Annotated in this window: 99 protein-coding genes (2 of these 99 running past the window's edge); 49 read left to right on the forward strand and 50 right to left on the reverse strand. The window is 67.4% G+C overall.

The genetic code is table 11. The annotated features are described in order from the left end of the window. Positions 1 to 257, reverse strand: the 5' end (the start) of a protein-coding gene (locus E8P82_RS07105) for a sodium:solute symporter family protein (protein ID WP_136453809.1). It extends 1237 nt beyond the left edge of the window; the window shows 257 of its 1494 coding nt (coding positions 1-257); it begins with the start codon at positions 255 to 257; its stop codon lies off the left edge, out of view. 80 nt (positions 258 to 337) lie between these two features. Here E8P82_RS07105 and E8P82_RS07110 point away from each other — a divergent pair, with 80 nt between their 5' ends. From E8P82_RS07110 to E8P82_RS07130, 5 genes are all read left to right on the forward strand, one after another. Continuing rightward, positions 338 to 916: a helix-turn-helix domain-containing protein gene (locus E8P82_RS07110; protein WP_136453810.1), complete on the forward strand. Its 579-nt coding sequence runs from the start codon at positions 338 to 340 to the stop codon at positions 914 to 916. Between the two features lie 116 nt (positions 917 to 1032). Beyond that, entirely contained in the window at positions 1033 to 2034 is a 1002-nt protein-coding gene (gene speB / locus E8P82_RS07115) for an agmatinase (RefSeq protein WP_136453945.1), read from the forward strand. Between the two features lie 4 nt (positions 2035 to 2038). Further along, a complete protein-coding gene (locus tag E8P82_RS07120; RefSeq protein WP_136453811.1) occupies positions 2039 to 3730 on the forward strand; it encodes a thiamine pyrophosphate-binding protein in 1692 nt (563 codons plus the stop codon). Positions 3731 to 3843: 113 nt separating this feature from the next. Beyond that, positions 3844 to 4173, forward strand: coding sequence for a PadR family transcriptional regulator (locus E8P82_RS07125; RefSeq protein WP_246021055.1), 330 nt, complete (start codon positions 3844 to 3846; stop codon positions 4171 to 4173). Between the two features lie 2 nt (positions 4174 to 4175). After that, positions 4176 to 5279: a hypothetical protein gene (locus E8P82_RS07130; protein ID WP_136453812.1), complete on the forward strand. Its 1104-nt coding sequence runs from the start codon at positions 4176 to 4178 to the stop codon at positions 5277 to 5279. 78 nt (positions 5280 to 5357) lie between these two features. Here the strand turns inward: E8P82_RS07130 and E8P82_RS07135 are convergent, their stop codons facing one another. The 4 genes from E8P82_RS07135 to E8P82_RS07150 all read right to left on the reverse strand — a co-directional run bounded on the left by E8P82_RS07135 (position 5358) and on the right by E8P82_RS07150 (position 11278). After that, entirely contained in the window at positions 5358 to 7289 is a 1932-nt protein-coding gene (locus E8P82_RS07135; RefSeq protein WP_211096818.1) for a glycoside hydrolase family 13 protein, read from the reverse strand. After that, on the reverse strand, positions 7289 to 8248 hold the full coding sequence (locus E8P82_RS07140; protein ID WP_136453813.1) for a sugar ABC transporter permease: 960 nt from the start codon (positions 8246 to 8248) through the stop codon (positions 7289 to 7291). Before E8P82_RS07140 ends, E8P82_RS07135 begins: the two co-directional genes overlap by 1 nt. 1 nt (position 8249) lies before the next feature. Continuing rightward, positions 8250 to 9866, reverse strand: a complete 1617-nt coding sequence (locus E8P82_RS07145; RefSeq protein WP_246021056.1) for an ABC transporter permease subunit — start codon at positions 9864 to 9866, stop codon at positions 8250 to 8252. A gap of 116 nt (positions 9867 to 9982) precedes the next feature. After that, a complete protein-coding gene (locus E8P82_RS07150; protein ID WP_136453814.1) occupies positions 9983 to 11278 on the reverse strand; it encodes a sugar ABC transporter substrate-binding protein in 1296 nt (431 codons plus the stop codon). Positions 11279 to 11702: 424 nt separating this feature from the next. Here E8P82_RS07150 and E8P82_RS07155 point away from each other — a divergent pair, with 424 nt between their 5' ends. The 3 genes from E8P82_RS07155 (at position 11703) to E8P82_RS07165 (ending at position 14074) form a co-directional block, all read left to right on the forward strand. Further along, positions 11703 to 12767 (forward strand): LacI family DNA-binding transcriptional regulator, encoded by a 1065-nt coding sequence (locus E8P82_RS07155; RefSeq protein WP_246021058.1) that lies wholly within the window; start codon positions 11703 to 11705, stop codon positions 12765 to 12767. A 57-nt stretch (positions 12768 to 12824) separates the two neighbouring features. Further along, the gene (locus E8P82_RS07160) at positions 12825 to 13628 is read left to right on the forward strand and encodes an EAL domain-containing protein (RefSeq protein WP_136453815.1); all 804 of its coding nucleotides are present in this window, start codon (positions 12825 to 12827) and stop codon (positions 13626 to 13628) included. Positions 13629 to 13870: 242 nt separating this feature from the next. Next, a complete protein-coding gene (locus E8P82_RS07165) occupies positions 13871 to 14074 on the forward strand; it encodes a hypervirulence associated TUDOR domain-containing protein (protein WP_136453816.1) in 204 nt (67 codons plus the stop codon). Positions 14075 to 14084: 10 nt separating this feature from the next. Here the strand turns inward: E8P82_RS07165 and E8P82_RS07170 are convergent, their stop codons facing one another. Then, a complete protein-coding gene (locus tag E8P82_RS07170; protein ID WP_136453817.1) occupies positions 14085 to 14429 on the reverse strand; it encodes a DUF3140 domain-containing protein in 345 nt (114 codons plus the stop codon). Positions 14430 to 14564: 135 nt separating this feature from the next. On the opposite strand from E8P82_RS07170, the gene E8P82_RS07175 reads away from it, so the two are divergent. Beyond that, positions 14565 to 15104: a hypothetical protein gene (locus tag E8P82_RS07175; RefSeq protein WP_136453818.1), complete on the forward strand. Its 540-nt coding sequence runs from the start codon at positions 14565 to 14567 to the stop codon at positions 15102 to 15104. Between the two features lie 118 nt (positions 15105 to 15222). Here E8P82_RS07175 and E8P82_RS07180 read toward each other — a convergent pair whose 3' ends face one another. From E8P82_RS07180 to E8P82_RS07190, 3 genes are read right to left on the reverse strand one after another with little or no spacing between them, the layout of a single operon-like run. Beyond that, on the reverse strand, positions 15223 to 16359 hold the full coding sequence (locus E8P82_RS07180; protein ID WP_136453819.1) for an FAD-dependent oxidoreductase: 1137 nt from the start codon (positions 16357 to 16359) through the stop codon (positions 15223 to 15225). Then, a complete protein-coding gene (locus E8P82_RS07185; protein WP_136453820.1) occupies positions 16352 to 17095 on the reverse strand; it encodes a class I SAM-dependent methyltransferase in 744 nt (247 codons plus the stop codon). The genes E8P82_RS07180 and E8P82_RS07185 overlap by 8 nt, the downstream gene beginning before the upstream one ends. After that, complete coding sequence (locus E8P82_RS07190; protein WP_136453821.1) at positions 17092 to 18327, reverse strand: type III polyketide synthase; 1236 nt, start codon at positions 18325 to 18327, stop codon at positions 17092 to 17094. The genes E8P82_RS07185 and E8P82_RS07190 overlap by 4 nt, the downstream gene beginning before the upstream one ends. Positions 18328 to 18526: 199 nt before the next feature. Between E8P82_RS07190 and E8P82_RS07195 the strand changes: the two genes are divergently transcribed. Beyond that, entirely contained in the window at positions 18527 to 19204 is a 678-nt protein-coding gene (locus tag E8P82_RS07195) for a hypothetical protein (protein WP_136453822.1), read from the forward strand. Positions 19205 to 19294: 90 nt separating this feature from the next. Here E8P82_RS07195 and E8P82_RS07200 read toward each other — a convergent pair whose 3' ends face one another. From E8P82_RS07200 to E8P82_RS07220, 5 genes are all read right to left on the reverse strand, one after another. After that, positions 19295 to 20095, reverse strand: coding sequence for a LysM peptidoglycan-binding domain-containing protein (locus E8P82_RS07200; protein WP_136453823.1), 801 nt, complete (start codon positions 20093 to 20095; stop codon positions 19295 to 19297). Between the two features lie 380 nt (positions 20096 to 20475). Then, positions 20476 to 21693 (reverse strand): formaldehyde dehydrogenase, glutathione-independent, encoded by a 1218-nt coding sequence (gene fdhA / locus E8P82_RS07205; protein ID WP_136453824.1) that lies wholly within the window; start codon positions 21691 to 21693, stop codon positions 20476 to 20478. Positions 21694 to 21829: 136 nt separating this feature from the next. Further along, positions 21830 to 22915 carry a hypothetical protein gene (locus E8P82_RS07210; protein WP_246021060.1) on the reverse strand — a complete coding sequence of 362 codons (1086 nt, stop codon included), beginning with the start codon at positions 22913 to 22915 and terminating at the stop codon, positions 21830 to 21832. 88 nt (positions 22916 to 23003) lie between these two features. Then, positions 23004 to 24236 carry a M20 metallopeptidase family protein gene (locus E8P82_RS07215; RefSeq protein ID WP_211096819.1) on the reverse strand — a complete coding sequence of 411 codons (1233 nt, stop codon included), beginning with the start codon at positions 24234 to 24236 and terminating at the stop codon, positions 23004 to 23006. 80 nt (positions 24237 to 24316) lie between these two features. After that, positions 24317 to 25702, reverse strand: coding sequence for a Zn-dependent hydrolase (locus E8P82_RS07220; RefSeq protein ID WP_136453826.1), 1386 nt, complete (start codon positions 25700 to 25702; stop codon positions 24317 to 24319). A 132-nt stretch (positions 25703 to 25834) separates the two neighbouring features. Here E8P82_RS07220 and E8P82_RS07225 point away from each other — a divergent pair, with 132 nt between their 5' ends. The 9 genes from E8P82_RS07225 to E8P82_RS07265 all read left to right on the forward strand — a co-directional run bounded on the left by E8P82_RS07225 (position 25835) and on the right by E8P82_RS07265 (position 35911). Next, positions 25835 to 26665 carry an SDR family NAD(P)-dependent oxidoreductase gene (locus tag E8P82_RS07225; RefSeq protein ID WP_136453827.1) on the forward strand — a complete coding sequence of 277 codons (831 nt, stop codon included), beginning with the start codon at positions 25835 to 25837 and terminating at the stop codon, positions 26663 to 26665. A gap of 113 nt (positions 26666 to 26778) precedes the next feature. Further along, positions 26779 to 27042: a YegP family protein gene (locus E8P82_RS07230; protein ID WP_136453828.1), complete on the forward strand. Its 264-nt coding sequence runs from the start codon at positions 26779 to 26781 to the stop codon at positions 27040 to 27042. Positions 27043 to 27139: 97 nt separating this feature from the next. After that, entirely contained in the window at positions 27140 to 29983 is a 2844-nt protein-coding gene (gene acnA / locus E8P82_RS07235; protein ID WP_136453829.1) for an aconitate hydratase, read from the forward strand. A gap of 100 nt (positions 29984 to 30083) precedes the next feature. Next, the gene (locus E8P82_RS07240; protein ID WP_136453830.1) at positions 30084 to 30749 is read left to right on the forward strand and encodes a GntR family transcriptional regulator; all 666 of its coding nucleotides are present in this window, start codon (positions 30084 to 30086) and stop codon (positions 30747 to 30749) included. A 2-nt stretch (positions 30750 to 30751) separates the two neighbouring features. Then, positions 30752 to 31786 carry a nucleoside hydrolase gene (locus E8P82_RS07245; RefSeq protein ID WP_211096820.1) on the forward strand — a complete coding sequence of 345 codons (1035 nt, stop codon included), beginning with the start codon at positions 30752 to 30754 and terminating at the stop codon, positions 31784 to 31786. 125 nt (positions 31787 to 31911) lie between these two features. Then, positions 31912 to 32688 carry an ECF transporter S component gene (locus E8P82_RS07250; protein WP_246021062.1) on the forward strand — a complete coding sequence of 259 codons (777 nt, stop codon included), beginning with the start codon at positions 31912 to 31914 and terminating at the stop codon, positions 32686 to 32688. Between the two features lie 3 nt (positions 32689 to 32691). Beyond that, on the forward strand, positions 32692 to 33447 hold the full coding sequence (locus E8P82_RS07255; protein ID WP_136453831.1) for an energy-coupling factor transporter transmembrane component T: 756 nt from the start codon (positions 32692 to 32694) through the stop codon (positions 33445 to 33447). Further along, positions 33444 to 35000, forward strand: a complete 1557-nt coding sequence (locus tag E8P82_RS07260; protein ID WP_136453832.1) for an ABC transporter ATP-binding protein — start codon at positions 33444 to 33446, stop codon at positions 34998 to 35000. The genes E8P82_RS07255 and E8P82_RS07260 overlap by 4 nt, the downstream gene beginning before the upstream one ends. Positions 35001 to 35041: 41 nt before the next feature. Beyond that, positions 35042 to 35911, forward strand: a complete 870-nt coding sequence (locus tag E8P82_RS07265; RefSeq protein WP_136453833.1) for an alpha/beta fold hydrolase — start codon at positions 35042 to 35044, stop codon at positions 35909 to 35911. A gap of 3 nt (positions 35912 to 35914) precedes the next feature. Here E8P82_RS07265 and E8P82_RS07270 read toward each other — a convergent pair whose 3' ends face one another. Then, the gene (locus E8P82_RS07270) at positions 35915 to 39199 is read right to left on the reverse strand and encodes a DEAD/DEAH box helicase (RefSeq protein ID WP_136453834.1); all 3285 of its coding nucleotides are present in this window, start codon (positions 39197 to 39199) and stop codon (positions 35915 to 35917) included. Between the two features lie 177 nt (positions 39200 to 39376). On the opposite strand from E8P82_RS07270, the gene E8P82_RS07275 reads away from it, so the two are divergent. The 8 genes from E8P82_RS07275 to E8P82_RS07310 all read left to right on the forward strand — a co-directional run bounded on the left by E8P82_RS07275 (position 39377) and on the right by E8P82_RS07310 (position 44419). Further along, positions 39377 to 40678 carry a cation:proton antiporter gene (locus E8P82_RS07275; protein ID WP_136453835.1) on the forward strand — a complete coding sequence of 434 codons (1302 nt, stop codon included), beginning with the start codon at positions 39377 to 39379 and terminating at the stop codon, positions 40676 to 40678. A gap of 129 nt (positions 40679 to 40807) precedes the next feature. Then, on the forward strand, positions 40808 to 41797 hold the full coding sequence (locus E8P82_RS07280) for an LLM class flavin-dependent oxidoreductase (protein WP_136453836.1): 990 nt from the start codon (positions 40808 to 40810) through the stop codon (positions 41795 to 41797). 211 nt (positions 41798 to 42008) lie between these two features. Next, positions 42009 to 42212 (forward strand): cold-shock protein, encoded by a 204-nt coding sequence (locus E8P82_RS07285; protein ID WP_026533290.1) that lies wholly within the window; start codon positions 42009 to 42011, stop codon positions 42210 to 42212. Positions 42213 to 42367: 155 nt separating this feature from the next. Further along, positions 42368 to 42562 carry a hypothetical protein gene (locus E8P82_RS07290; RefSeq protein ID WP_136453837.1) on the forward strand — a complete coding sequence of 65 codons (195 nt, stop codon included), beginning with the start codon at positions 42368 to 42370 and terminating at the stop codon, positions 42560 to 42562. Between the two features lie 425 nt (positions 42563 to 42987). After that, the gene (locus E8P82_RS07295) at positions 42988 to 43185 is read left to right on the forward strand and encodes a CsbD family protein (protein WP_136453838.1); all 198 of its coding nucleotides are present in this window, start codon (positions 42988 to 42990) and stop codon (positions 43183 to 43185) included. 121 nt (positions 43186 to 43306) lie between these two features. Further along, positions 43307 to 43777, forward strand: a complete 471-nt coding sequence (locus tag E8P82_RS07300) for a DUF3817 domain-containing protein (protein WP_136453839.1) — start codon at positions 43307 to 43309, stop codon at positions 43775 to 43777. Next, positions 43774 to 44127 carry a 2-polyprenylphenol hydroxylase gene (locus E8P82_RS07305; RefSeq protein WP_136453840.1) on the forward strand — a complete coding sequence of 118 codons (354 nt, stop codon included), beginning with the start codon at positions 43774 to 43776 and terminating at the stop codon, positions 44125 to 44127. The genes E8P82_RS07300 and E8P82_RS07305 overlap by 4 nt, the downstream gene beginning before the upstream one ends. Next, positions 44117 to 44419: a DUF3253 domain-containing protein gene (locus E8P82_RS07310; protein ID WP_136453841.1), complete on the forward strand. Its 303-nt coding sequence runs from the start codon at positions 44117 to 44119 to the stop codon at positions 44417 to 44419. Before E8P82_RS07305 ends, E8P82_RS07310 begins: the two co-directional genes overlap by 11 nt. Before the next feature lie 17 nt (positions 44420 to 44436). Here E8P82_RS07310 and E8P82_RS07315 read toward each other — a convergent pair whose 3' ends face one another. The 3 genes from E8P82_RS07315 to E8P82_RS07325 are packed head-to-tail and all read right to left on the reverse strand — an operon-like array spanning position 44437 to position 46314. Continuing rightward, positions 44437 to 44787 (reverse strand): GNAT family N-acetyltransferase, encoded by a 351-nt coding sequence (locus tag E8P82_RS07315; protein ID WP_136453842.1) that lies wholly within the window; start codon positions 44785 to 44787, stop codon positions 44437 to 44439. Positions 44788 to 44809: 22 nt separating this feature from the next. Further along, complete coding sequence (locus E8P82_RS07320; RefSeq protein ID WP_211096821.1) at positions 44810 to 45808, reverse strand: pirin family protein; 999 nt, start codon at positions 45806 to 45808, stop codon at positions 44810 to 44812. Beyond that, complete coding sequence (locus E8P82_RS07325) at positions 45805 to 46314, reverse strand: carboxymuconolactone decarboxylase family protein (RefSeq protein WP_136453843.1); 510 nt, start codon at positions 46312 to 46314, stop codon at positions 45805 to 45807. The genes E8P82_RS07320 and E8P82_RS07325 overlap by 4 nt, the downstream gene beginning before the upstream one ends. Before the next feature lie 453 nt (positions 46315 to 46767). Here E8P82_RS07325 and E8P82_RS07330 point away from each other — a divergent pair, with 453 nt between their 5' ends. Both E8P82_RS07330 and E8P82_RS07335 read left to right on the forward strand, forming a co-directional pair. Then, on the forward strand, positions 46768 to 47433 hold the full coding sequence (locus E8P82_RS07330) for a hydrolase (protein WP_136453844.1): 666 nt from the start codon (positions 46768 to 46770) through the stop codon (positions 47431 to 47433). A 132-nt stretch (positions 47434 to 47565) separates the two neighbouring features. After that, complete coding sequence (locus tag E8P82_RS07335; RefSeq protein ID WP_168796513.1) at positions 47566 to 48240, forward strand: DUF1275 family protein; 675 nt, start codon at positions 47566 to 47568, stop codon at positions 48238 to 48240. Positions 48241 to 48325: 85 nt separating this feature from the next. Here the strand turns inward: E8P82_RS07335 and E8P82_RS07340 are convergent, their stop codons facing one another. The 3 genes from E8P82_RS07340 to E8P82_RS07350 all read right to left on the reverse strand — a co-directional run bounded on the left by E8P82_RS07340 (position 48326) and on the right by E8P82_RS07350 (position 51097). Continuing rightward, positions 48326 to 49267, reverse strand: coding sequence for a DUF5996 family protein (locus E8P82_RS07340; protein WP_136453954.1), 942 nt, complete (start codon positions 49265 to 49267; stop codon positions 48326 to 48328). Positions 49268 to 49395: 128 nt separating this feature from the next. Further along, positions 49396 to 50433, reverse strand: a complete 1038-nt coding sequence (locus tag E8P82_RS07345; protein ID WP_136453846.1) for an isopenicillin N synthase family dioxygenase — start codon at positions 50431 to 50433, stop codon at positions 49396 to 49398. A gap of 124 nt (positions 50434 to 50557) precedes the next feature. After that, positions 50558 to 51097, reverse strand: a complete 540-nt coding sequence (locus E8P82_RS07350) for a GNAT family N-acetyltransferase (protein ID WP_136453847.1) — start codon at positions 51095 to 51097, stop codon at positions 50558 to 50560. Positions 51098 to 51288: 191 nt separating this feature from the next. Between E8P82_RS07350 and E8P82_RS07355 the strand changes: the two genes are divergently transcribed. Further along, complete coding sequence (locus E8P82_RS07355; protein ID WP_136453848.1) at positions 51289 to 52314, forward strand: alpha/beta hydrolase; 1026 nt, start codon at positions 51289 to 51291, stop codon at positions 52312 to 52314. On the opposite strand, the gene E8P82_RS07360 is transcribed toward E8P82_RS07355, so the two are convergent. From E8P82_RS07360 to E8P82_RS07380, 4 genes are all read right to left on the reverse strand, one after another. Then, entirely contained in the window at positions 52311 to 53396 is a 1086-nt protein-coding gene (locus tag E8P82_RS07360; RefSeq protein ID WP_136453849.1) for an ABC transporter permease, read from the reverse strand. The two genes, E8P82_RS07355 and E8P82_RS07360, sit on opposite strands and share 4 nt — an antisense overlap. Then, positions 53393 to 54277, reverse strand: coding sequence for an ABC transporter ATP-binding protein (locus E8P82_RS07365; RefSeq protein WP_136453850.1), 885 nt, complete (start codon positions 54275 to 54277; stop codon positions 53393 to 53395). The genes E8P82_RS07360 and E8P82_RS07365 overlap by 4 nt, the downstream gene beginning before the upstream one ends. Positions 54278 to 54419: 142 nt before the next feature. Beyond that, the gene (locus E8P82_RS15155; RefSeq protein WP_211096822.1) at positions 54420 to 56219 is read right to left on the reverse strand and encodes an SDR family NAD(P)-dependent oxidoreductase; all 1800 of its coding nucleotides are present in this window, start codon (positions 56217 to 56219) and stop codon (positions 54420 to 54422) included. Continuing rightward, positions 56216 to 57727 (reverse strand): flavin-containing monooxygenase, encoded by a 1512-nt coding sequence (locus tag E8P82_RS07380; protein ID WP_136453851.1) that lies wholly within the window; start codon positions 57725 to 57727, stop codon positions 56216 to 56218. Before E8P82_RS07380 ends, E8P82_RS15155 begins: the two co-directional genes overlap by 4 nt. Positions 57728 to 57798: 71 nt before the next feature. On the opposite strand from E8P82_RS07380, the gene E8P82_RS07385 reads away from it, so the two are divergent. Continuing rightward, positions 57799 to 58860, forward strand: a complete 1062-nt coding sequence (locus E8P82_RS07385) for an AraC family transcriptional regulator (RefSeq protein WP_136453852.1) — start codon at positions 57799 to 57801, stop codon at positions 58858 to 58860. On the opposite strand, the gene E8P82_RS07390 is transcribed toward E8P82_RS07385, so the two are convergent. Continuing rightward, positions 58808 to 60010: an MFS transporter gene (locus E8P82_RS07390; protein ID WP_136453853.1), complete on the reverse strand. Its 1203-nt coding sequence runs from the start codon at positions 60008 to 60010 to the stop codon at positions 58808 to 58810. The two genes, E8P82_RS07385 and E8P82_RS07390, sit on opposite strands and share 53 nt — an antisense overlap. Before the next feature lie 226 nt (positions 60011 to 60236). Here E8P82_RS07390 and E8P82_RS07395 point away from each other — a divergent pair, with 226 nt between their 5' ends. Further along, positions 60237 to 60551 carry a DUF6457 domain-containing protein gene (locus E8P82_RS07395; protein ID WP_136453854.1) on the forward strand — a complete coding sequence of 105 codons (315 nt, stop codon included), beginning with the start codon at positions 60237 to 60239 and terminating at the stop codon, positions 60549 to 60551. A 51-nt stretch (positions 60552 to 60602) separates the two neighbouring features. On the opposite strand, the gene E8P82_RS07400 is transcribed toward E8P82_RS07395, so the two are convergent. Together E8P82_RS07400 and E8P82_RS07405 are read right to left on the reverse strand one after the other, a co-directional pair. Next, positions 60603 to 61916: an MFS transporter gene (locus tag E8P82_RS07400; protein WP_136453855.1), complete on the reverse strand. Its 1314-nt coding sequence runs from the start codon at positions 61914 to 61916 to the stop codon at positions 60603 to 60605. Then, entirely contained in the window at positions 61879 to 64284 is a 2406-nt protein-coding gene (locus E8P82_RS07405) for an FdhF/YdeP family oxidoreductase (RefSeq protein WP_136453856.1), read from the reverse strand. Before E8P82_RS07405 ends, E8P82_RS07400 begins: the two co-directional genes overlap by 38 nt. Before the next feature lie 512 nt (positions 64285 to 64796). On the opposite strand from E8P82_RS07405, the gene E8P82_RS07410 reads away from it, so the two are divergent. The 3 genes from E8P82_RS07410 (at position 64797) to E8P82_RS07420 (ending at position 68694) form a co-directional block, all read left to right on the forward strand. After that, on the forward strand, positions 64797 to 66581 hold the full coding sequence (locus E8P82_RS07410) for an MFS transporter (protein WP_136453956.1): 1785 nt from the start codon (positions 64797 to 64799) through the stop codon (positions 66579 to 66581). A 9-nt stretch (positions 66582 to 66590) separates the two neighbouring features. Further along, positions 66591 to 67325 (forward strand): glutamine amidotransferase, encoded by a 735-nt coding sequence (locus E8P82_RS07415; protein ID WP_136453857.1) that lies wholly within the window; start codon positions 66591 to 66593, stop codon positions 67323 to 67325. A 151-nt stretch (positions 67326 to 67476) separates the two neighbouring features. Then, positions 67477 to 68694, forward strand: coding sequence for an NAD(P)/FAD-dependent oxidoreductase (locus tag E8P82_RS07420; RefSeq protein ID WP_136453858.1), 1218 nt, complete (start codon positions 67477 to 67479; stop codon positions 68692 to 68694). Positions 68695 to 68803: 109 nt separating this feature from the next. Here the strand turns inward: E8P82_RS07420 and E8P82_RS07425 are convergent, their stop codons facing one another. Further along, on the reverse strand, positions 68804 to 69115 hold the full coding sequence (locus E8P82_RS07425; RefSeq protein ID WP_136453859.1) for a GNAT family N-acetyltransferase: 312 nt from the start codon (positions 69113 to 69115) through the stop codon (positions 68804 to 68806). A gap of 197 nt (positions 69116 to 69312) precedes the next feature. On the opposite strand from E8P82_RS07425, the gene E8P82_RS07430 reads away from it, so the two are divergent. After that, on the forward strand, positions 69313 to 69966 hold the full coding sequence (locus E8P82_RS07430; protein ID WP_136453860.1) for an SDR family oxidoreductase: 654 nt from the start codon (positions 69313 to 69315) through the stop codon (positions 69964 to 69966). Between the two features lie 70 nt (positions 69967 to 70036). On the opposite strand, the gene E8P82_RS07435 is transcribed toward E8P82_RS07430, so the two are convergent. The 7 genes from E8P82_RS07435 to E8P82_RS07465 form a co-directional block, all read right to left on the reverse strand. After that, positions 70037 to 72040, reverse strand: coding sequence for a DUF6541 family protein (locus E8P82_RS07435; RefSeq protein WP_136453861.1), 2004 nt, complete (start codon positions 72038 to 72040; stop codon positions 70037 to 70039). Positions 72041 to 72062: 22 nt separating this feature from the next. Next, entirely contained in the window at positions 72063 to 73334 is a 1272-nt protein-coding gene (locus tag E8P82_RS07440) for a polysaccharide pyruvyl transferase family protein (protein WP_168796514.1), read from the reverse strand. Between the two features lie 148 nt (positions 73335 to 73482). After that, positions 73483 to 74199 (reverse strand): mycothiol-dependent nitroreductase Rv2466c family protein, encoded by a 717-nt coding sequence (locus E8P82_RS07445; protein ID WP_136453863.1) that lies wholly within the window; start codon positions 74197 to 74199, stop codon positions 73483 to 73485. Between the two features lie 166 nt (positions 74200 to 74365). Next, the gene (locus E8P82_RS07450; protein WP_136453864.1) at positions 74366 to 74749 is read right to left on the reverse strand and encodes a hypothetical protein; all 384 of its coding nucleotides are present in this window, start codon (positions 74747 to 74749) and stop codon (positions 74366 to 74368) included. An 82-nt stretch (positions 74750 to 74831) separates the two neighbouring features. Then, the gene (locus E8P82_RS07455) at positions 74832 to 75719 is read right to left on the reverse strand and encodes a polysaccharide deacetylase family protein (protein WP_136453865.1); all 888 of its coding nucleotides are present in this window, start codon (positions 75717 to 75719) and stop codon (positions 74832 to 74834) included. A gap of 33 nt (positions 75720 to 75752) precedes the next feature. After that, positions 75753 to 76775: an asparaginase gene (locus tag E8P82_RS07460; protein ID WP_246021063.1), complete on the reverse strand. Its 1023-nt coding sequence runs from the start codon at positions 76773 to 76775 to the stop codon at positions 75753 to 75755. A gap of 439 nt (positions 76776 to 77214) precedes the next feature. Beyond that, positions 77215 to 77910: a pullulanase X25 domain-containing protein gene (locus tag E8P82_RS07465; protein ID WP_246021064.1), complete on the reverse strand. Its 696-nt coding sequence runs from the start codon at positions 77908 to 77910 to the stop codon at positions 77215 to 77217. A gap of 58 nt (positions 77911 to 77968) precedes the next feature. On the opposite strand from E8P82_RS07465, the gene E8P82_RS15010 reads away from it, so the two are divergent. The 3 genes from E8P82_RS15010 to E8P82_RS07475 all read left to right on the forward strand — a co-directional run bounded on the left by E8P82_RS15010 (position 77969) and on the right by E8P82_RS07475 (position 82745). Next, positions 77969 to 78145 carry a hypothetical protein gene (locus E8P82_RS15010; protein ID WP_168796515.1) on the forward strand — a complete coding sequence of 59 codons (177 nt, stop codon included), beginning with the start codon at positions 77969 to 77971 and terminating at the stop codon, positions 78143 to 78145. Between the two features lie 145 nt (positions 78146 to 78290). After that, entirely contained in the window at positions 78291 to 79160 is an 870-nt protein-coding gene (locus tag E8P82_RS07470) for a Rieske (2Fe-2S) protein (RefSeq protein WP_136453867.1), read from the forward strand. Between the two features lie 45 nt (positions 79161 to 79205). Further along, a complete protein-coding gene (locus tag E8P82_RS07475) occupies positions 79206 to 82745 on the forward strand; it encodes a DEAD/DEAH box helicase (RefSeq protein WP_246021068.1) in 3540 nt (1179 codons plus the stop codon). Positions 82746 to 82831: 86 nt separating this feature from the next. On the opposite strand, the gene E8P82_RS15160 is transcribed toward E8P82_RS07475, so the two are convergent. From E8P82_RS15160 to E8P82_RS07490, 3 genes are all read right to left on the reverse strand, one after another. After that, positions 82832 to 83311 (reverse strand): excalibur calcium-binding domain-containing protein, encoded by a 480-nt coding sequence (locus E8P82_RS15160; RefSeq protein ID WP_211096824.1) that lies wholly within the window; start codon positions 83309 to 83311, stop codon positions 82832 to 82834. Positions 83312 to 83456: 145 nt separating this feature from the next. Beyond that, a complete protein-coding gene (locus E8P82_RS07485) occupies positions 83457 to 83795 on the reverse strand; it encodes a DUF4282 domain-containing protein (RefSeq protein ID WP_136453868.1) in 339 nt (112 codons plus the stop codon). Between the two features lie 86 nt (positions 83796 to 83881). Then, complete coding sequence (locus E8P82_RS07490; protein WP_246021073.1) at positions 83882 to 85411, reverse strand: sulfatase-like hydrolase/transferase; 1530 nt, start codon at positions 85409 to 85411, stop codon at positions 83882 to 83884. 425 nt (positions 85412 to 85836) lie between these two features. On the opposite strand from E8P82_RS07490, the gene E8P82_RS07495 reads away from it, so the two are divergent. Both E8P82_RS07495 and E8P82_RS07500 read left to right on the forward strand, forming a co-directional pair. Continuing rightward, positions 85837 to 87225: an NAD-dependent succinate-semialdehyde dehydrogenase gene (locus tag E8P82_RS07495; RefSeq protein ID WP_136453870.1), complete on the forward strand. Its 1389-nt coding sequence runs from the start codon at positions 85837 to 85839 to the stop codon at positions 87223 to 87225. A 261-nt stretch (positions 87226 to 87486) separates the two neighbouring features. Further along, positions 87487 to 88224, forward strand: a complete 738-nt coding sequence (locus E8P82_RS07500; protein WP_136453871.1) for a GntR family transcriptional regulator — start codon at positions 87487 to 87489, stop codon at positions 88222 to 88224. Positions 88225 to 88292: 68 nt separating this feature from the next. Here the strand turns inward: E8P82_RS07500 and E8P82_RS07505 are convergent, their stop codons facing one another. From E8P82_RS07505 to E8P82_RS07520, 4 genes are all read right to left on the reverse strand, one after another. Next, positions 88293 to 89510, reverse strand: a complete 1218-nt coding sequence (locus E8P82_RS07505; RefSeq protein WP_136453872.1) for a M20 family metallopeptidase — start codon at positions 89508 to 89510, stop codon at positions 88293 to 88295. A gap of 17 nt (positions 89511 to 89527) precedes the next feature. After that, positions 89528 to 90781 carry an aminotransferase-like domain-containing protein gene (locus E8P82_RS07510; RefSeq protein ID WP_136453873.1) on the reverse strand — a complete coding sequence of 418 codons (1254 nt, stop codon included), beginning with the start codon at positions 90779 to 90781 and terminating at the stop codon, positions 89528 to 89530. A 3-nt stretch (positions 90782 to 90784) separates the two neighbouring features. Next, positions 90785 to 91966 carry a M24 family metallopeptidase gene (locus E8P82_RS07515; RefSeq protein ID WP_136453874.1) on the reverse strand — a complete coding sequence of 394 codons (1182 nt, stop codon included), beginning with the start codon at positions 91964 to 91966 and terminating at the stop codon, positions 90785 to 90787. Between the two features lie 86 nt (positions 91967 to 92052). Next, on the reverse strand, positions 92053 to 92967 hold the full coding sequence (locus E8P82_RS07520; protein WP_136453959.1) for a D-2-hydroxyacid dehydrogenase: 915 nt from the start codon (positions 92965 to 92967) through the stop codon (positions 92053 to 92055). A gap of 140 nt (positions 92968 to 93107) precedes the next feature. On the opposite strand from E8P82_RS07520, the gene E8P82_RS07525 reads away from it, so the two are divergent. From E8P82_RS07525 to E8P82_RS07540, 4 genes are all read left to right on the forward strand, one after another. After that, a complete protein-coding gene (locus E8P82_RS07525; protein WP_136453875.1) occupies positions 93108 to 94391 on the forward strand; it encodes an aspartate aminotransferase family protein in 1284 nt (427 codons plus the stop codon). A gap of 8 nt (positions 94392 to 94399) precedes the next feature. Continuing rightward, positions 94400 to 97534, forward strand: coding sequence for an FAD-binding and (Fe-S)-binding domain-containing protein (locus tag E8P82_RS07530; RefSeq protein ID WP_136453876.1), 3135 nt, complete (start codon positions 94400 to 94402; stop codon positions 97532 to 97534). A 1-nt stretch (position 97535) separates the two neighbouring features. Beyond that, a complete protein-coding gene (locus E8P82_RS07535) occupies positions 97536 to 99029 on the forward strand; it encodes an NAD-dependent succinate-semialdehyde dehydrogenase (protein ID WP_136453877.1) in 1494 nt (497 codons plus the stop codon). A 70-nt stretch (positions 99030 to 99099) separates the two neighbouring features. Further along, positions 99100 to 100557: an MFS transporter gene (locus tag E8P82_RS07540; RefSeq protein ID WP_246021075.1), complete on the forward strand. Its 1458-nt coding sequence runs from the start codon at positions 99100 to 99102 to the stop codon at positions 100555 to 100557. 788 nt (positions 100558 to 101345) lie between these two features. Here E8P82_RS07540 and E8P82_RS15395 read toward each other — a convergent pair. Continuing rightward, entirely contained in the window at positions 101346 to 101480 is a 135-nt protein-coding gene (locus E8P82_RS15395; protein ID WP_281275781.1) for a hypothetical protein, read from the reverse strand. Positions 101481 to 101777: 297 nt separating this feature from the next. Between E8P82_RS15395 and E8P82_RS07555 the strand changes: the two genes are divergently transcribed. The 3 genes from E8P82_RS07555 to E8P82_RS07565 all read left to right on the forward strand — a co-directional run bounded on the left by E8P82_RS07555 (position 101778) and on the right by E8P82_RS07565 (position 109560). Further along, entirely contained in the window at positions 101778 to 108239 is a 6462-nt protein-coding gene (locus E8P82_RS07555) for a DUF4011 domain-containing protein (protein ID WP_168796516.1), read from the forward strand. A 251-nt stretch (positions 108240 to 108490) separates the two neighbouring features. Then, on the forward strand, positions 108491 to 109177 hold the full coding sequence (locus E8P82_RS07560) for a DUF6308 family protein (RefSeq protein WP_136453878.1): 687 nt from the start codon (positions 108491 to 108493) through the stop codon (positions 109175 to 109177). A gap of 2 nt (positions 109178 to 109179) precedes the next feature. Beyond that, entirely contained in the window at positions 109180 to 109560 is a 381-nt protein-coding gene (locus E8P82_RS07565) for a PDDEXK family nuclease (RefSeq protein WP_136453879.1), read from the forward strand. 380 nt (positions 109561 to 109940) lie between these two features. Here E8P82_RS07565 and E8P82_RS15015 read toward each other — a convergent pair whose 3' ends face one another. Genes E8P82_RS15015 through E8P82_RS07585 form a run of 4 tightly spaced genes read right to left on the reverse strand, consistent with a single transcriptional unit; the run spans position 109941 to position 112648 of the window. Beyond that, the gene (locus E8P82_RS15015) at positions 109941 to 110294 is read right to left on the reverse strand and encodes an integrase core domain-containing protein (protein ID WP_425456007.1); all 354 of its coding nucleotides are present in this window, start codon (positions 110292 to 110294) and stop codon (positions 109941 to 109943) included. Then, a complete protein-coding gene (locus E8P82_RS07575) occupies positions 110245 to 111594 on the reverse strand; it encodes an IS30 family transposase (RefSeq protein WP_425456008.1) in 1350 nt (449 codons plus the stop codon). Before E8P82_RS07575 ends, E8P82_RS15015 begins: the two co-directional genes overlap by 50 nt. Beyond that, positions 111519 to 112448: an IS3 family transposase gene (locus E8P82_RS07580; protein WP_136453882.1), complete on the reverse strand. Its 930-nt coding sequence runs from the start codon at positions 112446 to 112448 to the stop codon at positions 111519 to 111521. The genes E8P82_RS07575 and E8P82_RS07580 overlap by 76 nt, the downstream gene beginning before the upstream one ends. Continuing rightward, positions 112346 to 112648 carry a transposase gene (locus E8P82_RS07585; protein ID WP_136453883.1) on the reverse strand — a complete coding sequence of 101 codons (303 nt, stop codon included), beginning with the start codon at positions 112646 to 112648 and terminating at the stop codon, positions 112346 to 112348. The genes E8P82_RS07580 and E8P82_RS07585 overlap by 103 nt, the downstream gene beginning before the upstream one ends. Before the next feature lie 108 nt (positions 112649 to 112756). On the opposite strand from E8P82_RS07585, the gene E8P82_RS07590 reads away from it, so the two are divergent. Next, entirely contained in the window at positions 112757 to 113059 is a 303-nt protein-coding gene (locus E8P82_RS07590) for a hypothetical protein (RefSeq protein ID WP_136453884.1), read from the forward strand. Positions 113060 to 113534: 475 nt separating this feature from the next. Here E8P82_RS07590 and E8P82_RS07595 read toward each other — a convergent pair whose 3' ends face one another. Together E8P82_RS07595 and E8P82_RS07600 are read right to left on the reverse strand one after the other, a co-directional pair. After that, on the reverse strand, positions 113535 to 114392 hold the full coding sequence (locus E8P82_RS07595; protein WP_136453885.1) for a fumarylacetoacetate hydrolase family protein: 858 nt from the start codon (positions 114390 to 114392) through the stop codon (positions 113535 to 113537). 39 nt (positions 114393 to 114431) lie between these two features. Next, positions 114432 to 114982, reverse strand: partial view of an SDR family NAD(P)-dependent oxidoreductase gene (locus E8P82_RS07600; RefSeq protein ID WP_211096825.1) — the 3' portion only. It continues 205 nt past the right edge of the window; only the last 551 of its 756 coding nucleotides appear in the window; the start codon falls outside the window, past its right edge; the stop codon is at positions 114432 to 114434.

The following is a 114982-nucleotide window of genomic DNA, read 5'->3' on the forward strand; positions in this document are numbered from 1 at the left end:
AGCAGCACGCCGGTCCCGATGGCCACCACGAGCCACATGCCGGAGATGCCGTACTCGTACCCGAGCCCGACGCCACCGACGGTGGAGGCTCCACCGAGGACCACCGCGGCCATGGTGCCGGTGTAGAGGAACGGCCCGAGGCGCCGGCCCGCGACCAGATAGTCGCTCTGGGTTCTCGTGCGGGATTTGCCCCACCAGCCGAAGCCGAGCATGGCCACGAGGTAGACCACCACGATGGAGATGTCCAGGAGATGCATGGGGAGGCCTTTCGCGGGGATGGACGGGGCGCTGCGGTGTTCCCGGTAAGCTTCCCTGATTGCCCCCGGAGAGGACAACCATGAAGGCACTACCCGTCGAGCCGTCGACCGCGCCCGTCGCCATCGGACCGCGGATCCGGGCCGCACGGCAGGCCCAGCGGATGACCATCGAGCAGGTGGCAGCCTCCACCGGACTGACCAAGGGCTTCCTCAGCAGGGTGGAGCGCGACCTGACCTCTCCGTCCGTGGCCTCGCTCGTGACCCTGTGCCAGGTGCTCTCGATCCCCATCGGCGATCTGTTCCAGGTCCCGGACACCCACCTGACCAGGCTTCCGGAGGCACCGCGGATCAATCTCGGCGGCCACGGGATCCGGGAGGCCCTGCTGACGGCCCGCTCGGAGCGCAGACTGCAGGTGATCCGAGCCGTCGTCGAGCCGCACGGCAAGGGGGAGGACGAGCTCTACGCCGTGGACTGCGAGCTGGAGGTCCTCCATGTCGTCGCCGGGAACTTCGTGCTGATCTTCTCCAACGACCGCTACGACCTGGGTACCGGCGATACGCTCACCTTCCCGGGCAGGGAGCCCCACACGTGGGCCAACCCCGGGGAGCAGGAGGCCGTGGTGCTGTGGACCCTCGTCGGAGCTGCGCCGGGCAGCTAGACCGGTGTGGACGGATCTTCCGCATCCTTGACCGCATCCGGAGCGCCCAATAGCCTTATGAAACCTTTGATTCATATTGGGCAACTTGCAACAGGGCCCGGAACGGAGTGGCTGCTGTGGAAGAACTGCGCATCACCGGCGGCGGTCGGCTTGGCCCCATCGATTCCGCCCGCACTCCCCGCTATGCCGGAGCGGCGACCTTCGCGCGCCTGCCGCGGCTGGACCAGGTGGAGCACGCGGACGTCGCCGTCGTCGGCGTACCGTTCGACTCCGGAGTCTCCTACCGGCCGGGGGCGCGGTTCGGTGGCAACGCGATCCGCGAGGCCTCGCGCCTGCTGCGTCCCTACAACCCGGCGCTGGACGTCTCGCCGTTCGAGCGCGTGCAGGTGGCCGACGCCGGGGACATGGCGGTCAATCCGTTCAACATCGGCGAGGCCATCGAGACGGTGCAGCAGAACGCGCTGGATCTCACGGCGGACGGCACGCGTCTGGTGACCCTCGGCGGGGACCACACGATCGCGCTGCCGCTGCTGCGCGCGGCAACCGAACGCGCCGGCTCTCCCGTGGCGATGCTCCACTTCGACGCGCACCTCGACACCTGGGACACCTACTTCGGCGCCGAGTATACGCACGGCACCCCGTTCCGCCGGGCGGTGGAGGAGGGCATCCTCGACACCGAGGCCATCTCGCACGTGGGCACACGGGGGCCGCTGTACGGGGTGCGTGATCTCGAGGACGACCGCCGCTTCGGGTTCGGCATCGTGACCTCCTCGGACGTCTACCGGCAGGGCGTCGACGAGATCGTGGACCAGCTGCGCACCCGGATCGGATCCAGGCCGCTCTACGTCTCGGTGGACATCGACGTCCTCGACCCCGCGCACGCCCCGGGCACCGGCACGCCCGAGGCCGGCGGCATCACGAGCCGCGAACTGCTCGAGATCCTCCGCGGCCTGCGCGGGATGAATCTCGTCGGAGCCGACGTCGTCGAGGTCGCACCGGCCTACGACCACGCCGAGATGACCGGCGTCGCCGCGTCCCACGTGACCTATGATCTCGTCACGCTCCTGGCAGACACCCTGACCACCGGTACTCCCGGCACCACGACTTCCGAGGATTAAGAAGATGGACAGCATCGACAGCGCGGCAGCCGCCCCTCCCGAGCCGGTCACGGACCAGCGCAACGGCGGCGATCTCGTTATCGAGACACTGACCGCGCTCGGGGCGACGACGGTGTTCGGCATCCCCGGGCAGCACGCCCTCGGTCTGTTCGACGCCCTGTCCCGCTCGGAACTCCGCTTCGTCTCCTCGCGTGTGGAGAACAACTCGGCGTTCGCCGCCGACGGCTTCTCCCGTGCCACGGGGGACGTCGGGGTGCTGTTCCTCTCGACGGGCCCCGGGGCCCTGACAGCGCTCGCGGGGCTGCAGGAGGCCTACGCAACGGGAGTACCGATGGTCGTCGTTGCCAGCCAGATCCCCCTCGAGGGGCTCGGCGCGCGGCGCAAGGGCATGCTGCACCAGCTGGACGACCAGAAGGCGTCGGCGGCGAACGTGACCAAGAGCCAGCGCCTGATCCAGCAGGCCTCCGGCATCCCCTCGGCCATCCAGGATGCCTGGACCGAGGCCGTCTCCTCACCGCAGGGCCCGGTGTGGATCGAGGTACCGCAGAACGTGCTGCTGGATCCCGTGATGGTCCCCCGGGTCGAGGACGCGCTCGCGGAACCCTTCGACAACCCGCCGCGGGTCGAGCTCGTGCGGGAGGCCGTTGCCTGGCTGAAGGACTCGAAGCGCCCGGCGATCGTCGCCGGCGGCGGCACGCGGCGCGGTGGAGCGGAGGCCTCACTGCTCTCGATCGCGGAGAAGCTCGGTGCGCCGGTGATCTGCTCTCCCGGCGGTAACGGCGCCTTCCCCTGGACGCACGAGTTGTCGCTGCAGTCCTGGGTGGAGGATCGCCACACCACCGAGGTCCTCGAGGACGCTGACGTCCTCCTCGTGGTCGGCTCCTCGCTCGGTGAGGTCACCTCCAACTACTTCACGCTGGAGCCGCGCGGGCGGATCATCCAGATCGACGCCGAACCGAGGGTCCTCGAGTCGAATCGGCCCGGTCTCGGCATCCGCGCCGACGCCGGGCAGGGTCTCGCCGCCCTCGCCGCCGCGATCGAGCCCCTCGACAGGGACCGTCAGCCCGGGTACGACGCCGTCGCGCTCGTGGCCGAGACCCTCGCGAAGGTCCGTGCGCGCCTCGACGCGCAGGAGCTCGACAAGGAGCGCGCCTTCATGCGGGACATCCGCGAGGCGGTTCCCGCCGACATGCAGACCTTCTGGGACATGACCATCGCCGCGTACTGGGCCTGGAGTTGCTGGGACTCCCGTGAAGGCCAGTTCCACTCCGCCCAGGGCGCAGGAGGCCTCGGCTTCGGGTATCCGGGAGCCATCGGCGGCTCCATCGGCCTCCAGTCGCACGGTCAGCCGGCCCGGGTGCTTGCGGTCTCCGGCGACGGTTCGGCCATGTACTCCATCGCCGAACTCGCCACCGCACGCCAGCACGACATCCCGGTGACCTGGCTGATCGTGGACGACGGCGGCTACGGCATCCTCCGCGAATACATGGAGGACGCCTTCGGGAAAGCCACGGCCACGGAACTCGCACGCCCTGATTTCGTGGCGCTCGCCGAATCCTTCGGGGTGCCCGCCCGACTCGTGGGGCCCGAAGGTGTCGGGGATGCGCTGCGCGAGTCCCTGGCGGCGGATGGCCCGAACGTCGTCGTGGTCCGGACGCTGCTGCGCATGTTCGCCCCGACACACCTCGACCAGTAGGCCTGAACCGCCGGGCCTGATTCGCCTGCCGCATTCACCGGGGTCGGTGGATAGGCGACTCCAGGTATTGCTGGTCCTTGAGCTTCCGCTGGATACGGACCATACTTAGGTACGTGAGTGATGGTGCGTGGCCGCTGCAGTGGATCAGGGCATGCCTGGAGCTGGCTGTTCTGGGCAGTGTCATCGAGGCTCCCCTGCACGGGTACGGGATCGCGCAGCACCTCGAGGGCCGAGGCTTCGGACGGCTCAAGGGAGGTTCGCTGTATCCGGTGCTCGCTCGCCTCGAGAATGCAGGTCACGTCGAGGCCGCATGGCAGCAGGGGGATTTCGGTCCGAGCCGCAAGTACTACACCATCACCGGCGCCGGTCGTCGGTACCTGACCGACGGTCTCACCCAGTGGAAGGCCCTGGCCCGGGCCCTGGACCCTGCGGAGGAACTCTGATCATGGCGACGACGATCAATTCGACCTTGAGCAAGCTGCCGAAGGCGTTCGCGGAAGCGCGTGGTCGATCGTCCGACAGACAGTGGGCGGAGCTTGTGATCGGGCGGCTGTCCCTGGACGGCATCAACACCACGCTCATCGCCGCCGAGTTGACGCAGGTGCTGGCTCTGGTGCGTGAGTCCGGAGAAGGGCCCCATGGGCTCTTCGGCGATGCGTCCGACTATGCCCAGAATCTTTTGGGGCAGTGGCGGGTCGACGGAGCACCCGTCGAACCGGTGGAGCCGGACACGAGCTGGCGGGACGTCCCGGTCGTGGCTGCTGTCATGGCGACATTCGTCGTCGTCATGCTTGCCGTCCTGGAGCTCCTGTCGGGCAACTGGACCACCGACTTCACCATCGGCAAGATCCTGCTGCCTGCGCTGTCGGCTCTTACGACACTCGTGTCCATCACGACCTTCGAGACGCTCCTCATGCGTGCCCGCCGGCTGTACGCCGTCGCGGGGGCGCTGGCTGTAGCGGGCAGCGGGGTATTGCTGATCGCGGCGACCTTCGTCCTGGGCAATGACCATCCGCTCCTCACCGGTCCGCTCTGGTGGTACGCAGGACTGATAGTGCTCTACGCTCTGGCGACGATCGCGGTCTCCCGCTGGTTCCCCGACGGCGACGGGATCCGTACACGGCGACAGGCTGCGGCTGCCGATGATCCGGGCACCGCCGCGACCTCGCGCCTGTCCGATGAACAGTGGGCCGCCGAACTCGCCGGCGTCCTGCGCCTACGTGCGGAGCTGCCCGAGAAGGAGGTGCGCGCCACCATTGCCGAGGCGCGTCAGCACGCGGCAGGCACGGGTACTAGCCTGGTCGACGAATTCGGCCTGCCCGGTGAGTACGCATCCCGCGTGCCACGATCCGCGGCGGCCCGGCGCAGGCGCAGACGCTGGAACAGCGCTGCGTTCTTGCTCGGTGCCGTCATCTCCGGGTACCTGGGATTCGGGGGCCTGCAGGACGGGTTGGCCTGGGGCAACGTGTACTGGCCCATGGCGACGGCGTTCCTCGTCTTCTGCTTCGCGGGGGTCCTCTTCCTGCTGGGAAGGAAGCGCTACAGCTAGCTGCGGGTGTCCGTCAGGGTCTTCGTGCCTCGGCTCGACGGGTCCGAGCTCTCGTGACGGGCGAATGCTTGTCTGCGGTCAGGGTTCCGCAGTGAGTCGATAGACGTGGGCTCTCGGTCCGCCGGAAGGCAACAGCACATAGTCGGCGGCGCGTGTGCAGCGTTCCCCGAGAAGAGGAATCAGATCATCCGCCGAGGCGATCCCGAGGGCTCGTGAGGGCAGAATCACCGGTGGGTGGTCCGCGCGGGCTGCGTGCACGAGGATCCGCTCGCCGTCGTGTTCGCGCAGGAACGTCATCGAGTCATCACCGACATGCACCCAGCGCAAACCACCACGGCGCAGCGCGACGTACTCACGCCGTAGCTCGATCAACAGGCGGTAGAACTCCAGAGTTCGGGTGTCCCACTCCTGCTGCCGGTTCCAGGGAAAAGGCGTGCGCGAATGTTCCCCGTCCACTCCTGTGAGCCCGATCTCGTCCCCGGCGAAGATCGATGGCACTCCGGGCATGGTGAGCTGCAGTACCGTTCCTACCAGGTGCTTCTCACGTCCCCGCAGCGAGATGTCCCCGGAGCCGTCACCCCCAGTTGCAGTGCGGAACCTGGGCAGATCGTGGGAGTCCAGGTGCAGGGTGGATGCGGTCTGCGCCCGCCATGGCATCTCCGCGTGGACTTCGCGCATGCCGGTGACCACATCGATGCCGCCGAGGACCGGAGACGCGGTCGGCTGACCGAAGAACGGGCGGGTCGAGTTCTCGGCCCCACCGAGCCACGTCCATACGGGACGGGTGAAACCGGCGTAGTCCATGGTGCCGTGCCAGCCATCGCCCTGGAGGTCGGGCCCGGCGTCGTGCCCGTGCTCGGCCAGCACCCACACGTCCGATTTCGCCTCCCGAGCCGTGGCCACCAGCGTCCGGGCGACGTCGTGGGCGAGATCCTGCGCGCCGTATCTCCCGGTCATGTTCGCCACATCGATCCGCCAGGCGTCGAGCCCGGCGGTGAGCCAGCGGGACACGACGGAATCGGCTCCCTCGTACATGCGTCGACGCAGTGCCGTGGAGGAGTGGTCGAGCTTGGGCAGGGACGGCAGATCGAACCAGGATGCATAATCGTCGGGGTGCTTCTCGAAGAAGTAGTAAGCCGTCTCGGGTGCCTCTGCGTCGGCCTGAGCGGCGAGGAACCACTCGTGTGAGTCGCCGGTGTGATTCGTGGTGAGGTCACCCATCACCCGCAGCCCGCGAGCGTGTGCTGCATTGACCAGAGCAGTGAATGCCTCGTCGCCACCGAGTGACGGATCAACCCGGTCGAAGGTGGATGCATCGTATCGGTGGTTGCTGTGCGCAGGGAAGAACGGCGTGAGATACAGCACGGTCGCGCCGAGCTCGGCGACGTGGTCGAGATGCTCGACGATTCCGGCCAGATCACCGCCGAAGAACTGGAGGGGGGTCCGAGGTCCTTGGTGGACGACGGCGTCATCCCATGCAGCCGGGCGGGCCCACATGGGAGGAGTCCGTGTGTCGGCAGCGGCCGACCGGCCGAACCGGTCCGGGAACACCTGGTAGACCACCGCGTCAGCGACCCAGTCGGGCGTAGGCGGGTATGAGATCATGCGGAAGTCAGCGGTGTCGGTGACCTCCCTGCGATGGATCCCGGTGGCGTTCAACCACGCGTACGCCCCTGCGAACGATTCGGGTGGCCCGGTCAGCAGGAACCGGTACCGGGTCACGGGATTGACCAGGCGGAGCGGCGCCCGCCACCACGTTCCCGAGGCGTCGCTCTCCTCCTGTTCGGCGGGAGCCAGATGCGGTTCGCCGTCGAGTACAGCCCGGAGTGTGACAGCAGACGCTCCTGATTCTCCACGAGCATCGTGCGGGACGAAGATGCGCAGGTTCACCACGTCCCCGAGAGCGGGCGCCTGCTCGGGTACGTACAGCGTCGACCCGTCGTGGTGCGGGTGATGGAGCAAGTGGTCGGTCGATGCTGGAGACTCGTTCTCGGTCGCAGAGGATGTCATCAGCCTTTGACCGACCCCGCCGTGATACCTCCGACAATGAATTTCTGCAGGTACTGGAACAGCAGGATGACAGGTATGGAGGTGAGCACGGCAGCCGCGGCGAACACCCCGAGATTGTTGGTGCGATCGGCGTCGAGCAGTCCGTAGAGCCCGACGGCCAGTGTCTTGATCTCATTGTCGCGCAGGAAGATCGAGGCGAGGATGAACTCTCCGAGTACGCCGATGAAGGCGAGCAGACCAGTGACAGCGATGATCGGGCGGACGAGAGGCAGGATGATGAGGAAGTAGAGCTGCGTGTGCGAAGCACCGTCCATGAGGGCCGCTTCATCCAGTTCACGCGGGATCGAGTCGAAGAAGCCCTTGATCAGCCAGACCTGACCGAGCGCTCCGCCGAGGAGCACCACGATGTACCCGGTCAGCGTGTCGAGGCCGATCGCCGGCAGCACCTCACCGATGGAGGTGAACATCAGGAACAGTGCCGCAGCTGCGAGGAACTGCGGGAACATCTGGATCAGCAGGAGCGTCAGGAGGCTTCCGCGACGGCCCTTGAAGCGGAACCGCGAGAACGCGTACGCGGCCAGCGCACTACAGAAGATGGAGGTGATGACGACGGCGACCGCCACTATGAGGGTATTGAGGAACCATCGCGCGAACGGCCGCGTCGGATCGGTGAAGAGTGCCACGTAATTGTCGATGCTGACGGTGTCGGGCAGGACGGATGTCGACGAAACACTACCGACCGGGTTCAGGGACGCAGACAGGATGTACAGGATCGGAATGACCGCGTACAGGACCGCGATGATACCGATGACGTGACGCCAGCCGACCTCTCTGAACCATCGGCCGCGCGACACCTTGTTGGCCGTCCGCGGGCCCTTGAAAGCTCTACCTCGCCGAGAAGGATCGCTGAGATCGGCTGGTGCTGGTACCTGACCGGCCTGCGGGGTTACTTGTGTCATGTCAGCCAACCTCCTCGAGTGCACGGGTGGCACGGAATTGAAGTGCGGCGAGAACGCCGGTGATGATGAACAGAACCACGGAGATTGCCGAGGCGAAGCCGATCTGCTGACCGGCGCCTCCGACCGCCAACCGGTACGTATAGCTGATCAGGATGTCCGTACCGCCCGCGGTCGGATTGTCCGGACTGAACGGTCCACCCTCAGTCAGCAGGAAGATCGCGTTGAAGTTGTTGAAGTTGAAGGCGAAGGATGAGACCAGGAGAGGAGCGACGGCGACCAATAACAGCGGGAAGGTGATCTTGCTGAAGTTCGTCCAGCCGGTTGCGCCGTCCAGCGAGGCAGCTTCCTTGTAGTCGGACGGGATGGCCTGCAACGCACCTGTACAGACCAGGAACATGTACGGGAAACCCAGCCAGAGATTGGCCAGCAGGACGGCGACTTTCGCCCAGAACGGATTCCCGAGCCAATTGATGTCGAGGTTCAGCACATTGTTGATCAGCCCGAACTCGGAGTTGAAGAAACTCGACCACACGAGCAGGGCAATGAATCCCGGGATTGCGTAGGGGAGCAGCAGGATCGAGCGATAGGCCCGTTGGCCCCGTACCCGTGCGTCGTTCAGAACGCTGGCGAGGAAGAGACCGAGAGCGAATGTCGTACCTACCGACAGGACCGCGAACACCAGCGTCCAGATGAAGATGCCGACGAAATCGCTACTGATGCGCGGGTCGGTGAACGCACGGACATAGTTGTCCAGGCCGACGTTCTCCTCCCAGGACTGGGTGGAGAGGCGTTCACCCTCGGCGCTGGTGAACAACTTGCGGTCCCCGGACTGTACCGGCGTGTAGTCAACGCCCGTTTCGACATTCGTGATGGTGTCCGCTGCGGCGTCGTACTCCAACGGTGAATAGAGCTCGACGGCGCTGAAGCCCTGGGCCGTGATGACACCATTGTCGGTTGGTACCGCAAACCCCTCGAGCTCCCCGCCCCGTTGGCTGAACTCGTTGATCTGGCGGCGGTCGAGCAGTGTGAAACCCTCTGCCGCAGTGATGGCGCCATCCTCTACGGTGACGGTGTCCGGGTCGAGCTCGGTGAGCCCGTCCGGTGTTCCTGCGAAGACCTCGTCGGTCGCGGCGTCGAGGAGGAGGAAGGTGTAGGGCCCGGAAGTGGCCGTGCCTTCACTACCGACTGCGAGTTCGAAGGTTCTCGCTCCCTCTGCCTGCTGCGCAGCGGCGCCGATGATTCGGGAAACTGTCACCTCCTTCGAGGTGCGCGTCCCGTCGCCGTAGTTCGTGGTGGAGAGCTGGAACGTCATGAGGATCGGATACACGACGAAAAGCACGAGCAGGAGTGTGCCCGGTACGAGGTATTTCGCCGGGACGAACCGGCGGGTCGCGTAGGTCACTCCGAGTACGGCGACGACACCCCAGACTACTGCGAGGAATCCCCACCGATCGGTTCCCACTAGGGCTGGGGTCAGCATGACCGCGAGACCGATGATCGTGCCGAGTGCCACGATCTTGATCAGTAGCCCGACCACTCCGCTGGATCTCTCGGTCCTGCCCTCCGGGTCTCTCCGCCGTCCCTTGTCCTCGGCCCTGCTCATCAAACGCTGCTCCACGCCGTCACGCTCCAAAGTTGGTTGCAGACCTCAAGGGGTCGGATAAGAGGGGACGCGGATGGTCCCGTTGTCCCCGGGGGCCGGACCTGAAGTGCCGGCCCCCGGATACGATGGCGTTACTGGCTGGCTATGGCGTTTGCGATGGTTTCCTGGGTCTGGTTCATCGTCTCGGCCGGGTCAGCACCCCCGATGATGGCCGACCAGGCCTGTCCGAGCGGCGCGAACACCTCAGCCATCGCTGGAATCGCCGGCATCGGAGCGCCCTCGTCCGCCGCGGTGGCGAACATCAGGACATCCTCGTCGGTGACACCCTCGCGCACGGACTCCATGGCCGGCGGCTGATTGCTCGCCTCGAACAGGGTTTGCATGGCTTCTTCGCTGTTGATGCCATTTGTGACGAACTCCTCCGCGAAGGCCTTGTTCTCACCGTTCGAAGCAACCATGAATCCCTGGCTGCCCATGAACGGTTCGGCCGGTTGCATGCCCTCGAAGCCGGGGACGGGCTGGATGGAATAGTCCTCACCCAGCGCTTCCCTGACATCGGGCAACGCCCACGGGCCGGAGACCATGCAGCCCGCGCGACCCTCGGTGAACAACGAGAGGTAGTTGTCACTACTGATCGACCGACGGATGGTGTTGGTCTCGTCCTCGCCCAGCGTGGCGATCTTCTCAGCTGCGGCGATCGAATCCGGCGTGTTCAACCCGAGATCGGTCGGATCGTAGTTCCCCTCGGCGTCACGACCGAAGATGTACCCGCCTGCGGAGGTGAAGAGCGGCTGCATGTGGTATGCATCGCCCAGCTGACCCTGCTGGAGGACGAGCGGGACATCGATGGTTCCGTCGTCGACCGCCGACTGACTGGCAGCGATGACGTCCTCGATCGAGCTGTAGGTGTCCGGTGCGTACTCCGTGTTGCAGTAGAGAGCCACGGACTCCACCATGTACGGCAGCGCATACAACTGATCTCGGTAGGTGGAGGCATCGACCGCCGTCTCGGAGTACGCCTCGAGATCGTCCGGCGAGAGTTGGAGAGGATCGACGGCGCCGTTCTGCACGAGCTGACCTATCCAGTCATGCGCACCGGCGAGTACATCGGGACCATTGCTCGCAGAGTTCGCCGTGATGAAATCCTGGCGTGTGTTGACGATGCCCTGGACCCCTACCGATATGCCGTTCTCCTCGGCGAACGCGTCGGCGACCTGCTGAATGTACTCGACCCGGTCCGGTTCAGCCCAGATGATGAGGTCCTCGTCACCGCGAACGGCGGGCGCGGCGCTTTCCGATGCCGGCTGAGCCGACCCGCTCGAGTCGGACGATGCCGTGTCTGCCCCACTACACCCGGTGAGCAGGAATGAAACGCTGGCAACGACGGCAAATGATCGGACAGTGGTGCGCGTTGTTCTGGTGCGCATGGTGCTCCTCACGCGGGGATCGGTTGGCGCAAGCTTCGATCATTGCGAGAGCGCTGCGCTGCGGACAGGTCGACAGTAACCCCTCGGAGCCCCACATTGGAAGCGCTTGCGTTGCCTTGCTGTTCTCGTGCGAATCGCCCGCGACCCGAGGCGAGTGGGAAGGGTTTTGATGAGCAGCCACAGCGTTGTCTGACGCGGGCACTCTCCAGTGTGATCCGAGAGGACGAGCGCCGGATCGAGACTCGCCGGTACGCCACCGGAAGCGGTTCCACATTCGAACCAGCTTCGGTAGGGTCGCGATCATGACGCATGTCGGCCCGACCACAGCACAGTTGTCCGTCGGTCCCCGAGGTGTACATCTGTCCGGTGAGGGCTCGGGTCAGGTCGACGATTGGTGGCATTGCTCGGACATTCATCGGGTGTCATGAGCGGAGGCAACGCTGCCGTGATCGGCATCAAGGATGTGGCTCGCGCCGCGGGAGTCTCCCAAGCGACCGCCTCGCGCGCACTGAGTGGACGCGGAAGCGTGTCGGAGCAGACGCGTGACCGGGTTCGAGCGGCAGCGGCAGACCTCGGATTCCAGGTCTCCTACCACGCATCAAGTCTTGCCACGGGCCGCAGCCGCAATATCGGTGTCGTCCTTCCCTACGTCAACCGCTGGTACTTCTCGACGGTCCTGGGAGGCCTTACCCGGCAGATCATCGACGCAGGCTACGATCTCACCCTGTACGACTTTCGGGGTGGGCTGCACCGCCAGAGCGTCCTGAACGACTTCCTGCTGAGAAAGCGGCTCGACGGGGTGATCACCGTGGGCCTCCGACTGGACGACGCCGACGCGACGCGGCTGCTATCCCTCGGCATCCCCATCGTCAGTATCGGCGGGTCGCTTCCGGGCATCGCCTCACTGACCGTGGACGAACGGGCGATCGGCCGCCTCACCGCAGATCACCTCGTCAGTCTTGGGCATACCCGAATTGCGCATATCGGAGGTGAACACGAGTCCGATCTCTACTTCCACATCTCCCGATCCCGGCGTGAGGGCTACCATGCCTCAGTGGACGCTGCTGGTCTCGAGCGAAGGTCGGCATGGTCGGTGATCAGCGACTACACCGTGAACAGCGCTTACGCGGTAGCGAAGTCCTTGCTTGCAGATCCGCACAACCGACCGACCGCGGTCTGCTGCGCGTCCGACGAAATGGCCATCGGTGTGATCCTGGCAGCTCGTGATCTCGGCTTGCACGTCCCGGAACAGCTATCGGTCATCGGGGTCGACAACCACCCGCTCGGCGCGGTTTTCCAACTGACGACCATCGACCAGTTCGTCGAAGAACAAGGGACACGAGCAGCACTGGCTCTTCTCGACGAACTGGGAGACGCTCAGGAGGGCAGCAGTGGGGTGCTACCCGGGTTGAGCGAGTTGCCTCTTGAGATGGTGGTTCGATCGTCCACTGCAGCCCCTGACGAAACGCAGAACCCCACCTTCCAGTGAGTCTGTGCCGGACCATCTACTGTTGGTCGTGGACATGACCCGGAGGACACCACCCGAATGACATGCAACGGTTGCAGGACGTCGACGAGACTCGACGTCGATTTCAGTATGGCGTTCCAGCCCATCTACGACGCCGACCCCGGCCGCGTATGGGGCTACGAGGCACTGGTCAGGGGAGTGTCGGGTGAGGGAGCCTACGAGATCCTGTCGAGGGTCACACCGGAGCAGATGTACCGCTTCGACCAGGACTGCCGCGTCAAGGCCATCGAACTCGCGGCGAGACTCTTTCCCGCCGGCGAGGAGCTGATGCTCTCGATCAACTTCATGCCGAACGCTGTCTACGAACCGGCCGCCTGCCTGCGGGCCACGCTGCGTGCCGCCGAGCGGTACAGCTTCCCGACGTCGTCGATCATGTTCGAGTTCACCGAGAACGAGGAGGTGACGAACACCGCCCACCTCCAGAACATCATCGCCGAGTACCGCAGGCACCACTTCACCACGGCCATCGACGACTTCGGTGCCGGTCACGCGGGGCTCGGGCTGCTGGTGGACTTCCAGCCGGACCTGATCAAGATCGACATGAAACTGGTCCGGGGGATCGATACGAGCCCGGCGCGCCGGGCGGTGGTCACCGGCGTCGTAGACATCGCCCGGGAGCTCGGCATCACGGTACTCGCGGAAGGCGTCGAGACCGAGGCGGAGTTCCTGGCCCTGAGGGCGGCCGACGTCCGACTGTTCCAGGGATACTGGGTGGCGCGGCCCGCCTTCGAGGAACTCCCAGGCATTCGGACGGAGCTGATCCGGCAGAACGCCGAACTCGCCGGACCTTCGGTCGGGCCATCTCATCCCACGCCCGCCTGATCGCCCTCACCCGGTGGCTCCGGTGTCATACCCGGGGACTTCGGTCGTCGGGATGGCCGGATATACGGCGTGTCCCTGCCCGACACGCGGGGGTAGGAGTCAAAGACCCCGGATCCGGGACGACGTCGGCACAGCAGCAGAGGTGGACAGCGGACGGCCGGTGAATCGCCGGTTGCCGTCTTCCCTTCCGGGTCGCGGAGTGGGACCGTCGAGGGACAGGACATTCCGGATGGAGGAGCACCATGGCATTTCGCAAGGGCGACAAGATCGCGTGGAACACCCCGCAGGGCCAGACGGAGGGCTCGGTGGTGGAGAAGCACGAGAAGGAGTTCACCTTCGACGGGCAGAAGTTCAACGCGTCGAAGGATGAGCCGTACTACACCGTCGAGAGCGCGAAGTCAGGCAAGCGGGCCGCTCACAAGGAAAGTGCGCTGACGAAGAAGTAGCAGCCCGCCGTCACTTCAGCGGATCGTGACCCCAATTCATGAGCGAGTACCGCCACTTCGAGGTCTCCAGGTCCTCCTTGGACGGTCTCTGGGCCAGGTGCCGGTGGACGTAGCCCACTACTTTGCGCATGTGGTCGACATCGTCGTCGGCGAGATCGGCCCGCTTGGTCCGCAGGATCTCTACGATGCGACGCCCTGAACTGTGGCCGACCGACTCGTCGTTCTCCGAGTCCTTCTGGCCCACCGACAGGGATTCCTCGGACTCGAGCCAGTCGCTGAGTTCCGACGCGGTCATGTTGACGGCGTCCTTCCAGTCGGACCAGATCTCGTCGGGGTCATGCGAGGCAGCATTCATCGGCGTCGGGCCTTTCATAGCATGTCGTGCGTCGGAGCAGAGAGCGTGTTTTCTGCGAGGTTGCAATAGCTTAATCGTAAGCTGGCTGATAAATGTAGAGGGTAGGTCAACCCAACGTCTAAGGAGTTCTACATCATGGCAGGAAACCTATTGGCACGATCCGCCCACGATCTGGGTGCGGCGGCCTGGTTCGGCGGTACGCTCATGGGCGCTGTCGGCCTGAACGGCGCGACGGCGAAGGCGAAGGATCCCAAGGAGCGCACGCGCCTCTCCTCGCTCGGTTGGGCGAAGTGGACCCCGGTGCAGATCACGGCGTTCGCGGTTCACGGCATCGGCGGCCTCGGCCTCATCGGTGCGAACAAGGGACGCGTCGGGGGCCAGGACAGCGTCGGCTCCAACACCGTCTGGAAGTCCGTCGTGACCGTCGTCGGCATGGCATTGTCGCTGTACTCGGGCATCCTCGGCAAGAAGGTCGGCGACCTGTCCCACGAGGGAGGTCAGGGAGTCACCGAGCCCCACGGCGCTGCCAGTGACGAGCTGGCCAAGGCTCAGAAGCAGCTCAAGGTGGTCCAGTGGCTGCTGCCGGTCTTCAGCGGCGCCGTCATCGTCATGGGAGCGAAGCAGGGCGAGATGCAGCGTCCCGAGAACATCGTGAAGGGCCTGCTCAGGAAGTAGGACCTCTCGTCCACGAGGCCCCCGCGGCCCGCTGTCGACACCCCTCGAGGTGCCCGACGGCGGAAGGCGGGGGCCTCGTGCGTTCCCGATCCTCCTACCGCGCCACGATGCAGCGTGATCACTGCATCGTGAAAGCCCGCGCGACGCCGCCGTGAACGGCGCCGTTGCGGATCAGCGCGCCGAGGACGGCGTTGCGCGGCCGCATCAGGACAGCGGGCAGCGGTCTGCCGAGCGCCATGTTCAGATGAGCCTTCCGACGTGCCAGAGCTGCCTGGGCCCGGCGTTCCTTCTCGTAGCGGGCCAGGTGTGCTGCGACATCCTTGCCGTCCTGCAACGACGCACCGATGATGGGGGCCAGCCGCGCCGCGTCGAGCCATCCGAGGTTCATCCCCTGTCCGCCGATCGGGGAGATCTCGTGGGCTGCGTCGCCGACCAGCACGGTCCGCCCAGCCACGAACCTCTTCGCAAGACGCGAACGGACATCGAAGGCACTGATCATGGAGTTGGTGTCCGGGGCGACGCCGATGCCCGTGCGCTCTCGGATCAGTGCAGCGAGCTTCTCCACGGTGGGGTGTTCCACCGGCGAGCCGACGCGGACCACCCAGCGCCGGAGTCCGTCCGGAAGAGGAAAGGATTCCACGATCCCGCCGGTCTCCAGGTACAGCACGGCGTCGTCGCCGTCGTCGGTGTCGTCCCGGAAGTCACCCATGACGTAGCAGTCCGGGTAGCGCCGTGGGCGCGCACTGATCCCGGCGTCGTCCCTGACCGAGCTCCGCGCCCCGTCTGCCGCGACGATCAGCTTCGCGTCCAGGACGGCGTCCTCGCCCTGGCTCCTCGTGACAGCCAGGACGCGGTCTCCGGCGTCGTGCGTGGTCAGCAAGGCTACCCCGCGCAGTAGTGTTCCCGGGAAGTCGCGTTCGAGTCGCCGCTCGAGGATCTCCTCGGTGACGGCCTGGGGTACGGCGAGAACGTACTGTTCGGTGCCGGGCAGGACAGAGAACGAGACGGTGCCCACGTGCCGACCGCCGCTGCGGGCGATGCCGTCGCGGATCAGCACTCCGCGCCGGCGCAGTTCGTCCGCGACGCCGGCCGCCGCCAGGGCCCGCAGCGCCGGCGGATGGATGCCGATGGCACGCGAGTGGCTTCCGCGCTCGGGTCGGCGTTCGAGCACGACGACGTCGAGGCCGGACTGGCGCAGGAGCAACGCCGTGTACAGGCCTACCGGTCCGCCACCGACGACGATCACGTCATGCATGGTCGGTGATCCCCTCGACAGCGACGTCTGTGTCCGGCCGCTCGAGGACGAGCAGATTGATGAACGGCGCTCTGGTGAGTACCTGCCAGCCGTCCCGGCCCCTGATCGCGGTGCGCAGCTCGGCCGGAGTGTAACTGCGGCGGATGGAGGTGAGCCCGTCCTCGCGGATGAACGATCCAGGAAGCGGCAGTGTGCCCACGGAGAACAGCGCGTAGCCCGCCGGGTGACGCGCGATGTCGCTGTGGACGACCACGCGCCGGGCCAGCTGTTCCGAGTCGTCGAGCAGGTCGCCGAACTCGCCGGGATCGAGGTGATGGAGCACGTGGTTCGATACCACGGCGTCGAACACGGCGCCCTCGGTCACGAGTTCCGAACTCAGCGCCCGGCGGAAGGAGAGTCCGGGCAGCGGAGGAAGCCGTGTCGCATAGGCGTGCGCGCGCTCGTCGGGGTCGATCGCCGTCACCTCGAGATCGAAGCCGTCGAGCCGCGCCCAGCGGCTCAGCGCCCGCGGCACGTCGCCGCCGCCTGAACCGACGTCGAGCAGGGTGTTCACCCGATCGCGCGAGAACACCGGGCGGAGCAGCGAGGTGTAGGTGCGGCGCCATCCCGAGACGACGGCGTTGACGATGCCGAACTGTGCGTAGGTCCGGTCGAGGGTGTCCGTGTCGCAGTCAGCCCGGTCCATCTCCTCGATGGACACGGTGTCCCGTCGGGCGAGGAACCGCTGTCGGTTCATGCGCCCGCGTTGGTCAGGATGGGTTCGAGATCGGAGGGCACCGCGACATCGCCGTCGGCGGTTGCACCGGCATCGGTCGACGCCGGAGCGTCCTCGGTCGAACGTGCACCGATCCGCGTGAGCAGTGCGGTCTCGACGGTCAGACCGGGCCCGAATGCCATGGAGCAGATGCGGTTGTTCCCCTCGGTCGCCGGCTGATCCATGATGTGCTTGAGGACGAACATGACCGTCGCGCTGCTCATGTTGCCGTAGTCGCGCAGCGTGTCCCGTGCCGGGACGAGCTGCTCCGGGGTCAGACCGAGCTTCGCCTCGACCTTGTCGAGGATGCTGCGGCCGCCGGGATGGATGGCCCAGTGCTCGATCTGCGCGTAGTCGAGCCCCTGCAGGGACTCGTCCCGCGCCAGGAGAGGTTCGAGGGCACCGATGATGTGCTCGTCGATGATGTGGGGGACATAGGTTCCCAGGACCATCTCGAAGCCTTCGTCGCCGATGTTCCAGGCCATCGATTCCTCGCCCACGGGCGTGAGGACCGTCTCGAAGTGATCGAGGGTGAGCGCCGGCGCCTCCACCGGGAGGTCGCGTGCCGAGATGATGGCGGCTGCGGCGCCGTCGGCGAAGAGCGAGGACCCCACGATCGTGTCCGGATTGTTCGACGAGCGCACGTGCAGCGAGCACAGTTCGGCGCTGACCACGAGGACGACGGCGTCGGGATCCGCGTCGCAGAAGGCCTTCGCCGCGCGCAGGGCCGGGAATGCCGCGTAGCAGCCCATGAAGCCCAGGTGGTAGCGCTGCACCGACGGATCGAGGCCGAGCGCACGGACGATCTTGTAGTCCGGACCGGGTGCGAAGAACCCGGTGCAGGAGACGGTGACCACGTGGGTCACATCCGCCGCCCCGATACCCGCGGCGGCGTCGAGTGCCTTCCGGGCGGCCTCGACGAAGAGCTTCGTGCCCTCCTCCGCGTAGAGCTCGTTGCGGGTCTTGGTGCTCGGCGTCAGGATCCGCATGGTCTTCTGGTCGAAGAAGACGGGATTGTCGAACGACCTCTCGACGGTCAGCTCCTCCAGCGCCGTGTAGCGGGTCTCGATGCCCGACGAGTCGAAGGCGGCGCCCACCAGGCGCTGACCGAGCCGGGTGAGATCGGGTTGCGCTGCGAACACGTCACGGACCTGCGGCTGGATCATGATCGTGTCGGGTACAGCTGTTTCGAGGGCTCTCAGGATCACTGTCATATCTCCATTACTAGAGGATTGACCCTTCAAACACAACGACAGTAAAATTCTCGGCTTCGCCGGCACGATCAGGTAGGTGGGCTTACCGGATCCATGCGGGGCTCTCCGGGGTCCACACCAAGCCGGGACCTGCCGCACACCGAATCACAGCTATCATCGCCGGCGGATCCGCCGCCCGGCCGACTCGGACGGATCACTCGTGATACTCCTGACTGCACCACACCACGGCCGCCGCGCCGCTGTGCTCATCGCCACGCTGAGCGCGGGCCTGGCGCTCGCGGGGTGTGGTGCCACCGAGGAGGATCCCCTGGGGGTCAACAGCGCGGGTGAGGATTCCCCGGCCGTCGCGGCCGGCACTGCAGGCGAGGGAGATTCGAGCAGTGCTGATCCGATCGGGCTCGCGCAGGGCGAGGATCCGCTGGGTATCGGACTCGACGGTGCGGCGCTGTGCGGGGTGCAGCCGAAGGACAGTCGACTCCACTACACGGTGATGCTGCACAATCCCACCCTGGAGTCGTTCACCTTCGGTGAGATGACGCTCGGCGATCCCGAGGAGCTCGTCATCCTCTCCTCCCAGGCGCAGACGGCGAACCGCGAGGGACATCACCACGGCGGAACCGCGAAGGGTGGGCACGATGCCCACGCAGCAGTCCCGACGCCGACCGCGAGCCCGGAGCCGATCGGCCCTCCCGTCGACGCGGAGGGCTATGTGTTCGAGCCCGATGCCCACGTGAACATCATCGTCACGGTCGAGCTCGCCGAGGGGGCCCCGCACGGCAGTGCCGAGAACATCGTCGTCGCCTTCTCCTCCCCGGAGCGCGACTATGCCGTGGCCCATCCGCTGAAGATCGACGTCGACGCGGTCTCCTGCGCCTGAGTACACCCATCCCGGAACGACAGAACCCCCGCACTGAACAGCTGCGGGGGTTCTGTAATCCTGTGGGCCGACCGATCAGGTCGAGCTGGATCAGGCCGGGAGGTTCAGCGTGTGACCGGCGTAGATCAGGTTGGGGTCGACGATGGTGTCGGTGTTCGCGGCGTACAGTGCCTGCCAACCGCCGACGACGCCGAGGTGCTGGGCGATCTCGCTGAGCGTGTCGCCCGACTGGATCAGGTAGGTCTCGCCGCTCAGGACGACAGGTGCCGCTACCGGAGCGTGGACCACAGGTGCGGCGGCGACGGGAGCCTCGGCCACGGGTGCGGCGACGGGTGCCTGCGCAACCGGTGCGACGGCGACGGGTGCCTGCGCAACCGGTGCTGCTACGGGTGCCTGTGCGACAGGTGCTGCTACGGGTGCCTGCGCAACAGGTGCTGCTACGGGTGCCTGCGCAACGGGAGCTTGCGCTACCGGAGCCTGCACGACGGGTGCCTGGACTACGGGAGCCTGAGCTGCGGATGCCTGGCCCGAGGCGATATTGGATACTCCACCACGGAGGCCAAGCTGGTTGGCACATGCGGGCCACGCGCCCCAGCCCTGACCGGCCAGAACCCTTTCGGCCACAGCGATCTGCTCTTCACGAGAGGCGTCCTGTGCCCGGCCCTGGCCACCGAAGCCGGTCCAGGTGGACTCGGTGAACTGCAGTCCACCGGAGAAGCTGTTGCCGGTGTTGATGCCCCAGTCACCGCCGCTCTCGCATACGGCCAGTGCGTCCCAGGTTTCCTCGGGGACGGCATTGGCTGCACCGGCGGCCGAGCCGAGGGCGAGCCCGGTCAGGGCGAGTGCTGCGAAGCCGCGGCGCGCGGTCGTGCTGAAGGAGTGAGTGTTCATAAGTGTTCGATGCTCCGGAAGGCCACCCGCACTAGGTCCGTCCCCGGACTTCTTCGCGCCGCTGCTCGCCCTGACAATATAGAGGTCATGATTCGGCAGCCGCCGGATGAGCAACGAGCGGTGGAGTGCGGTGCCGGGCATTGATCGCTGCTCGTCGTACTGAGGAGTACCTGCGGCAGCATGTCGCTTCCCCGAATGGGGACCTGATCCTACGGTAGGGCACTTTCGTTTCGTTGCCAAACCGGTATGGGGCGAATCTTGACAATCCGGTCAAGTGGGGGAAGCGGCTGGTATCATCTGCCGGCGTTGAAGGTCGTATGCATGGAAGGGCCCGGATCGCAATGATCCGGGCCCTTCCGGTTAGTGCTTCGGAGTGCTACCTATGCGGCGACGGAGCCGTGCGGATCCAGCACGTACTTCGTCGCGGCGCCGGCGTCGAACTCCTCGTAACCGCGCGGGGCGTCCTCCAGCCCGATCGTCTTGGCGTTCACGGCCTTGGCGATCTCGATACGGTCGTGCAGGATCGCCATCATCAGCCCCCGGTTGTACTTCATCACCGGACACTGCCCGGTGGTGAAGGACAGGGACTTCGCCCAGCCCGTGCCGAGGCTGAGCGAGAGTGAACCCACCTTCGCGGCGTCGTCCGCCGCTCCCGGATCACCCGTCACGTAGAGTCCCGGGATCCCGAGGGCGCCCCCGGCGGCCGTGATGTCCATGAGCGAGTTCAGCACCGTGGCCGGTGCCTCCGTGCCGGCCTTGTCGCCGTGGCCGCGCGCTTCGAAGCCGACGGCGTCAATGCCGCAGTCGACCTCGGGGACGCCCAGCAGCTGTTCGAGCTGGTCGGCCGGATCGCCCTTGGACACGTCCACGGTCTCGCATCCGAAGCTCCTGGCCTGCGCGAGACGTTCCTCGTTGAGGTCACCGACCACGACGACGGCGGCGCCCAGCAACTGCGCCGACGCCGCTGCGGCCAGACCGACGGGCCCGGCGCCCGCCACGTAGACCGTCGAGCCCACACCCACGCCCGCGGTGACAGCACCGTGGAAACCGGTCGGGAGGATGTCCGAGAGCATCGTCAGGTCGAGGATCTTCTCCATGGCCTGGTCGCGGTCGGGGAACTTCAGCAGATTCCAGTCCGCGTAGGGCACCAGGACGTATTCGGCCTGGCCGCCCACCCAGCCGCCCATGTCCACGTAGCCGTAGGCGCTCCCCGGTCGGTCCGGATTCACGTTCAGGCAGATGCCGGTCTTGCGCTCCTTGCAGTTACGGCACCGGCCGCACGCGATGTTGAAGGGGACCGAGCACAGGTCTCCCTTCTTGATGAATTCCACGTCGCGGCCGACCTCCACGACCTCGCCCGTGATCTCGTGGCCCAGCACGAGGTCGATCGGGGCCGAGGTGCGTCCACGCACCATGTGCTGGTCCGATCCGCAGATATTGGTGGTGACGGTCTTGATGATCACCCCGTGGTGAACCTGTCGGCCCACGTTGGCCGGGTTCACTCCCGGCCCGTCCTTCAGCTCGAATGTGGGGTAGTCGGTGTCGATGACCTCGACCTTCCCGGTCCCCTTGTACGCAACGGCTCTGTTACCACTCATGGAACGTTCCTTCCTGGTACCTCCGTGGCCTCCGGAAGACCCGGGCGCCACCTCCGCGCCCTCGTGTCGACTCGGGCGGCGGATGCTCGGAATCTAACACGCGAGCCGCGTGCATGGGCAGCGCCGGCTCGCCGGGCTACAGGAAGCTGACCAGAACACTGGCGATCACGACTGAGCCTGCACTGACAGAGGTGAATCCACCCACCAGCATCGCCGGAAGCATCGCATCTTTGAGCTGATCCCGCTCCATCTCGTCACGCCCCACGGACCGGGCGACTTCGTTCGTCAGCAGATAGTCGGCGGGGAAACCGTACATCGCCGTAAGAGCCACCGACATGCCCAGCTGTGGCTTCCAGCGCAGCAACTTCGTGGCGATGAAGCCGCCGGCCGTGATGCCGAATCCCCCGACGACGAGAATGATCACCATCGGGAGGAGCGCTGCGATCACGTCCGACATCGAGGCGGTCACCAGTGGGGCCATCACGATCGCTACTACCCCGGCCATCGCGATACCGAAGGAATTGGAGCGTTCCATCGCACGTTCCGGCGTCAACCCTATGGCCGTCGATGCGATGCCGAGAACAAGCCCGAGTATCGACGCCGGTACACGAGTGGGAACTGCCAGCAGGGTCGCAATGGAGCCTCCGACCAAGACGCAGAACAGCATGAACAAATTATTCTCCGCGAGCGACGCCGGGAATGTGATGAGCTTCTTCCTGCTGGACTGCTCTTCGTTCTCGGCGCGAGCAGCCAGGTTCGCGAGCTCGCCGCTGTCGCGAAGATTCATCGCATAGCGGCGCAGCAAGAAATTGGTCAGCGGCATTGCGGGGAGAGATTGCATCATGAGTACGAGTGCAGGCAGGACCACGATCGCGGACGCCACTCCAGCAGCCGTGAGGCCATCCGTGGTGAGACCGGTGGCGACGATACCGCCCGAAAGCGGACCCGCGCCGGCAACGAAGTGCTGGAAGCTGAAGAGAGGGATGACGATCGCCGCGAGCGCGAGTACGGCCGTCAGCATTCCCGAAAGGGCGATGAGCACCGAGCGCCACTGCTTGAGCATCGTTCGCAACGGGATCAGGGATCCCATGTGGAAGAGCAATGGAATGACCAGAACGGCATAGATCTGTGGAAGCAGCGAATCCTCGATCACCGTCTCGGGCACGAGGCCCAGTTGGGCGAACAGGAATATGCTCAGCATCGCTACGAGCAGGCTCGGCACGCGGGCCCTGGACCAGATCGAGACCAGCTCACCAAGAGCGATGAACGCGAGGACGATGGCCGCGCTGTAAATTGCCTGCATGATTCCGTCACTTCCCCATACGGAGTTGGGCTGACGAGGTCGAGTTCTCACCCAAGGCGTCGTTGTAGTTGAATGCGAGTGCGGCCAGTGATGCTGCCTGGTCCCCGAGCACGCTGTCGTCGAACTGCACCAGCGGGGAGTGATTGTTGGCCGCAGACTCGGGGTCGATACCCTGGGGAGTGGCTTGAAGCATGTAGAACGCCCCCGGGATCTCCTCGAGGATGTAGGAGAAGTCCTCCGATCCCATCAGGGGATCGTCTACCTCGATCACACGATCTGCGCCGAATACCTCTGTCAGGGTTCGCAGCAGATATGCCGACTGGTCGGCGTGATTGATCGTGGGCGGATATTGATTCAGCCACTCGATCTCCACCGTGCAGCCGTGCGCAGCCGCTATGGATTCAGCGAGTTGAGATGCATATACAGGGAAGTCCCGGGTGGTTTCCGGGGAGAGGGTGCGGACCGTAGCACCCATCGACGCAGCCGGTGGAATGACATTGATCGCGTCACCGGCTGCAAGATTGGTCACCGAGACGACCACCGGGTCGAAGACACTGAACCGTCGAGTGACCATGACCTGCAGTGCCTGACAGAATTCGACCAACGGTGGGACAGGGTCGAGTGCCTCCTGCGGCATGGAGCCATGACCTCCCGCGCCGTGAAAGACCACGCGCAGGACGTTCGCTCCGGCCATCATCGTTCCCGATCTGGAGGTGAATGTTCCGGGAGTTCCAGGCATGACATGGACGGCGAACGCGGCATCGACGCGAGCACCGGCAATATCGAGGACGCCCTCGTCGATCATCGGCTGCGCGCCTCCCGGGCCCTCTTCTCCGGGCTGGAACATGAAGACGACGTTTCCGCTCAGCTCTTCGCGGTGTGGTGAGAGCAACTTGGCCGCACCCACCAAACCTGCAGTATGCAGATCGTGTCCGCAGGCGTGCATTCGGCTGTTGGTGGAGGCGTACTCGAGGCCGGTGTCCTCCTCGACCGGCAAACCGTCCATGTCTCCGCGCAGGAGGACAGTGGGGCCCGGATGCGCTCCCCGCAGTACAGCGACGACTGAGGTCAGAGCCCTACCGGTCGTCAGCTCGAGTGGCAGTCCCTCGAGTGCAGTGAGGACATGCCCCTGGGTCTCCGGCAGATCATTGCCCAGCTCCGGATTACGGTGGAGGGCGCGTCGGAGCTCGACGAGCTCGTCAACGATACGCTGTGCCTCGGCGGGAAAATCGATCTGCATGGAATTCCTTCCGTTGTCCTCGAAAGCGGATGCTTCTCTGATGCACATCTGGTGCAGCCATCGTCAACAGGCCAGCACCACTACCGGTTGGCCAAACCTATGATCGTGTCCAGCAGAATCTGCGCTCCGTTTCCGACGTCGTCCCATCGCGTCTCCTCCTCCGGGCAGTGACTGCGGCCACCGATGCTGGGCACGAAGATCATGCCGGTAGGTGCAACGGTCGAGATGTTCTGCGAGTCGTGGCCGGCGCCGGAAGGGATGGACATCTGTGTGAGCCCCCGCGCCTCGACGGCCGCGCAAATGATGTCTCGTACCTCCTCGTCCATGGGAACCGGCGGCACCGTAGGCTCGAATTCCATCTCCAGATCGAGCCCGTGCTCGGCGGCGATACTTTCGACCTCCGCGATGATTGCAGATTCGAGGACACCTACCAGCTCTGCGGTCGGCTCACGAAAATCGACACTGATGTGCGCCGTCTCCGGAACGACGTTGCTGCCACCCGGTAGAAGCCGAACGATGCCGCAAGTCACGACCGCGCGATCGCTGACCATGGGCGCGATGCCAGGTAGCGCAAGAAGAACTGCGCCCGCTCCCACGCCCGCATCCTTGCGTGTGCTCATCGGCGTGGTCCCTGCGTGATCGGCCTGCCCACGCAGGGTAATGGTGCCTCCGCCGAGACCGACAATGCCGGTGACGAGCCCGATGTCGATTCCCTGTGCTTCCAGCACGGGCCCCTGCTCGATGTGAAGCTCGACGGACGAGTCGATAGCACCCTCGGGCAGCACCGAATCAGCGGCCCGCTCCACATCTCCTCCGGCGGCCGTGAAGGTGTCCACGAAACGATCGCCGTCGCGGCCTGTCAGCGATTCGAGCTCGCTTCGCGTCACTCCGCCGGTGATAGCGCGGGAGCCGAGCAGATGAGCGTAATTGCCCTCCTCGTCCGCGTAGACGACACACCTGACCGGGCGATCGAGAACGAGCTTCTCCTCGTGTATACGTCTGAGACATTCCAGGGCGGCGAGCGTTCCCAGAGCGCCGTCGAACGCTCCGCCGTTGGGGACCGTGTCGATGTGCGACCCCGACCAGACTGGTGGTCGGTCAGTGTCGGTAAGTGCATCTGCGATCGGCGAGCCCACGATGATATTGCCGATTCCGTCGACCTGGACGTCCAGGCCCGACCGGGTACACCGATCGATGTACCACTGACGTGCGGCGGTGTCGGCGGGAGAGAACGAGCTGCGGTCCAGCCCTCCGGCGACCCGACGTCCGATTTCGCCGAGGCGAACCAAATCCTCTGTCAACCGCCGTGAATCGATCAAAGTCATGAGCAGACCCCTCGTCGACGTCAATAGAATATTTCTGCACCACCACGAGCGTCGTTGTGGAATTGGGTCTCTGTCGTCGAGGGCAGAGAAGTCATTGATTCTTTGACATCTCCACATGAATCTGTGGCGAGTACTTTCCATGAATTCGAGAATTCAGTTCCATGCAATGTACACCACCAGGGGCAGATCACGAGGACTCGGCGCGCCGATCACGCAGACAACGACGGAGCTGCGGTCTTGCCCGTGGAAACGGTGTGGGAGAGGGTTGGCTGCATGAGAGAAACAGTGCTGATCACAGGAGCGACCTCCGGCATCGGCGCGGAGTTCGCCCGCCAGTTCGCCGCCCGAGGCTGCGATCTGGTGCTGGTGGCCCGCGCGCCGGGCCCGCTCGAGGAGACGGCGGAGACGCTGCGGACGCAGTGGGGTGTGGCGGTGCAGACCATCGCTGCGGACCTGCTCGACGACGACGGCCTGGCCCGCGTGCTCGCCCGGCTCTCAGGCGCCGGGCGGCCGGCTGCGGAAGGGGCGGCGGAACCGGCGGCGGGGCACGAGGGGGCCCGGCACATCGACACCGGCCGTCCGCCCGTCACCGTGCTGGTCAACAACGCCGGGTACGGCCTGGTGAAGCCGTTCGCGGACAACACGCTCGACGACGAGGTGCGCCACCTGCGCATCCACGTCGAGGTTCCCCTGGCGCTGACCCATGCGGCGCTGCAGTCCATGCGCATACGCGGGCACGGAACCATCATCACCATCGCGAGTGTGGCCGGATTCACCCCGAGGGGCACCTACGGAGCTGCGAAGGCGGCGATGATCAGCTTCAGCAGGTGGGCCAATCTCACCTACGGCCCCGGGGGAATCCGGATCACTGCCGTGTGCCCGGGTTTCGTGCACACGGAGTTCCACCAGCGGATGGGCGCGGACAAGGCGAGTGTGCCCGGCATCCTCTGGCTCGACGCCGGCCTCGTGGTCCGTGAGGCGTTGCGTGACACAGCCGCCGGGAAAGCCGTCTCGGTGCCCAGCCTCCGCTACAAGGTGCTCGTCGCGCTTGCCCGGGTGGCGCCGTCGTCCGTGGTGGCGAAACTCGCCCGGCGGGGCCGCTGACGGGGCGTTCCGAGTCATCGGTCGCCGTCGATTCTCCAGGTCCGGAAGCGCTCAGTGTGCTTATCATGAGTCATCGCCGATGGTGACGATGCCCCTTACAAGGAGGTAGGACGATGGCAGGTTACTTCAAGCTGGTCGACGCGCACGACGGCGGATTCCGCGTGAAACTCACCGCCCCCGATGGAACCCTGGTTGCGGTGTCGACCTTCTACGCTTCGAAGGAGGAGGCGATCGCCGGGATCGAGCTCATCCGGGAGATCGCGGGAACCGGCCCCGTGGTGGACCACAGCCGGGACGACGTGCCGGGGACGAGCGCCATCTTCGGTGGGATACAGCTCCTCGAGGAGAGCGGAGACGCTCTTCGGCGGAAGGCCTGATGCGGCTGGAGGATCATGGTGTACGACTGTATACAGTGACGCCGGGCGTGGAATAGGATAGGTGTATTCCACAATCTCATCGAAGGGAGCCGACGTCATGACGACTGCGGACTCGTTCGGCGCGAAGGGCGTACTCGATGTCGCCGGCGCAGAATACGAAATTTTCAGGCTGAACGCTGTCGAGGGTTCGGAGACCCTGCCGTACAGCCTCAAGATACTGCTGGAGAATCTGCTCCGCACCGAGGACGGTGCGAACATCACCGCGGACCATGTCCGTGCCCTGACGCGATGGGACGCCTCGGCGGAACCGGACACCGAGATCCAGTTCACCCCGGCCCGGGTGATCATGCAGGACTTCACGGGCGTTCCCTGCGTGGTGGACCTCGCCACGATGCGCGAGGCCGTGGTGGATCTCGGCGGTGATCCCACGCGCGTGAATCCGCTCGCGCCTGCGGAGCTCGTGATCGACCACTCCGTGCAGATCGATGCCTTCGGCAACGCCGGGGCGATCGAGCGCAACATGGAGATCGAGTACCAGCGCAACGGCGAGCGCTACCAGTTCCTTCGCTGGGGCCAGAGCGCGTTCGACGACTTCAAGGTGGTCCCGCCGGGCATGGGGATCGTGCACCAGGTCAACCTCGAGTACCTGGCGCGGACGGTCATGACCCGCGAGGTGGAGGGGGTGCTCCGGGCCTACCCCGATACCTGCGTGGGCACCGACTCGCACACCACGATGGTCAACGGACTCGGTGTGCTCGGCTGGGGTGTGGGCGGCATCGAGGCAGAGGCCGCGATGCTCGGCCAGCCCGTGTCCATGCTCATCCCGCGCGTGGTCGGCTTCAAACTGACCGGTGAGATCCCGGCCGGGGCCACGGCGACCGACGTCGTCCTGACCATCACGCAGATGCTCCGCCAGCACGGCGTGGTCGGCAAGTTCGTGGAGTTCTACGGTGAGGGTGTCGCCTCCGTGCCGCTGGCCAACCGTGCGACCATCGGCAACATGAGCCCCGAGTTCGGCTCCACCGCCGCCATGTTCCCCATCGACGACGTCACGATCGACTACCTGCGCTTCACCGGTCGCCCGGCCGAGAACGTGGATCTCGTGGAGGCCTACGCGAAGGAGCAGGGACTCTGGCACGATCCCTCCCGGGACATCACTTTCTCGGAGTACCTCGAGCTGGATCTGTCCACCGTTGTCTCCTCGATCGCCGGTCCCAAGCGGCCACAGGACCGCGTGGAGCTGACGAAGGCGAAGAGCCAGTTCCGCGAGGATCTGCGCAGCTACTCCAGGGACCCCGAGACGCGCTTCGCGCCGGACGGCACCGTGGACGCCGCCTCGCAGGAGAGCTTCCCGGCATCGGATGCGCCGAGCTTCACGCCGGGCACGACGGCGACCGTCACCGAGGAGAACGCCGAGCCGCGCGAGACCGTCTCCTCCGATGATCCGGCCTCGACGCGACCGTCCAAGAAGGTGGGCGTGTCCATGGAGGACGGCCGCGAGTTCGACCTCGATCACGGCATCGTCAGCATCGCCTCGATCACCTCCTGCACCAACACCTCCAACCCGTCGGTGATGCTCGCCGCGGCCGTCCTGGCGCGCAACGCCGTGGAGAAGGGCCTGGTCTCCAAGCCGTGGGTCAAGACCTCCGTGGCACCGGGCTCCAAGGTGGTCACCGACTACTACGAGAAGTCGGGGCTGAGCCCGTACCTGGAGAAGCTCGGCTTCTACACGGTCGGGTACGGCTGCACCACGTGCATCGGCAACTCGGGCCCGCTGGAGGACGAGATCTCCCAGGCCATCCAGGACAACGACCTCGCCGTCACGGCCGTCCTCTCGGGCAACCGCAACTTCGAGGGCCGGATCAACCCGGACGTCAAGATGAACTACCTGGCCTCGCCGCCCCTGGTCATCGCCTACGCGCTCGCCGGCACCATGGACTTCGACTTCGACACCGAGCCCCTGGGCCAGGACGAGGCGGGTACTGATGTGTTCCTGAAGGACATCTGGCCCAATCCGGTCGAGGTGCAGAAGGTCATGGACGACTCGATCGACGAGGACATGTTCACCTCGAGCTACGGGACCATCTTCGACGGTGACGAGCGCTGGCAGTCCCTCCCCACGCCCGACGGCGACACCTTCGCCTGGGATCCGGAGTCGACCTACGTGCGCAAGCCCCCGTACTTCGAGGGCATGCAGCGTGAGACGAGCCCGGTGGAGGACATCGAGGGCGCGCGCGTGCTGCTCAAGCTCGGCGACTCGGTGACCACCGACCACATCTCCCCCGCAGGATCCTTCAAGTCGGACACCCCGGCCGGGCGCTACCTGCTCGAGAAGGGTGTGCAGCGCAAGGACTTCAACTCCTACGGCTCGCGCCGCGGGAACCACGAGGTCATGATCCGCGGCACCTTCGCGAACATCCGGATCAAGAACGAGCTCCTGGACGGCGTCGAGGGCGGGTTCACGCGGGACTTCTCCCAGCCGGACGCGCCGCAGGCTGCCGTGTACGACGCGGCCGAGAACTACCGCGAGGCCGGAACGCCCCTGGTGGTCCTCGCGGGCAAGGAGTACGGCTCCGGGTCCTCGCGCGACTGGGCGGCCAAGGGCACGGCTCTCCTCGGGGTCAAGGCGGTCATCGCCGAGAGCTTCGAGCGAATCCACCGCTCGAACCTGATCGGTATGGGCGTACTGCCGCTGCAGTACCCGTCCGGGCAGACCGCGCAGTCGCTGGGCCTGACCGGCACGGAGACCTTCGCGGTCAGCGGTGTCACCGAACTCAACGAGGGACGCACACCGCGCACCGTGAAGGTCACCGCGACGCCGGAGGACGGCGGCACGCCCATCGAGTTCGATGCGGTGCTGCGCATCGACACCCCGGGCGAGGCGGACTACTACCGCAACGGCGGCATCCTGCAGTACGTGCTGCGCCACCTCGCCGCCTAGCGCCGACGGTCCGGGGCGGGAGCATGCGCTCCCGCCCCGGACCCCAGGCAGCATGATCGCGCTGCCCACTTGTCCCGCCGAGACCAGCCGAAGGGGTGTCATGGCCGAACGCACAGAGGTAGCGACGCGCGTCGATGGTGACACCATCTTCCGGGCGCTGCGCGACGAGATCCTCGCCGGAGTCCACCCGCCGGGCACTGCGCTGCGTGAAGTGGTCATCTCCGAGCGGTTCGGGGTCTCCCGCACGCCGGTGCGGGAGGCACTCAGCAGACTCCAGCACGAGCGACTGCTCGAGCGGGCCGCCCGCGGACTCCAGGTCCCGCAGATAGACCCGCAGGAGGTCATCCAGATCTACGACCTGCGCGTGATGCTGGAGGAGGAGGCAGCCGGGCAGGCCGCGCTGAACCGGGGGGCGGCGGATCTGCTGCGGCTCGAGGCGCTCGCGGAGCGCGACCGTGCCCTGCGCGATCCGGACGACACCACCAGGGTGACCAACAATCTCGAGTTCCACACCACGCTGTGGGCCGCCGCGCGCAACCCCGTCCTCAGGGATCTGCTCCAGCGCCTGTCCACGCACCTCGTCCACACTCCGCGCTCCACCCTGTCCGTGGGGAACCGGTGGCAGGAAGCGCTGACCGAGCACGAGGCGCTCATCCGTGCCGTGGCGGACCAGCGCAGCCAGGACGCGCGGGCGATCGCCCGTGCGCACATGGAGACGGCGCGCACCCTGCGATTGCAATTGCTGCGCACCTCGGTGGTGGACTGATCGTGCCGCAGTCCCGCCAGCGCATCCTGGTCGACACCGACACGGGGATCGACGACGCCGTGGCCCTCCTGTACCTGCTGGCGACGCCGGGGGTCAGCCTCGAAGCCATCACCTGCACCGCGGGCAATGTCGGTGCCCGCCAGGTTGCCGCCAACAATCTCGCGCTGCTCGAGCTGTGCGCCCATGCCGGCCTGGAGGTCGCCATCGGCAGCGAGGTCCCGCTCGAGGTCCCCCTCGTGACCACGGAGGAGACCCACGGCGACCAGGGTCTGGGTTACGCCGTCCTGCCGCCGCCGCGCTGCAGTGTCTCGACCCGCCACGTTGTGGATGTCTGGCTCGAAGCCGCGCGCTGTCACCCGGGTCAGGTCACCGGGCTCATCACGGGTCCCCTCACCAACTTCGCCCTTGCGCTGCGCGCCGAACCCGAGCTGCCCATGCTGCTGAAGGGGCTCGTGATCATGGGCGGAGCCTTCAACTACCCGGGCAACACGACGCCGGTGGCGGAGTGGAACACGCACGTCGATCCGCATGCGGCCAAGGAGGTCTTCGCGGCCTACGAGGGACTGCCGCAGGAGAAGCTGCCGGTCGTCTGCGCCCTCGAGACGACCGAGCGTATCGAGTGCACCCCGGAGCACATCGACGCCATCGCCGCTGGCGCTGGCGCTGGACCGGAACGCCTGTCCCCGGACGAGGCCGAGGGCACGCGCAGCACGAACCGCAACGCCGTCGTCGCCTGCCTCTCCGACGCCCTGCGTTTCTACATGGAGTTCCACCGTCAGCACGGCCAGGGGTACATCGCGCACCTGCACGATCTGTTCGCTGCGATGGTCGCCACGGGGGAGTGCGGTGTCGCCGAGCGGCTCGCGACGGTCGACGTCGAGACGCAGTCGCCGCTGACCATCGGACAGACCGTGGCCGATGTCGCGGGGATGTGGAAGCGCGAGCCCAACGCGCGGATCGTCACGGGCACCGATCCGGAGGCGGTGTTCGAGCTCATGGTGCGACGGCTCTCGCAGCTGGCCCGGATGCACGGATGAGCTGACTCGGACCGGTCGCAGCCTGCAGCCGTCCCGCTACACTGGGAGCTGCCCACACCACCGTGTGGCCGGCGCCGAGGTGACATGAGGTGCGTGTCCCTCTCGAGCGTGCCCAAGGAAAGACCGTGAGTTCATTCTCCATGCCGGCAGCGGAGTCCTCCGCGCGGCGCCCCCGACGCCTGCTCCTCGTCCTCGGAGTCACGCTGATCGTCGCAACCTACGTGTTCCTGGTGATCCTCCAGCCGACAGAACTCACCGGCGGTACCGGCAGCGCCGCAGCACTCGTCTCCCTCGGCGGGTTCCTCGGCGGCGGCGCACTCCTGGTCGCCGGTGTGCTGCCCATGCTCACGACCAGTTCGCTGGTGGTCATGCCGCTGGGTATCGCCCTGAACATCGCCATCGGCCAGCTCGCGGGCTCACTGGGCCTGCAGATCTACCTCGACGCCATCGGGACCGTCCTCGTCGCCGTCCTCGCCGGACCGGCCGCAGGGGCCGCGACGGGAGCGATCAGCAATGCGATCTGGGGTCTGTTCAATCCCTTCGCGCTGCCGTTCGCGGCCGGCGCCGCCCTGATCGGTCTGCTCGCGGGCCTCGCTGCGAAGTACGGGCTCTTCCGCCGGCTCTACCTCGCGGCCGCAGCCGGGCTGGTGACCGGCGCGGTGGGCGGGCTCGTCGCGGCCCCGGTCGCCGTGTTCATGTTCGGCGCAGCGGGCAGCCCCGGCACCAACGCGATCATCGCCGTGTTCCGCTCGCTGGGGGACAAGCTACTGGTCGCCGCGACCAAACAGGGACTGCTCTCCGACTCCCTGGACAAGATCGTGGTGTTCGTCCTGGTGGCACTGATCCTTCATGCGCTGCCGCGGCGCGCGATCCGGCAGTTCCCCTTCGCCCGCACGCGCTGAGCCATGCCCCGCCGCAGGATCTACAACCCGCTGACCGAACTACTCACAGCCGCTCTGCTGGTGGTTCTCGTCCTCGTGGTGAACAGGTGGGAGGTCTCCCTCGCCGTCCTGCTCCTGGTGGTCCTCCCCGCGATCCTGCTCTCGGGCAGGGCGCGCCGGATCGGACTCGCGATCGCCATCGTGGTGGGTCCGCTGCTCATCTCCTCGCTGCTGCTCCACGGCCTGTTCTTCCCGGAGGGTGAGCGGATCCTGCTCGATCTCGGCTTCGCCCGGGTCACCGTGGAGGGGCTCGCCTTCGCCGCCGTGATGGGCCTGCGGACCAGCGTCTTCGCCGGCGTCCTGCTGACCGCGGCCATGACCCTGGACATTGCCGACCTCGTGGCCACCATGACGCACTGCGGCTGGAACCGGAAGCTCGTCTTCATCGTGGGGTCCGCCGTCGGGCTCATCCCGCAGGTCGCGCTCCGCGGTGAGCAGATCACCCGAGCACAGCAGGCCCGCGGCCTCGTCGTCGGTGCCGGCCTACCCTCCCGCCTACGGGCCCTGCTGGCAGTGACCACTCCGCTGGTCATCGGCCTGCTCGTGGACGCCTCGGAGCGGAACCACATGCTCGAGGCGCGCGGCTTCTCCGCCCGCGTGCCACGCACCAGCTACCGGCCGGACTCGGACACCCCCGGGCAACGGCTCTTCCGGATCCTGTTGACTCTCGGTGTCGGCGCCTTCTGCCTGACGTGGATCGTCCTGGTGGTGCTCACGTGATCCGGCTCGAGGTCGACGCGTTCTCCTACGACGGCACGGAGCAGGTCCTGGTCGGCCCGGTGCTCCAGGTGCACCCCGGGGACCACGTGGTCGTCACAGGTGCCTCCGGGTCCGGGAAGACGACACTGCTGCGCCTGCTGGCGGGCCTCACCGGCAGCGACGCCGGAGCCGCCTTCACCGGATCCATCACCCTGGACGACGAGCGGCTCGACTTCGCCGGCTCGGAGCAGGATCCGCGCATCGACGCCGCCCGCTGGAGTGAGCAGGTGGCCTACGTGGCGCAGGGGGCGTGGGGACAACTGTCCATGATGTCCGCCACCGTCGGCGAGGAGATAGCCTTCGGCCCGGCGAACCGCGGCGTGCCGGCCGGGCAGCTGCGGGCGCGCGTGGACGCAGTGGCCGAGTCTCTCGGACTCACCCCGCTCCTGGAGCGTGATCCGCGCAGGCTCTCGGGCGGTCAGCTGCAGCGCACCCTCATCGCCGCGGCCATGGTGCAGCGATCCCGCGTCCTCGTCCTCGACGAGCCGTTCCAGGGCCTCGACGACGACGCGGCTGCGGAGGTCGCGGCGGCACTGGAGGTCCTCCGCAGGGAGGGCACCGGCATCGTGGTGTCCGCTCCGATACTGCCTGCCCCGATACTGCCTGCCCCGATACTGCCTGCCCCGATGCTGCCTGCTCCGATACCGGCTGAAGCCGCACCCCGGTCGGCGCGCGTGCTGGCCCTCGCGGGCGGACGCCCGGTCTTCGACGGGTCGCTCGCCGACGCCCGCACGGCCGGGCTGGACCGTTTCGGGATCGGGACCATGGGGGATCCCCCTGCGATCGGGGAGGCACCGGAGCGGCCGGAGCCTGCTGCTGCCGGTGCGGCCCTGCTGGAGCTGCGGAACGTGTCCTTCCGATATCCGCAGCAGCACGGAGCACCGCACGGCACCGGGCTGCGCGGTGTCGGCTTCTCCGTCTCCAGCGGTGAGATCATCGCCCTGCGTGGCCCCAATGGCTCGGGGAAGTCCACCCTGCTGCAGCATCTCAACGGTCTGCTCAGGGCCGACAGCGGTTCCATCGCCGTGGACGGCACGCCCATTCGCAGCCAGCCGACGGGCTCGTTCGCCGCCGTCGTGGGCTATCTGTTCCAGGACACCGACCAGCAGTTGTTCGAGCGGACGGTGCTGCGGGAGGTGGCCTACGGGCCGCGCTCGATCGGCCGGCGCAGACCGGACGCGGAGCGCCGAGCGGCGGCTGCCCTCGACGAGGTGGGCCTGCAGGCGGTGTCGCAGGCCCACCCGTACGAGCTCGGCTTCGTGCAGCGGAGGCTCGTGGCGCTCGCCTCGCTGCTCGCGACCGGCCCACGCCTGTGGGCACTCGACGAACCCACGGCCGGGCTCGACGCGCCCGCCCGCGAGGTGATGGCCGCCCTGCTGAGGGCGCATGCACGCGGCGGGGGTGCCGTCGTCCTGGCGACCCACGACGCCGCGTTCGCGGAGACGGTCGCGCACCGCAGCCTGTGGCTCGACGACGGCCGGATCGTCACGCAGGGAGGCACGGAGCACGGCTGATCCGACTCCCGCCGATCCGCCCCGGGCCCTAGGGTGGAGTCATGGATGAGCTACGCGAACGTACCCGGACCGTGCCCACGAAGGGCGCCGACATCGCCGTCTTCGAATACGGCCTGGACCCGCGTCCCGGCGACCCGACGCTGGTGTTCGTCCACGGGTATCCCGATGACCATCGCGTCTTCCACCAGGTGCTGCGCGAGCTCGCGCCGACGCATCACCTCGTCGCCCTCGACACGCGCAACGCCGGGCGGTCCCGGACGCTCGGTGGTGCGGGCTACACCCTGGCGGAACTGGTCGATGACATCGTAGAGGTCCTGAACGCCATCGACGCGCCCGGAGGGGTGCGCCTGATCGGCCACGACTGGGGGTCGATCCAATGCTGGGCGGCCATCCAGGACGAGCGCACCGACGGTATCGTCATCGACTACACGAGTATCTCCGGACCGGATCTGCGCCACTTCTCGGCCTGGCTGCGACGCCGTTTCCAGGACCCGCGGCTGGTGCCGCAGGGCATCGGGCAGCTCCTGCGCAGCTGGTACGTGGCGGCATTCCAGCTGCCCGTACTGCCCGAACTGCTCTGGCGATACGGGCTGAGCCGTCAGTACGAGCTCACCGCCCGGCGGAACGTGGGCCGGGATCCCATCCGCGGCCTGGCACTCTACCGGGCGAACATGCTCCCGGGCGTGTCACCGCCGAAGCGCCGTCAGGTGAGGATCCCGGTCCGTATGGTTGTCCCGCTGAAGGATCCCTTCATCTCGCCGAAGCTCGTCGACGGGGTGGAGGACTTCGTGGACGATCTCACCGTCACGACCGTCCCCGGCGGTCACTGGTGGATCGCGAGGCAGCCCAGGGCGTTCGCCGAGCTGCTCGATCCCGCCCTGCGCGAGGCACCCGGGCAGGAGGACGGCTGAGGCTCAGGCGTCGAGCAGGCCCCGGATGTCCTCGGCCGTGATCGCTGCGCTGAAGACGGCGTCGTCGTCCATCACGGAGGCGAACAGTTCGGCCTTCTTCTCCTTGAGCTTCATGACCTTCTCCTCGATGGTGCCCCGGGAGACCATGCGGTAGACCATGACGTTCTTGGTCTGGCCGATGCGGTGGGTGCGGTCCACGGCCTGGTTCTCGGCCGCCGGGTTCCACCACGGGTCGAGGATGAAGCAGTAGTCGGCCTCCGTCAGATTCAGGCCGAACCCACCGGCCTTCAGGCTGATCAGGAACACCGGTGCCTGACCGTCCTTGAAGGAGTCGATCACCTCACCGCGGCTGCGGGTGGAACCGTCGAGGTAGGCGTACGGGATGCCCCGGGCGTCGAGCTGCTCCGCGGCCTTCCTCAGATAGGACGTGAACTGGCTGAAGACGAGCGCCCGGTGCCCCTCGGCCATGAGGTCCTCGAGATTCTCGAACAGGACCTCGAGCTTGGCCGAGGGAACGTCCTCGTGGGCGGGATCCACGAGCGAGGCATCGAGGGCGAGCATGCGCAGCAGCGTCAGTGACCGGAAGACGATCATCCGGTTGCGGTTCATGTCCTCGATCAGGCCGAGGAGCTTCTGCCGCTCGCGCTGCAGGTACGTCTCGTAGAGGTGCTGGTGGTCGGGATGCAGTTCCACCTCGAGGACCTGCTCCTGCTTCGGCGGCAGATCCGCGGCCACCGCCTCCTTGGTGCGCCGCATCATCAGCGGGCGGATACGGTTACGCAGCCGCTTCAGCGCGCGGGCGTCGCCGATCTTCTCGATCGGGGTCCGGTAGTCCTCGGTGAATCTGCGTGCGGACGGGAACAGCCCGGGCGCGACGATGCTGAAGAGCGACCACAGCTCCATGAGGTTGTTCTCCATGGGCGTTCCGGTGATGGCGACCTTGAACGGTGCGTCGAAGTCCTTGGCAGCCTGGTGCACCTTGGAGGCGCTGTTCTTCACGAACTGCGCCTCGTCGAGCACGAGTCCGGACCAGGAGAGCTCCTGGTAGGAGGGGAGATCGAGCCGGAAGAGGGTGTAGGAGGTGATGACCACGTCCGCTTCGCCGATCTGCTCCCGCAGGGCTCGTCCCGAGGCGCCCTGCGTATCGGTGATGGCGACCACCTTCAGCCCCGGCGCGAACCGGCCGGCCTCCCTCGCCCAGTTCGGCACCACGGACGTGGGCGCGACGACGAGGAACGGGGCGTTCAGGGAGGAGGTCTCCCTGGCATGGATCATCAGGGCCAGCGCCTGCAGGGTCTTGCCCAGGCCCATGTCGTCGGCGAGCACCCCGCCGAGCTGGTGCCGCCACAGGAAGGCGAGCCAGCTGAAGCCCTCGAGCTGGTAGGGGCGCATCCGGGCCACGAGACCGGCCGGTGCGGGCGTCGCGGCGACATCCTCGAGCTCGAGCAGGCCGCTGACGGCTTCCCGCCAGGCCTGCGCCTGCTCGGTCTCCTCCGCGAGGTCCTCGAAGTCCGCCCACAGCCCCGCCTGGTAGCGGCTGATCTGCAGGGTGCTCTCCGGGTCCCATTCGCTCAGTGACCGGGCTTCCTCGATGAGCTCGCGCAGCTGGTCGAAGACGGGTTGCTCGAGGGAGAGGAACGTGTTGTCGATGAGCTTGAGCTTCGTCCTGCCCTCGGAGAGCGCTCGGAACAGCGAGTCGAAGGGGATGGTGCGCCCGCTGACGGTGACCATGACGCCGAGATCGAACCAGTCCCGGTCGTCGGTCTCCACGGTGCTGATGCGCAGTGTCGGGGTCTCGGTGAGCTCCCGGTAGTCGGGCTTGTCGCCGACGACCTCCACGCGGACTCCGGCCAGCTCACCGAGCTTCGGCAGGACGTCCTCGCTGAACTCCACGGCCTGCATGTCCGTCAGCGTGAGCTGTCTCAGCGGGAGGGCACCCATGACGTCGCGGGCACGGGCGGCCAGGGCGTCCTCGGCTGCGGCATCCCGTAGTCCGTCGTCGCTGCCGGGGCCGCCCCTGCGGAGGGGGCGGCGCTGCACCGCGTCGCCCACGGGATAGTCGACGTGCCAGTCGAGTACGAGGGCGTCGTCGGCATACGTGGTGGTCAGGACGAGGCACGGTGGCTCGATCCTGGGGAGCTCCAGGGTGCCGTCGCTGCTGGTCACCTCGATCCTGCGGCGCAGCCGGGGGTAGTACTCCTGCAGGAAGAGGGATTTCTCCTCATCGGGAACGACGACGGCGCGCCCGCGCTGCAGGAGCTCGATGTCCTTCGGCGTGAGCGTCCGGGAGGTCGGGGCGAGGGTGATCGTCTCGGAAGCCGCCGTGTAGATGCCGTGGGTGCTGATCACGTGGGCTGTGTCGACGGCGTGGGCCCGTCCGTCGATGTCGAGCGTCGGAACCAGGCGGAGGGAGCCGTCGTCGGCCACTCCGGCGTCCAGCGTCAGGTCGGCTCGCTCGGCGAGTTCGATACGTATCGCCTTCCGGGACCCCACGAAGGCGATACCCAGGCGCTGCGCCTCGTCCAGGAGCTGCCACAGGAGCGGATTGCTGAACTCGTCGAGGTAGAGCCAGGAATCGTTGTTGCCGAAGTAGTTCACGCCCGTACCCCGGTGCAGGGCGGGGAACTGGGAGAACCAGCGATGCTGCTCAGGATCCAGGCTCAGCCCGTAGGTCTGGTAGCTGATGCTTCCCCAGGACAGGTTGTTCTTGACCCATTTACCCTTGCCGTTCTGGCTGACGGGTCTCACCCCGAGTCGGGTATTGAGCGTGCGCTGCCCCTGGCGTTCCGAGGCCGAGCCCCATCGCTGCACCGCGACCTCCGGCGTCCGCAGTTCGAACTGCATGCCCAGCGGCGTTCGGGAAGCCGACTGCTGCGGCGCATCGGTCGCGAGGAGATCGGACAGGGCGGCTTGCCAACCGTCCGGTACAGCCGGCGGCGTGGCCGCACGCGCGCCGCGCTCGTCGTCGTGCTGGGTCAGCAGATGCTCCGTGTTGGACTGCAGTGCCGTCGCCGCGACGTGCTTGCAGTCCGCGCCGACGGGGCAGCTGCAGAAGTTCTCGAGAGGACGGAACCGACCGTCGCCCTTGAGTCCGAGTCGCAGTTTGGTCCGGTAGTCGCTCGGTGCGCTGCCGCGGACCCTGCCGGTCAGGAGCTTGGAGCCGGCGTCCCAGGAGACGGAGCTCACGGCGCCGTCCTTGGCGTAGGTCTGCCCGCGCTGGAATGCGGCTCCACCCACGATCCGGATGATGTCCGTGACATCGACCATGGGGTGAGGCGAAGTGGGCATAATTCCATGCTCTCACGCGACAGCGACGCCGGATCCCGGACCTGGTCCGGGTTCGCTGCGGGCTGTCGGGACCGGTCGGTGCAGGCCGGTCGCTGACCTATCGTTGGCCGGGGGGACAGCGCTGATCGAACAGGCGCCGACAGAGAAGTACCAGCAGAACAACGGAAGAGGTCATGCGTGTTCGATCCACCGAGCGTCGTCTTCACGGCGGCGGGACTCGCGGTGTTCGCCGCAGCACTCCTGCCCCGTCTCCTGATGCGGGCGCCGATCTCGATGCCGATGGTGTTCCTCGGCGCGGGCATTCTCATCTTCACGTTCGCCGAGGATCTTCCGGACCCTGACCCGGTGGAGTACGGGCTCGTCACCACCCACCTCACCGAGGTATGCGTGATCGTCTCCCTCATGGGAGCGGGCCTTGCCCTCGACCGTCGCGTGGGCCGGCGCCGGTGGGCCACCACGTGGCGGCTCCTCGGGATCGCCATGCCCCTGTGCATCCTGGTCCTGACGCTCCTGGGGATGTGGTTGCTCGGTCTCGGGGTCGCCTCGGCACTGCTGATCGCTGCCGCCCTGGCGCCGACGGATCCCGTCCTGGCCTCCGAGGTCCAGGTGGGCGAGCCCTCGGACATGGAGGAGGACCTCGAGCTGGAGGACGAGGTCCGCTTCGGGCTCACCTCGGAAGCAGGGCTCAACGACGGCCTCGCCTTCCCCTTCGTGTATCTGGCGATCCTGCTCAGCACGGTGGGCACGGCACCATCCGCCTGGTTCGCCCAATGGATCCTCCTCGACGTGCTGTGGCGCATGATCATCGGCTGCGGGGTGGGGTTCCTCATCGGCAAGCTGCTCGGGCGGATCTTCTTCCGCACACCCTTCGAGAGCATCCGGCTGGCGAACTACTCGCAGGGTTTCGTGGCCCTGGCCGCGACATTCCTGACCTACGGGCTGACGGAGGCCGTGGAGGGGTACGGCTTCATCGCGGTGTTCGTCTGCGCCCTGACCATCCGCGCGGGTGAGCAGACGAACGGCTATCACGGGGTGCTGCACAGCTACATCGAGCAGTTGGAGCGGCTCCTGACGATAGTGATCCTGGTGCTGCTCGGCGGAGCCGTGGCACGCGGACTCTTCGAGGGGCTGCGCCCGCTCGAGGTGGTGATCGCGGTGGTGTTCATCCTGCTGGTGCGGCCCATCACGGCGTGGCTCAGCCTCGCCCGGACCCGCAGCGGGCCGAGGGAACGCGGAGTTCTGGCGTTCTTCGGGGTGCGCGGTATCGGATCCATCTACTACCTGAGCTACGCGCTGTCCCAGGGGGAGTTCCTGGCCGACGCAGCGACGCTCTGGCGCATCGGCGCGCTGGTCATCGTCATGTCGATCGTGGTCCACGGCATCAGCGCGGGGCCGATCATGAACGCGCTCGACCGCGCCCGGCAGCGCAAGGCGCGGGACGAGGGGGACGGGACGCATCCCGCCAACGTGCCGGTCTAGCCGACGCTGCCGCCGTCAGGCAGCGTACCGACGGCATCGGGAATCGAAGTACCCGAGCAACCGTTCTTCCTAGTAGGAGAGCTGCGGCACCACGTCGGGGGCGCAGCACACATCGTCGGAAGGCACACCATGACAGTTCCCCTGTCCATCCTCGATCTGGCGCAGGTCGCCGAGGGCTCGACACCTGCTGAGACCTTCGCGTCCAGCGTGACACTGGCGCAGCATGCCGAACGGTGGGGGTACAGGCGCATCTGGTACGCCGAACACCACAACATGGGGAGCATCGCCTCCTCCGCCACGAGCGTGCTGATCGCACACGTGGCCGCGCACACCTCGAGCATCCGCCTCGGCTCGGGAGGTGTGATGCTGCCGAACCACTCACCCCTGACCATCGCCGAGCAGTTCGGCACACTGGAGAGTCTGCACCCCGGCCGGATCGATCTCGGGCTCGGCCGCGCACCCGGCAGCGACCAGAACACGGCCAGGGCGCTGCGCCGCGACCCGACGTCCGCCGACAGCTTCCCGCAGGATGTCCTGGAACTGCAGGGCTACCTCACGGGGGACAGCCGTGTCCCGGGTGTGCAGGCGACACCGGGCAAGGGCACCGACGTGCCGCTGTACATCCTGGGCTCCTCGCTCTTCGGCGCCCGGCTCGCCGCCGCTCTGGGGTTGCCCTTCGCCTTCGCCTCGCACTTCGCGCCGCAGGCACTGCAGGACGCTGCGGCGCTCTACCGCCGGGAGTTCAAACCCTCGGCCCAGGCGCAGGAGCCCCACTTCATCGCGGGCGTGAACGTGATCGTCGCCGATGACGCCGAGCAGGCGCAGCACGAGTTCCACGAGGCCATGCTGCGCCGCGTGACACTGCTCCTCGGACGCGGACAGTCCTTCACGCGGGAGGAGTCCGAGGCCGTCCTCGCCTCACCCGGCGGCCAGCAGATGGCGGGCCTGGCGAGGTACAGCGCGGTCGGGACGCCCGAGGTGGTGCGGGACTACCTGGAGCGTTTCGCGGACCAGCACGGAGCCGATGAGCTGATCGTCTCCACCCAGGCGGACAGCACGAAGGCTTGGTTGCGCTCCTTCGAACTGCTCGCCGGAGCCATGCTGCCCATGGCCGTCTGAGGTCCTCGAGCGAAGGAACTTCCACGCCCTGCTTGCCTTTACCCCGCAAGGTTTGGTTAAGTGGGACACGGTTGTAGTGTTGCGCATTTGTATTTCGTGCGGGTCAGTCCTCACGGGGTGGACCGCGTCTCTGAAAAAGCGGAAAAGCACGCCGCGACTGGGGCTCTCCGAAAGTCGGAGCGCGTCTGAGTTTCAGAAGGATAAAACAAAAATGGCAACAGGTACCGTGAAGTGGTTCAACGCTGAGAAGGGCTTTGGATTCATTGCTCCCGACGACGGAAGCGCAGATGTGTTCGCACACTTCTCCGCCATCAATGCGAGCGGCTACCGCTCGCTCGATGAGAACCAGAAGGTCAGCTTCGACACCGAGCAGGGCCCCAAGGGTCCTCAGGCGTCGAACATCCAGCCCCTCTAGGGTTCGGATCTTCCACTAGATCTTTTCGCGAAGCAGCAGGTCGGACCCCGGTCCGGCCTGCTGCTTCGTTAAGCTCCCGGTCCGGGATCCGTGCCGGCCTCGCAGATGCCGATGAACGCACCGAGCTCCTCGAGGGCCGCCGGGGAGGTGGGTAGATGATGCGTGAGCCCGCACCCCTTCCGGCATCGATGGACGTCGACGCCGCCATGGTGCGCAGGACGACGGCGGCCTGCTGGCCCTGGAACCTGTCCACGGTACCCACCCGCACCAGCGCATGGCCTGCCCGGTCGAGCACCTGCCGGACCGCCTGGTCGAGCACCTGCCGGACCATCCGCACCTGGGCGTTGTAGGGCGCGCCCGGGGTCCGGCTGGTCACGGTGGGCGTCGACGAGGTCCAGGAACCGGGTGCGGCGCTCGCGGTGGACCCCTGTGCGTCAGGGTGGCACGATCCATCGATGCGACCGGCCAGACCTCGGTCGCGGAGAACACCAGATCCGGGCGGGCGGATCCCGCGGCGTCGAGCAGGAACATCGACCGGCACGTTTCGCTCAGCAGCGTCGGGCACCCGGTCACGGTCGGGCGCACAGGTCCGTGCCATCAACGGTGTCATTGGCGGTGCAGGCACGATAGATTCTATCCATCGGCCGGAGCAGTGGACCTGGCGTGATCCCTCGTGGGAACGCGGGACTGCGTCCCGGGCCTGCCGTTCCGCCGTACCGCACCTCCGCAGGAGGACCCGCGGGACCGACCAGCACTGACGAGGGAAGGGCACCATATGAGCTTCATGGACAAGGCGAAGAACAAGGCCGAGGAACTCTCCGGCAAGGCCAAGGAGGCCGTCGGCGATTCCACCGACAACCACGATCTCAAGGCCGAGGGCAAGGGTGACCAGGCTTCTGCGTCCACCAAGCAGGCCGGCGAGAACGTCAAGGATGCGGCATCCAACGTCACGGACGCTGCCAAGGGCAAGTAGTCCTGTACGCGAAGGCCCCGCCGCCGGACGGCTGCGGGGCCTTCGCTGCGCCGGGGTCCGGACGGACCCGATGCCCCGGGGACAATGGAAGAATCAACGGAACCGATCCCCAGGAGCACGCATGAATCCCCGCACGCTTTTCCGCTCCGTCGCGGTCGCCGAAGTAGTGACGTGGAGCTTCCTGTTGCTGGGCATGTTCCTGAAGTACGTCACGCGGACCACCGAGGCGCTCGTACCGCCCGCCGGCTCCGTCCACGGGTTCGTGTTCCTGTGCTTCGTGGTCACGACGGTCTTCGTCTGGGTCAACCAGCGCTGGTCGGCCTCCACCGGTCTGCTCGGTCTGGTCTCCGCCGTGATCCCGTTCGCGACCATCCCCTTCGAGCGCTGGATCGAGCGCCGCGGGCTGCTGAGCGGCAGCTGGCGCCTGGGCCCAGGAGCCGAGACTCCCACGACGCTTCCCGAGAAGCTGCAGGCCTGGGTGCTGCGAAGCCCGTTCGTCGCGCTGCTGGTCGCCGTCGTGGGGGTCGCCGTCGTCTTCACCGTCCTGCTGATGCTCGGCCCGCCCGGTTCGTGGGGCGCAGGAGAGCGATGAGTGATCTCGGTGACACCACGGACGACGAGCGCTTCTTCCTCCACGGCGGGCGGCGCTGGCAGAAGACCGATCCGTCCCTGCCGGACGACGTGAGGATACGCCTCATGTCCCATCTGGGGCGTGGGCGCTCTGGGGTGCGCAACAGCGCCAAGGGCGACGACGGCGGCGCCCTGCCGCGCGCCCGGCGCACTGTCCAGCTCGCCAAGGAGGGCCTCGGCGAGCGCGGGACGCCGTGGTGGGAGCAGTCCGCGGACGAGCGCGCAGCACGATGGACGAGGGCCTTGAAGGAACTCGATGCGCTCCGTCCCGGGAGGCCCGGACGCTCCGAGGGAGCTACCGATGGCCACTGAGCGGGCCTCCGACGCCGCCTTGCGCGCGGAGATCCTGCGGATGGCGGAACAGCGCGGACGCATGAGGACGCTCTGCCCCTCGGAAGCCGCACGCAGCATCGGGGGAGAGCAGTGGAGGGAGCTGATGCCGGCGGCGCGGAGCATCGCCTTCGATCTGGCGGCGACTGGCCTGGTCGACGTCACACAGCACGGTGCGAAGGTCGACGTCGGTGCTCGGGGACCCATCCGGATCCGCTGGAACGCGGTAGGTGACGGCGATTCAGGTAGGGACGACGGCGCAACCGGCCGATGATGCGCCGCCGCTCCACCTCACGCCCGGGTGAGCTGCCTGACCGCCTGGAGGTGTTCGCGGCGGACGGCTGAGGCGTGCTCCTGGTACTCCGGGTGGCCCTTGAGCCAGGTCTTGATGTAGGGGCAGACGGGGACGATCGTCAGTCCTGCGGCGATGGTGTCGTCCAGGGCCTGCCGTACCAGGACGGATGCCAGCCCCTGGCCGCTGTAGGCCTCGTCGACCTCGGTGTGGTAGAAGATCCGTTCGGTCTCCTCCTGGCCGTCGGCCGGCACGTACTCGGTCCTGCCGATCGCTGCGCCGTCGTCGAGGATCTCGTAGCGGTGCTGCTCAGGGGCGTGCTCGACGCGCGGGGTGCTCTTCGGTTCCATGGAAACTCCTGGTGATCGGTCCCTAGCCGCGCGGTCGCAGCTGGACGTTGGGTAGGACGGGTGCGGGTAGCGGCGCCGGGGTTCCCTCGGGGAACGGCCCGAAGCGCAGCGGCGGGGGAGCCGCGGCTGAATCGGCCGGCGGTTCGACGCCGATCTCGGCCTGCCACTGTGCGCGGTAGGCCACGACCTCCTCGTGTGTGCGTCCGATGAAGTTCCACCACATCACGATCTGTTCCCCCAGCGGCTCTCCGCCGATGATCACCACTCGAACCGGTGTGTCCCCCGCTTCCAGCACCAGGGACGACTGCCCGGTGGGCAGGTACGCGAGATGGTCCACGGCGACGGGACACCCGTTCATCACCAGGTCCCCGGTATCGAGCAGGACGCCGTGCTCGAACGCCGGATCGAGGTCCAGCTCCAGGACGGCCCCGGCGCTGATCATTGCCTCGGCGGCGAGCAGGGGAGGGGTGAACGTCTCCACGGGTGAGGTGGACCCGGCGAGGGACCCGAGGAAGACCTTCAGCTCCGCGCCGTCACGGCGGACCGGTTCCGGTGCGTAGTGCGCGAAGGCCGGAGCCATGTGGCGGGTGGCGTCGGGCAGCGCGAACCACAGTTGCGCGCCGTGGAGCACCGTGGTGTCCGCGGTGGACAGTTCCTGGTGGGAGATCCCGCGACCGGCCACCATGAGGTTCACTTCTCCCGGCTCGACCGTCACGGCGTATCCGGCGGAATCCCGGTGGTCGATCCTCCCGGAGAACAGCCAGCTGACGGTGGCCAGACCGGTGTGCGGGTGGCGCGCCACCTTCATCCCCCCGGAGGTGGACACCAGATCCGGACCGTAATGGTCCAGGAAGCACCAGGAGCCGATCAGGCTGCGCTTGCGCTGCGGGAGCGTCCTGCGAACCGGCATGGCGCGGGGCCCGCCGAGGGGGACGTCGCGCGGGGGCAGTACCTCCACGTCCTCAGCCCGTGGTCCCTGCCGGCAGAGGGTTTCCTTCGGGGCTGTCTCCAGGTTGCTCACGGTGCCACTGCCACCTTCTGCGGAGCGGCCTTGCCTGCTGCCTCTGCGCTACGCCGTCGGACCGGATGTCCGCTGAGGATGGAGACGCGGTTGAAGGCGTTCATGGTGACGGCCACCCACTGCAGGGCCGAGAACTGTTCATCGGTCAGGGCCTCCTTCGCCGCAGCCAGCTCCGCCCTCAGGTGCTCGCGATCAGGCAGTTCCGTCGCAGCCTCGCCGATCGCCAGGGCAGCGTACTCGGTGGGACTGAACACGGCGGTCTCGCGCCACGTCGGAAGCACGGCGAGCTGCTGATCACTGATTCCCGCCTGCTTGGCGAGGCGCACATGCATGTCGAGGCAGAAGGCGCACCCGTTCAGCTGGGAGATCCGCACGTTCACGAGTTCGATGACCGATCGGGGAAGGCCGGCTTGCTGGGCGGATTCGGCGACCTTGAGGGCCAGTCCGTTCAGGGCCCTCCAGCTCGCCGGGTCCGACTTGTCGAGAAAATGATCGCTGCCTGACATACCGCTCCTCTGGGTCGATCGGCCCGTGCCGGCCGTGAGCTGTTCCGTGCTGTACCCAGTCTCTCGCACACCGGGAGATTCCGGGCCTGCCATCCTGAGCGTTCCCTGCTGCCCGGAGTGTTCCAGGCACGCCGTCGCCGCTGCGAAGAACCATTACTTCTGACGATCCCGGCCCCCGGATGAGCACGAAATGTGCATGCATATGCATATGATAGGGCCCTGACGAGCAGGCAGCAAGTTCGCTACAAGTGCCGTAATACGGCGTATCTGCGGGTTTGACGACGCTTCTGGAAACTTGATACCACAGGGGTGGCACGGCATCGCTGGAAGGCCCGTTTCATTGCTCCACAGGCCTGATGCCGTCGCCGCAAGCAGGTTCCTACACCGACCCCGATCCGGGGCCAGGTGAGAAGACCTCGCTGGGCCTGTCGCGTCCGAGAAAGGAAACATCGAATGCTTCCCGAGAACATCAATCAGGTAAAAGCCGAGCCGAGCAAGCAGCTCCTGACGCCTGACAACTCCGTATTCCTGTTCATCGACCAAGAGCCCCAGATGTACTTCGGTCTGGGCAGCCACGACCCGGCTGCGGTTCTCAATGCCATCGTGGGTCTGGCGAAGGCTGCGAAGGTCTGGGATGTCCCCACCGTCTACACCACGGTGGCCGCCGATTCCTTCACCGGCTATCTTCCGTACCAGCAGCAGGAGGTCTTCCCCGACAAGACGCCGATCGACCGCAGCACGCTGAACGCGTGGGAGGACGAGCGCATCGTCGATGCGATCAAGCAGTCGGGCCGCACGAAGCTCGTGGTCTCCGGCATGTGGACCGAGGTCTGCCTGCTCCTGCCGGTGCTCTCGGCGCTGGAACAGGGCTACGAGGTCTATGTCGTCACTGATGCTTCCGGTGGTCAGACTGTCGAGGCCCACGAGAGTGCGATGGTCCGCATGACCCAGGCCGGTGCCATACCGGTGACCTGGATGCAGGTAATGCTCGAGTTGCAGCGTGACTGGGCCCGCACTGAGACCTACGACGAGGTCATGCAGATCATCAAGGATCACGGCGGCGCCTACGGCATGGGTGTCCAGTACGCGCAGAAGCTCCCGAAGGATGCTCCTCGCTGATCTCGAACCCATGAACGACGTCGGCTGATTCCGGCGTGAATGCATCTCTTCGGGGACGAACCCACAACGCGGGATCGTCCCCGAAGTGCTGTCACCGTACGTCCACGATCTCGACCGGTAGGGAAGAAACGCATGAAGAAATCAGCCGGGGCGTTCGCGGCCCTGAGCCTGCTGACCATCACCACGGGCCTGATCGATGCAGCGACCGTGCTGGGCTTCACCGTGTTCGCGGCGAACATGACGGGCAACATCGTGTTCCTCGGATTCTCGCTCGGCGGTTCGCCCGAGTACGCACTGATCCCGTCGGTGGCCGCGCTCGTCGGCTTCGTACTCGGAGCCTGGGGCGCAGGGTTCATCGTCCCGGCCAAGCTCACGCCGCGTCCGGCCTCCACCGCGCTCGGTGTGCAGGCCGTCCTGATCGGCATCGCCGCCGTCATCGCGATGCTCAGCGATGCTCCGGGTCCGACCTGGCAGGACTGGGTGATCCTGTTGATCCTGGGGGCGGCGATGGGACTGCAGAACGTCATCTCGCTGGCGTCCCCGGTTGCGGACATGAAGACCACTGTCCTGACCCTCACGATCGCAGGAATCGCCTCCGAGCTGGCCCGCGGAACGCAGCAGAGGTGGGGGCTCCGCCTCGTGTCCATCGTGCTCCTGCTCGGTGGAGCCCTGGGCGGCACGCTGATCTTCCTCGGGCTCGGCATGGGCTGGACGCTGCTGGCAGCGGCCCTGATCACGGCCGTCGGCGGAGTGATCTTCAGGAGCATCACCACGGGCGACAAGTGGGCCGCTGACCTGACTCACTAGGCGCGGCCCTGCGCCGGGATCATGCCGGATCCCGGCGCAGGGTGCGTCCGGCATCTTCGGCGACACCGTCCGGGAAGTGTCTCCGTCAGCGGCGGCGGTGACTCCACCGGTCAGGCTCCGCCTCGAGCTCGGCGCGGTCCCAGTGCCCACGTTCGGCGGCGGCTTCGTACGTGGTCTGCAGGAACTCCAGGACCATCCGATCCGGGTCCGACGACGTCCGAACCGCCTCGTACGGCAGCAGGAACTGCTGGAACTCCTCGCTGAAGAAGGCGCTCGACGGGCCGACCGGGTAGTCCGCAAAACCCTCGGGTTCGGGATAGGCGTACGAATAGAACGCCCCTTCCTCGCCGCCACCGGGCCAGAAGCCGCAACTGCTCAGCTCATGGGAGTAACCCTCCTCCATCACCCAGTCAGCACAGTTCGGGGCGCCTCCCGGATGGGTCGGAGCCGTCCTGCCGGAGAACCTCGTGCATGCCATGTCGAAGCTGCCCCAGAAAAGGTGCACCGGGCTCACCTTGCCCGTGAAGGACGCCCGGAACTTCTTCATCAACCGATCCGCCTGCACCAGCTGCTGCCAGAACGCCTGGACCGCGGCCGGGTCGTAGGACGCGTGTTCGGTGTCCTCGGCGAAGGGAATGGCGATCTCGACCTCGTTCGGGGTGGGCTGGATCCTCGTGTCGAGTTCCAGTTCGTCCAGGGCGCGGAACAGCCGCGCGTGGAAGTCGGCCACGGTCATCGGCGCCAGGGCGATGGTGCGCTGCGCGCCGTCGTTGTCCCTGACGTGCAGCTCGTGGTCCAGGAAGTCGAACTCGATGTCGAAAGTACGGTTCCCGTAGGGGATCGCCGACGTCGTGAGCCCCCTCGGCGTCACATACAGGGCCACCTGCCACCAATGATTGAGCATCGGAGCATGTGCCATCCGGATCTTCCCGACGATCTGGGTCCACAGGTGCAGCGTGTCGCGTGTCTCGGTCCAGTCCTCGACCCGCAACTCGGGCCATGCCTGCGCTTTTTGCTGCTGTTCCATCACCATGTCACTCCATCCCACTTGTACCGGGCACGCACAGTGTGCGATAGCACCAAGCCAACGGGCACGAGGAACATAAGTCAAACAACGTCGGAAGGGCTCAGACGCACACGCCGCGATGAACCGGGTCAGTGTTCCTGGCGCTGGAGGAGCTCCGGGTGGTGGAGTTCCGTGACGTCCGGGTGCGCGCGGACGCGACCCTTGAGGACGTTGGAGCCGTAGGAGGAGAGCATCGGGTTCTCGGGGTCGTCGGAGATCCCGCGGGCCGCGGCCTTCAGCTCCTCGGTCAGGGGTACCGGGTCGATGACGGCGTCCAGTCGGGGCGAGAAGAAGAACGGGATGGCGTAGCGGTCCACGCCGGGGGCGGGAGCCGTGACGCGGTGGATGGTGGCCGCGAGGTAGCCCTCGGTGGCCACCTCGAGCATCTCGCCCAGGTTCACGACGAGCGCTCCGGGGATCGGGGTGACCGGCACCCAGTCGTCCGCTCCGTGCGGGAGCACCTCCAGTCCGCCCACCTCGTCCTGCAGCAGCAGCGTCACGAAGCCGTAGTCTGCATGGGCTCCCACACCCTGGGACCCTGCCTCGTCGACCACTCCGCCCACGTAGTGGACGAGCTTCGCCATCCAGGCCGGTGTCCCGGCGAACGGTTCGGCGAAATAGTCCTCCGGCAGGTACAGGGCGACGGCGATCGCGGACAATAGCTCGGCGCCCACCCGGGACATGAGGTCCGCCCAGGCCATCGCCTTGTCCTCGAGCTCCGGCAGGGCCTCGCGCGGCCACAGATTGGGACCCTGCAGGAGCCAGTACGGCTCGTCCGCCGGGTAGTCGGTCACCGGTGCGCGCTCGGGGGAGAAGTCGATCTGTTCGCGGGCATCCGGCCGGCCTCGCGTGATCTCGGTACCCAGGCCCGCGTAGCCGCGGAAGTGGGGGGAGATCCGGTTGTGGATCGTGAGACGTTCCTCGAGCGGCAGGTCGAAGAACCGGCGTGTGACGTCGAAGAGGTCGTCGACCTGGGTGGGCCCGGCGCCGTAGCCGACCACATGGAAGAAGCCGACGGTGTGTGCGGCGGTGCGCAGGTCCTCGATGAACTCCGGGGTGAAGGAGCCGTCTGCGGAACGCGCGGTACTGAGGTCAAGGGTGGGGATCGATCCCGGGGTGTTCTGCATGCGCAGGACGCTACGCCCGATCCCGGGGAGGCGACTTCTTCACATTACGTTGTGTTGCGCCGTGGACCTGTCCGGTCTTCCGGTCGGGATTGGACTTAGTAGCAGCCCGCCGACCGGAGGCCGCTCAGATCACGCCCAACGATTGTTCGAGGATGAAGTCGTCCTCGTCCCGGTCTCCCAGCCGGAATCGCTTGGTGCCGACGATCCGGAAGCCGCTCTTCTCGTAGAAGCGGATGGCACGGTGATTCTCCTGGTTCACGCCCAACCAGACGCCGGGCGGGCCCGAGCGCGCGGCGCGTTCCAGGGTCGCGGACATCAGTGCGGCCGCCGCACCCCGGCCGTGCTGCTCGGGGTGGACGTAGAACTTGCTCAGCTCCACCACGGGGGAGAGGGACAGTGCGTCGAGAACGTCCGTGTCCGTCGGCTGGTCCAGGACCGTCATGCTCCAGCCCAGGATCCTCCCACTCTCCCGGAGGCAGAGGATCGTATGACTGGGCAGCCCGAGCAGGGTGGCGAAACGTCCGGCCGAGAGCTGCGTTGCGATGTGGCGCTCGATGTCCTCGGGACGGGAACCCGGCGGGCACGCCAGGGGAAAGGTGATCGCGGCGCACTCGGCGAGGCCCTCGACGTCGTCCGGTGTCGCCGTCGTGATCTCGATAGCCATGTCTCCAATCTAGGACCAGTGGACCGGCATCGCGCTGCGGTGTCCGGGTGCGACACCGGTGGAACCGGTGCGAGACTGGAGTCCCGGACGACGCCGCGCCTGACGAGATTCGGGCGGGGGCAGCGCAGCGGTGCGCATAGCCGGCCACGGACACGAGCGAACACAGAGACAGGTCGAAGGGACCATCATCGATGACGACCACACAGCAGCAGACCACGTACCGGCCGGACGTCCTGGGCGGGGACTTCGAGGCCCGGACCATACCGCTGCGCCCGGACGAGGACGGGGAGGCCGACGCGACGCTGGTCCGCCGCACCCTGCCGAACGGTTCGGGCAGGGCGGTCCTGTATGTCCACGGCTTCGTCGACTACTTCTTCCAGGAGCATCTCGCCGCTGCCTGGCTCGAGGCGGGCTTCGACTTCTACGCCCTGGACCTGCGGAAGTACGGGCGCTCGCTGCATGAGCACCAGCGGCCCAACTACATCGCGTCGCTCGGGGCGTACGACGAGGAACTCGACGCCGCCGCGCGGATCATCCGCGACGAGGAGGGCCACGACGTGCTCGTGGTGATGGGCCATTCCACCGGGGGTCTGATCACAGCCCTCTGGGCGCACGACCGGCGCGGGCGCGGGGTCGTGGACGCCCTGGTGCTCAACAGCCCGTGGTTCGATCTCAACGCGGGTCTGTTCCAGCGCACGATCGGCACGCTCGCGGTGCACAGGCTCGGCACGCTGAAGCCGAACCTGGTGGTCGGCTCGCTGGGTTCGGCGTACGGACGCTTCCTGCACCGGGACACAGGCGGCGAGTGGGACTACGATCTCGCGTGGAAGCCCCACGAGGGATTCCCCGTCGTCGCCGGCTGGCTGCGCGCCGTCCGTGCCGGCCACGCCCGGCTCAACCGTGGGCTCGCCATCGGCTGTCCCGTCCTCGTGGCGAGCTCCGACGCGAGTTCGGACCCCAGCGAGGAACCCGGCCGCATCTCCTCGACCGACGTGGTGCTCGACGTCGCGCAGATCGCCCGCCGCACGCCGAAACTGGGCCGACTGGTCACCCTGGTACGCATCACCGGCGGCATCCACGATCTGACGCTCTCGCCCGAACCGGCGCGGTCGGCGTTCTTCGCCGAGCTGGCGCGCTGGCAGGAGGCGTACGTCCCCGCGGAGCCGCAGGTACGCTCACAGGCGGGCACCGATCGGGACCGGAAGGACCTGCGCTAGCTCTTCAGTGCCTCGGCCAGTTTCACCCGGGCGCCCATCCGCAGAATCGAGTTCTGGTAGATCTTCGCGCTGACGAAGATCGCGACGACGCAGGACGCGAGCAGGATCACCAGTGAGAGGAACGGCTCCCACCACTGCGCCTCCTCGACGAAGATGCGCACGGGCATGCCCACCGGCGCCGAGAACGGTATGTACGACATGAGGGTCATCACCGCGGGGTTGTCGTTGAAGAAGATCACCAGGAAGTACGGCGCCATGACGAGGATGGTCAGCGGCATCGTGGTGGATCCGATGTCCTCCTGCCGCGACACCGTCGCCCCGGCCGCAGCGTACAGGGCCGCGAGCAGGATGAACCCGAACAGGAAGAAGACGGCGAACCACCCGATCGGCGCGCCGATACCGCCGAGCAGCTCGCCCTGGTCCGTGACCGCGAGGCCGATCATCGCGATCGCGGCGATCCCGAGGATCTGGCCCATCGCGAGGATCGTGTTGCCGAGTACCTTCCCGGCCAGCAGTGCGCGCGTCGAGATGGCCGAGATGAGCAGTTCCACGACCCGGGTCTGCTTCTCCTCGACGACACTGGAGGCGATCGTGGACCCGAAGGTCAGCGCCGCGATGAAGAAGACCGCGCCGAAGGCGATCGCGATGAAGTAGCGGAGCTGCTCGCCGACGGTGTCCGTCGTCAGCAGCTCGGCCTCCGGGGAGACGCTCAGCAGCGACACGAGCGTGGTCGGGACGCTGTCCTCGGAAATGAGCGTGTACCCGAACGGGTCGGCGCCGCCGGGGACGAGGGCCGCGTCGACCTCACCCGAGGAGACGAGGTCGCGTGCCTCGGCGACGCTCGCCACCTCGGTCGTCTCGACGACGTCGTCGAGCTGGGCGACCACCGCGGCGGTCTCCGGCGTCACGGCGACGGGCGTGCGCGAGTCGGAGTCAGCGGCGACGCCGGCCCAGATGACGCCGATCAGGGCGAGCGCGAAGAGGATGCCGGTCGAGATGAGGAACGCCTTGCTGCGCAGCTTCGAGCCGATTTCGCGCCCGGTGACGAGCCAGACGCTCTGGATGAAGGACTGGGTGTTCACTGGATGACTTCCTTGAAGATCTGGGCGAGTGACGGGTGCCGGGGCGTGAAACTCGTGACGTCGCCGGTGCTCATCGCGCGTCGCAGCACGCGCTGCACGGTCTCGTCGCTGTCGGCGTCGAAGATCGCGTACCCGCCGTCGAGCTCGACGACCTCGACGCCCGGCTCGGTCCGCAGCCAGCCGGCGTCGCCGCCGAGGACGAGCTCGAGACGGCGCTGCGAGAACCCGGCCCGCAGTCCGTCCCGACTGCCCGCAGCGCGGATGGTGCCACCGGCGATGATCACGAGGTCGTCGCAGAGCCGTTCGACGACGTCGAGCTGGTGCGAGGAGAAGAGCACGGCCACGCCCCGGGCCGCCCGGGTCTTGAGCACGCCCGCGACGACGTCGACCGCGAGCGGATCGAGACCCGAGAACGGTTCGTCGAGGATGAGGACCCTCGGATCGTGGACGAGTGCCGCGGCGATCTGCGCGCGCTGCTGGTTGCCGAGGGAGAGGGTCTCGACGTTGTCCCTGAGGCGTTCACCGAGTCCGAGCTCCTCGAGCAGGGCCGTGGCGCGGGTGGTGGCATCCGCCCTGGAGAAACCGTGCAGGCGGGCGAGATACACGATCTGCTCGAGCACCTGCATCTTCGGGTAGAGACCGCGCTCCTCGGGCATGTAGCCGAAACTGCGCCGGTCGCCGTCCGTGATGGGGACACCGTCCAGGGTCACCTCACCCGAGTCGCGCGAGAGCACACCGAGCATGATGCGCATCGTCGTCGTCTTGCCGGCGCCGTTGCCGCCCACGAAGCCCGTCAGACGGCCCTCGGGGATGGCGAAGGCCACCTCGTCGAGCACGCGGTGTCCGCCGTAGCTCTTGGTGATCCCGGTCAGTTGCAGCATGCCCCCACCTTCTGTGTCCTTCTCGTGTCGTGCGCCCTATCGGCACCATGACAGTGTCACAGCGACATCCGCACACCGCGAACCGGCGGACGCAACCTCCCCAGCATGGTGCGTCGGCCGCCCGATGACACGCAGACACGCCCTAGACGTTCCGGAACCCCTGGTGGGTCGGAGCGTCATGATCGGTGTCGGCGTCGGCGACGAACCGGCGCACGAGGGCATCGAACTCCTCCTCGCGCTCGATCTGCGGCATGTGCCCGCACTTCTCGAACAGGTGGAACTCGGCGTGCGGGAACGCCGTCCGGGCGTGCTCCAGGTGCGACGCCGGGAGTACGCGGTCCTCGTCGCCCCAGACCACGAGGGTGGGTTTGCGCTGGGCCGCGACGCTGCGCAGGAGCTCGGTCCGCCAGCGACGGCGCACCCCGCCGACGGTGCCGAGGTGCCCGGCGACGGCGAGCATGACGTCGTCGTGCACGGGGTTCCGGCCCACCTCCTGCGCGTGGTCGAGGCGTTCCTCGGTGACGAACGCCCTGTCGTAGAAGACGGCCCGCTCGGTGCGATAGGCGGCCTTCCGGGACTTGTCCCGCATGAGCACTCTGCCCACGGGGCGGACGGCGAGCAGGCGGAGGGCCAGGGTGACCTCCTTGCCGAAACCGGCGCTGTTCGCGAGCACCAGACTCCGGACGCGCTCGGGTGCGAGCACGCTGAGCTTCATTGCGACCGCCCCGCCGAGCGAGTTGCCCACCACGTGCAGCGGGCGCCGTTCCCCGAGGGTGTCGAGCGCGGCGAGCACGAAACGGGCGATCGTCTCCATCGAGTATCTGCCCGCGGTGCGCTCGGAGAGCCCGAAGCCCGGCAGGTCGATACTGATCACCCGGTGATCGGGTGCGAGGCGGGCATAGAGACCCTCCCAGTCCTCGAGGCTGCGCCCGATCCCGTGGAGCAGGAGCACCGGTGTCTTCTCCGCAGCACCTTCGTCCCGGTAGCGGATCCTCACGCCGTCGACCCGGAGCAAGCCACCCTCGAGCACGCCGTCGGGTTTCGGCTCGACCGACGCGCCACCGCGACCCGTCCCGGCACCCCGGCGCAGGGTCGCGGGCAGCAGTGCCGGCAGCCGCGAGAGACTCGCGAGGTGGCGCTGGAGGGTTCCGAAGGACAGCGGGGCCACGCGGGCGACGACGTCGGGCAGCGTGGCGCTCCAGCCGATCAGCAGGCGTGGGCTGCGGTTCTTCACCGCCTCCAGCATGAGGTCTGCCGCCCGGTCGGCGGGGAACGTGAGGAGCCTGTCGAAGCCGCCCCTGGCCTTTCTCGAGGCAGCCTCGTCGAGGTTGCCGCCGAGGCGGGCGTTGCGGGCGATGTTCGTGCGGATCCCGCCGGGGTGCACCGTGGTGGTGCCGATGCCGCGCGGCAGCAGTTCGTTGCGCAGCGCCTCGGTGAACCCGCGCAATGCGAACTTCGACGAGGAGTAGGCGCTCTGCCCGGCCGGCGCCACCAGTCCGAACAGGCTCGACACGTTCACGATGTGCGCCCCGGCTCGCATGAGGGGCAGCAGGTGGTGGGTGAGCCGCACGGGTGCGTGGAAGTTCACGGCCATCACCTGGTCGAAGTCCTCCATGGTGATCTGGTCGAAGGTCCCTGCCAGCGCCACTCCGGCGTTGTTGATCAGCAGATCCACGGTGTCCGTCGCGGCGAGGATTTCGGAGGCCACCTCGTCGACGGCGTCCCGCCGGACCAGATCGACGACGAACGTGGTGACGGCGGCGTCCGGGTAGCTGGAGCGGATCGAGGCGGCGACGGCGCCCAGCTTCGCGGCGTCGCGGTCGACGAGCAGCAGGGTGCTGCCGCGCTCGGCCAGCCCGCGGGCGAGGTGTTCGCCCATACCTCCCGCGGCGCCGGTGACGACGGCGGTCGCGCCGGCGAAGCGGAAGGGTGCAGGCCTCATGCGTGGATCTCCTGGAGTTCGGGTACGGGCCGGCTCCTGGGGGCCGGACGGTCGAAGACCATGTTCTTGGCGACACTGCCGTACAGCGCCGTGGGGGCATCGAGCAGATAGTTCTGGCGCATGGTCCAGGGCTGCCTGTCGCCCTGCTTGGGGAAGGCGGAGATGGCGCGCTGCACGTACCCCGAGGTCAGGTCCAGGAGGGGCCGCGGCCTCATGTCGCCGTCCGTCGACGGCGCGCCGTACCGGTACCCGTGGCGGTCCAGGTAGCGGATGAGGCGGCAGACGTAGCGTGAGCTGAGATCCGCCCGCAGGGTCCAGGACGCGTTGGTGTACCCCACGCAGAGCGCCAGATTGGGCACGCCGCTGACCATGAGCCCCCGGTACACCCAGGAGTCGCCGAGGTCCACGGGCGCCCCGTCCACGCTGAAGGTGGCACCTCCCAGGGGCAGCATGGACAGTCCCGTGGCCGTGACGACGACGTCGGCCGCCAGTTCCTGCCCCGAGGCCAGGCGGATGCCCTGCGGCGTGAAGGTCTCGATGGTGTCCGTGACCACGGACGCCGTCCCGGCCTTCAGGGCCTTGAACAGATCGGCGCTCGGCGCGACGCAGAGCCGCTGGTCCCACGGGTTGTACGCGGGGGTGAAGTGCTCGGCCACGAGCTGCTCGTCCCCGACGATCCGCTCCGTCTGGGTGCGGATGATCTTCTTCGCCAGCTCCGGCCTGCTGCGGCACAGCTGGTAGAAGGCCTGTTTGGTCACGACGTTCTTGGCCCGTGCCACATGGTGTGCGAGGCGGGCCGGCAGGTAGCGCCGTGCCGCGTCGGAGAACGTGTCGCGGCTCGGCACGGCCGTGACGTAGGTGGGGGAGCGCTGGAGCATGGTGACGTGCGCGGCGTCCTTGGCCATCGCGGGCAGGAGGGTGACCGCGGTGGCTCCGCTGCCGATCACGACCACGCGCTTGTCCCGGTAGTCCAGGTCCTCGGGCCAGAACTGCGGGCGGACGATCCGACCCTCGAAGGACTCGATACCCTCGAAGGCGGGCTCGTGGCCGTGGTCGTAGTTGTAGTAGCCGCTGCAGATGTAGAGGAAGCCGCAGCTCATGGTGCGGCGCTCTGTGGCGCCGTCGTCGTCGCTCACCTCGAGCTCGAGGGTCCACCGCGCGTCCTCCGAGGACCAGGCGGCGCCGACCAGCCTGGTGCGGAAGCGGATCTTCTCCCTGATCCGCTCGTCCTCCGCGGTGGCGCGGACGTAGGAGAGGATCGAGGAGCCGTCGGCGATCGCCTTCGCCTCGGTCCACGGGCGGAACGGGTAGCCGAGCGTGAACATGTCGCTGTCCGAGCGCACGCCCGGATAGCGGAAGAGATCCCAGGTGCCGCCCACGGTGTCGCGGGCCTCGAGCACCGCGAAGCTCCTGCCCGGGAGCATGGTCGCGACGCGGTAGGCCGCGCCGATGCCGGAGAGTCCGGCGCCCACGATCACGACGTCGAGATGTTCGGTGAGAGTGTCCATGGATTCCAGTATCCCGGTGCGGACCAGCACCATACTTGACTTCGTGCGACAGCTATTTACCCTTGGATGACATGGCTTCCGTGATCCGCTCCGCCGGGATGCGCGGCTTCCGTGGTGTCGTCGAACAGTTCGGCGGTGACGCCGAGGCGCTCGCAGCACTCCACCACGTTCCGCTCAAGGCCCTCGACGACGACGACGTCCTCGTCTCCGACGTGGCCATGGCGAAGCTCCTCGAGGGCGCGGCACGCACGCTGCCCTGCCCGGATCTGGGCCTGCGCATCTCCGAGTACCAGGACATCGGCATCCTCGGTCCGCTGGCCGTGGCGGTGCAGAACTCCCCGACGGTGGGGGCCGCCCTGGAGTGCGCCTCGCAGTTCCTCTTCCTGCACAGCCCGGCGCTGCGCTTCAGCATCGTGGAGGACCCCGAGGGTCGGGCCGGCGAGGTGGGGCTGTGCTACGGCTCCACCGAGGGAACTCCTCCGCGGCAGGCGAGCGACGCCATCCTGGCCTTCGTCCACCGCATGATCCGCGTCCTCGTCGGCGGATCCTACGCACTCCACTCCGTGCATCTGTCCCACCTGCCGAAGGCTCCGGCGAGGCGCTACACCGGGTTCTTCGGCGTCGAGGTCCGCTTCGGCCAGGACGCCTCCCTGCTGCGCGTGCCGCGGAGTCTGCTCGACCGGCCCCTGCAGTCCGTGGACGACACGCTCCACGAGATCGCCCTGGACTACCTGCACAGTCACTTCGCCGAGCCCGGGCGCGTGGTGGCGCCGAAGGTCCGCACCTCGATCGACCGGCTGCTCGGAACGTCCCCGCCGCGCATCGCTGCCGCGGCCCGGCTCCTCGGGATACACCCGCGAACCCTCCAGCGGCGGCTCGCTGCCGAGGGGACCTCGTTCGAGGTGCTGCTCGACGACGCCCGCCGCGACGCCGCGCACCGGCTCCTCACCCGGACCGAGCTGCCGCTGGCGCAGATCTCCGGTCTCGTGGGCCTGTCCGAGCAGTCCGCCCTCACGCGGTGCGTGCGCCGGTGGTACGGCACGACGCCGAGCGCCGTGCGCGCCGGTGGTGCGCCCCGCGTCAGCGGAGCCCGATCACGCGGTCCCGCCCGGCGAGCACTGCCAGGAACGTGAGCACCACCATGATGCCCGCCGTGACCACGAGGGGGAGCGTCCAGTCCCCGCTCAGATCGCGCAGGGCGCCGAAGAGGACCGGACCCACGGCCGCGAGACCGTAGCCGACGGACTGCGCCATCCCGGACAGCGACGCCGCCTGGCTGAAGTTCACGCTCCGGAGGCTGAACAGCGACAGCGCGACGACGATGAGGGAACCACAGCCGATCGAGCCCAGGACCACCCACAGCAGCGTGAGGCCCGGGGCGAACGCCAGGCCCAGGAACGTCGCGACCATGAGCGCCGACGTCGTGGCGGCGACCAGCCGCTGATCCCTGCCGCGGTGCAGGACCCACCCTGCAGCGAGGCTCGCGAACACACTGATGAGCAGGAAGACCGAGAGGTGGAAGCCCGCCGTCGACGCCGGCACTCCGCGGCTCCGCTCGATCGTGGGCAGCCAGGCCATCAGCACGTAGTAGCCGATGGACTGCAGACCCATGAAGACCGTCACCTGCCAGCCGAGGGCCGAGGCCCACGGCGACCGGTAGGCGAGCTCAGGCGCGGCTGAGCGGACTGCGCCCTGGTCTCCCCGGTACATCCACGGCAGGAGCACCGCCATCGCGATCAGCGCCACCCCCACCCAGATTCCCAGCGCCAGTCGCCAGCCCGCGGGTGAGGTCTGAGCCACCGGAACGACGACGGCCGCACCGATCGCCGCCATCGTGGCCTGCGCCGCGGTGTAGATCCCGGTGACCTGACTGACCCGCAGTGGGAAGTCGCGTTTCACCAGCGAGGGCAGCAGCACGTTCAGGAAGGCGATCGCCACTCCGATCAGGGCGGTGCCGGCCCAGATCAGACCGGGGACGGGCAGGGAGCGCAGCACGATTCCCGCGGCGAGGATCAGCAGGGACAGCCACAGCGCCCGATCCAGGCCGAGCCGGGCCGCGAAGCCGGGCGCAACAGGTGAGAACGCCGCGAAGGCGATGAGCGGGAGCCCCGTCAGGAGACCGGCCGCAGGGCTGGAAAGACCCAGATCGGCACTGATGTTCTCCAGCACGGGCCCCACACTGATGAACGAGACGCGCAGATTCACCGCGATGAGCAGTACGCCGATGAAGGCCGCACCGAGCCGCGCGGAGTCCACCGGCATCCTTCGGATCTCAGCGCTCATCCCCGATACTCCCCGTCCTCGTGCGGAAGGCGCTCGCAGCACCCGTCTGATCGATCCCGCCCGCCGATCCGGTGCGCCGACCTGCCGTCACCCTACCCGGATCGGATGCTCGTGCGGGCCGGGACCGCCGGGACCCTGCCGGGCGGGCCCGTCAAGCGTAATGTCGAGGGCAGTGGTGCCTGCGAAGCTGCGGCATCCCCACCAGACCTTCGACACGAGGAACCCCATGACGACGTACGACGACAAAGAACGCACACTTGCGGAGTGGGAGCAGACCCTGACCCAGGCGCTGCAGATCCTCGACCTCGAGTTCGACCACGAGCGGATCCTGGACGTGGCCCGGCGCTGCTCGCAGCAGATGTCCGCGGATGCCGGGGTGCTCAGTGCATTCATGATCGGTTACGCCGCGGGCACGGTGACGACGAACGGCAGGGACGAGGCGAGCGCCGCCGTCGAGAAGGCTGCCTCGACCGTCCTGACCGTGGTCGAGAAGGATGCGCAGACCCAGGAGAGGGAAGGCTGGACCGGGACGGCGCAGTAGTCGGGGCCCGACCCGGTGGCAGGCCGGGTGCTGGAGGGCGAGAAGCGTTTCCTACGCGCTGACGGTGGGCCGTCGGGCTGAGCCCAGGCGCCTGAGCGTCCACACCAGGACGACGGCGACCGGGACGGCCGCGACGAGTCCGAGGCCCGCATAGCCGAGCAGTACGAGGGCGGGCCCCGCGAGCGCGCCACCGGCAGCACCCGCAAGATTCATGAGCAGGTCGGACGATCCCTGGGCCGGGGCGCGTTCGGTGACAGCGACCGCACCGGCGAGCAGGGCCGACGCCGAGACGATGCAGGCCGACCAGCCGAGTCCCAGCAGCACCAGGCTCACCGTCACCCGGACCTCGGAGTCGGCGCCGCGCCAGGCCATGAGGAGCGCGGCGAGCATGACCAGTTGGCCGCAGAGGATCCCGCGGGTCGTCCCGGCGCGATCGGCGATCCACCCGAAGACCGGCGACAGCGCGTACATCCCGGCCACGTGCAGGCTGATGGTGAGACCGACCACCGAGAGCCCTGCGCCGTGATCGTGCAGGTGGACCGGGGTCATCGCCATGAGCGAGACCATCGCCGCGTGGGCGACGGCGATGCTCACCACGGCGTAGCGCGCCGCGGCATTCCCTGCGAGGACGGCGATTCCCCTACGCCTCCCGGGCGCGGCGCTCTCCGGCAGTCTGCTTGCGGTGTCACCTGCCGGGCCGCCTCCGGCGCGCTCGCCGGCCTGGAGCCGGAGCGCGGTCAGCAGGGGATCGGGCCGCAGCCCCAGCCGGTACAGCAGGGCGGCTCCCACCTGCGCCGCCGCGGAGAAGACGAAGCCGCCGCTGAGCGCGGGGATGCCGAGGAGTCCCGCCACGGCCTCCCCGGGTTCGAAGAGATTCGGGCCGAGGACCGCACCGATCGTGGTGGACCAGACGACGACGGCGAGGCTGCGACCCCGGGTCGCATCCGTCGCGAGATCCGTCGCCGCGAAACGGGCCTGCAGTCCCGTGGCCGAGCCGACGCCCAGGAGGATGAGCGCGGCGAGCAGCAGCGGGAACAGGGACAGGGATGCTGCCGTGATCGCGAGCAGCGCACCAGAGGCCGCAACCAGGGCACCTGCGGACAGGGACACACTGCGTCCCCTGTGCTGGGCGAGTGTCGCGAGGGGGACCGCAGCAGCTGCAGCGCCGAGCGTGGCCATGGTCGCGGCCATGCCCGACCAGGCGCTCGAGCCGGAGAGCTGGGCCGCGAGGAGCGCTCCGAGGGACAGTGTGGCTCCGGCACCGATCCCGCCGAGAACCTGGGCGACGACGAGCACGCGGATGACGCATCGCTGGTCCTGCTGGTCCTCAGACGTTCGCGGTCTCCCGTGCAGGTGCGCCGGCATCGGCCGGAATGTGGGATCCGTGATCGGGAACCCCGGAGGTCGCTGCGGCGTCGTGCTCGGAGGGCGCACGGTGCGAACTGGGCTCGAAGCGCACGATCACCTGCTTCGACAGGGGGGTGTTGCTGCCCTGGGCCACCTCGTCGAGGGGTACCAGCACATTGGCCTCCGGGTAGTAGGCGGCCGCGCAGCCCCGGGCGGTGGGGTACGAGACCACGCGGTAGGCGCGGAGCACCCGCTGCACGCCGTCGTCGTACACGCCGTGGATGTCGATGTTCTGGCCGTCCTCCAGCCCCAGCTCGGTGATGTCCTCGGGATTGATGAACACCACGTGCCGGCCCTTCTTGATGCCCCGGTAGCGGTCGTTGTGCCCGTAGATGGTGGTGTTGAACTGATCGTGCGAGCGCAGTGACTGCAGGATCAGCGTGCCTGCCGGGCGTTCGACGTACTCGAGATCGTTGACCGTGAGCACGGCCCTGCCCGTGGGCGTGTTGAACGTGCGCGAGTCCCGCGGTCCGTTCGGGAGCACGAAGCCGCCGTCCTGGCGGATCTTCCGGTTGTAGTCCTCGCAGCCCTCGACCACCTGCGAGATGTGGCGACGGATGAGGTCGTAGTCCTCCTCGAAGCCCTGCCAGTCGGCGCGGATGCGATCGCCGATCGTCGCGCGGGCGAGCCTGCTGATGATCGCCGGTTCGGACAGCAGGTTCTCGGAGACGGGCTCCACGCTGCCCCAGGAGGGATGCACGGCGCAGACGGTGTCCTCCACCGAGACGAACTGCTCACCGGTGGCCTGGCGGTCGATCTCCGTCCTGCCCTTGCACGGCAGGATCAGGGCCTCCTCGCCCGTCACCACGTGCGAGCGGTTGAGCTTGATGGAGACCTGCACGCTCATGTCGGTGTTCTCGAAGGCCCTCTCGGCGACGATCGTGTCGGAGATGGCGGAGACCAGATTTCCGCCGAGTCCCATGAACACCTTGATGCGTCCCTCGGTCATGCCCTTGATGGTGTCCACGGCGTCCGTGCCGTGCTCCTGGGGCGGCTCGAAGTCGAACTCCTCGCCCAGTGTCCGGAGGAAGGACGGCGGCATCTGCTCCCAGATGCCCATGGTGCGGTCGCCCTGGACGTTGCTGTGACCGCGGATCGGGGAAGCCCCGGCGCCCGGCTTGCCCATGTTCCCGCGCAGCAGGAGGAGATTGATGATCTCCTTGATGGTGGCGACGCCCTTCTTCTGCTGCGTGATGCCCATGGCCCAGGTGATGATCACCTTGTCCGCCGCGATGTAGCGCGCCGCGAGCTCGTCGATCTCCTCGGCCCGGAGTCCGGTCGCCTCCAGCACCGCGGCGTCGTCGAGCCTGAGCAGGAACTCGCGCAGCTCGTCGAGGCCCTCGCAGTACTCGTCGAGGAACGCCTGGTCGAGCACCGTGCCGGGATTCCTCGCCTCCGCCTCGAGGACGCGCTTGGACACGGCCTGCAGCAGCGCCATGTCCCCGCCGAGGCGGATCTGCAGGAACTGGTCCGCCAGTTCGGTGCCCTTGCCGGCGACACCGCGCACCGTCTGCGGATTCTTGTAGCGCTTGAGGCCCGCCTCGGGGAGGGGATTGACGGCCACGATCCGGCCGCCGTTGCGCTTGCAGTTCTCGAGTTCGGTGAGCATGCGCGGGTGGTTGGTGCCGGGGTTCTGTCCCATCAGGATGATCAGGTCGGCCTCGGCGTAGTCGTCGAACGTCACGGTGGCCTTACCGATGCCGATGGTCTGGCCCATCGCCCAGCCGGAGGATTCGTGGCACATGTTGGAGCAGTCGGGCAGATTGTTGGTGCCGTAGCCGCGGACGAACAGCTGGTAGAGGAATGCGGCCTCGTTGGACGTGCGGCCGCTCGTGTAGAACGCGGCCTCGTCCGGGGAGTCGAGGCTCTTCAGTTTGGTGCTGATGATGTCGAAGGCCTCGTCCCAGCTCACCGGCCGGTAGTGGTCCTCGCCTGCGGGCTTGTGGAGGGGCTCGGTGAGCCGGCCCTGCATGCCCATCCAGAACTCCGATCGTTCGCGGAGCTCCGTGAGGGAGTTCTCCGCCCAGAACCCGGTGGGAACGGTCAGGGGGGCGGCCTCCCAGGTGACGGCCTTCGCACCGTTCTCGCAGAACTCGAAGGTCTTGCGCTTGCCCGGGTCCGGCCAGGCGCAGCTCGGGCAGTCGAAGCCCTTCTTCTGGTTCATCTTCAGCACGGTCCTGGCGGTGCGTTCCACACCCATGTGCTCGAGGGCGGGCTTCATGGAGTGGTAGACGCCGGGCACACCCGCTGCCCATTCCTTCGGGCGGTCCTCCACCTGGAGATCCTTCTCGTCGGCTTCCTCTACGTGGGGTTCGTTGTGCGTCATGGCGAGCGACCTCTTCCGTGCCCTGTACAGGGCGTTCCTCGGCAAAGAAGCACCCTGCCGTAGGTATCAGACCTAGCAGGAGCAGGGAGTGTATCGCAAACCACATTCGTGTCGGCGGTCACGCCGATCATGTGCCTGCCGCAGAGTTGCGCGAGATCCGGGCGCAATTACGCGGTCAGCAGCGTGATCAGCGGAGATTTGGTTAGTTGACCTAACGAAAGTGCCCCAGTACAGTTACCTCCAGCAACGACATGCCCTGAGCGTGCCGTGCTTCCGGGCGTGAGGTACCCGCGGGCAGCACTTCGTGGAACACTTCTCGGACTGAAGGCCGCCGGCTCGAGGACCCGACCCACTGCACTCCGAACGGGCAGAGACGGCCGTCATCATCAGGGCCCCCGGGTCCGAGAACACGAAGGAACACGCCGATGGCCATCCATCCCACGACGACGAAGCCGTCCGAGGCAGCCAAGCCCTCCGGAGCCGGGACGCCGGCGCCACCGGCGGGCGATGCCATGAGCCACCGGCAGGTCCTGCAGGCACTCACCGGCCTTCTCGCCGGTCTCTTCACGGCGATCCTCAGCAGCACGATCGTGGCGAACGCCCTGCCCACCATCATGAGCGAGCTCAACGGGTCGCAGACCGACTTCGCCTGGGTCATCACCGCGGCACTCCTCGCCAATGCCGCGACCACCCCGATCTGGGGCAAGTTCGCCGATCTCTTCGACAAGAAGCTGCTGGTGCAGATCAGCATCGTCATCTTCGTCGCAGGGTCGGTGCTGGCGGGCTTCGCCGAGAACATCCCGCTCCTGTTGACGGCGCGGGTCATCCAGGGTGCCGCGATGGGTGGTCTCACGGCCCTGGCCCAGGCGATCATCGGCACCATCATCGCTCCGCGGGAGCGCGGCCGGTACGCCGGGTACATGGGCGGTGTCATGGCCGTGGCGACCGCCGGCGGTCCGCTGCTGGGCGGCTTCATCGTGGATTCGCCTCTGGGCTGGCGCTGGACCTTCTTCGTGTGTGTCCCCTTCGCGATCATCGCGCTCGTGCTGCTGCAGATCACGCTCAAGCTCCCCGACACCCGCCGCAGGGCGCGCATCGACTGGCTCGGCTCCATCCTGCTGACCGCAGGGGTCAGCCTGCTGCTCATCTGGGTCTCCTTCGCGGGCAAGGAGGGCTACTACGCGTGGCTCTCCGGCGAGAGCGCTCTCATGGTCGGCGGCAGCGTGGTCCTGCTGGCACTGCTGCTCGTCGTGGAGGCACGGGTCCCCGAGCCGATCATCCCGCTGAAGATCGTCTCCCAGCGCACCACGGCCCTGGCCATCATCGCCTCGGTCGCCGTCGGCATCGCCATGTTCGCCAGCTCCAGCTACATCGGGCAGTACTACCAGGTGGCACGCGGCGCCACGCCCACCGAGGCAGGCCTGCTCACCCTGCCCATGATCGCCGGTAACCTCATCGGTTCCATCGGTGCCGGGCAGCTCGTGACCCGGTACGGCAAGTGGAAGCGATACCTGATCGCAGGGTCGGTATTCCTGATCGTGGGACTGGGCCTGGCCGGGACGATCGACCACCTCACGGACCTGTGGCTCGTGGGCACCTACACCTTCGTCTTCGGCCTGGGGCTCGGTCTGATGCTCCAGAATCTGGTCCTCGCCGTGCAGAACACGGTTGCCGTCAGGGACATCGGCTCGGCCAGCGCGTCCGTCGCGTTCTTCCGCTCGCTGGGCGGCGCCGCCGGTGTCGCCGTCCTCGGAGCGATCCTCGCGACGCAGGTGAGCAACCGGACCGCCGACGGGCTCGCGGCCGCGGGAGTTCCCGCCGGACCCGGTGGGGCGGCCGGTGGTTCCCTGGATCTGGTGGATCTGCCGGCACCCGTCGCCGAGATCGTCCGCAGCGCCTACGGTGACAGCACGGCCACCATCTTCATCATCACTGCCGGCATCGCCGTGATCGCCCTGGTCTGCGTGCTCTTCATCAAGGAGACCCCGCTGCGGCGCACCGTGGACATCGTCCAGCCCGCCCCGGCGAGTCCGGCGTCCTCGATCGCCTCCACCGCGCCGGGAGCCATGCCGTCGACCGACGGGTCCACCGCCCGCGCCGGCCGTACGCCTGCGGGCGACCCGGCAGGACAGCACGAGGGGGAGGCCGACGTCGTCGCCGTCCGGCCCTCGCACGGGCGGCGGAGTGCCGGGCCGCTGACCATCACCAGGGACGACGTCGAACGCGTGAAGAGCGAACTCGCCGAACTGGATGCGAGCTCGGCGGATCATGCACAGGCTCAGGCCCCGCGCCAGTAGCATCGAGGGGTGAAACCGTTCCTCCTGCTGGCCACCCGTGCCGAGAACCACGCCGCCGATGCCGAGTACGCGAGCTTCCTGCGCTTCGGTGGTCTCGCGGCATCCGAGCTGCACCGGGTCCGGTTGGAGGCCGGGCCCCTGCCCGAGGTCGATCTTGCCGACTACTCGGGGATCTTCCTCGGGGGGAGCCCGTTCAACTCCTCCGATCCCCAGGAGTTGAAGACCGGCATCCAGCACAGGGTGGAGCGTGAGCTCGCTGCTCTCCTGGACCGGGTCGTGGCGGAGGACTTCCCGTTCCTCGGTGCCTGCTACGGGGTCGGCACCCTCGGACGGCACCAGGGGGCGGTCGTGGACACCACCTACGCCGAGCCCATCGGAGCGGTGGAGATCACGGTGAACGAGGACGGCGCCGCCGACCCGCTGCTGGCAGGGCTGCCGTCGTCGTTCGCGGCCTACGTGGGGCACAAGGAGGCGTGCGCCACGCTGCCGGGATCAGCGGTGCTCCTGGCATCCTCGGCGACGTGCCCGGTCCAGATGTTCCGCGTGCGGGACAACGTGTACGCCACGCAGTTCCACCCCGAGCTCGATGTGGAGGCCCTGGTGGGTCGCATCGGCACGTATCGCCACGCGGGCTACTTCCCGCCCGAGCAGGCCGAGGAGTACATGGAGCGGGCGCGGGCCACGGTCGTGGACCAGCCCGAGGCCATCCTGCGCGCCTTCGTCACGCGCTACGCACGCCGCTGACGCCGCCGGTCGGCTTCAGCGCCCAGCTCGCCTGTTTCGTGTCGGACACGGGAGGTAGGGTCGGAGTACCTGCCGACCAGGGCTCCATGAAGAAGAGGTCACTGCCATCCGTACCGCTACACGCAAGGCCCCGAGGGGTCGCGCCGTCCCCGTGAACCTCGCTCCGGGAGAGCAGCGGCACCACGAGGTCCTCATCATCGGCGGGGGGAATGCTGGCATCTCACTCGCCGGACGGCTGCGCCGCTACCGGTTCAGGGACGTGGCGGTCGTCGAGCCCAAGAGCCGCCACCTCTACCAGCCTCTGTTCTCCCACATCGCCGGCGGAACAGCGGATGCGTTCGAGGCGGTCCGCCTGCAGTCCGCCGTGACGCCCCCGGGCGTCACCTGGATCCAGGACAAGGCCGTGGACGTCAGTGCGGACACACACACCGTCCTGTTGCACTCCGGCTCGGCCGTCACCTACGACCACCTCGTCATCTGCCCCGGTATCCAGAACGACTGGACGGCGGTCCCCGGGCTGAAGGAGGCGATGGAAGGACCTCACGGAGCCTCCAACTACGAGTACGAGCTCGCACCCAAGGCCTGGGATCTCCTCCGCACGCTGACGAGCGGGACCGTGGTCTTCACGCAACCGCCCGGACCGGCGTCATGCGCCGGAGCGGCACAGAAGCCGCTCTACCTCGCCTGCGACCACTGGCGGCGAGAAGGCGTGCTGAAGGACATCCGGGTGATCCTGGCTGTGCCGACCCCCACCATCTTCGGCATGGAGATCATCGACGAGGAGCTGAACAGGAAGACCGCGGAGTACGGCGTCGAGGTGCGCTTCAGCACGGAACTGGCCTCCGTGGAACCCGTGGGCCGTACGGTCGAGCTCGTCGGTACGGTCACCGGCGTAGCGGAAACCGTGGCCTACGACGTCCTGCACGCGGTTCCGCCGCAGTCCGCGCCCCAGTGGCTGAAGTCCACCGATCTTCCCGCCCCCGGCACCACGGACGGCTTCGTGGAGGTCGATCCCGTGATCCTGCGGCACCCGCGGTTCCCCCGGATCTGGTCGCTGGGCGACGCCGCCTCGACGCTGAACTCGAAGTCCGGCGCAGCACTGCGCGAGCAGGCCACGGTGCTGGCCAAGAACCTGCGGGCCGTCCGCAAGGGCAGGAAGCCGGGCACAGAGTACAACCAGTACTCGGCGTGCCCCTTCGTGGTCAGCAGGAACACCGTGGTCTTCTCGGAGTTCGACGACAAGTACGATCCGATGCCCACCGTGCCGGGGTGGAACGATCTGGCCCGCGAGCGCCGACTCACGTTCATCGCCGAACGCGTCATGCTGCCGTGGGTCTACTGGAATCTGATCCTGCGCGGACGTGCCTGACCGCTGTCCACTGCAGCTGTGCACCGCCGCAGTCGTGCGGCGCCCACCCGACGGGCACCTCCGTGGGACACCGGCTGTGGGATACCGGCCCTGCTGGCCGCCGACCGGTCTAGTTCGTCAGATCCTGGTACTCGGGATGACGCTCGATGTACGCGGCGACGAACTGGCACTTCGGCACGACGGTGAGCTGCTGCTCACGGGCCTCGTCGAGCGCATGACGGACCAAGGCGCTGCCGACCCCGCGGCCCTCCGCTGCGGGCTCCACCACGGTGTGCGTGAACACGATGGAGTCACCGGAGCGCTCGTAGGCTGCCGTGCCCACGCTCTCGCCGTCGAGACTGGCAGTGTACTGCTGCCCCGCTTCGTCGTTGGTGACACTCACGTCGCTGGTTCCGGACTCTTCTGTACCCTGGCTCGTCATGGGATCACTGTGGCACGGCCTCCGCGGGACGGTCAACGAGCGACGCATCAGCATGGCCCGGCGCGCCGGGACCCGCGCCACGCCCGGGCCGGGAATAGGCCTCCGCCCGGGGCTGAAAACGGGTACCGGGCTGGTCAGCCCGCCACCGAGGGCGATAGCGTCGAAGACAAGCCATCCGATCGACAGAAGGAGTTCACATGTCACGCATCGCCATCATCGGTGGACACGGAAAAGTCGCCCTCCACCTCACGAGGATCCTCACCGGGCAGGACCACCAGGTGAGTTCCATCTTCCGTAACCCGGACCATTCGGACGACGTGGAGCAGGCCGGCGCCACCCCCGTCGTCGCCGACCTCGCGGAGCTCTCCGTGGAGCAGATGGCCGACGTGCTCCGCGGGCACGACGCCGTGGTGTGGTCCGCCGGCTCGGGCGGAGGCAGCCCGGAGGCGACCTACGCCGTGGACCGCGACGCCGCGATCCGCTCGATGGATGCCGCGAAGCAGGCCGCAGTGGGCCGCTACGTCATGGTGTCCTACCTCGGAGCGGGCAAGGACCACGGGGTTCCCGAGGACAACGACTTCTTCCCCTACGCCGAGTCGAAGGCTGCTGCGGACGAGCATCTGCGCAACTCCGAGCTGGCCTGGACCATCCTCGGCCCGGGAGCCCTGACCACCGATCCCGGTACCGGGAAGATCGAGGTGTCGAGCAAGCCCGAGAACGATTCCGTGCCGCGTGAGGATGTGGCCCGCGTGGCCGCCGTCGTGCTCGCCAATCTCGGGACAGTCGACAAGACGATCGAATTCACCAGCGGGGACACCGCGATCGACGAGGCCATCGAAGCCTCCCTGTAGATCCACCCGTACCACGAAGGACGGCGCCCGAACCGGTGCCGTCCTTCGTCGTGCTGGTGCCCGCGGAGGATCAGGGGCAGCCCGTGATCTCGTACAGGCCTCTACCGCCCTCGGTGATGACGGGCGCGAGGCCCCGCTGGGTGTCGACGCCGTAGAATCCCGGCCAGGACTCGAGACCCGAGCTGCCGTGCGAGGAACCGGGAGCATCCTGGTAGAAGTGCGTTGCGCCGACATCGGCGATGGCCTCGCACACCGCCGGATCCGCCGTCAACCGGTTGAAGTTCGATCGCAGCAACTGTTGCGCAGCCGTCGGTGCCGGGGCACCGAGCTGGGTGTAGACGACACGGCGCTTGGTCAGCGCGTAGAAGAAGGTCTCCCCGTTGAACGGATCGCCGATCACCACCGCGTCCTGCGGGATGAGACTGCCCGCCCTGCGGATGAAGTCCTGCTCCCCGCGAGACAGCACCCCGATGCCAGGCATCGCGTTCGTCGCGTAGTTGTGCGCCGCGACGGAGGCTCTCGCCTCTGCCCGGAAGCCGGCAGAGCCGACGTAGACTGCCGCGAGCAGCACGACGACGAGGACCGCCGTCACCGCCCGTGTCCCGCCGGGCGTGATCCGCAGCCGCGGCTGGACAGCGTCCGAGAGCAGTCGTACGATTCCCCCGACCACCACGGCGAGCGCGAAGGCCGCCAGGATGCTTCCCGCCATCGCGATGAACGGCGCCAGTCGTTGCGTGTCCTTGTACCAGACACCGGTCAGGAACCGCAGCGGGTTCTCGGGTCCGGCCGCCAGGACGTACAGGACGACGAACACCAGCCAGGAGGCGGCGAGTGGCCGCGCTTCCCGCAGCACCAGGGTCAGGACCACTCCGGCGAGGACGAGGATCCCCACGATCAGATTGACGTCGCCCACGGTCGGCGGTTCGACCGCCGGGAACCGGGGGAGGTCGAAGAGCGCGAGGGCGAGGGCGTCGGGCAGGACAGCCCTCGTGGCGCGCGGGTAGTTCATCACCCCCACGAGGAGTCGCGAGGTCATGAGCCCGACGACGACCACCGCACCGAACGCCGTCACCGCTGCCGCGGCAAGGAGGGTGGTGCGCCGTCGTCGTCGGAGACCGGACACGAGAGCCGGCACTGCGCGCGCCAGCAGGAAGGGAAGCGCAGCAGCACCCAGCCCGAACGCGGCACTCGGGTGCGCGGCCACGCACCCTGCCAGGACCGCCAGTGCCAGGGCCAGGGTCAGGATCCTGTCGCGCAGCCCGCCGGGCCGCGTGCCTCCGCCTCCCAGCAGGAGCAGGACGAGCGCGAGGGCTGCGGGGACCAAGGCTGTCGCCAGACCGTTGGGCCACTGACCACTGCGCAGCAGCTGCGAGGCAGGGAAGCTGACGAACGATGCGGCGAGCACCGGTACCGTCGCCCAGACCGCAGGACGTCGTGGCAGCACGATCCTCGCCAGGAACATCAGACCGATGGGCCAGATGATGCCACCGATGACGATCGAGGAGGCATTCGCTGCCTCGACGAGATCCCCCGGATACAGACCGACGACGTCGTGCCACCCCGCGGGGTAGTAGGTTCCCGGGCCGTCGCCGAAGATCGGGTTGAAGCTCCACGGGGTGGCCCGGCCGGACTCCTGGATCCAGGTGAGGGCGTTCACGTGGAAGATCGGATCCCACCCGTGGGAGGCCCTGCCCAGTGAACCCATGCCGCGCATCAGCGCCGCGCTGATCAGGGTGCCGCCCACGAGCAGCCCCGCAGCGAGCCCGGCGGCGCGGAGAGGCTCCGGCGTCGGGACCAGTGGGGCGCGGAAGCTGACCCGGCGGGCCAGCACGTGGACCACGATGGGTGGGACGAGCAGGAAGACGGCAACGGGTCCCAGGGACCACGGGACGCCGATGGCATCGAGGAGGAGCGAGCCCGTGGTGAGCACCAGCAGAGTCACGGCGGGGCCGAGGGCCACGGCGGCGGGCCAGCCGGGTCGAAGTGGAAGCAGGGTCACGATGCCCGGGAGGAAGAAGGCTGCCAGCATGAAGAGGAGGGGGAGGGCGCTCTGAAGAAGATCAGGGGGGAGCATGGAGACTGCCTCGCCCAGGGTCTCAGCGGAAGCGTCGGCGGCGCAGTGCGTCGCCGACCTGACTGGTCAGGGACCGCGGCCTGGGAGTCTCTTCGGTGGCAGGTGCCTCGGGGTAGAGCTCGAATGCCTCGGCCCTCTTCCCCGCCACGAGGTCAGCGAGCCCCGCATTCAGCGGACCTGCGCTCACGGGCATCGTCGGGGCGTCGTCGTCGGACGCGAGTGCCCACCCGCTGCCCAGGGCGATAATCGATTCGTGCTTGACGTCGTAGTACCCGGGATTCATGGCGATGGCGATACCCGCACCGCCGGCGGCTGCGCCGAGCAGGTGGAAGTGGAAGCGGCTGGTGACCCAGCACTGACGGGGGGAGAGCGGTAATCCTTCGGTCCACAGCGTGGCAAAGGGCAGGAAGTTCGTCTCGGGGATGAGGTCGGCGAGCTGGTCGTACGCAGCACGGTCGGCTCCGGGGATGGCCTCGAGGTAGAAGACCTCGCGGCCCTGCTCCGTGGCACGGATCGCTTCACGCCGTGCGATCGCGATCGCGGGGGCGATCCGGGACCGGTCCACGGTATCGCTCTGGATGCAGATGAAGAGGCCGTCCGATCTGCCGTCGGGCTCGCTGCGTGCCTCCGCGTCTGCTGTACCGCTGGCGGTGCCCGCGCTCGGGATCGCGTGGGAGGTACCGGCGTCGTCTGCGGTGGGGATCACCTCGGAGGCGCCGAGAAAGGCGTCGTCAAGACCGAAGTCGACGCCGTAGGCCTCGGCTCCGCCCTGGTCGCGCGCCGTGACGTGATCGAATCCGTGGAAGAGGTCCTTCGCCGCGACCGGACCGGTGACCGCCGGGAGGAGGCCCTGCCCGGTTGCCAGCAGGCGTGCACCGCTCAGCGCCTGCGTGGCCTTCATGGCATGGACCAGGCCGGCGTGGTGCCTCCAGGTGGCATTGATGTAGCCGCCACCGATCAGGTGGAGGGTTCCCGCGTCGCGCATGGTGAGCAGCCCGAGGTCGTAGGTCGGGGTCCCGAGGCCCGTGACGCGTTCTGTGATCCCGGCGGCGGCTTCCTCAGCGGGCAGGTGCTGGTGGTCGTGCACCAGGCGCCACACCGTGTTCGTGAATCGCGCCCTCGGATGGGCATCCCTGAAGAGGATCTGCGCGTGCCCGGGCTGAGGGCAGTCCAGCCAGACGTCGTCGTCGGGCCGGACTCTGGCCAGGTGACGCAGCCAGGCAGCGGCGATGAACTCGTCGCCGTAGTTCGGATTGCCCGAGGGCCCGATGAGATAGATGGGGCCCGGGCGCATGGGAAAAATCATAACTGAGGGTGTCGCCCCACCCGGCGCCGGTCCTTACCGCGCTGCGATTCGGGCGATGGTCCAGGGCGACGGCGTCCGCTCCGGCCGGGCGCCCACCGCACGATCCGTGGGTGTCTCCCGGCCCGGGGGCTCCCGGCTACTTCTTGGTGCGGCGGCTCCCGCCGTGCCAGTCCTCCTGCAGGCCGGCTTCGTCGTCGTCGACCCCGAAGCTGCGCAGCTGCGGGCGTTCCCGCAGGCTCCGCTTGAGCTCGGCGAAGCCCGGGAAGCGGGCCAGTCCCACCACGTGGTCCCAGAGGCCGACGGCGTCCTCGGCGGCGGGCAGTCTGCTGATGACGGGGCCGAAGAACGCGACACCGTCCGGCGGATCGAACTGGATGATCGGCGTCCCGACGTCCCGGCCGGTCAGCGCCAGTGCCTCGTCGGTCTCCGCCTGGATCACCGTGTCCAGGGACGTGTCCTCCAGTGCGTCGGCGAGCTTCGCCGGCAGGTCCAGGCCTGCGAGGATCGGCAGCAGGAAGTCAGGTGTGCCGCGGTGGCCGCCGTCGGAGTCGTCCGTCTGCGTATCGAAGATCTCGGTGCCGAGCCGTTCGTAGAGGCGTGCGACGGCGCCCGGCCCGTGGTCGTCGCGCGTGCGCGCCGCGACGCGGAGCAGCCGGAGGCCGGCAGTGTGGCCGGCCTCGTACCCGGCGGGGAAGTGCGCGTCGTAGTCGATGTGGCTGTTGAGCAGGCGGAGTGAGATGAAGCGCCACTGCACCGAGTACTCACGCTGCTGGGCGACCATCCGCACCCACTTGCTGGTCATCCACGCGAAGGGGCATACGGGGTCGAAGTAGAACCTGATGTCGGAGGTCATCGCTTCACGCTAGGGACCGGTGTTCGCGGGGTCAAGGTGCGGTTGCATAAGCCTTCATGTTCCGGACCGGGGGACTTCGGACGAGTCAGCCCTCCTCCCGGCGGCGTGTCGCGTGAGGACACGCCGCCGGGGCGGTCGAAGCCCCCGGGATCGGTACCAGAGGACCTCACCGACGGTCGAGGCCGGGGATCGGTGCTTCCGACCTGGGTGCCGTGACTGCCAGTCCAGCACGCAGGACCGGTCCTGCGACGTCGGTCACGCCGGGCAGGGCGTCCTCCAACCGCCGTGTCAGACACGCCCAATCGCCGAAGGCGTGCTTCGTGTGGGCAGCCAGCGCTTCCCAGAGCTGTCCCACGGTGTCGCAGGCAGTGCTGGTGCCGGTCCTGCCGACCAGGACCCAGCTGTCCCCACCCACCCGGACGACCGGCAGCCCGGCCAGTCCGGAGGTGACCGCATTGACCACTTGCGCAACGACGAGCAGATCCCGCCTCGTCCGTCGGGGTCCCAGCGTCGGATCGGCGACGACGACGCGCCCGCATGCTCCGCACATCAGGGGACTCCCCGCAGTGGCCGGTCGTGGCGCCCAGCCACGTTCCGCGTGGAACGGTCTGCCCTTTCCTGCTGCATCGAGATCAGCTGGATGTCTTCCGTGGGTTGCGCGTCAGGAAGGAGTCGGCGATCTGGTCGAAGGTGTGCCAGGAGACACCCTCGTGGGAGTTGAAGTACTGGATGAGCCGTTCCAGCATCAGCAGTACCTGCGGGCGGCCCGAGACGTCCGGGTGGATGGTCATGGTGAACACGGCCTGGTCCATCTCGGCGTAGACCCAGTCGAACTGGTCGCGCCACATCTGTTCGATGTCCCTCGGGTTGACGAAGCCGTGGGAGTTCGGCGATGCCTTGATGAACATCATGGGAGGAAGGTCGTCGAGGTACCAGTTGGCCGGGATCTCGACGAGGTCGGTCTCCTCACCGCGCACCAGCGGCTTCATCCAGGCCTCGGCCGGCTTCGTGTAGTCGATCTTCGTCCAGCTGTCGCCCACCCGCACGTAGTACGGTTCGAAGTCGTTGTGCATGAGGGAGTGGTCGTACTTGATGCCCCGTTCGAGCAGGATCTCGTTGGTGATCGGGGAGAATTCCCACCACGGGGCCACATATCCGGTGGGGCGCCGCCCGGAGGCCTTCTCGATGAGCTCGATCGACCTGTCGAGGATGGCCGTCTCCTGCTCGCGGGTCATCGCGATGGGGTTCTCGTGGGAGTAGCCGTGGACCCCGATCTCGTGGCCGGCGTCGACGATCATCCGGGTGAGGTCGGGGAAGGTCTCGAGGGAATGCCCCGGCACGAACCAGGTGGAGGGCAGGGAGTACTTCTCGAACAGGCGAAGGAGCCGTGGTGCTCCGACCTCCCCGCTGAAGAGCCCTCGTGAGATGTCACAGGGCGAGTCCTCACCGCCGTAGGAGCCGAGCATCCCGGCAACGGCGTCGACGTCGACGCCGAAGGCGATCTGGAGATCTTTAGACATGGTCGGCCTTTCTGAGGGGGAACAGGGTCGGAGTCAGACCGGCGCAGGCCCACTGCGCTGACGTATGTGCTGGGCTATCACCTGCGGGGTCATCCCGAGGGTGAGCAGGGTCTGCAGGAGCATGCGCGCCTGGGACGGGCGGAGCAGGCCCGAGGGGATCGCGCCGGCATCCTCGAGAGTCTTCCCGCCTCCGTTGCCGTAGACCCCGCGGACCGGGCCTGCGTGAACGCGAGTGCTTGTGACGACGACGACGCCGTCCTCGATCGCCGTCCGTACTGCCTCGCTCAATACTGCGTTCGCATTACCGAGGCCGGTGGCCTCGAGGACGATCCCCCGGGCACCCGCGGCGAGAGCTGCCCGGAAGAGGGCGGCGTCGGCCCCCGGGTAGACGGCGACGATATCGACGCGGACCGGTTCGGCGGGGTTCTGTTCAGTTCGGGGGAAGTCGAGCGGCGCCGGTCGTTTTCGTGCAGGGGTGAGGCGGACGGAACCCTCCTCCGTCACTGTTCCCACGCTTCCCAGGTCAGGGTTGCTGAACGCCCTCGCCGTCGACGTTTCGGACTTCCGGGTGCCGGGGATGGAAAGGACCTCGCCGTCGAACACGATCAGTGCTCCGCGATCGCGTGCTTCGGGAGACATCGCCACCGTGATCGCCGCGCGGAGATTCCGCGGTCCGTCAGGATCGTCGTGGTCCGCCGCCCGCTGGGCGCCCGTGAAGACCACGGGCCGCGAATCGTCGTGGAGAAGATCGGCCAGGTACGCGGTCTCCTCCATGGTGTCCGTCCCATGGGTGACGACGACGCCGCGCGTGGACGTCACATCGAGCGCCCGCCTGATCGCGGCGCAGATGGCGAGCATGTCCTGGAAGGTCAGGAGGTAGGAGCCCTTCTGCATCAGATCCACCACCTCGACCGCGCCGGCGCTGCTGCAGGCCGCCTCGAGGACCGAGGCTCCCGAGTCGGCGGCGAGGGTGGAGCCGGTGGTGGAGTCCGCCCGCGAGGCGATCGTGCCTCCGGTTGCCAGCAGCACCACATGATCCGAGGTGAGGGATCCCATCCGATGAACCTCCTTGCCGCGCAGCGCAGGCGACCGTCGATGTGAAGTGCGCATCCGGATCCACCCGCGTCCCTGGGCGGAACGCGGAGAGCGGACGTCGCGCAATCGATTGGGGAGAAACCCTAGGATGTGGCGCCGGTCCCGTCAAGGGACCCGACGCTCTGTCGAGTCGAGGGCGGCGTCTCGACGGGGGGCAGAGTCATACGCGGCCCGATCAGATCCAGCACGATCGGTGCTGTCCTACCCGACGCCTGTCCCGATGGGGTCCCTGGTGCGCCCGGTGCTCGAAACTCGGGGGCTTCGGGGTCCAGGACTGAAGGCCCGACGGCGTGTTGCCGCACGACACACCGTCTGACAGGCCGAAGCCCCCGGCTTCGACACCGGGTAGGCACGACGACGGCCCCGCCCCCACCCGGCCGGAGGCCGCCCGCCACAAGCGTCAGGAGGTGGTGATGTCCTTCGTGGAGTAGTCGAAGCGGAACGTCACCGCGCTGTCCGAGAGCAGGTGCAGCTCGTGGTTGGCGCCATTGCGCACACCGAAGCGGCCGTAGTTCTCGTCCCAGGAGCCGTTGACCAGGATCTTGTACTGGTACGTGCCCGCCGGCAGCTGCAGGGTCTGGCGCCACAGGTTCTCGTCCGCCTCGTACGAGAGCTGCAGCTCGCGTGTATCCGTGGACCAGTGACCGGCTTCCCCGAGGATCGGATCGAAGTCCCCGGAGAGGGCCACGGACTGCGGCTGGTCGAGCCAGGCCTCGTCCCCTGCGGAGTCCTCTGCAGCCGTCACGTCGAGATCCACCGCGGCGTCCGGGGGAGTGGGGTCCTCGGTGGGCGTGAACTGCGCCTCTTCGCTGAGCTGCTCGGGGGACTGCGGTGCGTGCTCCACCTCGAGCGGCTGTTCGGGGACGGGTTCACCGGTCAGCATGGCGGTGGCGAACCGGTCGGCGTCGGGGAAGGCACGGACGGCGCGTACGCCCTCCTCCGTGGCGGTCCACCCGCTGCGGCCCTTGACGAGCCACCCGGCCTTGACGAGCTTCGACGTCGCCGTCGTCAGCGCTTTGAACCCGCGGGGTACCCCTCCGGAGAGGAGCTCGGCCTCCTTGTCGTCGAACGGGACCTCGGCCACCGCACGCGACATCAGATCGCTCGGGGCGACGCCGTCCCCTGACTGATCCTGGTCGGCCAGGATCGCGAGCGTGGCGCGCAGGCGGGCATTCGTGTTGTTGCGGGTGGCGATGACAGTCTCCTTCGTCGGCGTGGCAGCTCGATTTTATCGGATCATGCCGCGTTGCGGTGCTGGGCTCCGCCGGATGACCGTCGCCGTCCGCATCGGCCTGTTCCTCCAACCGGTGCTGGCGGTCCGGGCGGTGTGACCGACGGGCGCGTGGCGGGATCGGACGTTTCCGCGCAAGTCCGGACGCGGCGGCAAGTGATCGACCGCGAGCGGCGAATCGTCAGTAGGCTACGGACAACACCGGGTGGCGCACGCCGCCTCGACCACTGACACCGGGAGAACCCATGAAGACCCTCCGTCCCCTCCAGTACGTCGAGAACCTCGAGAACCTCACCTGGCTGGATCGGGTGGCGAACCCGATGCGCGATCTGGTGCACGCCGTCGTCAGGCCCAGCGCCGTCCGTGACCTCCTGCACGGGGTGCCGCTCGGACACCCGCTGCATCCGCTGATGGTCCTCGTGCCGACCGGTGCCTGGGTGTCCGCCGCCGTGCTGGACGTGGTACCCGGGTCGAAGCCGGCAGCGACGATCCTCGTCGGCATGGGCGTGGCGAGCGCCGCGCCGACCGCTCTGGCAGGGTGGACCGACTGGGCCGACGGGCACGAGCAGCAACTGCGCGTAGGAGTGGTCCACGCCGCCGCCAACCTCGTCGCCGTCGGGCTCTACTCGGTCTCCCTCGTCCAGCGGCTGCGGGGCGGCTCCGGCAGACTGCTCGCGTACTCGGGGCTCCTCGCGGTCTCGGCGGGAGGCTTCCTCGGCGGCCACATGGCGTACCGGCAGGCGATGGGCGCCAACCACGCCGAGGACGTGCCGCACCGCGTCGAGCCCGGCTGGCACTCCATCGGCCCGCTGACCGACCTGCCGGAGGGTGAGCTCGAGCAGCGGATGCTGGGCGAGATACCCCTCGTGGTGTTCCGTGAGGGTAACGAGGTCTCCGTGCTGTCGGGAACCTGCAGCCACCTCTCCGCACCGCTGATCGAGGGCACCATCAGCTACGACGACGGCGACCCGTGCCTGACCTGCCCCTGGCACCACAGCATGTTCTCCGTCAAAAACGGGGAGGTGCTGCACGGCCCGGCGACCTCGCCGCAGCCGTCCTTCGACACGCGGGTCGTCGCGGGGAACGTCGAGGTGTCACTGCCCAACGCGGGGTGAGCCGCACCGCTGCGGTGGCGAAGCGCACCTTGCTACCGTTGACGGGTGACACCGACTGCGCCTCCCCTGATTCCGGAAGTGCTCATGCTCCGCATCATGGGTGGCGGCAGTTTCGAGCGCGGCCGCCGGTACGCAGACCAGGGCCTGGCGATGAAGCTCTCGTGGAACGACGATTTCACGGAGCTGAACGGACGCGTCCAGGGCACCGATCATGCGCCCTACCGCACGCGTGTCCGTTTCTCCGTCCGGGGTGGCGAGCTGACGAATCCGCGTGCCTCCTGCACCTGCCCCGTGCAGGAGAACTGCAAGCACGCCGCTGCATTGATGCTCACGAGCAACGCCATCACGACCGCCGGCATGGCCCCGGATGACGACACACCGGCGGCGGTCGCGCCGGACAGTGCGCCGCCGAACAGGTCGCCACAACACCGTGCGCCGTCCGTCGCGAGAGCCGGGTACCGCGCTGAGCCCGGACGCCGGGTCGGCGAATCGGCCCGCGTCGGTGCGCCCATACAGGCCGACCAGCCTGCTCCCGCCTGGCAGCGGACCCTCGACAAACTCGTCGACGGCACACGACAACCGGCTGCACGAGGAACCCATCAGCGCCGTCTGCAGACCGTCCGCCCCGAACCCCTCGGCCTGCGCTTCGAGCTCAAGGCCGACAGAGCGACCCGTCCTCGCCGTGGGACAGCAGCGACGACGGCGCAGCCTACGCCGATGCGTCTGGTCGCACGGCCCGTGCAGCGCAACAGCAAGGGCCAGTGGGTCGCCGGGTCGCTCACGTGGGAGTCCCTGCGCTGGTCCTGGTATCCCCACGACTCCGATCCGCGGCAGCGCGAATGGCTCCGCGCCCTGGTGGCCGTGGTCGAGGACGACAACGTCAGCCCGGCGATGCTGCGCGTCGACACCGTGCGTACGCCGGTGTTCTGGGACCTGCTCGCCCGTGCCGGCGGTGAGGGGATCACGCTCGTCGGCGTGAAGAATGCGCCGTTCACCCTGCACGACGCCGTCGCTCCCGTCCTCGACGTCACGTCCCCCCGCACGAGGCTGCAGATCCGCCCGCGGGTCCAGGTGGGGGACGCGGTGCTCGACCCGGCGACGATCGGGGTGATCGGGTCCCCCGGACACGGCATCTTCTGGACCGACCCCAGCGAGGCTCCAGCGCCGCAGTCCGGCATCCATCTCGCGCCGACCACCGGGCCGCTGCCGCCCATCGTGGAGTCCCTGCTCACGACCCGCCGGACACTCGAGATCCCCGGCTCGGGACGGGATGCCTTCCTCGGGGAGTACTACCCGAGACTGCGGCAGCAGACCGGACTGGTCTCGAGTGACGGCTCGCTCGATCTTCCGGATGTCCCGCCGCCCACGCTCGTGCTGAGCCTGCGCTACAGAGCCGGTACCCCGAGCAGAGCGGGCAGACCCGGCAGGGCGGGAAGCCCTCGCCACGAGACCGTCGGAGTCGTCACCCTGCAGTGGTCCTTCGAGTACAGCTTCGCGGGGTCGACGGCGTCGCACGCGCTGGACGACGACGGCGCGGGCTACCGCGATCACGCTGCCGAGCAGGATCTGCTCGCGCTGGCAGCCGGAACCCTCAGGGCAACGCAGGAGCCGTGGTCCACGATGGCTCCCCGGAGGGCCGAGCCGTTCGACGTCGGGCACGCACCCTCGCAGCAGGCGGGCACACTCACCGGCACCGACGCCGCGCGCTTCGTCGCCGAGGCCGTACCCCTCCTGCAGGACATCGGGAACATCCGGGTGGATCTCGCCGAGGATCTTCCCGACTTCGAGGAGATCACCGATCGCCCCTCGGTCTCCATCGGTGCGACCGACACCGATACCCGCGACTGGTTCGATCTCGCCGTCACCGTGTCGCTCGGGGGATCGGAGGTGCCCTTCGATCGGCTGTTCCGGGCGCTCGCCGAGGGGCAGGAGCATTTCCTGCTCGACGACGGCCGCTACTTCGCCCTCGACCAGCCCGAGTTCTCCCAGCTGCGCCGCCTCATCGAGGAGGCCAGGCTGCTGCAGGACTCCGAGAGCGTCGGGCTGCGCATCAGCCGGTACCAGGCGGGTCTGTGGGACGAACTGCTCGAACTGTCGAGCGACGCCGAGCAGTCGGTGGCCTGGCGGGAGTCCGTCTCCGGTCTGCTGAAGCTCGACGGCGTGGAGCGGACGCCCGTACCCGCATCCGTCGCCGCCACCCTGCGGCCCTACCAGCAGGAGGGCTTCTCGTGGCTGGCGTTCCTCTGGGAGCACGGGCTCGGCGGGGTCCTCGCGGACGACATGGGCCTGGGGAAGACCCTGCAGACCCTGTCGCTGATCTGCCATGCACGCGAGCGGACGGCGGAGGCGAAGCCCTTCCTCGTCGTCGCCCCCACCTCCGTGGTGTCCAACTGGGCGACCGAGGCGCACCGGTTCGCCCCCGGTCTGGCCGTCCAGGCGATCAGTGACACGCTGCGCCGCAGCGGGGCCGATCTGGCGCAGGTGGTGGCGGCGAACGACGTCGTCATCACCTCCTACACGCTGTTCCGGCTCGACCACGACAGGTACGCCGCGCACGACTGGGCCGGGCTGATCCTCGACGAGGCGCAGTTCGTGAAGAACCCGGTGACCCAGGCCAGCCAGGGGGCGCGGACGTTCCCCGCGCCGTTCAAGCTCGCGATCACGGGGACGCCGCTGGAGAACAACCTGATGGAGCTCTGGTCCCTCTTCGCCATCACGGCGCCGGGCCTGTTCCCCAGTGCGAAGGTCTTCGCCGACTACTACCAGCGGCCCATCGAGAAGGAGTCCCACACCGAGCGGCTGGCGCAGTTACGGCGGCGGATCCGTCCCCTGATCCTGCGCCGGACCAAGGAGGTGGTGGCCAGTGAGCTGCCTCCGAAGCAGGAGCAGGTCCTCGAGCTCGACCTCGCACCGAAGCACCGGACCATCTATCAGCGGCATCTGCAGCGTGAGCGGCAGAAGGTCCTCGGATTGCTCGGTGACATGGACAGGAATCGCTTCGAGATCTTCAGGTCCCTCACCCTGCTGCGCCGGCTCTGCCTGGACGCCTCGCTGGTGGACGAGAAGTACGCGTCGACGCCCTCGAGCAAGCTCGACGTCCTGTTCGAGCAGCTGGAGGACATCGTCGCGGAAGGTCACCGCGCCCTGATCTTCAGCCAGTTCACCGGCTTCCTCGGCAAGGCGGCGGAGAGGCTCGACGCCGCCGGGATCGAGTACGCATACCTGGACGGGTCGACGCGCAAGCGCGGTGCCGTGATCGAGACGTTCAAGTCCGGCACGGCACCGGTGTTCCTGATCAGCCTGAAGGCTGGCGGCTTCGGGCTCAATCTGGCCGAGGCGGACTACTGCTTCCTCCTGGACCCGTGGTGGAACCCGGCGAGCGAGAACCAGGCCGTGGACCGCGCGCACCGGATCGGTCAGCAGCGTCAGGTGATGGTGTACCGGCTGGTGGCCCGCGACACCATCGAGGAGAAGGTGATGGAGCTCAAGGAGCGCAAGGCCAAGCTGTTCAAGGCGGTGATGGACGACGACGCGGCGTTCTCCACGGCGCTGTCGGCCGGCGACATCCGGGGTCTCTTCGAGTAGGGCCACGCGGGGAATGCCGGCCGGCACGAACGAGGAATGCCCGGCACAGGATATGCCGGGCATTCCTCGTTGCGTGGAGCCGTGGGTCAGCCGGCGGTCACCCGACGGCGGACGACGTAGGCGCCGCCGAGTGCCACGAGGACCAGCCCGCCGCCGAGGGCGAGCGCTGCAGCGTCGTCGTTCTGCGGCGCCCGGGCGATGCCGGTATCGGCCGCGCCGACGGGCATCTGCTCCATCTGCTGTACCTCGGGCTGCTGTACCTCGGGCTGGGGCATGACGGTCGGATCGGGCTCCGGCGTCTCCTCGGGAGTGTTCTCGGCGACGATCCGTGCAACTGCATCGGCGTCGTACGCCGGAGTGCCTGCCGCGTCACAGCCGAAGCCGTCCTTGTCGGCGTCGAGGCTTGGCTGGTACCCCGGGGTCCCTTCGGGAATGTTGTACACGCCTGCAGCCGCAGCTTCCCCGCAGTTGTCGAACGGCAGGGCGACGGCGAGGGCCGGTGCGGCCGAGAACAGCGAGAGACCCGCGACAGCCGAGGTGGCAAGGGCGATGGATATTTTCTTCATTGGAAACTCCTGAGACCTGAAACATGCTGACCATCAGACCGTACTGCATGACGCGCGTTGTGAATCAGGAATTCCCGAACGAAGAGACCGTTGCATGTTTCGGCGGGGCCATCTATGGAACACGATCGCTCTGCTCGAGGGTCGCTCAGCCCCTGGCGTCAGGACGGTAGGGCGGGTAGCTCGGGGGCGGGACCGCGCCGACGCCGGTGGCACCGCGACGCACGAGCTCACCGGTGTTCTCCGCCGTCCTGATCGCTGCGATGAGGGATTCCAGGCCGACGCGTGCCAGCACCAGGTAGAGGATGCTGAAGATCGGTCCGATGACCACCAGCACCAAAATGCCGAGGAACGCATTCTGTTGGAAGCTGAGAATGACGAAGGTGAAATACGAGATCCCGATCACCACCATCACCAGGAGGTAGACGATCTTCGCGATGCTCGGTGCGATGAACCGGGTGAAGGAGATATCGAATAGAGCTTTCATGGTCCCCGTATTTCTCGTATGGGTGATTGTCGGATCGACTGTACAGCGCGGACGCATCTGGTGGAGCGCAACTCGCCCTTCGTGCGCTACTGCGGAGCGCCGTCGTCGTCCGCCCAGGCCTGGGCGTAGAACTGCCGGGAACGCGATTCCAGCAGAGCGGAGTAGGTGTCCGGATCCAGGGCCTGCGCGGAGTCCTTCGGGATCCGGTCGGTGAAGGCGGAGACACCCAGCCCCGCCGCGCTGTCCTCCACTTCCAGGCCGGCGGCTTCCAGGATGGTGGGGTACAGGTTCAGCTGGTCGATCCGCGGGCGCATGGCGCTGGCCGAGCCCGGGATCCAGAAGCGGTTGAAGATGGTGCGGTCCGGGTGGTCGTCCAGTTGCTCGTGGAAGGTCTCCGCCATGCCCAGGTGCTTGAGGTGGTCGCCCATGATCACCACCGCGGTGTCCTCCAGATAGCCCCTGCTCTCCAGGTGATCCACGAAGCCGGCCACCTGCGTCATGGAGCAGGAGAACACGGAGGTGACGGGGTTCTGCGTGTCGACGTCGCAGTAGTCGTAGACGTGCACGGGCTCGTGGGTGTCCAGCGTCAGCAGCGAGAGGTTGAACGGCTCGCCGGTCCGCTCCGACTCCGCGTGCAGCTCGTCGACCGTGTCCATCGCGTGGGCCATGAGGCGTTCATCGCTCAGGCCCCAGTCGCTGCGGAAACTGCTCTCCGGATCACCCGCCACCCGCCAGTCGGCGAGCCCGCTGATCTCCGAGTAGTCGTGGGTGCGCAGGAAGACGTCCTTCGCGGCGAACCGCAGATTGGCGCCGCCCAGGAACACGTTCGTGTAGCCGTGGTCGGCCAGGACGTCGCCCAGGCACGTGGTGCCCGCCAGGTAGGTCTCGACGTCGTCGCTCGGCTTCTCCGAGGAGCCCTCGACGAAGCCCAGGGCCGGTCTCAGCGGGACACCGCACTGCGTGGAGGTGAGGCCGGACATGGTCCAGCCCCCGCCGTCGTACTGTTGGAAACCGTCGATGCTCTGCCAGCCGTCGGCGGCCTCCGTGACGTCCTTCAGCGGAGTGAAGGCGTCCTTCTCGAAGAGCTGATCGTCCTCGAGGGTCGCCTCGCCGGACTCCAGGTAGATCAGGACGAGGTTGCGCTTGTTCTCGTCGCCGGTGATGACCGGTTCCACGTAGTAGTCGCCGAGGTCGTAGTCGGACGATGCTGCCTGGAGGTACTTCCCGACGCTCACCGTGCTCGCGAAGGCCGCGGTACCGCCGACGACGATCGCGGTCACCACGGCGCCGGAGAGCGCGCGCATCAGCCACCGTTCGCGGCGTGGACGCGGTCCGGCGTCGGCCCGACGGCGTGAGCGCCGGCGGAGGAACCGCCAGACGGCGATGCCTGCGGTGATGAGCAGGGGAGCGACGCCGACGCCCAGGATGCCGAGCCAGACGATGGCACCGCCTCCGCCGTCGAGCTCCACGGACGTGAGATTCAGGAGCAGCTGACCCACGGAGATCGTGCCCCAGTAGAACCGGATGCCGACGGCGGCGATGAGCATTACGAGCCCCGCCCAGATCAGCGCGTACACCAGCGTTCTGCCCACGACGACGCCGATGCGTCGGCTCAAGCGAAGACCCCGCTGATCCATCGCATCCCTTCGCGCTCCCCGTCTCAAAAGCTCCCCAGCCAACTCGTGCCCGAGCCGATAGCAGCCTAGTGCCGTCCTGCTTCGTGTCAACACTTCATGTTTCCTGTCGGCAGCTCGTCGCCAGTCCGGCGCCGACGTGTGGTTCGGTGCGAAGCGGCCGTCGTATCGGTCTCGGTGGTCCGGTTGGTCCGTGTCCGGGGTTCGGCTGGTTCGAATCCGGGGTCTTTGGCCCGTGACCCTGCCAGGATCACGGCGTGTCGTGCGGCGACACGAAGTCGTGGTGCTCGAACTCCCTCGAACCGCTACGGGCAGAAGCAGTTAGGCGGCATCGGCACTGGTGACAGGCAGCGATATCCTGTGAATCCGACCCATCATCGAGACCACGATCAGCTGGAGGAATCCTCATGACCGAATACGCAGTAGTCGATCCCGCGACGGGCAGGACGGTGCGGGAGTACCCGCTCATCAGCGACGAAGAGCTCGACTCCGTCGTCGGCACCGCCGACGCCGCATACCGGCAGTGGGGGCGCGTCACCTCGGCCGCCGAGCGTGCCGCGGTCGTCCGGCGCGTCAGCGAGCTCCACCGTGAGCGGCGCGACGAGCTCGCCGAGATCATCGTGCGGGAAATGGGCAAACCCCTGGAGCAGGCCCTCGGCGAGGTGGACTTCTCCGCGGACATCTACCTCTACTACGCGGACCACGCGGAGGAGTTCCTGGCCGACGAACCCATCTCCCTCGCCGATGGTTCCGGGAGCGCGTTCATCCGCCGCTCGCCGGTCGGCGTGCTGCTCGGCATCATGCCCTGGAACTTCCCGTACTACCAGGTTGCCCGGTTCGCCGGCCCGAACGTCGTCATCGGGAACTCGATCCTGCTCAAGCACGCGCCGCAGTGTCCGGAGTCCTCGGCGGCGATCGAGCAGATATTCCGGGATGCGTTGGCCCCCGAGGGCGTCTACACCAACATCTATGCGTCCAACGATCAGGCGGCGACGCTCATCGCCGACCGGCGCCTGCAGGGCGTCTCCCTCACCGGTTCCGAGCGGGCCGGTGCAGCCGTCGCGGAGATCGCCGGGCGCAATCTCAAGAAGGTGGTCCTCGAACTCGGCGGTTCCGATCCGTTCATCGTCCTCTCCGCCGACAACCTCGACGAGGTCGTCGAAGGTGCGGTGGCGGCGCGCATGGACAACAACGGGCAGAGCTGCAACGCCGCCAAGCGCTTCATCGTCATCGATGAGCTGTACGAGCAGTTCGAGCAGAAGTTCGTCGACCGCATGCGTGGCATCACGCCGACTGATCCGCACAAGGCCGATGCCGAGCTCGGCCCGTTGTCCTCCAGTGCAGCGGCGTCGAACATCGAGGACCAGCTCGAGCGCGCGGCGGATCAGGGTGCCCAGGTACTGACCCGGGGTGAGCCCTCGGGCACCTTCGTCAGCCCGGCAGTACTGACGGACGTGACGCCGTCCATGGACGCCTTCAACGAGGAGTTCTTCGGGCCCGTCGCGCAGCTCTACCGCGTGTCGAGCGAGGAGGAGGCGGTCGAGCTGGCCAATGCCACGGACTTCGGCCTGGGTTCCTACGTCTTCACGACGGACCCGGAGCAGGCGGAGCGGGTGGCCGATCAGCTCGAGGCCGGCATGGTCTGGATCAACACCGTCCTGGGGGATGCGGCGGAACTGCCGTTCGGCGGCGTGAAGAAGTCGGGCTTCGGGCGGGAACTCGGCCGGCTGGGTGCCGAGGAGTTCGTGAACAAGAAGATGATCCGCATCGCAGGAACGACGCCGGCCGGCAGCTAGCGTTCGACGCTGACCCGCCGTGCTGCAGGACGGCGGGTCAGCTGTGCTGTCGGGTGCTTGGGGCGGCAGGATCCGGTACGCGGCTCTGATCGGGGCGTTCTAGCGGACCCGGATACCGTAGAATTATCGACAGTCCTCGCCGGTTCTGCGGGACTGCTAGGTCGAGGTCGACAGTCCTCTGCCCGCGGGGTCCGTGGGGGAACAAACCTGTTGACGCCCCGGGAGGTCGTGATCGAACCTCCGAGTGGAAAGTGGTTACCGATGCCGAGATTCGAGCCTGTCGTCCGCGAATCCACTCCATCGATCATCGCCGGCAAACTACGGAAGGCGATCGGCCTGGGGCATATTCCGCCCGGAGCCCAGCTCGGTGAGGCCGAGCTGGCCAGGGAGCTCGGCGTGAGCCGCGGGCCTCTTCGAGAAGCCATGCAGCGGCTGACCCAGGAGGGCCTCCTCATCAGCATCCGCAACCGCGGGCTGTTCGTCATCACCATGACCGACGACGAGGTCCGGGACATGTACGTTGCACGGACCGCAGTGGAGCGGGCTGCCGCCGAACTCATCCTCCAAAAGGGTTTCGAGGATGTGGTGGCCCGGCTGCTGGACCTCGTGAAGGCCATGAAGAAGGCGGCCGACGCGGAAGACCTGGATGCGCTGTCCGAGGCGGACATGGCGTATCACGAGACGCTCGTGGTGTCAGCCGGTAGCACCCGGCTGACGCGGATGCATCAAACCCTGCTGACCGAGACGCGGATGTGCCTGACGGCTCTGGAGAAGAAATATCCGGACCCTCATACTCGGGTGGCTGAACACCAAGCCATCGCCGAAGCGTTGGGCGCCGGCAACGCCGAACTGGTGGAGGAGCTCCTGATCAGCCACATGGACGATGCCCTGCAGCGGCTCACCGATAACGAGAACGAAGGCCTTGCCAGCGGGTGCGATGGGAACAGGAGCAGTAGGATCGGCGGCATTGAGAGCGGCAAGCAACCGGCGACCGCCTAGCTCCGGAACCGCCGGCTGCATTCGGCGTGGAGCCGGCGCTCCTTCCTGGCGGGTGGTCTCCTGAAGGATCACTTCCCGCCGTGGCGCAGGCACATGAGCGCGTAGGCACGCGCAGCCGCGACGATCTCCGCAATGCGGACGGATTCGTTCACTTGGTGGGCCTGGTCGTTCAGGCCCCCGGGGCCCATGACGATGGTCGGTACGCCGAGGTCGCGGGCGACGAAGCCGCCGTCGCAGGCCGCCGTCCAGCCGCTGATGCTGCTGTCCACGCCCAGATCGGCCAGCGCGGAGACGGCATTGGCCACGAGCGGGTGGGTCTCCGGAGTGCGGAAGCCCGGCATTTCCATGGTGACCTCCGCCTCGACCGAGATGCCGTCCGTGTCGATGCCGGCGTCCCTGATCTGCGCCTTCAGCCTGTCCAGGATCAGTGGTGCGTCGTCATCGGGCATCAGCCGCCGGTCCAGGGATACCGCGCAGGTGTCCGCCACCATGGATGTTCCGGTTCCACCTCTGATGAGGCCGATGTTCCAGGTCCCGGCGCCGAGCAGCGGGTCCGGCTCGGACTGTAGCCGGGCGTGGTCGGTGCGGACGAGGTCCAGGATCCTCGCAGCGGCGTCGATAGCGTTTCGCCCGTCCGCGGGCCGGCCGGAGTGGGCCGACCTGCCGGTGATCTCCAGTTCGATGTAGCTGTCCCCGCGGCAGCCGATCACCGTGGCGAGGTCGGTGGGCTCGGCCACGACGCACGCCGAGTAGGAGAACGCCGTATCGGCGCTGGCGGCTGCGGTGTACGCCCGGATGCCGATGCCGCGGTCCTCCTCGTCCACGGTGCACGCCAGCGAGATCCGGAAGGGCAGTTCCGCCCTGGCCTCCTTCAGCGCCTTCAGTGCGACGACGACGGCGGCGAGCCCACCCTTCATGTCCGTGGACCCGCGTCCGACGAGTCGACCGTCCACGAGGTACGGCTCGAACGGAGCCCGATCCCAGCCCGTCCCGGCCGGTACGACATCCGAGTGGCCGAGGAACAGGACGCCCGGCAGGGTACCGCCCGGCAGGAGGACCGTGAGGTTCGGTCGACCGGGTGCCACCGTGTTCGTCGATACGTCAAGACCGGAGCGTTCACAGAAGTCCTTCAGAACCTCCACCGTGGCCTCTTCGGTTCCGCCGGGGTTCTCCCCACCGGCGGCCACCAGCGCCGAAGTCAGGGAGACCAGCTCGGACTCGCTGATCAGACCCAGGACCTCCTGTTCATACGGGTCTGGCTCGGGGGACGTCTGCTCAGGAGGCACTCGTGCAGGAGCCGGCGTCAAGAGTTCCCCGAGCCGTTCAGTGCATCGAGTTCCAGATCCATCGCGCGGCGGAGGCGGATGATGCCCTCCTCGGTCCGCTCGGGCGTGGTGGAGGCGAAGCAGAGCCGCAGGGCGTCGTCGAACCTGCCACTGGCGGACAGGGCCGGCCCGGGGATGAAGGCCACCCCTTCCGCGAGAGCCGTCTCGAAGAGCTTCTGCGTGGAGATCCGCGCATCCTCGCCCTGGAGCGTCAGCCAGAGGAAGAAGCCACCTTCAGGGTCGGTCGTGGTGACCCTGCTGCCCAAATTCCGGTGCAGGCTCTCCTGCATGGAGTCCTTGCGGTGCCTGTACTCCGTGCGGAGGCCGGCGAGGTGCTTGTCCAGACCACCGCGGCGGATGAACTCGGCCACGATGTGCTGAGCGGGGACGTTGGTGCAGGTGTCCATGGCCTGCTTGGCGTTGATGACCAGTTGGCGTAACGCCGGATCCGTGTCCACCCAGCCCACGCGTAGTCCCGGGGCCAGGATCTTGGAGAAGGTGCGCACGGAGAACAGCAGCGGATCCGCCGGGCTCAGGGCCTGCAGGGAGGGCAGGTCCTCGCCCTCGAATCGCAGCAGCCCGTAGGGGTCGTCGTCGATGATCACGGCGTTCCACTCGTGCGCCAACTCCAGGAGCTGGTGGCGGCGTGGCAGGGAAAGTGTGGTCCCGGAGGGGTTCTGGAAGTTCGGGATGGTGTAGATGGCCTTGGGAGTGCGGCCAGCGGCGGCAACCAGGTCCGGCAGGGCCTCCACGATGAGGCCGTTCTCGTCGGTGGGTGCCTCGAGCAGCTCGGCGCCGTAGCTGAGGGCAGTGGCGCTGCCGTTGGTGTACGTAGGGCTTTCCACGATGACCAGGTCGCCGGGATTGATGAAGATCTTGCAGGCCAGGTCCAGGCCCTGCATTCCGCCGGCAGTGATGGTGACGCGGTCCTCCGTGGTGGGGTCCGACGTCCCTGCCAGGTACTCGACAAGGTTGTCCAGCAGGACGGGCTCGCCCTCGGTGGCACCGTAGGTCATGGAGCTGTGGTCGAAGACCTGGTCCGCGATGTCGCGGAATTCGGCCAGGGGCACGGCCTCGTCCGCCGGCGATCCCATCGCGAAGCGGACGATGTCGTGCGTCTGCGCGGCCAGCAGCGACGTGCTGGAGTCGATGACGGAGCCGACGAGACCGGCTGCGCGATCCGCCAGAGGCAGCGTGTCGCGGGATCTGGTAGCACTGTGGTCAACGGTCATGGCCTAGCCGCCTTTCTGGATGAGTTCGCGGGGGAAGCTGGTGAACGTCTCCACGCCGTCGGCGGTGACGCGGATCGATTCGGAGAGTTCGTAGCCGTAGTTGTCCATCCACATTCCGCCGATGACGTGGAAGGTCATGTTCTCCGCCAGGACGGATTCGTCCTCGGAGCGGATGGAGATGGTCCGCTCACCCCAGTCCGGCGGGTAACCGATGCCGATCGAGTACCCGACACGGGAGGGCTTCTCCAGCCCGTACCTGGCCAGCGTCCAGTTCCAGGTGCGGGCGAGTTCGCGCACGGGTACGCCCGGCTGGACGTGGTCCAGCACGGCGTCGAGGCCTTCGGCGACGGCGTCGGCCAGCTTCGCGAGACGCGCCGGCCTCCTGCCCAGTGTCAGGGTGCGAGCCAGCGGAGTGTGGTAGCGCCGATAGGCGCCGGCCAGTTCGACGACGACCGACTGACCGGCCTCGAAGCGGTCCTCGTTCCAGGTCAGGTGCGGGGTGTCGGATGCCTCGCCCGTCGGGAGAAGCGGCACGATGGCGGGGTAGTCACCGCCGATCTCGTCGGTGCCCCTGATCTGGGCCTGGCTGATGGCCGCAGCGGCGTCGCACTGACGGACACCGACGTCGATCGTGTCGACCGCGGCCTCCATGGCCGCCTGGCAGACCTGCGCTGCGCTGCGCATCAACTGGATCTCTGCCGGTGACTTGACGGCGCGCACCCAGTTGACCAGCTCGAAGCTGTCCACGAGCGTCCATTCCGGAATGGCATTGACCAGGGAGCGGTAGGCCTTCGGGGAGAAGAAGTGCGAGTCCATTTCCAGCCCGACGCACCCCTTGGCCGCCGCGGCTACGAGATAGCGCTCGCGGAGGGCGAAGGCCACCCAGTCGAAGGGGTGCAGGTGCGGGCGATGCACATACCGCTCGGGGTAGCCCACGATGCATTCCTTCGGCAGCCAGGTGGTGCGGAAGGCACCGTCGGCATCCATGGCACGGGCGAAGAGCAGCATGGGGCCGTCAGCAGGGACGAAGACCACCTGCGGGGTGTAGAAGGACCACGCGTTGTACCCGGTCAGGTAGTAGATATTGGCGGGGTCGGTCACCAGCAGGGCCGAGAGGCCCTGCTTCGCCAGGCGTTCACGGACGCCGGCCAGCCGGGCGTCGTACTCCTCTTGGCTGAACAGCAAGAGCTACCTCCGATGAGTAGTAGATTGTCTACAATCTAGGGGATGTGGTGCTGCTCACACAAACTGTGGGACGAGCGGTTCGGGGATCAGCGGCGGCTGATGTAGCCGCGGTCCTTGTCCACGACGTTGGCGAGGTTCCGGCCCCTTGTCCAGAGCTCCAGGTTGTCCAGGAACTGTCGCGCCAGCGCGTCACGCCAACCGACCACGTCACCACTCATATGGTCGGACATGTGGACGTTCTCCATGGTCCAGAACGGATGGCCTGACGGGAGGGGCTCCTCACTGAAGACGTCCAGCGAGGCAGCCGCGATCCGGCCCTCCCCGAGGGCCTCGATGAGGGCCGGTTCGTCCACCAGGGCGCCTCGGCCGACGTTGACGAGATGCGCGGACGGTTTCATGGCGGCGAGGACGCGGCCGTCCAGCACGTGCCGGGTCTGCTCGGTGAGCGGCGCGACCAGTACCAGATGGTCCGCCCATCCCGCGTGCTCCGCCAGGTCCGCGCTCCGGTGGACCCGTCCGAAGTCAGGATCATCCTCGCGCGCCGTGCGGCCGATCCCGCGGACCTCCAGCCCCACGGCGCGCAGGAGCCTCGCTGTGGCGCGTCCGATGCCGCCCGTCCCCACGACCAGCACCCGCGAGCCGCCACTGCGGGTGACCTCGCGGTGCTCCCAGATCCCCCGGCGCTGGAGGGCCTTGCTCAGGTGCAGCTGCTTGTCGTGGCCCAGGATGGAGGCCAGGACGAACTCCGCGATGGGTTGATCGAACGTGCCGTGGGCGTTGGTCACCACGACGTCGGAGGAGCGCAGCTCGTCGAACATCAGGGTGTCGACGCCTGCGGCGGCCACGTGCACCCACTTCAGTGCGTCCGCGTGCGGCCACGCATCCCTCAGTGCCGAGGAGAAGAAGTCCCAGAGGAGGAGGACATCGGCCCCGGCGGAGGCCCGGGCAAGGCCGGCGGCATCCGTCACGGTGACCTCTGCCAGCGCCTCGATCCCGGCCATGTTGTAGGGGAGGGGCTGTCCTTCGGCGGTGAGCACGACGACGCGGGGCGCTCGGTCCTCTTCAGTAATGGGCACGGCCCAACCGTACGATACGAAAAGATTGTTGACAATAGACAGATGTGACCTGCATCATATGAACCATGACTTCGCTCAGCCCGGCACTCAAGCAAGCAACTCCCGTCGTCGTGGATCATGCCCTCGGGAGCTGGATCTACGGGACCGACGGCAGGGACTACCTGGACTTCACCACCGGCATCGGCGTGACGAGCACCGGCCACTGCCACCCGAAGGTGGTCGCTGCCGCGCGCGAGCAGGTGGGCAAGATCATCCACGCCCAATACACCACGGTGATGCACACCCCGCTGCTGGAGCTCACCGAGAAGCTCGGAGAGGTCCTTCCCTCCGGTCTCGACTCCGTGTTCTACGCAACCTCGGGGTCCGAGGCCGTCGAGGCCTCGATCCGTCTGGCGCGGATGGCCACCGGACGCCCCAACATCGTGGTGTTCCAGGGAGGATTCCACGGCCGCACCGTCGCCGCTGCCTCCATGACCACGGCGGGGACCAGGTTCTCCGCAGGGTTCGCCCCGCTGATGGCAGGCGTCCACATGTCCGCCTTCCCGTATGCCTACCGTTATGGCTGGGACGAGGACGCCGCCGTCGCCTTCGCGCTGCAGGAACTCGACTACCTGCTGCAGACGCGCACCGCGCCGAACGACACCGCGGCTTTCCTCATCGAGCCCGCACTGGGCGACGGCGGCTACCTGCCCACACCACCGGCCTTCATGGAAGGGTTGCGGGAACGCGCCGACACCCACGGCATCCAGCTGATCTTCGACGAGGTCCAGGCCGGCGTGGGCCGCACCGGAAGGTTCTGGGGTCATCAGTACTCCTCCGCCACACCGGACATCCTCATCACGGCGAAGGGCATCGCCTCCGGTTTCCCGATCTCCGCGATCGCCGCATCCACCGAGACCATGTCCAAGGCATGGCCCGGATCCCAGGGCGGTACGTACGGCGGTAATGCCGTGGCGGCCGCCGCCGGCGTCGCGACGCTCGGGGTGGTGGAGGAGGAAGGCCTCGTGGAGAACTCACGTATTCGCGGTGAGCAATTACAGGGTGGCCTGGAGGCGATCCAGGGGCGCTTCCCCGTGATCGGCGACGTCCGCGGACGCGGCCTCATGCAGGGCATCGAGTTCACCGGCGAGGACGGCACGCCCGACGGCGCCACGGCCGCGGCGGTCCAGCAGGCCACTGTGGATCAGGGCCTGCTCACCCTGACCTGCGGGCCCGCCGGCAACGTGATCCGCCTGATACCCGCCCTGGTGGTCACCGCCGAGGAGATCTCCATGGGCCTGGAACGTTTCGAGGCGGCGGTCGGCGCCGTCGTCGGCGGTGTCCCGGCGACTGCTGCTTCCACGGCCTGAGTCGAACGATGTCCGTATCCTCCCCGCCTGACGCGTCCTCCGTCGCTGTGTCTGCCGCTGCGCCCGATCCGGCGCAGCAGGTGGTGCTCGAGCGGCTGGCTGCGGCCGGGATCGACGCCGACAGCTCGCCCCGGCGCCTGGCGGAGTACTCCTACGATGCCTCCAACTATCGTGTCCCGCCGCTCGCCGTGGTGTTCCCGCGGTCGACGGAGGACGTGGTGGCGACGCTGACGGTATGCAGGGAAACCGGGACACCGCTGATCAGCCGCGGCGGTGGCACGTCCATGGCGGGCAACGCGATCGGTCCCGGCGTGGTGCTCGACTTCTCACGGCACCTGACCCGGATCCACAGGGTCGATGAAGCGGCAGGCACGGTGTCCGTGGACCCCGGCGTCGTGCTCGCCGTGCTGTCCCGAGAGGTGGAACACGCCACCGGGAACCGCTGCACGTTCGCCCCGGATCCGTCGTCCAGGACCCGCGCCACGGTAGGCGGTTCGCTGGGCAACGACGCCTGCGGCAACCACTCCGTGCGCTACGGCCGCACCTCGGACCACGTGGTGGAGCTCGACGTCGTCTCCGCCGACGGCGCGCGCCTCACCGCCACGGCCACCGGACTGCGTGCCACGCACCCGGAGGACGGCTTCGCCGCAGCCCGTGCTGCCACCCTCACCACCTCCCTCAAGGAGCTCGCCCACCGCAACCTGGCAGGATTCCGGACCGAGCTGGGACGCATCCCGAGGCAGGTCTCGGGGTACCACCTTGCCAACCTGCTGCCGGAGAACGGCTTCGACGTGGCCCGTGCCCTGGTGGGTTCGGAGGGCACCTGCGTGATCGTGGTCGGTGCCCGCATGAAGCTCGTGCCCAAGCCGGCCAGCGCACTGCTGGTCTGCCTCGGCTACGCGGACGTGGTGGAGGCCGCACGGGACATCGGAACCATCCTGGAGTTCTCCCCGGCAGCCGTCGAGGGCATCGACGAGGCGATCGTGGACACCATGCGGTTCCGCCGTGGTGAGGACGCGGTGCTCGGTCTGCCGGACGGCAGGGCCTGGCTGTACGTGGATCTCGACGGTGAGGATCCCGCCGCCGTGGAGGCCGAGGCCGGGCGCCTCCTGGCCCGGCTCCGGGAGAACGGCCGCCTCGTGGAGGGCCGACCGGTTCCCGACGCGGTCGAGCGCGCCTCCCTCTGGAGGGTCCGCGAGGACGGCGCCGGGCTGTCGTCCCGCCTCTCCACCGGCGGCGAGTCGTGGCCCGGCTGGGAGGACTCCGCCGTCGCGCCGGAGAACCTCGCCGATTACCTCTCCGACGTGCGCGATCTCCTCGACGGCTACGGCCTTCGAGGCGTCATGTACGGGCACTTCGGGGCCGGCTGCATGCACATCCGCATCACCTACGATCTGCGCACAGAGGAGGGCCGCGAGGTCTTCCGGCAATTCTCGGACGCGGCGGCCCGGCTGGTGGTCCGGCACGGCGGCTCGCTCTCCGGCGAACACGGGGACGGGCGGGCCCGCTCCCAGCTGCTGCCCCTGATGTACTCGCCTTCCATGCTGGAGGCCTTCGGCGCCTACCGCCGGCTGTGGGATCCCGCCGGAGTCCTCAACCCGGGCTCTCTCACGGACCCTGACCCGCTGGACGCGAACCTGGCCCTGGACGGTGTGCCGCAGCGCGCATGGCGGACCAGCTTCGATCTGCGGCCGCTGCACTCCGGCGGAGGATCCGCCGTCGAGACGGACGATTCCGCGGACGAGGGTGGCAGCGGCACGGATCCGTGGGTCCACGCCGTCCAGGCCTGCATCGGCGTGGGACGCTGCCGCGCCGACTCCGGCGGCGTGATGTGCCCCAGTTACCGGGCCACGGGGGACGAGAAGGATTCCACCCGCGGCCGTGCCCGCGTCCTGCAGGACATGGTCCGCGGCGCCCGCACCGTGGAGGAGGGCTGGAAGTCCGAGGAGGTCCGGGAGGCCCTGGACCTCTGCCTGTCGTGCAAGGCCTGCTCGAGCGACTGCCCTACGGGTGTGGACATGGCCGGCTACAAATCCGAGTTCTTCGACCACTACTACCGGGGCCGGCTGCGGCCGCTCTCGCACTTCTCCCTGGGCTGGTTGCCGCGATGGCTCAAGCTCACCGGCCGCGTTGCACCGCTCGTCAACGCCGTGCTGGCCACGCCGCTCGGGAAACTGGCTGCCCTGCTCGGCGGCCTCACCACAGCGCGTGCCCTGCCGCGGTTCGCCGGTGGCGCAGAATGGCGCGGGGAGGTCGCCGCGGCCGGCGTGGTGATGCCGCGACGGCAGTGGGGAGGCAGGAGGCGCGACGGCGAAGCACGCCGGGCTTCCGCCGTCGATCCCGCGACGGACGGTGTGGTCCTGTTCGTGGACACCTTCACGCGCGGCTTCCGCCCCGAGGTGGCCGGTGCTGCGGCCCGTGTCCTCACGGATGCGGGGGAGCGCACCGAATGCTCGGCGGACGCGTGCTGCGGCCTGACCTGGATCTCCACGGGCCAGCTGGACACCGCGAAGCGACTGCTGGGCAATGCCGCCGAGGCGCTCGACGACGGCACGGACCGTCCGATCGTGGTTGTGGAACCCAGCTGCGCGGCGGCGCTTCGGAAGGACCTGCCCGAACTGGTCCACACCGACCAGGCGCGGCGCGTCGCGGCCAGGGTGTGCAGCTTCGCCGCGCACATCGACCAGCTCGGGCGTGCCGGCTGGACACCCGCTCCGGCGAAGCCGCTGCCCGACCGCGTGGTGCTGCAGACGCACTGCCACGAATACTCCGTATTCGGTGCCGGCACGCAGAAAGCCGCACTGACCACCGTCGGTATCACCGACGTCGTTGACGCCACCGGCTGCTGCGGCGTGGCAGGGAACTTCGGCTTCGAGAAGGACCACTACGAGGTGAGCATGCTCGTCGCGGAGCAGGCCCTGGCTCCGGCTCTTCGCAGCACCGGTGGGGACGCCGTGGTACTGACCGACGGCTTCTCCTGCGCCATGCAGGTCCAGCAGCTCGACGGCGAGCGTCAGGGCCATCACCTCGCCCAGCTGCTCGACCCGGGAACCAGCAAGGGTGGCGCACCCGATCCCGACCAGCACACCTGGCCGCCCGGTCGCGGCCCCGATTCCACGCCTCATCACGCAAAGGACTCCTGATATGACAACCCCGACCACCAGCACCGCCGGGACCTCACAGCAGGCGCTCGACGCGATCTCCCGTGTCAGCACCGGCCTGTTCATCGACGGCGAATGGGCCGAAGCAGCTTCCGGCAAACGGTTCAACGTCGTCAATCCCGCCACCGAGGAGGTCATCGCCAGTGTGGCCGACGGCGGTCCGGACGATGCGCAGCGCGCCATCGAGACCGCCGGCCGCGTGCAGCAGGAGTGGGCGAGGACGGCCCCTCGGGAGCGCAGCGAGATCCTGCGCCGCGCCTACGACCTGATCATGGCCCGCCAGGACGATCTGGCCCTGATCATGACCACCGAGATGGGCAAGCCCTTCGCGGAGGCCAGGGGCGAGGTCGCCTACGCGGCAGAGTTCTTCCGCTGGTTCTCCGAAGAGGCGGTGCGGATCGGCGGTGACCTCACCAGCACGGGTGACGGCAGGAACCGGATCCTCGTCTCGAAGGAACCCGTGGGCCCCTGCGTGCTGATCACGCCCTGGAACTTCCCGCTGGCGATGGGCACCCGCAAGATCGGCCCCGCGATCGCTGCCGGCTGCACCATGGTGTTCAAGCCCGCGAACCTCACCCCGCTGTCGTCCCTCGCGCTGGTGGACATCCTCGTCGAGGCAGGCCTGCCCAGGGGCGTGCTCAATGTCGTCTGCACCACCAAGGCCTCGGATGTCGTGACGCCCTGGATGGCGAGCGGCATTGCCCGCAAGGTCAGCTTCACCGGCTCCACCGCGGTGGGTGTCCTGCTCCTGCAGCAGGCAGCCCAGCACGTGATGCGGTCCTCAATGGAACTGGGTGGGAACGCTCCGTTCATCGTGTTCGAGGACGCGGACCTGGACCGCGCTGTGGAAGGCGCCGTGGCCGCCAAGATGCGGAACATGGGTGAGGCCTGCACCGCCGCCAACCGACTGTTCGTCCAGCGACCGGTCGCCGATGAATTCGCCCGTCGGCTCGGCGCGCGCCTGAGCCGGCTGTCGGTGGGCGACGGCGCCGAGCCCGGTACCGACGTCGGGCCCCTGGTGGAGGAGAAGGCGCTCACCAAGGTGCAGGAGCTGGTGGGCGACGCCGTGTCCAGGGGCGCCACCGTGGTCTGCGGCGGCTCCCGACCTGAGCGCCCCGGCTACTTCTACACCCCCACCGTGCTCTCCGGCGTCGATCCGGGATCCGACCTGATGAGCCAGGAGATCTTCGGCCCGGTGGCACCGGTGGTGCCCTTCGACACGGAGGAGGACGTTGTCCGCCTGGCCAACGACACCCCGTGGGGCCTGGTGGGTTACCTCTTCACGCAGGACGTGGACCGAGGCTTCCGGGTCGGAGACGCGCTCGAGGTGGGCATGGTGGGCCTCAATACAGGCATCGTCTCCAATCCTGCCGCGCCCTTCGGCGGAATCAAGGCCTCCGGGCTCGGACGTGAGGGCGGTCGCGTGGGAATCGAGGAATTCCTCGAGACCAAGTACATGGCCATGCCGCGCAGCTGATGCCCGTGCTGCCGGACACCGAGATGGACCTCACTTTCCGACGAGAACCACCTACCCGAAGGACGAACCAATGATGACCAGTCCCCAGCACGTGGATCAGACTCATCCGGAACTTCTTGCCGCGCCCGGCGAGGAGCCCGGCACCGAGGAGGGCAAGCGGTCACTCCACCGTTCCATCCTGGGTTCCGCCCTCGGTAACGCCGTCGAGTGGTTCGACTACGGAGTGTACGGCTACCTCACCATCTACATGGCCACCAACTTCTTCGGCTCCGCCGACGGCGACGGCGGCCTCGGCGTCACGCTCACCCTCGCCACCCTCGCGCTGTCCTTCCTGGTAAGGCCGTTGGGCGGCCTCATCCTCGGACCGCTCGGCGACAGGGTGGGGCGGCAGAAGGTCATGGTGCTCACCGTGACGATGATGACCGTGGCCACCGGCGCCATCGGCCTGCTGCCGACGCTGGACACGGTGGGCCTGCTCGCCCCGGCGCTGCTGCTGCTCTGCCGGCTGGTGCAGGGCTTCTCCGCGGGTGGCGAGTACGGGGGTGCTGCCGTGTACATGGCCGAGTGCGCTCCCGACCGGCGCCGCGGATTCTTCGGGTCCTTCCTGGAGTTCGGCACCACGGTGGGCTTCATCCTGGCGGCCGTGGTCTGCACGTCGCTGATCACCATCGTGGGGGACCAGGGCATGGAGGACGGCTGGTGGCGTCTGCCGTTCCTGCTGACCATCCCGCTCGGCCTCACAGCACTGTGGATCAGGACCCGGCTGGTCGAGGCCCCGGTCTTCTCAGAGGCCTCGCAGCACCGGGAGACCGCCAAGTCGCCGATCCTGAACGTGCTGAGGAAGAACTGGCGCCAGATCTTGGTCCTGGCCGGCTTCGTGGTGCTGCTCAACGTGGCGTTCTACCTGATCCTCGGGTACATGCCCACCTACATGAGCAGCCAGCTCGGCCACAGCACGGCGCAGGGCAACTGGATGCTCGTGGCCATCATGGCGCTGATGCTCGTGGCCATACCGTTCGCGGGCAAGCTGTCCGATCGCGTGGGACGCAAGCCGCTGCTGCTCGTGGCCGCCGCCGGGTACACGCTGCTGTCAGTGCCCGCGATCATGCTGCTGGGCACGTCGAGCCTGATCCTGCGGTTCATCGGCCTGGCGGCACTCGGGCTGCTGCTGGTGATCCTGGTGTCGTCGGTGTCCTCGACGCTTCCGGCACTGTTCCCCACGGCGGTGCGGTACACGGGCTTCGCGATCGGCTACAACTTCTCCACCGCATTCTTCGCCGGGCCGTCGCAGACCGTGGCCAACCAGCTGATCGAGACCACCGGGAACCAGCTGGTACCCGGGTGGTACATGGCCATCGCCGGCGCGATCGGCCTCGTGAGCGTCCTGTGCATGCGGGAGACCGCGCAGGCCACCCTTCGCGGTGAGGAGCTTCCGGGTCTGCCCGAGTCCGTCGGCTTCCCGAAGCGCGGCTACGTGGAGGCAAACCGTGTGGACGCCGAGACGCGCCGCGCGAGCTTCGTGAGCTGAGTCTCGGGCTGAGCAGCTGGGTCGGCTGACCGCTGAGCCCGCACGTGGAGGGCGGTCGCCTGGATCGGGCGGCCGTCCTCTGTTGTCTGCGGGTGCTGGGGCCCGGGTCTTCGGCTGGGCGGTTCCGACTGGGTGAAATCCGGGGTCTTTGCCGGGCGGATGCCTCCGAGGAACGGCGTGTCGTGCCGCGACACGGTGTCGGAGCGGTCAAAGCCCCGCGATTCGGCACCGGACACCGGGCGTGGATCTCGAGGTGCTGCCAGTCATGCGGCGACTGGTGCTGGGAGGGCTGCTGTCCGTCGACCGTGCAGAGTAGGCTCGCGCCCACCTCGGCGATCTTCCTCTCCGTCGCGCACCTCACCTGCCACTTCTGGCACGGTGCTGGGAGCTTCGGCAGAACCTGACCACGTACGACGCGTCCTACGTGGCGCTCGCCGAGAAGCTGGAGGTTCTCCTGCCGACCGCGGACGCGCAGTTATCGCGTGCGCCAGGGACTCGATGCGAGGTGGAAGTGCTGCGCGCGGCTTGAGGCTATGCGCAGCGCACCCCTGGGTGCCGACGACGGCGGGCTGGCGTCCCTGGGTGCGCTGCGCCCGCTGGGTCGGATCGGTTATTCGCACCGACCACCGTGATCGCACCAAATAGCCCAGTGTCATGTTGATTCTTAGCACCCGGGTTGCCACCCGTGCGGCGAGATTCGAGAGGATGCGACCCTCGGGAGTAGCTCTGTGAAGAAGTTGCGACGACGTGAGGCACGGGAGCGGTTCGCCGAGAGCTCGACGCGGAGGTCAGTCATCACCCGAGCACTCCGTCGGACTGGTTTTCTCCTCCGGCTCGTCGACCTCTGCGTAGAGACGCACGCCGGTGGCGCGCAGCATCTCGAAGAGCCGTTCAATGAGCAGTCCGGGCTTGCCCTGTTCCATCTCCCAACCCACTTCGGGCCGATGCCGAGCTGTTCGGCCAACTGTCGCTGGCTCAGCCCCTGGAGCATGCGCCCCTGCTGAAGCATGCGGCCGAGGGCTTCGGCGTTTCGAACCCGTGCTCGCAGTGGCATCCCTTGGTCCACCTCGGTGAAGTCGATATCGAAGTCAACCAAAATCGGCGGCACAAGTGACGTCAGCGGCCGTGTCTCTGTTGCCTCGGCGTGATCTGTCGCACCTTCGTACTACGCTGTCCCCAGCGATGCGGCGAACGCCACCGCAGGGGACATAGGGGACATCATGGGGCTATCGAATCGCGAGTTCATCGGGCGTGCTCTGGACATCATGGCCGAAGGGCTCGAGCCGGTCATACGTACGACGATCGAGCAGGTGGTCCCAGGCTTGGAGTGGCCGCGGATCCTGGAGCACAAGGACGAACTTCAGCACCGGGAGCCCAAGCAGCTCAAGGCCACCGATCCGCAGGTCCAACTGCGGATGCTCACCGAGCGTCTCGGTGAGCTGGGCTACCCCTTCAATCTGTCGCCGGAAGGTCGCGCCTATGCGAGCGAGATGCGCCAGGTGCGCAATCTGTGGGCCCACAACGAATCGTTCACCGACGACGACGTGCTGCGGTATCTCGATACCTCCCACCGGCTCCTCCGCGCGCTGGACGCCGAGGTGGATCAGGCCCAGTCCCTCCTGGCCGATTTCAAGAAGCGGGTGCCGGAGCAGGATCCGGACCGTGCGCAGGAACCGGACGAAAGCGACGATCACGACATCACGCCGTCCGCTGTCGATGATTCACCGTCGATGACCGAGCGCCCGCGAGAGGTAACGCCCCTCGCGCTCACGTTCGACTCCGCCCCCGAGCTGAGCTATGCGATGGCCTACAACGGTCAGCGCATCATCAGCAGACTCACGATCACCAACGCCGGGCCTGAAATCAGGGGAGCGGTCCTGAAGCTGAGCGTCACTGGCGAATCGGGTCTCGTGACGCAGCCGTCAGAGCATTACCTCGACATGCCACCGCACAAGACGGTGATGATCGCCGAACCCGAGGTGCGTGCCGATCCCGCTGTGCTGCTGCAACTCCAGGATCGACAGCAGGGGATCATTCGAGCCGACCTCGAAGCCGACGGTCAACTCCTGGCCCACCACACTGCGCCGATCGAACTGCTGGCAGCGCATCACTGGCGCCACCACTCCGGCCTGCTCACTCTGGAATCCCTCGCCGCCTTCGTTCAACCGAATCACCCGGCTATCACGACGCTCTGCTCGGAGGCCTCGGACCTTCTGGTTGCGGCGACGGGCAGCGGTTCGCTGGAGGGGTACCAGGCCGGGCCAGAGCGCGCTGACCGGATCGCGGAAGCGCTCGCGCACGCTCTGCGGAATCGCAATATTCGTTACAGCGAGCCACCCGCATCATGGGGCCAGAATGCACAGCGTGTCCGCACCGCCGACGAGGTCCTCAACGACCGCTTCGGCACCTGCCTCGATACCGTCGTCGTGCTGGCCGCAGCGATGGAGTTCGCAGGACTCCAAGCAAATCTCTGGCTCGTGCAGGGGCACATCTTCCTCGGCTACTGGAGGGACGAGGCCAACTTCAAGACGCCGGCCGTCGAGGATCCCGCGTCGCTGGTCAACGCGATCGACCTCGACCGGATCCGGCTCATCGAGACCACGCTGCTGACCGACGGAAAACAACACAGCATGCAGGAGCTGCACGATCGGCCCTACTCGCGGTGGCTGACCGGCGATCTGGACGAGGTGGAGGGGGTGGTGGATCTCTACGCGGCCAGGCACTCCGGCATCCGCCCGATCCCAGTCCGGTTCACCGACGATTCCGGAACTGTCGCAGTCATCGAGTACACGCCACCCCGCCGGGAGAAGCGTGTCGTAGTGCCTGCGCAGGAGCAGACGGATCGTCGGCGTACGCAACGGCCCGAACCGCCCAGCCGAGTCACACAGTGGAAGAACACGCTCCTCGACCTGAGTCTGCGGAACCGCCTCATCAACTTCACCCCAACAGCTCGATTCCCACTCGCCGTGCCTGACGCGCAGGTGGGCGAGTTCGAGGACATGATCAACCGCGGCAAGGACATCGTGTTGATGCCCTCCGACGACGTCTCGGCAATGCAGGCCGAGCGCGGAGTCCGCTTCGGGCGGGACCTGCCCCAGGACGAACTTGCCGATGTGCTCGTGAGCGATCAGGCGGTATTCGCTGACGTCACCCGAGGCGCTTATCAGACCCGCATGCGCAACCTCGCGTACAAGGCGAAGACACTGATCGAGGAAACGGGTGCCAACAACCTCTACCTGGCACTGGGTTCGCTCGCCTGGACTCTCGATGGACGCGATCTGAGGTCGCCACTGGTCCTTGTGCCGGTCCGGCTCCGCCCCACCTCCAAGCAGGGCCCATACCAGATCAGTCTCGACGACGCCGGCACTTCCACCCCCAACTACTGCCTCCTCGAGAAGCTCCGGCTCGCGCTGGGTCTGGAGATCCCCGGACTCGCCGAACCAGTGGAGGACGATGCCGGCATCGACTTGCACAAGGCGTTCGAAGCGGTGCGGATAGCCGTCGCGGAGAAGGGTCTACCGTTCCGCGTCGAGCCGACGGTGGACCTGTCCATCCTCCAGTTCGCCAAGTTCAGATTGTGGAAGGATCTCGACGAGCAGTGGGGGGAACTGGGTAAGAACCCGCTGGTGCATCACCTGATCCACTCACCGACGGAATCGTTCACCGATCCGGTGCACACCGCCTCCGCCGACGATCTCGACCTCCTCGCCACCAAGGTGCCGATTCCGGCGGACTCGTCCCAATTGCAGGCTATCGCCGAGGCCGTCGCCGGGAAGACCTTCGTGCTGGAAGGCCCTCCCGGAACCGGAAAATCACAGACGATCACGAATCTGCTCACCCGCGCGATTGCCGACGGCAAGCGCGTCCTGTTCGTCGCCGAGAAGCGGGCAGCTCTCGACGTCGTTCAGAAACGCCTTGACGAGGTCGGCATGGGGGTCTTCTCGCTCGACCTGCACGACAAGGGAAGTAAGCCCGCAGCCGTGCGCCGTCAGATCCGGCAGGCCCTGGACCATACAGCGCACCCGGACCGCCAGGGTCTTGATGCGGCGCTCGGCGAGCTCAACAATGCGCGTCGGGGTCTGGTGCGCTATGCGGCGCGGCTGCATGAGGAGAACGGTGCTGAGCTCTCGCTGTACTCCGCCCGGACGCAGGAGCTCACCATCGGCGATGAGATCCATGCCCTTCCTGTTCCCGAAGTCTTCGTGGAGACAGTGTCCCTCGGCACATTGCAGCAACTCCGAACCGTCCTGGCGGAACTACCCGACGCTTCAGAACCGGCCCACCCGAGCGAGGATCATCCCTGGGGCTTCCTCGACTCCCCGCTGAACGAGGACGAGGGAGCAGCACTGCTCGACGCTGCCCGGCGGTTACAAGCGGCAGTGGACAGGTTGCCCGTGTCCGGCCCGCTCCTTGCGGTGCTCCGGGCTGCCCGAGACGCGGGTGACTTCGAAAAATTCGCGTCCCTGCTGCCTGCTCGGACGGTGGACCTCGACGTGCTCGATGAAGCGGGGACGGAACGATGGGCCACGGCCACCAAGGATCTCCAGGCCTACCTGGGTGTGTTCCTCGCGGCGTCACACCCTGGCCTGGACAGGGTGGTACCCGAGGTCCTCGACCTGCCGATCGCCGACATCCACGCCGAAGCGGTCGCGGCGGCCGCGTCGAGCGTCTTCGGGCGGAAGAAACGGCTCGTCGAGGTACGCGAGAAGATCGCGCCCCACATCCGGCCCGGCGTGGAGGTCAAGCCCAGCACGCTGCCCGAGCTGACCGGTGCGCTGATGGCAGTTCAGGGCGCTGTCCGGGGACTGGCGTCAGGTGCAAACACCATCCCCGGAATCGAACTGCCGCCCTCCTGGAGTCCCTTCACCGTTGAGGGACAGCAATACCTCGCACGCAATGTGCAGTGGCTCGAGTGGGCATCACAATTGGTCAAGGCTCCTCCTGCCCACGCTGAGGAGGACTTCGTCCAAACCATGCGGGCCTTCTTCCGTCGGGGGTCTGCCGTGGACCAGCCGACGGTCGACGTCGTCGGCTCACTGTCCCGTGCGGTCCGCGATCTGGTGTCAGCGGCAGGGTTGGACGAGCCCGGTCTAGCAAGGTGGCTGAACGGCCTGCCGTTCCTCATTCGATGGGAGCAGACCGCGCAGAATCGAGGTACCGAGGGCTCAGAGTCGCCGTCTCTCCGCCGCTGGCTCGTCTTCCTGCGAGCGCTGGAACCGTTGCGCGTAGAAGGTCTCCTTCAAGCATGGGAGGAGTTGAGGCTCGGACACCTGGATGCCGATGACGCCGCTCGCGCCTTCGAGCGTGGACTCGCCGAAGCATCGCAACGTGAACGGGGCGCGGCAACGGGTTTGAGCAGCTTCGAGCCCCGTACTCACGAGCGGATGATCAACCGCTTCACAACCCGGTCGGCTCAGGTGCGGCAGGAATTGAGGACGGCGTTGCCCGATGACGTGCTGAAAGCGCGCACCTTCGGAGCGGATTCCAGTGCAGGCCGCATGGGTCTGCTGCAACGCCAGTTGAACTACAAGACCGGCGGACTGCGCGTCCGTGCGTTGCTGGAGACCCACGGTGACCTCATCACGCGGATTATGCCCTGCGTGCTCGTCAGTCCTGACTCGGTGGCACGGTTCTTCCCCGCGACGTCGGAGCTCTTCGATCTGGTGGTCTTCGACGAGGCGTCGCAGATCCGCGTCGCGGACGCCGTGGGTGCCATGGGTCGTGGCCGGGCCGTCGTCGTCGTGGGCGACAGCAAGCAGATGCCACCGACGTCCTTCGCGGAGACCACGACGGACCGCGACGAGGAGACCGAGCTGGTCAACGAGACAGTGGAGGACGAGGAATCGATCCTGTCCGAATGTGTGCTGGCACGAGTCCCTCGGCAGTGGTTGTCCTGGCACTACCGAAGTCAGGACGAATCGCTCATCGCATTCAGCAACCAGCAGTACTACGACAACAAGCTGTCGTCCTTTCCCGCGCCGGTCCATGGCCCGGCGAGCGCCGGCCCCGGAGGCTTCGGCATCAACTTCGTCCGCGTGGACGGGCATTTCCACCGGTCCGGGGCCGGCAAACTCCTCCGCACCAACCCCGTCGAGGCCGCCGCCGTAGTGGAGGAGATCAAGCGCCGCTTCAACGATTCGCCGTCCGTGGCACCCTCTGTAGGGGTGGTCACCTTTAACCTGCAGCAGCGGGCCCACATCGAGGCGCTTCTGCGTGACTCGGAGGACCCTCGAATCGTCGATGCGCTCGATGTTCCCGATGGGCTGTTCGTGAAGAATCTCGAGAACGTCCAGGGCGACGAGCGGGACACCATCCTGTTCTCGACGGGCTTCAGCAAGAATGACCGCGGATATCTGCCACTGAACTTCGGTCCGCTGAACCGCAGTGGTGGTGAGCGCAGGCTCAATGTCGCTGTGACCCGTGCTCGACGTCAGGTGGTCGTGTTCTCCAGCTTCGACCCGACCGACCTGCGGGCGGAGGACACCTCGTCGGTCGGCGTCAAGCACCTCCGGACTTACCTCGAGATCGCGGCGCACGGTCCCACCGCGTTGCCGTTCGACGGGCGCCGGAAGCCTGCGGTCGACCGCCATCGGGAGCAGGTCGCAAGTTCCTTGCGCGAGCTGGGGTTCGTTGTCACCACGGACGTCGGCCTGTCGGACTTCAAGGTTGATCTCAGCGTCGCGACCGCGGAGGAGCCTGACAAGCCGTTGATGGCGGTGCTTCTGGACTCTCCGGCATGGGCTGCTCGTGCGACCGTGGGGGACCGGGACGGTCTCCCTTCCGATGTGCTCTCCAGAATGCTGAGATGGCCGGCAGTGGAACGCGTCTGGCTTCCCGAATGGTTGGCCGATTCCGCAGGGGTGGTCGAGCGACTCCGCGCCGCGATGGCATCCGCAGAACATCGGGGCGAGGAGCGCCCCGAGCCCGGGCCGGAGAGCGCGAACGACGATCCCTTTGGTGAGGGCCACGAGGCTTCATCGGGCGGTTCCTCGCGCCAAGATCACGCTGAGCAACTACCTGATGTGCCGGTGCCCGCTCCCGAGATGGAGCCGCCACTCGATAGTGAGGACTTCGAGCCGGTTCGGACGCTACAAACTGCAGCCCCCCAGGCGCCTGATGTCACTGCCTACCGGCCGTGGATCCCGCGGGTGTTAGGAAGGGTGGACGTGCTTAACACGCTCTCGTCGTCAGTACAGTCAAGGGCGCTGGTCGTCGCCGCGCTCGGCCAGATCATCGATGCGGAAGGGCCGGTCCACACCGGTCGCCTCGCGAAGCTGGCATGTGCTGAATTCTCGCTGAACAAGGTCAGCAGCCAACGCGCCGAGGCGGTCGTCCGGCTGATCGACCAGCAGAAGTACCGGATCGACGACGATGGCTTCGTGTGGCCCATCGGGTTCTACTCGGACAGGTGGCGTGGGTATCGCGAGAATGGACCGGAGATCGATCGGAAGATCGAACACATCAGCACCGTGGAGATCGCAAACGCCATGGTAGCTGTGAGCCGGGACGCCCACGGTATCGAGCCGGAGGAACTTAAGCGCCGAGCCCTCCGCGTGTTCGGGGGCAAGCGGATGACTGCTGGGATCGGCGAGCGTCTGGACGACGCGGTGCGGTACGCGGAGCACGCCGGACGGCTCCACACCGACGACGCCGGTCTCCTTCGTGCATCGTCGGACAGCTGAGGCCGGGCGCTACCGCAATTTCGGGAGCTTCTCTGCGCGAGGAAACCGAGGCGTCGTGTAGGCGGCCGCGGTCCATCGTCACTGCTCAATTCCATGACCCCGACAACAGCACACGTTTTGTCCTCCTCGTCCGACACGCGGGCAGACGTTCGGAGGTCGCCACCGGTGGCACTGCATAGCGGTACCGTCGGTGGTTCGACCGAACAACTTTGCGCCTGGACCACCCGGGCTCTGGTAGAAACGAGCGCACCGTGACGTACCACGAGATACTCGATGCCGATCACGTCGCCGAGGCGGCCGGACTGGTCCGGCGCTACTACACGCCCATCGGCGGGCACACCGTTCCTCGCACCGGCACCCGCTTCGATGGCTGGGCAGGAGGAGGAGATCACCTCGACGTCGCTGATCGCATCACGGCCGACGATCTCGTGGCGGTGTCCTTCCTCTCCGTTGATATCAAGGGACGGGCGGCCATCGGGCTGCTCGAGACCCATGCCGAGGAGATCACGGGCTTGCTTGAGCAGCTACCCGTCGACGTCGATCTGTGGACGACGGACGTCGATGAGTTCGAGGCGCCGAATAGCCCCGCTAACGAGCTGTGGGACTTGATCCGGGGAAAGAAGTACGGGAAGTGGGACATTGGACCCACCAAGGCGAGCAAGCTCATGGCACGCAAGCGCCCTCGGCTCATCCCCATCTACGACTCCGTCGTCCGCCCGCTGATGGGTCTGAAGAACTCTGCTGCGCAGTGGACCACCTGGCACGCGGCGTTGAAGGACACGGGCCTTCCGGAGCGGCTTGAGGCCATCCGGCAGGCAGCAGAAGCACCGGAGCACATCTCGACCCTGCGGGTGATGGATATCGTGCTGTGGATGCACGGCATCGAGCTCGGTCTGGAACCCGCCGACGACGACGATGACGTCGCCGTCGAGCTGTAGCAGTGGCTTCCATCCTGACGCGGCCACTGGGCGGTGACTGGGCCGAACCGGACGAGGTCGGCTACGGGCGGGAGGCGGAGCTGCAACAGATCCTGGCGGACCATCCCCGACTCATCCCCGGCGTGGGGGACCAGGCCGTGGCGTGCAGGGAAATGCAGTCGGGTGCCGGACCGGCCGACCTGATCGTCGTCGATCAGGAGGGTGGGCTGACCCTGGTCGAGTGCAAGCTCGCCTCCAACCGCCAGGTGCGGCGCGAGATCGTCGGGCAGATGTTCGACTACGCGTCGGCGTTCTGGCAGATGTCCCTGAGGGAGTTCGAACAGCGATGGCTGGCTCGAACGGGCCGGACGCTGGCGGAGTCTGTTCGCCTCGGCCAATCCTGACTTCTCCAGCGCGGTGGCGGCGAACTTGGCGGCCGGACGCTTCAAAATCGTCTTGGCCGTCGATGCGATCAACGACGATCTGCGGCGCATCCTGGAGTATCTCAATGCGACGTCGGGACCGACGACGTCGGTCATCGCCGTCGCGTACAAGCGCCCGCGCACACCGAGATGCTCCTCCCGACGACGTACGGAGAGGAACTTGCCGCGGCGAAGGCGGCAGCAGCGGAGCGTGCTGAGGGTCGCTGGACCGAGAGCGAGTGCCGGGACTGGATCAAGAGCAATGACGCAGAGAATCTCTCGAGGTTCGATCTCCTGCTCGAGGAGGCTCGACGCCGCATGTGCGGTCGTCAAGTTCTTGAGACAGTTTCGTAGTGTTTCTTTTATGCGGCCAGGGGTTCCTGGCTGCGGGTCTGGTGGGCGGTAAGAGCTGTTGCTGGTGGGACGCCGCCGGCCCGGCGGTTGGGCCTGCGACGGTTGTACCAGGACTCGATGTAGTCCATGACGGCGGTCCTGGCATCGGCGCGGTTGGTGAAGCGTTCGTGGTGGTAGAACTCGGTCTTCAGGTGCGAGAAGAAGTTCTCGGCCACGGCGTTGTCCCAGCACACCCCGACGGCTCCCATCGACTGGGTGATGCCGTTGCCTGAGCACCATCTCTGGAACTCATCGGAGGTGTATTGGGCAGGTTCAACTGGTCGTTGCAACACCGGGTTGTTGGAGTAACTGTAACTGCTCACTGAATACCTCGGCCGGGGTCTTCCAGCCAAGCACTTTACGAGGCCGGTTGTTCAGGGCGAGAGCGACGGCTTCGAGGTCTTCCGCGCTCCACCGCGCGAGGTCCGTGCCCTTCGGGAAGTACTGCCGGAGCAGCCCATTGGTGTTCTCATTCGTCGGTCGCTGCCACGGCGAGTGAGGGTCCGCGAAAAACACTCTCGTGCCGGTGTCGAGGGTGAACTGGGCGTGCGCGGATAGTTCCTTCCCGCGGTCCCAGGTGAGGGTCTTGCGGAGCTGTTCGGGCAGTTTGGTCATCGACATCGTGAGCGCGGCGTTCATGGCGGTGGCACCGTACCCGCCGAGCGATGAGCCGTTCTTCACGGGTGGTTTCTCGCCCCAGCCCTCCAGCCGGGGTAGGTGCACCAGGAGCGTGGAGCGGCTGCTGCGCTCGATGAGCGTACCGATAGCCGATCGCCCGGTCCCGATGATCAGATCACCCTCCCAGTGCCCAGGGACAGCACGGTCCGCGGCCTCGGCGGGCCGTTCGCTGAGGACGACATCGGCGCTGACATGACCCTGCGGCTTGCTCCGCGACCGGGCACGAGGCTCCCGTAGCGCACGCCCGGTACGCAAGCACGTGACCAGCTCCCGCTTGAGCGCCCCGCGGCCTTCGATGAACAGGCACTGGTAGATCGCCTCGTGACTGATGCGCATGGACTCATCTTCCGGGAAATCAACGCGGAGCCGGTGCGAGATCTGCTCCGGGCTCCACGCTATCGACCACCGCCTGTCAGCCCGATGCGGTTTGTTCAACCCCTTCCACCTAGGCGTCGCCGGACCCGCGATGATCGAACCGTCCGTGCGGCGTAGGCTCCCGGCAAGTCGTTCCTGCACGTACTCACGCAACCTCTCGTTGCCCACGAGCTTCGCGGTCTTGGGTCGCTTCGCGGCCTGCTGCGCCTTCCACTGCGCCACCAGAGCCCGGTAAACCGGTTTCCCGCCCCTGGTCGCCGCGTTGCGGCGCAACTCGCGCGAGATCGTTCCCGGGTCGCGTCCGATCCTGCGCGCGATCTCCCGCACGCCAACATCCTGAGCGCGCAGCACCGCGATCTCCTCCCGCTCAGCGAACGACAGATAACGACCCGAGGGCTCATCCAGACTGATCGGCGGCATACCACCAGCGTGACGGAACCAACGAGACCCCACCGGCCATGACACCCCGATAACCTCCGCAGCCTCTGCCGTCGTCACCCCTGAGGCGATCCGCCGCCAGAACTCCCGCTGCACCGCACGAGAGGGCTCCGGCCGGCCCGGGGAACGCATCGCAGGCCGCAATGCCCGATCCGCACGCCACTGCCGCCGCGCCCCCACCGACTCCTCAACACCCTGCTTCGTTCCACGTCCCACCGCGCACCTCCCTGATCAAGGTGTTGCGACGACCAATTGAATCCACCTTGGCTCCCTCGGTCGGAATGAAAGACAGTGCCCGGGTCGGTGAGATGGTTGTGGTCCCGGGCCATGGTCAGGGCTGCGGTGCACAGGCTCGCGCGCATGTGGTCGGCCATCGACCAGCCGATCACCATGCCCGTGCACAGATCGATCACCGTGGCCAGGAACAGCCATCCTTCCCCGGTGCGCAGGTAGGTGATATCCCCGACGAGCCGGGTACCCGGTGCCTGCGAGGTGAAGTCCCGGACCCCGTCATCGTCGAGCATGTGGTTCTGGATATGCGCGGTCCTGGCCTGCGGGTCCTGCACCGTGGTGGTCTTCCAGGCCCGCGTACGTACCGCACGCAACCCCTTGACGCGCATGATGGACCCGACGGTAGGGGCGGAGATTTTGGTACCGGCGCTGTTGAGCATCAGCGTCAGCTGATCCCGGCCGGCACGTCCCTTCTCCTTCTCGTAGAGTTCGGTGACGGCATTCGTGAGCTGGGCGTGGCGCACCATCCTGGGTGAAGGACCGGCAGGGTTCCGCCACCGGTAGAACGAGACCCTGGAGACCTTCAGGACCCGGCACAGCCAAGCGATCGGGTAGGTGGCCTTCTCTGCTTCGATGAACGCGTAGAAATCCTCTACCGTTGCTTCGCTGCAAAGAAGGCGCTGACTTTTCCCAGGAACTCGACCTCGGCCTTGAGCTTCGCGTTCTCCGTCAGCGCCCGCTGGTGCTCCTCCCACGCCACCGGGCCACGAGCATCAGCGGCACCGGTTGTCCCGGGGTTCGCCTCACGATACTGGCGGACCCAATTACCCAGCGTGCTCGGCTTCACCCCGATATCGGCAGCGACCTGCTTCACCGGGCGGCCCGAGGTCACGACCAACTGCACGGACTCCTCACGGAACGATGGATCGTAGTTCTTCTTATCCCTGACGGTCATCTGAAACGAGCGCTCCAATCAAGCTGTCTCACAAAACCATACGACCGCACGTTCGTCGGATCGATGCGCCGGGCGAAGCGGATCCCTGCTGGATTCTTTCAGGTGTCGTTGGACAGCACAGGCGAGGTGGGGCACCTGTACGTGTATCACTACACGACGTCGTCGACCACGCTCGAGCTGAGTTTCACCCACGTGCCGAAAGTGGCGGCCACCCCGGCGAATGTCAGGCGATTCGACGGCTTCCTGAGCGCTCTGGGGGAGATCAACGAGTTCAGGACGGCGGCGGAGACCCTGAAGGAGTCGGGGTGGAAGCGCCGTCCGAATATGCCGCTCACAGATCTCTCCACGGAAGCCCTGCGACGCCTCGTGGACGCGGTGGACAGCATGAGGTCGGAAGGCCCGGTCAGCTGACGGGAGTCGATCGACGGCCGACCGGAGCCTCACTGGCCGCCGTCACCGACTCAGCCGAATATCTCCGGTCATTGTCAGCTCAGGTAGATGTTGAGCTTGCGCGAGCACCCTCCCGCTGATCGGGATCGGCGAGGAGAACTTCCTCACCGACTCCGGCGAGGGCGGGGAACGTCCATCAGTGCTGTTAATACTGTTGAGTCGCAAGAAGCTAGGCGCTGTGTGGTTCGCATAAGCGATGTATACGTTGTTCTCGAAGGCGCGCGCCGGGACCGGGCAGGGTCGAAATGCACCATGGGACCCGCCGTCGAGCCGGCATCACCGGAAGCGACCTGGATCGCCGACGCCGACGCCGACGCGCAAACGGCACTTCGCTGGCGCATTCTCTGGTGCCGCGCTGGCAGCACCTCGGTCGGATCTAAGCTTCGAAGTAGGCATAACGGCAATCATCGCCCACCTCTCGACCTTCGTGTGAGCCCTAATTACGGTGGGCCACCACCTGCTGGTGCTGTTCGCCCAGCCCGGCAATCCCAATGGTCATGGTGTCACCGGCTGTCAGGTAGGGGAATCGGCCGGACAGCGCTACGCCCTGCGGTGTTCCCGTGTTGACCACGTCCCCGGGGTCGAGGGCCATGTACTGCGACAGGTCGCGGATGAGCTCAGCGACATCGAAGACCATGTCCGCCGTCGTCGAATCCTGGCGTGGTTCACCGTTGACCGCCGAGTAGAGCCGCAGCGCCTGCGGATCGGCAATCTCGTCAGTGGGAACCAGGGCCGGACCCAGCGGGTTGAAAGTCGGCGCACACTTCCCCTTGGACCACTGGCCCCCGGAGTGTTTCAGCTGGTAGTCCCGCTCGGAGACATCGTTACTGACGGTGAAGCCGGCAATACACGCCAGGGCCTCCTCGTGGCTACTCAGGTAGGAAGCGCGCGTACCGATCACCACGGCCAGTTCCACCTCCCAGTCCACCTTTTCGGCTCCGGGCGGCAGGACGACGTCGTCGTCGGGTCCCACCACCGTGTTGGGGTGCTTGAAGAAGATGATCGGTGCCGCAGGCGGGGTGTCCCCGGTCTCGGCGGCATGAGCCGCATAGTTCTGGCCTACACACACCACGGCGCCGATCCCGGACAGCGGGGGACCCACACGCAGCGTGCCCGCATCCTCGACCTCGGGTAACGTGCCCGCGGCCAAAGCTGAGCGCACCTGCCCGATACCTTCCGCAGCCAGGAAGGCGCCGTCGATGTCCGCGGTGAGTCCGCGCAGATCGTAGGTGGTCCCGCCGTCACGGACCACGGGGATCTCCCGGCCGGGTTCCCCGAGTCGCATCAGTTCCATCAAAAGCTCCTTGTCGTATCGAAGAGGGAAATCGGTTTCTCACAGTTCCGGGCGGAGCAGCAAGCTGTGCATGCCGCCGTCCACCGCGAGGGACACCCCCGAGGTTGACCCGTTGGCCGGATCGGCGAGGAACAATATCGATGCCGCGACCTCGTCGGCGGATACGAGCCGGCCGTGGGGCTGCCGTGCTTCCAGGGCCACACGCTCCGCGGCCGGATCCGCAGCGGCCTCCAGGAGCCGCGCCACCCACGGGGTGTCGGCGGTACCGGGGTTCACGCAGTTCACGCGGATGCCCTCGCGGAGGTGATCGGCGGCCATGGCGCGGGTCAGCGCCGCCACAGCACCCTTGCTCGCCGAATACAAAACCCGCTGCGGCAGGCCGTGGGTAGCCGCGACGGATGCCGTGTTGACGATCGCGGCCTTTGTCGATGCGCGCAGATGGGGCAGGGCTGCTGCGGAGACCCGGGCGATGCCCACCACATTGATGCTCAGCACGCGCAGCCATTCCTCGTCGTCGTTGTCCGCCACCGTCCCAGCAGCACCGAGGCCGGCATTGTTAACGACGACGTCGATCCCACCCAGCGCCTGCG

It is taken from the genome of Arthrobacter echini (genome assembly GCF_004803505.1).
Lineage (GTDB): Bacteria > Actinomycetota > Actinomycetes > Actinomycetales > Micrococcaceae > Arthrobacter_D > Arthrobacter_D echini.

Bases quoted from the DNA above. Each gene is read 5' to 3' on its own strand.
- E8P82_RS07110 (WP_136453810.1), top strand. From the start codon at position 338: ATGAAGGCACTACCCGTCGAGCCGTCGACCGCGCCCGTCGCCATCGGA.
- E8P82_RS07160 (WP_136453815.1), top strand. From the start codon at position 12,825: ATGACATGCAACGGTTGCAGGACGTCGACGAGACTCGACGTCGATTTC.
- E8P82_RS07285 (WP_026533290.1), top strand. From the start codon at position 42,009: ATGGCAACAGGTACCGTGAAGTGGTTCAACGCTGAGAAGGGCTTTGGA.
- E8P82_RS07175 (WP_136453818.1), top strand. From the start codon at position 14,565: ATGGCAGGAAACCTATTGGCACGATCCGCCCACGATCTGGGTGCGGCG.
- E8P82_RS07470 (WP_136453867.1), top strand. From the start codon at position 78,291: ATGAAGACCCTCCGTCCCCTCCAGTACGTCGAGAACCTCGAGAACCTC.
- E8P82_RS07215 (WP_211096819.1), bottom strand. From the start codon at position 24,236: ATGCAGATCGATTTTCCCGCCGAGGCACAGCGTATCGTTGACGAGCTC.
- E8P82_RS07485 (WP_136453868.1), bottom strand. From the start codon at position 83,795: ATGAAAGCTCTATTCGATATCTCCTTCACCCGGTTCATCGCACCGAGC.
- E8P82_RS07395 (WP_136453854.1), top strand. From the start codon at position 60,237: ATGACGACGTACGACGACAAAGAACGCACACTTGCGGAGTGGGAGCAG.
- E8P82_RS07520 (WP_136453959.1), bottom strand. From the start codon at position 92,967: ATGGCCGGGATCGAGGCGCTGGCAGAGGTCACCGTGACGGATGCCGCC.
- E8P82_RS07430 (WP_136453860.1), top strand. From the start codon at position 69,313: ATGTCACGCATCGCCATCATCGGTGGACACGGAAAAGTCGCCCTCCAC.
- E8P82_RS07255 (WP_136453831.1), top strand. From the start codon at position 32,692: ATGCCCCGCCGCAGGATCTACAACCCGCTGACCGAACTACTCACAGCC.
- E8P82_RS07185 (WP_136453820.1), bottom strand. From the start codon at position 17,095: ATGAACCGACAGCGGTTCCTCGCCCGACGGGACACCGTGTCCATCGAG.
- E8P82_RS07150 (WP_136453814.1), bottom strand. From the start codon at position 11,278: ATGCGCACCAGAACAACGCGCACCACTGTCCGATCATTTGCCGTCGTT.
- E8P82_RS07310 (WP_136453841.1), top strand. From the start codon at position 44,117: ATGGCCACTGAGCGGGCCTCCGACGCCGCCTTGCGCGCGGAGATCCTG.
- E8P82_RS07170 (WP_136453817.1), bottom strand. From the start codon at position 14,429: ATGAATGCTGCCTCGCATGACCCCGACGAGATCTGGTCCGACTGGAAG.
- E8P82_RS07340 (WP_136453954.1), bottom strand. From the start codon at position 49,267: ATGGAACAGCAGCAAAAAGCGCAGGCATGGCCCGAGTTGCGGGTCGAG.
- E8P82_RS07390 (WP_136453853.1), bottom strand. From the start codon at position 60,010: ATGAGCGCTGAGATCCGAAGGATGCCGGTGGACTCCGCGCGGCTCGGT.
- E8P82_RS07455 (WP_136453865.1), bottom strand. From the start codon at position 75,719: ATGTCTAAAGATCTCCAGATCGCCTTCGGCGTCGACGTCGACGCCGTT.
- E8P82_RS07445 (WP_136453863.1), bottom strand. From the start codon at position 74,199: ATGACCTCCGACATCAGGTTCTACTTCGACCCCGTATGCCCCTTCGCG.
- E8P82_RS07335 (WP_168796513.1), top strand. From the start codon at position 47,566: ATGAAGAAATCAGCCGGGGCGTTCGCGGCCCTGAGCCTGCTGACCATC.
- E8P82_RS07295 (WP_136453838.1), top strand. From the start codon at position 42,988: ATGAGCTTCATGGACAAGGCGAAGAACAAGGCCGAGGAACTCTCCGGC.
- E8P82_RS07155 (WP_246021058.1), top strand. From the start codon at position 11,703: ATGAGCGGAGGCAACGCTGCCGTGATCGGCATCAAGGATGTGGCTCGC.
- E8P82_RS07345 (WP_136453846.1), bottom strand. From the start codon at position 50,433: ATGCAGAACACCCCGGGATCGATCCCCACCCTTGACCTCAGTACCGCG.
- E8P82_RS07365 (WP_136453850.1), bottom strand. From the start codon at position 54,277: ATGCTGCAACTGACCGGGATCACCAAGAGCTACGGCGGACACCGCGTG.
- E8P82_RS07190 (WP_136453821.1), bottom strand. From the start codon at position 18,327: ATGACAGTGATCCTGAGAGCCCTCGAAACAGCTGTACCCGACACGATC.
- E8P82_RS07230 (WP_136453828.1), top strand. From the start codon at position 26,779: ATGGCAGGTTACTTCAAGCTGGTCGACGCGCACGACGGCGGATTCCGC.
- E8P82_RS07350 (WP_136453847.1), bottom strand. From the start codon at position 51,097: ATGGCTATCGAGATCACGACGGCGACACCGGACGACGTCGAGGGCCTC.
- E8P82_RS07410 (WP_136453956.1), top strand. From the start codon at position 64,797: ATGAGCCACCGGCAGGTCCTGCAGGCACTCACCGGCCTTCTCGCCGGT.
- E8P82_RS07510 (WP_136453873.1), bottom strand. From the start codon at position 90,781: ATGACCGTTGACCACAGTGCTACCAGATCCCGCGACACGCTGCCTCTG.
- E8P82_RS07575 (WP_425456008.1), bottom strand. From the start codon at position 111,594: ATGCGTTCCCCGGGCCGGCCGGAGCCCTCTCGTGCGGTGCAGCGGGAG.
- E8P82_RS07535 (WP_136453877.1), top strand. From the start codon at position 97,536: ATGACAACCCCGACCACCAGCACCGCCGGGACCTCACAGCAGGCGCTC.
- E8P82_RS07450 (WP_136453864.1), bottom strand. From the start codon at position 74,749: ATGTGCGGAGCATGCGGGCGCGTCGTCGTCGCCGATCCGACGCTGGGA.
- E8P82_RS07385 (WP_136453852.1), top strand. From the start codon at position 57,799: ATGGCTTCCGTGATCCGCTCCGCCGGGATGCGCGGCTTCCGTGGTGTC.
- E8P82_RS07270 (WP_136453834.1), bottom strand. From the start codon at position 39,199: ATGCCCACTTCGCCTCACCCCATGGTCGATGTCACGGACATCATCCGG.
- E8P82_RS07425 (WP_136453859.1), bottom strand. From the start codon at position 69,115: ATGACGAGCCAGGGTACAGAAGAGTCCGGAACCAGCGACGTGAGTGTC.
- E8P82_RS15155 (WP_211096822.1), bottom strand. From the start codon at position 56,219: ATGAGGCCTGCACCCTTCCGCTTCGCCGGCGCGACCGCCGTCGTCACC.
- E8P82_RS07495 (WP_136453870.1), top strand. From the start codon at position 85,837: ATGACCGAATACGCAGTAGTCGATCCCGCGACGGGCAGGACGGTGCGG.
- E8P82_RS07305 (WP_136453840.1), top strand. From the start codon at position 43,774: ATGAGTGATCTCGGTGACACCACGGACGACGAGCGCTTCTTCCTCCAC.
- E8P82_RS07315 (WP_136453842.1), bottom strand. From the start codon at position 44,787: ATGGAACCGAAGAGCACCCCGCGCGTCGAGCACGCCCCTGAGCAGCAC.
- E8P82_RS07530 (WP_136453876.1), top strand. From the start codon at position 94,400: ATGTCCGTATCCTCCCCGCCTGACGCGTCCTCCGTCGCTGTGTCTGCC.
- E8P82_RS07405 (WP_136453856.1), bottom strand. From the start codon at position 64,284: ATGACGCACAACGAACCCCACGTAGAGGAAGCCGACGAGAAGGATCTC.
- E8P82_RS07325 (WP_136453843.1), bottom strand. From the start codon at position 46,314: ATGTCAGGCAGCGATCATTTTCTCGACAAGTCGGACCCGGCGAGCTGG.
- E8P82_RS07555 (WP_168796516.1), top strand. From the start codon at position 101,778: ATGGGGCTATCGAATCGCGAGTTCATCGGGCGTGCTCTGGACATCATG.
- E8P82_RS07240 (WP_136453830.1), top strand. From the start codon at position 30,084: ATGGCCGAACGCACAGAGGTAGCGACGCGCGTCGATGGTGACACCATC.
- E8P82_RS07595 (WP_136453885.1), bottom strand. From the start codon at position 114,392: ATGGAACTGATGCGACTCGGGGAACCCGGCCGGGAGATCCCCGTGGTC.
- E8P82_RS07120 (WP_136453811.1), top strand. From the start codon at position 2,039: ATGGACAGCATCGACAGCGCGGCAGCCGCCCCTCCCGAGCCGGTCACG.
- acnA (WP_136453829.1), top strand. From the start codon at position 27,140: ATGACGACTGCGGACTCGTTCGGCGCGAAGGGCGTACTCGATGTCGCC.
- E8P82_RS07225 (WP_136453827.1), top strand. From the start codon at position 25,835: ATGAGAGAAACAGTGCTGATCACAGGAGCGACCTCCGGCATCGGCGCG.
- E8P82_RS15395 (WP_281275781.1), bottom strand. From the start codon at position 101,480: ATGGAACAGGGCAAGCCCGGACTGCTCATTGAACGGCTCTTCGAGATG.
- E8P82_RS07135 (WP_211096818.1), bottom strand. From the start codon at position 7,289: ATGACATCCTCTGCGACCGAGAACGAGTCTCCAGCATCGACCGACCAC.
- E8P82_RS07585 (WP_136453883.1), bottom strand. From the start codon at position 112,648: ATGACCGTCAGGGATAAGAAGAACTACGATCCATCGTTCCGTGAGGAG.
- E8P82_RS07440 (WP_168796514.1), bottom strand. From the start codon at position 73,334: ATGCGCCCGGGCCCCATCTATCTCATCGGGCCCTCGGGCAATCCGAAC.
- E8P82_RS15160 (WP_211096824.1), bottom strand. From the start codon at position 83,311: ATGAAGAAAATATCCATCGCCCTTGCCACCTCGGCTGTCGCGGGTCTC.
- E8P82_RS07280 (WP_136453836.1), top strand. From the start codon at position 40,808: ATGACAGTTCCCCTGTCCATCCTCGATCTGGCGCAGGTCGCCGAGGGC.
- E8P82_RS07290 (WP_136453837.1), top strand. From the start codon at position 42,368: ATGATGCGTGAGCCCGCACCCCTTCCGGCATCGATGGACGTCGACGCC.
- E8P82_RS07330 (WP_136453844.1), top strand. From the start codon at position 46,768: ATGCTTCCCGAGAACATCAATCAGGTAAAAGCCGAGCCGAGCAAGCAG.
- E8P82_RS07300 (WP_136453839.1), top strand. From the start codon at position 43,307: ATGAATCCCCGCACGCTTTTCCGCTCCGTCGCGGTCGCCGAAGTAGTG.
- E8P82_RS07400 (WP_136453855.1), bottom strand. From the start codon at position 61,916: ATGCCGGCGCACCTGCACGGGAGACCGCGAACGTCTGAGGACCAGCAG.
- E8P82_RS07200 (WP_136453823.1), bottom strand. From the start codon at position 20,095: ATGAACACTCACTCCTTCAGCACGACCGCGCGCCGCGGCTTCGCAGCA.
- E8P82_RS07465 (WP_246021064.1), bottom strand. From the start codon at position 77,910: ATGTCGCGTGCGGTGGCCGAGGTCCCGTTCGACGACAAGGAGGCCGAG.
- E8P82_RS07500 (WP_136453871.1), top strand. From the start codon at position 87,487: ATGCCGAGATTCGAGCCTGTCGTCCGCGAATCCACTCCATCGATCATC.
- E8P82_RS07355 (WP_136453848.1), top strand. From the start codon at position 51,289: ATGACGACCACACAGCAGCAGACCACGTACCGGCCGGACGTCCTGGGC.
- E8P82_RS07220 (WP_136453826.1), bottom strand. From the start codon at position 25,702: ATGGAAAGTACTCGCCACAGATTCATGTGGAGATGTCAAAGAATCAAT.
- E8P82_RS07525 (WP_136453875.1), top strand. From the start codon at position 93,108: ATGACTTCGCTCAGCCCGGCACTCAAGCAAGCAACTCCCGTCGTCGTG.
- E8P82_RS07435 (WP_136453861.1), bottom strand. From the start codon at position 72,040: ATGCTCCCCCCTGATCTTCTTCAGAGCGCCCTCCCCCTCCTCTTCATG.
- E8P82_RS07165 (WP_136453816.1), top strand. From the start codon at position 13,871: ATGGCATTTCGCAAGGGCGACAAGATCGCGTGGAACACCCCGCAGGGC.
- E8P82_RS07140 (WP_136453813.1), bottom strand. From the start codon at position 8,248: ATGACACAAGTAACCCCGCAGGCCGGTCAGGTACCAGCACCAGCCGAT.
- E8P82_RS07540 (WP_246021075.1), top strand. From the start codon at position 99,100: ATGATGACCAGTCCCCAGCACGTGGATCAGACTCATCCGGAACTTCTT.
- E8P82_RS07180 (WP_136453819.1), bottom strand. From the start codon at position 16,359: ATGCATGACGTGATCGTCGTCGGTGGCGGACCGGTAGGCCTGTACACG.
- E8P82_RS07380 (WP_136453851.1), bottom strand. From the start codon at position 57,727: ATGGACACTCTCACCGAACATCTCGACGTCGTGATCGTGGGCGCCGGA.
- E8P82_RS07265 (WP_136453833.1), top strand. From the start codon at position 35,042: ATGGATGAGCTACGCGAACGTACCCGGACCGTGCCCACGAAGGGCGCC.
- E8P82_RS07460 (WP_246021063.1), bottom strand. From the start codon at position 76,775: ATGGGATCCCTCACCTCGGATCATGTGGTGCTGCTGGCAACCGGAGGC.
- E8P82_RS07130 (WP_136453812.1), top strand. From the start codon at position 4,176: ATGGCGACGACGATCAATTCGACCTTGAGCAAGCTGCCGAAGGCGTTC.
- fdhA (WP_136453824.1), bottom strand. From the start codon at position 21,693: ATGAGTGGTAACAGAGCCGTTGCGTACAAGGGGACCGGGAAGGTCGAG.